Here is a 112,960-nt window from a genome sequence, read left to right on the forward strand (position 1 = left end):
CGTCACCCGCGTGACCGAGGCCAACTGCGACGGATTTGCGCAGGACATCAGCGCATCGGGCGGCAAGCATCATCTGATTGCGGACGAACCCATGGCCTATGGCGGCACCGACCGCGGTCCGTCGCCCTATCAACTGATGGCAGCCAGCCTCGGGGCCTGCACGTCGATGACGCTGCGAATGTATGCGCGGCGCAAGAAATGGCAGCTGGAAGGCATCTCGGTCGATGTCACGCACGACCGGATGCACGCGCAGGACGCGCCTTCGCCGGGGACCGAACGCATCGACCGGTTTCGACGGGACATCTGGCTGGACGGTCCTCTGGACGCCGCCCAGCGTGCGCGCCTGCTGGAGATTGCAGACCGTTGCCCGGTGCATCGCACATTGGAAACGGGGGCGCAGGTCGAAACCATCCTGCATGACCAGGCCGTACCCCTTGACGATGAAAATCTGCAGCGCGCCGCAATCTGATAAGCAGGCCCGACGCGACCTAGACGGCGTCGGGCAATTCATGGCGCAACTGCGCAAGCCGCTCAAGACAGACCTTGCCGGCAATGCGCATGCTATCCGGGTCACCGTCGCGTCCGATCTGGTTCAGATGGCGCGCAGCCTCCTGAAGCGGAAGGGCCCCGATGGCGCTGGAAAGCGACAACAGGATATGCGTCTGGCTGCGAATGGCGGGCACGTCGCCCGCAACCAGCGCGTCCTTCAGATATCGTTCCACCATGGCCAGATCTTCGCGCAGACGGTCCAGCAAATGGTCCTGGAAGTCCGGGCCGGCCGCGCTCATCAATTCCGACAGCGTCACGGCGGACAGTGGAGGTGCCATTTCCGGTGCCCAGCCGGACGGATCGGGCGCAATTTTCAGATAGTGGTGGATCGTCTTGCTGAAATCCTCGATCGACCCCAGCGGCTTGGCCAGAATTCCGTCGGCCCCGGCTTCATAGATGACATCGCGGTTGTCGCGCAGCACATAGGCCGTCATCGCCAGCATCGAAGTGGGCGGCGCGATGCCCCGTGCCTGCCGCAGCCGTTCGGACCGCAGCACATCGAGACCGCCCAGCACCGGCATCTCGATGTCCACCAATACCAGGTCGAACCGTTCGCGGGCCATCCAGTTCAATGCCTCGATTCCGTCCCGCGCCAATTCGCATTCCGCGCCCAGCCGGGTCAGCATTCCGCGTACCAGCGTCCGGTTCGTCGCACTGTCGTCGGCGACCAGAACGCGGTACCCCCGCAGGTCGGACAAAGCATCGTCGGGGACGTCGGCCCTGCACCAGACCGACTTCGGCAGCGTCAGCGTCACACGCGCGCCTCCGGTCGCGACATTGGCCGCCGACAGAATGCCGCCGATCGCCTTGGCGTGAGCGGCGGCGATGTGCAGGCCCATCCCGGTACCCGGAGCGCCCCCCTCGCCGCGCGCGGCAGGTTCGAACAGAACCGGCAACAGGTCGGGCGGAAACCCCTTGCCATTGTCGCTGACGCTGATGCTCAGGGTCTCGCCGTGGCTATACAGCTCCGCGCCCAGCGTGACGCGACCGCCTTCGGCATGGCGCAGTGCATTGCCCATCAGGTTCGACACGATCCGGCGCAGATGCAGAAGGTTTATCTGCACAATGGCGGGAAGGTTCGCGGCACGGTCCATTGTGACTTTGGTGCCGGTACCATGCGCGGCCCCGTGCCAGCGCCGCACCTCATCGTCCAGAAAGCGGTTCAGATTCAGGTTGCCGACCAGTCCGACGGTGTCGCGCGGCGTGCCGCCCAGCAATTCCTCGACCAGACGGGCCAGCAATTCCGAGGCCGCCTGCACCCGGTCCAGTTGCTGCAGCGCGTCATCGGGCAGGGTATCGCGGTCCATCAGGCGCACACCGCCGATCACATCGGACACCGCCGAACGGATGTCATGTGCCAGCAGTTGCATACCATCGGGCGCACCGGGTCCGGAGACTCCGACACCGGGGGCTTGCGCATCGCTACCGCTGTCGCCCGCACTGTCGGTCATGCCACGGGATAGCCCAGTCGCCCCAGAGCCGTTCCGATCTCGTCCAATATGGCGGGGTCGTCGATGGTCGCGGGGACCTTGTCCAATGTGCCATCCGCTACCTTGGCCATCGTGGCACGCAGGGTTTTGCCCGATCGTGTCTTGGGCAGTCGATCCACCACGCAGGCCAGTTTGAATGCCGCGACAGGACCGATGCGATCGCGGACCAGTTTGACGCATTCTGCTACGATCTCGGCCTCCGGCCGGTCGATGCCTTTGGTCAGGCACAGCAAGCCCAGCGGCAACTGCCCCTTCAGCGCGTCACCGACACCGATCACGGCACATTCGGCGACGTCGGGATGCGTGGCGAGGATCTCCTCCATCGCGCCGGTCGACAGACGATGACCGGCGACATTGATCACGTCGTCCGTGCGCGCCATGATCCAGAGGTATCCATCGGCGTCGATCATGCCCGCATCGCCGGTTTCATAGTAACCGGGAAATGTCTCCAGGTAAGCTTTGCGGAACCGCGCCTCGGCGTTCCAAAGCGTCGGCAGGGTGCCAGGTGGCAGGGGCAGCCTGATCGCGATGGCACCCAGCGTGTCGACCGGCAACGGCTCTCCGGCCTCGTCCAGCACGCGCACATCGTAACCCGGCATCGGCACCGAGGGCGAACCGGTCTTGACCGGCAACGCCTCCAGCCCGATCGGATTGCCGGCGATGGTCCAGCCGGTTTCGGTCTGCCACCAATGGTCGATCACCGGCTTGCCGGTCACCTTCGCGATCCAGTCGACGGTGTCGGGGTCGGCGCGTTCTCCGGCCAGGAAAATCGTCCGCAGACCCGACAGATCATGCCCGGCCATCATCGACGCCTGTGGGTCTTCGCGGCGGATCGCACGAAATGCAGTCGGTGCGGTAAAGAACGCCGCGACCTTGTGGTCAGCCATCACCCGCCAGAATGTGCTGGCGTCGGGGGTGCCGACGGGCTTGCCCTCGAACAGGACGGTAGTGCAGCCGTGGATCAGCGGCGCATAGCAGATGTAGCTGTGCCCCACGACCCAGCCGACGTCGGATGCGGCCCAGAAAACCTCGCCCGGTGCGACGCCATAGATGTTGGCCATGGACCAATCCAGCGCCACCAGATGTCCGCCGGTCGCACGCACCACGCCCTTGGGCGCGCCGGTCGTGCCGGAGGTATACAGGATATAGGCCGGATGATTGCCCGCGACGGGCACGCACTCCACCGGATCGGCCTCGATGAAATCCTCCCAGTCGGTGTCGCGCGGTGTCATGTCGGCAAGGCCCTGTTCGCGCTGCAGGATCACGCAGAACTCGGGCTTATGCGTGGCCTGAGCGATGGCTGCGTCCAGTAGAGGCTTATAGGGAACGATGCGTCCCGGTTCGATCCCGCAGGACCCCGCCAAGATCGCCTTCGGCTGCGCGTCGTCGATGCGAACGGCCAGTTCGGCGGCGGCGAAGCCCCCGAATACGACGGAATGGATCGCGCCGATCCGGGCGCAGGCCAGCATCGCATCCAGCGCCTCGGGGATCATCGGCATATAGATGATGACCCGATCTCCCTGCTCCACACCCCGCGCCGTCAACGCTCCGGCCAGACGGGCGACGCGATCCTGCAACGCGGCATAGGTGATACGCTTGACGGTGCCCGTTACGGGACTGTCATAGATAACCGCCAGCCGGTCGCCATGCCCTGCCACGACGTGACGGTCGACCGCGTTCCAGCAGGTGTTGACCAGACCGTCCGCATACCATTCCGGCACCGGCCCGCCCAGATCGTGCAATGCCCTGGACGGCGCGCGGTCCCATTCGATAGTACGCGCCTGATCCATCCAGAAGCCCTCGGGGTCGTCGATCGACCGCTGCCATTCGGATTTCCAGCCCATCGCATCCCCCTTGCGTGTCCATGTCCGTGTTCTAGTTTGCCCCGACGGCCACGCGCAAGGCTGCGCCTTCGGATCCGGAACATCGCCGCCGCGATTGCAACCGCTCCAGGTCAATTGCGGGGAACGTGATGGGCGACATCCTCCGGGACAGAGCGGCCATGGTCTGCGCCTGCATCGACACGCACCTGATGTCAGACGCAATCCTGTTCAACCTCGGACGAAGCCTGGTCGGTTGGACCACGACCCGGCTTCAGTCGCACTTATCCGAAGCCGACCGGAAGTGATCGTCTTTACCTTGGCGATGGCGATGGCCATGATCGCCCTGCCACCTTGCGCCGACGCGCCCTGACCGGAAGGACGATCTGATGGACCTGCGACCGCTTGACGAGACCACTTCCGTCGCCCCGATGCTGGAGCCGTCGGACATGGCGGCAATGGCCCGCGAAGGCATCACAACGGTCATCTGCAACCGTCCGGACGCCGAGGTTCCGCCCAGCCACCGGGCCGCCGCGATGCAGTCCGCTGCCGAAGCCGCCGGGCTGGCTTTCGTGTTCAACCCGGTTGCAGGCGCAGCCCTGACCCTCCAGGCGGTCGAGGAACAGGCAGATGCCATCGACGGCGCGGAAGGATCGGTCGTCGCCTATTGCGCCTCGGGCACGCGATCCGCGATCCTCTGGGCGCTGGCGATGGCGGGGCGGATGCCGGTCGATGAGATTCTGGCGGCGACGGCGGGGGCCGGATATCAACTTGACGGTCTGCGGGCGCAGATCACGGCATTGGAGGCCCAGCAATGACCGTCGCGAGCAAACCGGCAGGCAAGCGTTGGCATGACATGGGGGGCGACCTCGATCATCCCCTCGCGGGAACGATCCCCAAAGCGGACCACGATTTCGCAATCTGGGAGAAACGGGTCGATGCGCTCGTGGTGTTGGCTGGCAAGAAGGGTGTCTTCACCGTCGACGGTTTGCGCCGGGTGCTTGAGGACATGGGGGAAGACGCGTTCGAGACCATGACCTATTACGAACGCTGGGTCGCCGCGCTTAATCAGAACATGCTGGAACAGGGCATCTATTCGGTGGCTGAGCTGGGCGCGCGCATGGAACAGGTGCAGGCGCGGGGCACCACCTACGGAGAAGCGAACGATGCCCACGCCTGACCCCCTCGCCCCCGGTGCGCGCGTGCGCGTCCGCACCATGATGCCCCCCGGCCACGTCCGGACGCCCGCCTATCTGCGCGGCCACGTCGGACGGGTCGAGCGCGTCCTCGGCCCCTTCGGCAACCCTGAACAGAAGGCCTATGGCCATACCGGCGACAGGCTGCCCCTCTATCGCATACGCTTCGCAATGGCAGACATATGGCCCACGTCCGAGGCCCCGTCCGACACGCTGGACGCCGAAATCTATGCCCATTGGCTGGAGCCGCTCTGATGCCACACGATCACCACGACCACGACCACGACCACGACCACGACCACGATCATTCCGGCATGTCGCCCTCGGGGCACCCCTACCGTGAAGATCAGGACAGGACACTCAGCTATTGGCAGACAATGGAAATCGCGGCCCGCGAATTGATGATCGAAAAGGGTGTCATCACGGCGGATGAGGTTGCCGCCCAGATCGACGCGATGGACGCCCGCAGCCCGGCACGCGGGGCTGCCATCGTCGCCCGGGCCTGGCTGGACCCCGAATTTCGAAAGCTGTTGCTGGTCGATGCACCCGCAGCCTCGACCGAACTGGGGATCGACATCGGGCCTTTGAACCTGATCGCGGTCGAGAACACCGACAAGGTGCACAACGTCGTCGTCTGTACGCTCTGCTCCTGCTATCCGCGCGACCTGCTGGGCCTGCCGCCCGACTGGTACAAATCCCGCGCCTATCGGACCCGCGCAGTGCGCGAACCACGCAGGGTATTGGCCGAATTCGGTGTCGAGGTGCCGCAGGACGTGACGGTCCGCGTCCACGACAGCACCGCCGACATGCGCTACATCGTCATTCCCGCGCGGCCTGGGGGTACCGACGGGATGGACGAAGCCGCGCTGGCGACCCTCGTTACGCGCGACAGCATGATCGGCGTGGGACAGGCGCGGCAGCCGGGCTAGGCCAGTCCCGTTGCGGTCTCAGCGGCCCCGAATTCTCGGATCCAGCGCGTCGCGCAGCCCGTCGCCGACATAGTTGATCGACAGCACGACAAGCGAGATCGCCGCACCGGGCCAGAAAGCGCGACCGGGATACAGCTCCAGATAAGGGACACCATCGTTCAACAGACGACCCCATGTCGGGAAATCCGGTGGAAAACCGAGGCCGAGGAAGGACAGGGCGCTTTCCGTGATGATCGCGGTCGCGATGCCCAGCGTGGCAGACACCATGATCGGCGAGAGAACGTTCGGCAGGACATGCCGCGTCACGATCCGCCGCGAGGGCGTGCCGATGGACCGCGCGGCCAGCACGAATTCCCGCTCCTTCAAGGCCAGCACATCGCCGCGCACAATGCGAGCGGTCTGCATCCAAGACGTGACGCCGATGGCCGCGACGATCAGGATGAAGATCCCCGTCTCCACCCCGAAAGCGGCAGTCAGGGGTTCGCGAAACAGCAACACCATGACCAGCAGCAGCGGCAGCAGCGGCAGCGCCAGAAACAGGTCGGTGAACCGCATAAGCGGCCCGTCCAGCCGCTTGAAGTAACCGGCCAGCACACCGATCAGCGTGCCCAGCACTAACGACAGGGCCATCGCCGTCAGGCCCACGGCCAGCGAAACACGACCGCCCGCGATCATCCGGGCGAACATGTCGCGCCCCAACCGGTCGGTGCCGAGCGGATGCGCGAGACTGGCCCCCAGATTACGTGACCGCATGTTGGATTTGATGCCCGACTCCAGATCGACGAATAACGGTCCGAACACCACCAGACCCACAATCGCCAGAAAGATGGCCGCCCCCGCCATCGCGCCCTTGTGGCTGCGGAACTGGTCCCAGACGTCCCACCACTGGCTGCGGGCGCGGGTCAGCAGGATCGGCTCCGCCCCGGCAACGGCGGCCGAGGCGACGACAGTGGCCATGTCGCCCCCGACGGGCGTGTCCGGGTCTCGGGCATCAGTCATAGCGGATCCTCGGATCAAGAATGCCATACAGGACATCCGCGATCAGGTTGAACAGCACGATCAGCACCGCGAAGATGAAAGTCAGCGTCTGCACCATCGGCAGGTCGTTGGCCTGAATGGCGGTGATCAGAAGCTGGCCGATGCCGTTCACCTTGAACACCTGCTCGGTGATGATCGCGCCGCCGAAAATGGCCGGGACACCCAGCGCGATGACCGTCACGACCGGGATCATCGAATTGCGCAGCACGTGGACCAGAACCACCGTCTTCTCGCGCAGGCCCTTGGCGCGCGCCGTGCGGACGTAATCCTGGTTCAGGTTGTCCAGCATCGACGCCCGCATGAAGCGCGACAACTGCGACGTGATCTGCAATGCCAGCACCATCACCGGCAGGAACATCTGCCGCACCTGCATCCCGAAACTCTCCCATGAATCCACGACCAGCCGGGTGTCATAGATCGACGGGAACCACCGTAGCTGCACCGCGAAGATGATGATGACCAGAACGCCGGAAAAGAATGGCGGAACCGAAAAGCCGATCATCGTGACGAAGGTGCCGACCTGATCGAAGGCCGAATACTGGCGGTAGGCCGAATAGATTCCGACCGGGATCGCGATGGCGATCGCGACCAGATAGGCCGTGCCCACGACCCAGAGGGTCTGCGGAATGCGCTCGGCGATGGTGATGAAGACCGGTGCGCGGTTCTGCCAGCTGATGATCCGCAGACGTCCGTCGGCGAAATTGGTGTCGAAGAGGTAATCGAAAACGTTCAGCGGTTCGACCCAGAAGAACTGAACGATCCATTTCCAGAACCGGATATGCACCGGCTCGCCCAGTCCCAGGGCCTTCCGCATCTGTTCCTTGATCTCGGGCGGGACGGTCAGCGGCACGTTGGCCATCGGATCCCCCGGAGCCAGTTCGAGCAGCAGGAAAATCACCAATGCGATGAACAGAAGCGTCGGGATCGCGAACAGCAATCGTCGGATGGTGAAGGTCAGCATACCTTACGCCTCGGTTCAGGTCATCGGGGGATGGGGGGGCGCGGACGCCGCCCCCGATAGGTCAGGAAACGATCATTCGCCGATGCGATACCAGTCGGCGACGTTCCACAACTCGCTGTCCCAGACGTTCAGCTTGACGCCGCCCAGGCTGTTGGCGTGCGCTGACAGACGGCCACGGTGCACCAGTGGGATCTGACCGCCGTTCGACACGTACATGTCGTTCAGCTCCTTCGCGATGCGCTGACGCTCTTCGGGGGCGGCCGTGCGGCTCAGTTCCGACCAGAGTTCGTCGTACTCCTCCATGCAGAACCGGGGGATGTTCTCGCCCTGCCACTGGTTCTCGGGGCTTGGGATCTTGTTGCAGAGCGGGCCACCCAGATAGGTCTGCGGATCGGTGCCGGGGAAAGTGTTCGCGTACATTTCAACGTCGGCATAGAACTTCTGGAAGGTGTCGGGCGATCCCGCGTCCCCGCCGAAGAAGACCGAACCGGAGATGTTGCGAAGCTCGACCGCGAAACCGATTTCCTCCCACCATTCCTTGATCAGCTGCTGGAAGTCCTGACGCACTGCGTTGGTGGACGTCTGGTACAGCATCCGAAGCTCGACGCCGTCCTTTTCACGGACACCGTCGCCATCGCTGTCGACGTAGCCCGCGTCATCCAGCAGCTTCTTGGCGCCTTCGATGTCCTGTTCCGAACATTCAAGCGCGGACGAATTGAACGCCTCGGGCGCGGGCACCAGGTTGCAGGTGACCTTGCCGGCCTGACCATAGCCGATTTCGACCAGCAACGGCCGGTCGATGGCCAAGGACAGGGCCTTATAGACGGCGGGATCCTGCAGGAACGGGTGCGGACGGATCACCGACCGTTCGTCCGGGCCAAGTGCCGGATCGGGGTTGGTGTGGTTCAGCTCGATGCGCTCGACCAGCGGGCCGAAGCCGACGACGGTCGTGCCCATACCGCCGGTTTCCATCTGGGCAATGACCTCGGGGGCCAGTTGCAGGTTCCAGGCATAGTCGAATTCGCCGGTCTGCATGACCGCGCGACCCGCCGCTTCGGCGTCGCCGCCGCCCTTGAAGTTGACCTTGGCGAAGGCAGGCTTGCCCTCGAACCGGAAGTTCGGATTGGCCGACAACGTGATCACGTCGTTGGTCTTGAATTCGTCCACGACGAACGGTCCGGTGCCGATCGGATTGAAGTTCTCTTCCGTGCAGGTCGAAGCTGCGGCCCCTTTGCAATTTTCGAACTGGGCCTTCTGCAGGATCGGGCTCTCGCCGCCGGCGAAGGCGGTATAGGGATAGGGCGTCGGCTCCTTGAAGTTGACGACGACCGTCAACTCGTCGGGGGTCTCGACACTTTCCACCGGCTCGAATTTCGCCCCCTGGGCGCAGCCGCCTTCGGGGTCGGTGCAATATTCATAGGTGAACTGCACATCCGCACTGGTGAAGGGCGTGCCGTCGGACCACACAAGGCCCGGCGTGATCTTCCAGGTGATCGACATCAGGTCTTCGGAGACGCCGCCATTCTCGACGGTGGGAATCTCGTCGACCAGCCAGGGCTGGATCGTGCCGGTTTCGTCAAAGCGGGCCAGCGGCTCGACCACCAGGCTTGCCGCCTCGACGTCCTTGGTGCCGCCCGACAGGAACGGGTTCATGGTCGACGGGGCTTGCCAGTACAGGATGCTGACTTCGCCGTCGCGCCCGCGCTCGCCTTCATGGCCCTCGGCAAAGACCGGGGCCGCGACGGCGAGCAGCGCCGCGCTGGCAAGCAGGACTGTTTTCGTATTCATGGATTACTCTCCTTGTTGGGCTCGACCATCGTTGTGGCCTCTGTATGTCTGCGGGTTGTGCCGCTTGGTCTTATGCTGTCGTGCAGGTGGCACGCGGCCCAATGGCCGGGCTGCACCTCACGGAATTCGGGATCGATGCGGCTGCACACCTCCATCACACGCGGACAGCGGGTAGAGAAGTTGCAACCGTCAGGCGGATTCGCGGGACTGGGCACGTCGCCCTGCAACACGATGCGATCCCGCTTTTGTCCTGCCTTGGCCGGATCGGGTTCCGGGACGGCGGACAAAAGCGCCTCGGTATAGGGATGCAGCGGCGTGTCGTACAACGCATCGCGGGGGGCCAGTTCGACCAGCTTTCCCAGATACATGACTGCCACCCGGTCCGCGATATGGCGCACCATCGAAAGGTCGTGGCTGATAAACAGGTAGGTCAGGCCAAGACGGTCCTGCAATTCCTCCAGCAGGTTCACCACCTGCGCCTGGATCGACACGTCCAATGCGGCAATCGGCTCGTCGCAGACAATGAACTTGGGGTTGAGCGCCAGTGCGCGGGCGATCCCGATGCGCTGCCGCTGACCGCCGGAAAATTCGTGCGGATAGCGGTTTACGAAGGTCCGGTTCAGCCCGACCTGATCCATCAACTCCCCGACCCGCGCGATGCGCTCGGCCCGCGACACGCGGGTATGTTCCGACAGCGGCTCGCCGATAATGGCCCCGACGGTCATGCGCGGGTTAAGCGACGCCTGCGGATCCTGGAAGACCATCTGCATCGTGGGACGCATGGTCCGCAAACTCATCTGCGACTCCTGCCCGATGGCCCGACCGTCCACGATGATCTCTCCGTCGGTAATATCATACAGCCGCAGCACCGCGCGCCCGCAGGTGGACTTGCCGCAACCGCTTTCGCCGACCAGACCAAGCGTCTCGCCTTCGACGATATCGAAACTGACGCCATCGACGGCCTTCACCGCGCCAACCTGACGGCGCAGGATGCCGGCATGGACCGGGAAATGCATCTTGAGGTTGCGCACTTCGACAAGTGGTCTGGTCATGCCGCTCCCTCTTTTGCCGTATGGGCAAGCGGGTGGAAACAGGCGACGTCGTGGCCCGGACCGACGGTTTCGCGTTGCGGGTTTTCGGCGTGGCACCGCTCGAATGCCAGCGGACAGCGGTCACGGAACGCACAGGCCGTGGGGGCGGCACCCAGCATCGGCGGCTGCCCCTCGATCACCTGCAGCTTGGCCGCGCGCTTGCCCGATACCGTCGGGATCGTCTTGAGCAGGGCGCGCGTGTAGGGATGGCGCGGATCGTTGAACAGCGGAAACACTTCGGCGTGTTCGACGATCTGCCCGCCGTACATCACCGCAACCCGGTCGGCTATGCCCGCGATCACGCCCAGATCGTGGGTAATCCAGACAATGGCCATGCCAAGCTTGCTGCGCAGGTCCTCGATGATTTCCAGGATCTGCGCCTGGATCGTGACGTCCAGCGCCGTCGTCGGCTCGTCTGCGATCAGAACCTTGGGGTCGCAGGCCAGCGCGATGGCGATCATCACGCGCTGCCGCATGCCACCTGAAAACTGGTGCGGGTAATCCGACAAGCGACCGGCGGCACCGGGAATGCCGACCAGTTCCAGCAACTCGATAGCCCGCGCCCGTGCCTGTTTCTTGTTCAGACCCATATGGCGGCGCACCGGCTCCATGATCTGGAAGCCCACTGTGAACACAGGATTGAGCGAGGTCATCGGGTCCTGGAAAATGAACCCAACGTCCGAGCCTCGTATATCGCGCAGCCGGGCCGGCGTGACCTGCAACAGGTCTTCGCCATCCAGCAAAACCTTCCCCTCGCGCACTTCTGCAGGGGGTGACGGCAGAAGACCGACCAGCGACATCATCGTGACCGACTTGCCGGACCCCGATTCGCCGACGACGCCCAGCAGTTCGCCGGGTTTCACCTCGAAGCTGACCGAGTTTACGGCGTGAACCTCGCCCCTGCGCGTTTCAAAGACCGTGCGGAGGCCCCGGACCTCCAGCACGTTTCGGGTGTCGCCGTCCGGCATCCACCGCTCCCCATGTCCGGCATCCTTCAAGGTGGATGCAGTTTGTTCTCTGAGGGTCTTGCGCCCGTCATCTGAAGGCGACGCTATCAGATGATCCCGGTCCCGCAAGCGGTTTGCCCGTTTCCTGTGCAGCCCGCCCGGATCGCCCGAAGATTGTGCCGTTGGCTTGACTGTTGCCCGCGCGGGCAGCACCCATTGGACTGCACCTCCTGCAAAGGTCACCCCGATGTCGCAAACCCGTTCCCGCCCAATGATTCTGACCGCCCGCGAGATCATGGAAAAACTTGTGGCATTTCCGACGGTCAGCCGTGATCCGAACCTCGATCTGGTCGATTGGGTCGAAGATTACCTCGCGTCGCACGGCGTCCCGGCCCGCCGGGTTTACGACGCGACCGGAAAAAAAGCGGCGCTCTACGCCAATGTCGGTCCCGAGGTGGCGGGGGGAATCGTTTTGTCGGGTCATACCGATGTCGTGCCTGTCGATGGGCAGGACTGGACGATGGATCCTTTTGCCGTGACCGAGAAAGACGGGCGGTATTACGGGCGCGGCACCTGCGACATGAAGGGCTTCGACGCACTTGCCCTGGCAATGGTGCCCTATGCCCTGTCACGCGGTATCATGCGCCCCCTGCAAATCGCGCTGTCGTATGACGAGGAAGTCGGCTGTATCGGCGCACCGCCGATGATCGACGACATGCTGACACACCTGCCCCGCGCCGCCGCCGCCATCATAGGGGAACCGTCGATGCTGCGACCGGTGACGGGGCATAACGCTTCATCGATCACCGATGTCCACATTCACGGATACGAGGTCCATTCCTCGAAGCTGCCGCAAGGCGTCAGCGCCATCCACGAGGCGGGGCGCGTTCTGGGCTGGGTCAACGACTTGAACGACAAGCTGATGGCGGAAACGCCCGACCCGGTGTCCGCAATGTTCGATCCTCCGCATACGACCGCCCATGTCGGTTTGATTGCGGGCGGCACGGCGCACAACATCACCGCAAGGGACTGCACCTTCAAGCTGGGCTTTCGGGTGCCTGCGGGCGACGACCTGGAGCGTCACGAAGCGGCATTGTCGGCTTTTCTGACCAAGCTGAATGCAACACTACGCACCAGGCACCCCAACGCGGGCGTCACATGGGACCGCAACCCTGGCGTGCCCGCGCTGAAACCGGAAACCGACGGCGTGGCCGAGGCGCTGATCCGCAGCCTGACGGGCGACAACGGCACCCACGTCGTGACCTATGGCACCGAAGCGGGTCAGTTTCAGGAACGCGGCTATTCCGCCGTGGTCTGCGGGCCCGGCGACATCGCGCAGGCGCACCAACCCGATGAATGGATCGATAAGGCTCAGTTCCACGCGGGCGAGGATCTGTTGAAGCGCGTGATCGATACGCTGATCTGATCGACTACCGGGCGGGAACCGATCGATGCAGATCCTCAGGTTATTCTCGACAAGATCGATCTTTGGTTCGAAGGCCTGTTCAGGCTGATCCCGAACATTGTCGCATCCACCGTCGTTCTGGCGATTTTCGTCGGGCTCGGCCTTGGTGCCGCGTGGACGGCCCGCCGCTCCGCCCGCGCGGACGATATGATCCGGGTGCCGTCACGGGCCCGCGCCAAACAGCGCGAAGGCTGGCCCGCCGGTCAAGGCGACGTGCGCCGCACCCGCGAAGACCGTCGTCAGGAGGCACGCGACTCCGATCCATCCTGATCGACTTGCAGGTTTCCGTTCTCAGGCGCACCTTGCCCGAAAAGGAGACCTGCAATGCCCGTCAAGAACCGCTTCGCCGAACTGCTGCCCGAGATCACAGCCTGGCGCCACGACCTCCACCAAAACCCCGAAATCCTCTTCGAGACACACCGCACGTCCAGGATCGTCGCCGATAAACTGCGCGACTTCGACTGTGACGAAGTGGTCGAAGGCATCGGTCGCACCGGTGTTGTCGGCGTCATCAAGGGCAAGACCGACTCGGGCAAGGTGATCGGTCTGCGCGCGGACATGGACGCCCTGCCGATCCACGAACAGACCGGTCTGGATTATTCTTCCAGGACGCCGAACGCGATGCACGCCTGTGGCCATGACGGTCACACGTCGATGTTGCTCGGTGCCGCCAAATACCTGTCCGAGACTCGCAATTTCGACGGCACCGTCGTCCTTATCTTCCAGCCCGCCGAAGAAGGCGGCGGCGGCGGCAAGGAGATGTGCGACGATGGCATGATGGACCGCTGGAACATCCAGGAAGTCTACGGCATGCACAATTGGCCCGGTCGCCCCGTCGGCAGCTTTTCCATCCGGTCCGGCACGTTCTTTGCGGCCACAGACCAGTTCGACATCACGCTGGAAGGCCGTGGAGGCCACGCCGCCAAACCGCACGAAGTCGTCGATACCTGCGTGATGACCGCCCAGTTCGTAACCGCGTTGCAGACCATCGTATCGCGCAATGCCGACCCGGTGGAGCAGATCGTCGTGTCGGTCACATCGCTGGAATCGTCGTCCAAGGCCTTCAACGTAATTCCCCAGCGAGTGCAGGTAAAAGGCACCGTCCGCACCATGACCGGTGCGATGCGCGATCTTGCGGAACAAAGGATCAGGGACATCAGCGCCGGTATCTGCGCGACATTTGGCGGCTCGGCGGACGTCACGTATCACCGGAGCTATCCCACAATGGTCAACCACGATGAACAGACCGCCTTCGCGGCAGAGGTCGCAACCGCGGTGTCGGGTGGCTGTGACGAGGCCCCCCTTGTCATGGGCGGCGAGGATTTCGCCTTCATGCTGGAGGAACGGCCCGGTGCCTATATCCTGGTCGGCAACGGCGACACCTCACCCGTTCACCATCCCGAATATGACTTCACCGACGAGGCAATTCCCGCCGGTTGCAGCTGGTGGGCCGAAATCGTTGAACGCCGGATGCCTGCCGCCTGATCCAGAAGGGTCGCTCCAGAGGGCGACCCGTCTTGGTCCGGACGACGCGCTGACCGGCTACATCGCCGCAGGCGTCAGGAAAGGTTCGATATACGACAGCACCTCGGCCCGCCCGTTCAAACCCAGCTTGCGGCACGCCCGTCCCTTGTAGGTCTCGACCGATTTGTCGCTGATGCCCAAACGCTGCGCGATTTCCTTGAGCGTGAACCCCCGCCCATAAAGGTGCAGCGCCTGGCGTTCCCGCGCGCTCAGCTTGGGAATGCAGGCTTTGTCGACCTTGTCGGCATCTGCGACCACGGACCGCAGCGCAATGGCCAGAACGTCAAGACCCATGTCACGGTCCACGACCCGGCGGATGGCATGTCGGTTGATGATCAGACCTGATCCCTTGCCGAAAAGCACGACACGGTTCGACGGACGATCCAACAGGTCGGATGCACCGCTGACCGGGTCATCCAATGCATCAGGGTCAAGAACGACAATGGACTTCCCGATGACGCTGATCTCGTCACAATCATGAATATCGATCCTTCGGACCTCGCCCAGTCCGGCCCGTTCGGCCGCACACTTAACGTCGGTCAGAAATGCGTCGCACACCGACATGACAACCACCGGAACAGGGCGGGCTGTGCGTGTCATGACTTCGGAGGGAGCATTGGTGGTCAGGGTGGATAAATGCTTCATAGGAAAACCTTTGAAAATACAAATTACGTCTCAGTCGTTGGCGGAAATTCGCCCGAAAGCCCAAATAGTCGGCATTCCCCGGCCTGCTAATGCGCAGGTCACGAAAATGCCTTGGTCTTAACTCATCTTTAACACATCCCCCGATAATTATCGACTCAAGGATTGCAATGTCATGATTATTCATGACCTAACCGGGAACAAACCGTTTCCACTGCGATCCTGGCACCGCAAACCTTCCCGTATGGTAAGGATTTCAGGCGGATAATCTCCACAAGTGGCTCCCGAACCGCGCTTGTAAGGTTTTGCCTGACTGTATTCGTCCCGTTTCAGATGCAAATCATTCCCTGTTCCGACTGGCCTGGGGGTCTTTGGACGACTGACACGACCGCGGGCTGATTCGTCCGGGTCCGATTTCGCGACGGTATTTCATCCTCGACGCGAATCCTGTCGCCTTCATCTCGTCCCCTCTCGTCCGTCGACATTGCCGACTACGGTTCCACGCCGTCGGCCACTTCAGGAAGGTTGATCGTCGCCGTGTTGGCGGCGGCATCAGAGAAGGACGGAGACTCCAATGAAAAAGTTCCTCACAACAACCGCGATCGCATCTGCGCTCGCATTGCCGGCGACGGCGGCGCACGAAAGCACCGACGTCACCCAAACCGTTGGTGCGCTTCAGGCCGCCCTCAATTCCATTGTCATCAACTTTGACGGCACTACCGTATCTCAGGCGGCCACCAACGCAGCCAACCTGATCAACTATACGGCCGATGATCTGCATGACGTCTTCCAGTCGACCGATCCCAGCAGCGGTGGCGGTGGTCTTGGCCAGTTCGCTGTCAACAGCCTGGTTTCGACCGGCGGCAACTCGGGCGGCGTATTCACGGGCGCCTTTGTCGACGTCACGCAAGCCGCGACCAACGTCGCCAACAGCATCGAAGCCGTAAACCTCGAAGATCTGGATCAGAGACTCGAGGCCACGCAGGTTGCGATCAACTCGATCTCGGGCCCGACCGGCATCTCGGACTTCAACCAGACGGCCGTCAACGCCGGCAACCTGGCGACTCTCAACTCTGCCAGCAACGATATCGACCAGGATGTCGATGACACCGTCCAGACCGCCAGCAACTCGGCAGTGTCCAGTCAGGGCATCATCGTCATGGGGGCCGGAAACATCCAGTCCGCAACAAACGTTGTGAACAGCGCGACTATCGCCGCCAGCGTCGATGATGATATTTTGCAGGACGTCGATGACTCCCTGCAGGAAGCGTCGAACCTGTTGTCCAACGGCGGCGGCAGCAGCATCTTCACCTTCGATCAAAGCGCGGTCAACGCGGCCAACCTGGCCACTGCCGCCAGCGTCGGTGACGATGTGAACCAGGACGTCGATGATCTGGATCAGATCGCTTCGAACGCAGCGCTCAGCACGGGCAGCATCTTCAATGGTGTTCAGACCGCGACCAACGTCGCAAACAGCCTGACCGTGACCGGGGCCGTCGATGACGACATCACCCAGAGCGTCAGCGAATTCTTCAACATTCAGCCCGTGTCGCAGTCCGCGTCCAACGTGGCCGATGCCGACGTCGATGTCGGTGAAATGGTGCAGAATGCGGTGAACGCCGCGAACCTGGCCACAGCCGCAAGCGTGGGCGACAACGTTGACCAATACGCCTACGATCTGGATCAGGACGCTGACAACCTGGCCTTTGCCTTCTTCGGCAATATCAACCTCGTCGATCAGGCTGCGACCAACGTCGTGAACAGCCTTGATATCGACGGTACGGTCGGTGGCGATGTGGACCAGACCCTCGGCTTCTCGTCGCAGACGGCCGGAAACACTCTGGACGGTGTCTTCAGCATCTCGAACTCGACTCAGGTCGCCGTCAATGCCGCGAACCTCGCGACGCTGATGACTGTAGAAGGCGACATCGACCAGAGCTTCTTCGCCGCAGGTCAGACTGCGATGAACGACGCACTTCTGGTGATCGGTTCGGTTTCCGCCTCCGATCAGGAAGCGACCAACGTCGCCAACAGCGTGTCTGCTGCCGGTGCCGGGCTCGAGATCGAAACGCTCGATCAAAGCGTGTCTTTTGCAACCCAGGTTGCCGCCAACAACATCGGTGCATCGCCAATCGGGGGCTTTGAAGTCACCGGTGTCGCGAACGTCAACCAGACCGCCGTCAACGCCGCGAACCTCGCGACGCTGCAGGATGTCAATGTCTCGCTGGACCAGTCCGTCTCGGACCTTGGACAGCTGGCCATCAACACTGTTGTTGATGTCGATGCATCGACAGGTGGCATCTCGGACCTGACGCAGGCTGCGACCAACGTTGCCAACTCGGCCACGCTGGATGACGTCGAAGCCTCGGCGACCCTGACCCAGACGGCCGACATGAGCGGCTTCCTGAATGGTCAGGCTGCACTGAACTATGTCGAGTTCGGCATGAACGGTGTCACGAATGCAACCCAGACCGCCACCAACGCGGTGAACCTGGCCACGCTGGACGATTTGCGCGGAACCCTGTCGCAGGAAGTCATCAACGGCGCCCAGATCGCGGGTAACCTCGTGAACTACTCCGGCTTCATCGGTGACGGTGGACCGAACCTCGACTCGGCCGGTACCGTCAGCGGTCTGACCCAGACCGCGGTCAACGCCGCGAACCTGGTGACCGTGGCGACGCTGCCCGACATCGGCGGTTCGCTGGAAGTCTCGCAGGCCTACTCCGGTTTCCAGCTTTCCGGCAACGGTCTGTATGACGCCGATACGATCAACAATGTGACGCAGGCCGCGACCAACGTCGCGAACTCCATCAGTCACTGATCCGGCGTCAAGCCTGACACCAATCGGAATGGCGGCACACCGCCGCCATTCCTTCCCCGCCCCTCAAAATCGGTATCTTCCCATGCAGCGCACGCTCACAGCTCTCGCCCTTCTCGGCCTGACGACGACGGCCGCCGTAGCGGAAGGCCCCGAAGGCATCATCCTCAATCAGATCGCCACTGGCGACCAGATCGGCACCAACATCGCAGTCGTTCAGGGCAGTTCCGCCATCCTGAACGGTGACGCAGCACCGGACATCGAGGGCTATTCCGAGTTGTTCGACGAATTCGTGACTGCCGGCGAAGGCTCCGGCGTCGGCCTGCCCCCTGTCATTTCTGCCGACCAGGTCGACCAGTCGGTGCTGAACGCGGTCAACATTCTGCTGTCAAGCGGCACCGTGGTATCCCAGGCCAACCAGACCTTTCTGGGCGAACAACGCGCCATCAACATCATGGAAGCCAGCGAAGAAGGCGGGTCCCTCGCCGTGTCACAGACCGGCGAGAACCTTGCGAACATCATCATCGTCGAACAGGTGGACAACGTCCGCCAGGCTTTCGGCCCCGGCGCCATCCAGCAGGTCATCAATGAAATCAGCGGCGGCACCGGCAGTCTGCGTGGCATAAGCCAGATCGGTCGCAACACCGCGAACATCGTGATCGCTGACGTGTCCATCGGATCGGGGGAACAGCTTTTCCCCGAAGAGACCTCGCAGGAAATCGAGAACACGGTCAATCTGGACCAGGCCGGGTCGCTGCCAGGCCGCATCGTGCAATCCGGTACCAATATCGGCAACGTGCTGGTCGCGGACGAGGTCTATAACGTCGCGCGGGTTTTCTCGGGCGATCAGATTGTAAGGAACACTGTCAATGCAGCTGACGGGCGGACGCCCTACGGCGTCAGCCAGTCGGGTCTGAACATCGCCAACTTCGTGTCGGCGAATGTCGCCAACGGCCTGACGCAGGTGTCCGATGGCCGCCAAATCGTCGAAAACAACCTCGAAGGCGTGACCCTGGCCGATCTGGAAAACGGCGTCCCCGGCTATACCCATTCCAGCACGAACATCGTGAACCTTCTGGATATTCGCAACGACCGCTCCTCCCGCTCCGGCGATCCTATCGTGGCGACCCAGCGCGCCGATCAGGAACAGCGGGTTCAGGCCAGCGATGGCACCCATACACAGGTCGGCAATGCGGCCACGATCGAGCGATGACGCCAGTCACTTGATCGACGTCAAACGACGCCCCGTATCAGAACCCGATTTCCGAGCATGACTGCGATGCGCACCAGGGCCCGGCGCTAATCCGCGGTGCCTCGGGCCATTCCTCCGGTTTGTTGACGGAATAATCCACCGCACGCCTGCCATAGATCTGGGCGCTGTCGGCCAATCGCTCGCCGCAGATCGACGCGCCCTGCGACCGGACCAACCGCTTGACCAGGCGGCTCAGCCGCGCGTCCGTGCCCTGCGGCTCGGGCAGGCCAAGCGTCTGGAAGAAACGGCCGATTTCGGCTGAATCGTTGACCGGCGACCCCGGAAGGGTCTGCTCGCAGGTGAAGGCAAGCGTCCGGTAGTTCACCATCGATTCAAGAAAAAGCGTTGGATCGTAAGGCGGGGTTTCGGGCGCAGGGCGCTCCTCCACCGGCGGCAGAGTCGTCTGCGCCGCGACCGGCCCCCAGACCAGCCCGACGGCAAATGCCATCACGATCGTAGCCCGCATCAGGTCGGCTCCACCGCGACGGCGGTTACGCTTGCATCGGTAACCTGCTGCTGCGCCTGAAACTTCGGCAGGAAGCGATCGCAACTTCCGTTGTGGTTCAGCGTTTGCGACACGATGTCATACGCGGCTTCGGCCAGCATCCAACGGATGCCCGCGTGCAGACCTTCCTGCGACCGCGATCCGATCTGCACGTCGAACAGTTCGTCGCCGAAGAACCGGAAGATAGACCCGAAAACCTCGACCCCGACGGCCTGCTTGGAATAGGCCTCGGCCATCAGCAACTCGGTCGTGCGCGTATCGGTCACCCGCAGATCCGCCGCTACCGTCAGCGCGAAATTCCGGCGTCCGCCGGAAAGTCCGAACAGTCCGGCTTCGGCACCGCGAGAATAGGTGTTGAAATCAAGCTGCGTGATCGCGCCGTCGATGACGATGTCCGAGCCACGCAGCGACCCCCGCTCCAGCGGGCGATAGTTCAGCGGTTCGCCTTCAACGATGGTCACGCGGCCATCACCCAGGATCTGCTCGCGGGCGCGGGCGATCTCGAATTCGGTGACGGTCGTGTTCACGCGGTTCACCTGCCGGACTCCGGCCCGCGCAAGCGCGGTCACCAACATTCCGGCCGTATCGCGCGGGATATACCCGCCCGTTTCGTCCACTTCGATCTTCTGCGTCAGGTCCGAAATGATGTGGACGGAAAAGACGCGGTTCGAGTTTCGAACGGCGGACGAATTGGACAGGCATTCAAGCGCGGCATCAGCCGGCGTGGCCGTGACAACCGGGATCGTGCCGTTGAATTGCGGGGTCGGGGCGCTGAACGGGATCGGCAATGCGGACTGGCAACCTGCCAGAACCAGAGTGGCGACAACGCTCGCGCGGAAACGAAGCGATTTCATTCGCCGGCCGCCGAGACCGGAATGGCGTTCATGACGGCGACTGCCTCATCTATGGAGCTTGGACTCAATGCCGTCGCCGCCGGGGCGGGCTCGCCCCCGATGGTATTGGTCGATCCACCTTCGGATTCCTGGATCGTCTGATCGCCGGTGTTGTCCTGAACGACGTCGATCGTATTGTCTCCGTTGCCACTGATCGTGATCGAAAGCGAATTGCCGGTCTGCCCGCCCGAAGCTGCGGCGGCGGCGGCGTCGCGGCTGTCCTCGTAAACCTTGTAGTTGAGGCGTGTCTGCTCGCCCTGCAGCAGAATCTGCCTTTCGGCCGGGCTGCGGAACTGGAACGAGACGGATTCGCCGAATCCGTTCGCCGATGCGGCACCGGCTGTGAATATCGCGGAAATCGCGATTAGATTTGAAAGTCGGGACATGAAAATATCCTCATAAATCAGACTACAATACTGCGGCACACCACGCGTCGCGCGATCCGGCCTCTAAAACCTTGCCATAACTCCTTTGCGACAGGGGTAATTCCGCAAGGTTCTGTCCGGGTTTATTATCAACTGCGGCCAATCTGTCGCAACTGAAACGTTACACATTTCCGACTCCATCATCGGCGCTCCATGCCTTGCTGGCAAGGGCATCGGCCCGCAAAAATCACATAAACCGTTATTCTCGAACGTCACTTTCGTTTTCCGATTCCCGCAGCGCTCGCCGCAGTATCTTGCCCGTGGCCGTCATCGGAAGACTGTCCACAAACTGCACGGACCTCGGTGTCATATGTGGCGAAATCTGGGCAGAAACCCTCGAAATCAGCTCGTTTTCCAAATCCGGGCCGCGATCCGGTGCCACGACGAACGCCGTCACAGCTTCACCGCGCCTCGGATCGGGCAGGCCGACGACCGCACACATGACAACGTCGGGGTGCCCGGTCAGACAGGTTTCGATCTCGCTCGGACCGATGCGGTATCCCGATGATGTTATCACGTCGTCGTCCCGACTGATGTATGTGATGACTCCACCGGCCTCTCTCCGCCCGAGGTCTCCCGTCCTCAGCCATCCGTTCCGCCACTTGCCGACGGTTTCCTCCGGCTTGTTCCAGTATCGCAGGAACGCCGCAGGCGATCCGCGTGTGCAGATTTCCCCGGTCTCGCCCACCCTGACGTCCTGTCCATCCGCTGCCTGAACCGCGACCTCGACCCCCGGCACCCCGCGCCCCAGGGTGCCCGGTCGCAGATCCTGCGTGCCGGCACAGCTTGCCATCACCAGGTTGCATTCCGTCTGGCCGTATATCTCGTTGATCGGAACGCCCAGGGCATCCCGCCCCCAGTCCAGCAGATCCGCGCCCAGCGCCTCTCCACCCGACAGGACCGCGCGCAAGGCCAGACCGCGCGGCACTTTCGTCCGCCGCAACAGCTTCAGCGCGGTTGGTGGCAGAAAACTGGCGGTCACGCCCTCGGCCACCATAAGCGCCCAGGCCGCGTCCGCGTCGAACTTGGTGAACCGCTTGGCCACCAGCGGCACACCGAACCACAGGCAGGGCATCGCCAGATCCATCAACCCGCCGATCCATGCCCAGTCCGCCGGGGTCCAGCCGACGTCGCCCTCCACCGGAAACCCCTCCAGCGCCGTCTCGACACAGGGCAGATGTCCGATCAGGAACCGATGCGCGTGCAACACGCCCTTGGGCGTGCCCGTCGTGCCGGAGGTATAGATCATCATCGCCGGATCGTCGGCCCCGGTGTCCGCCACCTCCGCTATCGGCGGTCCCGACAGGTCCCAGTCGTCCGCATCGATCCGCAGCGTCAGATCGGCCAGGTCCAGCGGTGCGATCCGCGCCAGTCCCTCCGCGTCCCCGACAATGGCCCGTGCGCCCGAATCCGCCAGCCGGTAGGCCAGCGCATCCGGCCCGAACAGCGTGAACAGGGGCAGGGACACGGCACCCAGCTTCATTGCCGCCAGATGCGCCACCATGACCTCGGCACGCTGCGGCAACAGGATCGCGACACGGTCCCCGCGTCCGATGCCGCCGCGCGCCAGCACCCCCGCCAGACGGTCCGACGCGTCTTTCAGGTCGCGATATGTCCAGACCCGTCGTCCGTTGGACAGGTCGACAATGGCCGCGCGATCCGGATCCTCCTCGGCCCAGCTGTCGCAGCAGCCGACCGCAATGTTGAACCGTGCGGGCACATCCCAGACGAAGGTCCCCCGCATCTCGGACCAAGGGGCCAGACGCGAAATCGTCCGCCGTTTCATCCGGTCCGTGCCAGCGTTACGGAGTGCAATCCGCCCAACGGCAGGCCCAGTGCCTGCAAGGCCGACAGCGAAATCTGCGGCCCGCCCGCGCCACCCAGCGGACGCAGCGTTACGGCAATCGCTTCCCCGTTCCCGGTGCGGACCGTTCCGGGCGTATCCGACGCCACCAGCTCCGACTTGACCCATAGTCCGCCGTCCGTCGGATCACCCAACGCGACTGTGACCGTCCCCAACGCGCCGCCGCCGGGCGCTGCGGCCGCAGCCTGACGGGCGGTGGCCTTGTCCGCCTCCGATACTGTGTCCAGCGAGGCGACGGACGTCGCCGGTCCGGTCAACACGGGCGGCGCGGTCGGGGCGGTCGCCGTCGCAGGGGCCGACGCGTCTCCGGGCGGGGTCCGGTCAAGAGATGCAAACTGGCCGCAACCGGCAAGAACGGCGGGCAGGATCAAAAGGTATCGGGTCATCGGAACGGGCCTCGCATGTTTGCACAGTTTCTTATCCTAGTGCGCCGCACCTCTCTGTCAGCCCCACTTGTCGCGGCGGGCGCGGACGCGTAGCGTTTCGCGCATGACCTCTGCAAATTCTTCCACACTGCCCCCCAAACTGGTCGACCCCTTTGCGCGGACCATCGACTATCTGCGGGTCTCGGTCACCGACCGCTGCGACTTCCGCTGCACCTATTGCATGGCGGAGCACATGACCTTCCTGCCCAAAAAGGATCTGCTGACGCTGGAAGAGCTGGACCGCATGTGCTCGGCCTTCGTTCGTCTGGGCGTCAGAAAGCTTCGCATCACCGGGGGCGAACCGCTCGTCCGCAAGGGCATCATGACCTTCTTCGACGGTATGTCCCGCCATCTGGGCAACGGCCTGGACGAATTGACACTGACCACCAACGGCAGCCAGCTCGACCGCTTCGCGCAGCCCCTCTGGGACGCGGGCGTGCGCCGCATCAATGTCTCGCTCGACACGCTGGACCCGGTCAAATTCAAGGACATCACCCGCTGGGGCACGCTCGACAAGGTGCTGCGCGGCATCGACGCGGCCAAGGCGGTCGGGATGCGCGTCAAGATCAACACCGTTGCCATCAAGGGCTTCAACGATGTCGAATTGTTCGACCTGCTGGACTGGGCTGACCGGAGCGATCTGGACCTGACCTTCATCGAGGTCATGCCGATGGGCGACATGGGCGAAGTGCAGCGGCTGGATCAGTACTGGCCGCTGAAAGACCTGCGCGCCCAGCTTGCCACCCGCTTCACCCTGACCGAACTGGACTACAAGACCGGCGGCCCGGCACGATACTTCGAAATCGGCGAAACCGGCCAGCGGATCGGCTTCATCACGCCGCTGACGCATAACTTCTGCGAGTCGTGCAATCGCGTCCGCGTCACCTGCACAGGCGAACTTTACATGTGTCTCGGGCAGGAAGACATGGCCGACCTGCGCGCCCCCCTGCGCGCCTCCGAATCCGATACCCCGCTGGAAGACGCGATCCACGCCGCCATCGCCCGTAAACCCAAGGGGCATGATTTCGATTATTCGCGACAGCAGGTGGCGGGCCAGACGATCCGCCACATGAGCCATACCGGCGGATGACAGACTACGCCGCGCTCCAGACTGGCGCGGCGGAGCGCGGGTTGACCCTCCTGGGCGGCTTTACCGATGACAACCGAACCACCGTCCTCCTCGGCCCCGATCCGCAGGGCTTCTGGCCGATCCTGCAAACCGCCCCCGAGGCGCGGCACCCCGATCCCGTCGACCGCTGGTCCACGCGCATCATCGGTGACTGGGCCGCCGATCTGGGCGCGCAGGCACGCTTTCCCTTCGGCACGCCCCTTCATCCCTTCATCACCTGGGCCAGGCGGACGGGCCGGTGCCATATCTCGCCTGTCGGCCTGCTGGTGCATGATGCGCAGGGCCTGATGGTCAGCTTTCGAGGCGCACTGACATTCGACCACGACATCGCCCTGCCTGCCGCGCCGCCGTCCCCCTGCACAGGCTGCGCCGCGCCCTGCCTGACCGCCTGTCCCGTCGGTGCCATGACCGGCGATGGGTATGACCTTCGGGCCTGTCACGGCTGGCTCGACGATCCGCGCAATGCCTGCATGGCCAGGGGCTGCGCCGTGCGGCGCGCCTGCCCCGCCTCACCCCCACGCCCTGACGCCCAATCGGCTCATCACATGGCCTATTTTCACAGGCCCACGCTTCAAACGGAGGAACGATGAAACTCATTCTGCTGCGCCACACAAAATCCGACTGGTCCGACCCGGATCAGGACGACCACGACCGTCCGCTGAACGACCGGGGCCGCGCCGCCGCGCGCGCGATGGGCGAATGGCTGACCTCCCGCCGCCACCTGCCCGACCTTATCCTCTGCTCCGACGCGACTCGCACGCGCCAGACCCTCGCCGCCCTCGGCCTGCCCGAGACGACGACCGAAACGCGCCCCGACCTCTATCTGTCGGATGCCGAGATGATCGTGGCCCTGGCCCGCAAGCAAACCGCCGATTGCGTCCTGATCGTCTCGCACAATCCGGGCATAGCCGAAGCCGCAAAACAGCTTGCCGCAACCCCGCCCGTCCACCCCGAATTTGCCCGTTATCCGACCGGAGCCTGTCTGGTGGTCGAGATCGTGGACGACCAACCGGGCCGCGTTCTGGATTTCGCTGTGCCGCGCGACTTCGAGTGATCTCGCCTTCGCCTGCGGCTTCGCGCCAAGCGTAAGACCGGGTTCACTCCGCCACTTCGCGCAAAGGACCACAGGCAAAGGGCCGTGGAAATTCCGGTTTTCGGAAAGACGAACGTCCGGTTTGCTCCTCTTTCCACAATGCAGTTAAGGCCCGGTCTTCTCCGCTTTGACTATCCTTTGTTGACTGTGATGAGGCGCAGTCCACTCAGCGATCCGGAGGGGTCCAGTCTTTCTCCATCCCCGCATTGCGCCGACGAAGCCGCAGGGCAAGACCAATGGAGACGCCGACGCCGATTGCGACAGTCAGGTCCGCGAACACCGTCAGAACGGGCGTCAGCACAAGCAAGACCTGATCAGACACACGCGCCTGCATGTAGCCTCGCCCCCAATCGTGTCCGCCCCATATCCGACGTGGATCACCCCCGGATCACCCACAAACCGGAAACCGCCCCGCACCCCGAAACAGGGAAGATTTTCCCGCCCGGTCCGTTATGTTCAGACCGGCAGCGCCACCGTCGATTTGATCTCCTCCATCGACAGAAGTGCCGTGACGTTGAACACCCGCACCTCCGAGATCAGCGCCTGATAGAACACGTCATAGGCCCGTGCGTTCGCCACGCGCACCTTCAGGATATAATCGATTTCCCCCGCCAGCCGATGTGCCTCCTGCACCTCAGGGCGGGCGCGCAGGGCGGCCAGGAACTTCTGCTGCCAGTCGGTTTCATGCTCCGACGTGCGGATCAGGACGAAGAAACAGGCTTCCAGACCAAGGGCTTCCGGGTCGACCACCACCGTAGACGGTCCCATTACACCGGCGTCGCGCATCTTGCGGATGCGATTCCAGACTGGCGTCTTCGAAGACCCCACCTGACGGGCGATTTCATCCAGTGATTGCCCTGCATCGGCTTGCAAGGCCCGAAGGATATTCCGGTCCAGGTCATCCAATCGGACGGGCTTCCGCGTTTCCGTGGTCATGTGGAATATCCTACCGGTTTGAGACGCAAAATACGCGATACGTCCCTGTTATCGCCCTCCCCCTCCCAAATATCCAGAACAATGTTCTATATACAAGGGAACGAACGCCGGAGCGCCCAGATGAACCACTTCCCCATCTTCCTCGCCCTAGAAGGCCGCCGCGTCCTCGTTGCGGGCGGTGGCGATGCGGCGGTGGCCAAGCTGCGGCTGCTGCTCAAGACGACGGCGCGGATCACGGTGGTCGCGGAACACGCCGCGCCCGAGATTGTGGCATGGGCCGATGCGGGCAAGCTGAACCTGATCCCGCGTGCGCAGGAACCCGGCGACGCGCTGTGCTGCGTGATCGCCTATGGCGCGCACGAAGATGCCGCGCTGGACGGTCGCACCCTGCAACTGGCCGCCGCAGACGGTGCCATCGTCAACATTGTCGACGATCTGGCGCGCAGCCAGTTCATCACGCCCGCCATCGTCGACCGCGACCCCGTCGTCGTCGCCATCGGTACCGAAGGCGCGGCCCCGGTTCTGGCGCGCAAGATCAAGGCAGACCTGGAAGCGAGCCTGCCCGCCGGGCTGGGCCTGCTGGCGCGTGTGGGCAAGACCTTTCGCAAGGCAGCCGATGTGCTTCCCATGGGCGCCGTCCGCCGCAGATTCTGGGCAGGTTACTATAACGAAGCCGGTCCCCGCGCCGCCGATCAGGGCGAGGCGGCGATTCGCGACGCGCTCGACACCCTGCTGGAGAGCCATCTGAACGCCGAAACACGCCCCGGTCATGTTGATCTGGTCGGCGCCGGCCCTGGCGATCCGGAACTGTTGACCCTCAGGGCGCGCAAGGCGCTGGATGCCGCCGACGTTGTGATTCACGACCGTCTGGTCGCGCCGGAAATTCTCGAACTGGCACGCCGCGAGGCGATCATCATCGACGCCGGAAAGGAAGGCTTCGGCCCCTCGACATCGCAGGACGTCATCAACGCGCTGATCGTCGAACATGGGTTGCGGGGTCACCACGTCGTGCGCCTCAAGGCGGGCGATCCGACCGTGTTCGGCCGTCTGGACGAAGAAATCGAGGCACTGGACGCTGCCGGTCTGGGCTGGGCCATTGTTCCGGGTATCACCGCCGCCAGCGCCGCCGTCGCCACCATCGGGCAAAGCCTGACCAAACGGGGCCGCAACGGGTCGGTTCGTTTCCTGACGGGTCACGACATGAAGGGTTTCGCCGATCAGGACTGGGCCGCATTGGCCAAACCCGATGAGGTCGCCGCCATCTATATGGGCAAGCGCGCCGCGCGCTGGATGCAGGGACGTTTGCTTATGCACGGGGCCGCGCCCGCCACGCCCGTGTCTGTGGTCGAGAACGCCTCGCGCAGCGATCAGACCATTCACGCTACCACTCTGGCCACCCTGCCCGACGCGCTGTCCGATGTCTCGGGTCCTGCCGTCCTTCTTTTCGGTCTGGCCCCCCGCGCCGCCGCCCAAGCCCTTACCCATCAGGAAATCGCGTTATGAGCCGCAATCGCTCCTTCTCTCCCAAAGTCGTCACCGCCAACCTGCTGCGCGAAGGCGACGTCGTTTACCTGACCGAGGACGACCGCTGGGTCGCCTCGTTGACCGAGGCCGAAGTGCTGACCGACGAGGCCCATGCCCAGATGCGGCTGGTCGATGCCGACAAACCCTCGGTCGTCGTCGGCACCTATCTGGCGGATGTGCGCGTGACCGAAAGCGGCCCCGTTCCGACACACTTCCGCGAGGATTTCCGCGCCACCGGCCCGACAAATTACGCCCACGGCAAAGCTGCCGAGAAGGAGGCCTGAGATGTATCACTACACCGATTTCGATCGTGATTTCCTCGCAGAACGTAATGCCCAGTTCCGTGCCCAGGTCGAGCGCCGTCTGGACGGCTCCCTGACCGAGGATGAGTTCAAGCCGCTGCGCCTGATGAACGGCGTCTATCTGCAACTGCATGCGTATATGCTGCGCGTCGCGATTCCCTATGGCACGCTGGCGTCAGGCCAGATGCGCACACTCGCCGTGCTGGCCGAGAAGTGGGACAAGGGCTACGGCCACTTCACCACGCGCCAGAATATTCAGTACAACTGGCCGCGACTGGTCGACATTCCCGATATGCTCGACACGCTGGGCGAAGTGGGGATGCACGCGATCCAGACGTCCGGCAACACGATCCGCAATGTGACCGCCGACCATTTCGCCGGGGCTGCCAAGGACGAGATCGCCGACCCACGTCCGGTCGCCGAATTGCTGCGCCAATGGTCCACCGATCACCCGGAATTCCAGTTTCTGCCCCGCAAGTTCAAGATCGCCGTCACCGGGTCGCCCAACGACCGCGCCGTCACCCGCTCGCATGACATCGGTCTGGTGATGAAAAAACAGGACGGCGAGATCGGCTTCGAAGTCATGATCGGTGGCGGTCTGGGCCGCACCCCGATGATCGGCAAAACGGTGCGCGACTTCGTGCCCAAGGCCGATCTGCTGCCCTATTGCGAGGCAATCGTGTCGGTCTACAACCGGCTGGGTCGGCGCGACAACAAATACAAAGCGCGTCTCAAGATCACTGTCCACGAGAACGGTATCGAGGAAATGCGCCAGCGGATCGAAGACCGTTTCGCGCAGCTCAAGCCGCTGTTTTCCGGCGTGGACCAAGTGATGCTGGCCGGGATCGAAGCGCAGTTCGCCCTGCCCGCGTTCACTGACAACGTTCCCGCGCCGATTCTCGACCCGGTGCTGCAAAGCTTCGTCGACACCAATGTCACCGCGCACAAACGCGACGACCATGCCATCGTCACGATCTCGCTGAAAAAGCACGGCGAGACGCCAGGTGACGCGACCGCCGACCAGATGCGCCTGATGGCCGATCTGGCCGATGCCCACGCTTACGGCGAATTGCGCATCAGCCACGAGCAGAACGTCATCCTGCCCCATGTCCGGCGCGACGCCCTGCCCGTGCTGTTCGCGGCCCTCAGGTCCGCCGGTTTGGGCACTGCCAATATCGGGCTGGCGTCCGACATCATCGCCTGCCCCGGCATGGATTATTGCGCACTGGCGACAGCCCGTTCGATCCCGGTCGCGCAGGAGATCGCAAAGCGGATCGACGCGCTCAAGATCGAACATGAGGTCGGGGCCCTGAAGATCAAGATTTCGGGCTGCATCAATGCCTGTGGTCATCACCATGTCGGGCATATCGGCATTCTGGGGCTGGATCGCGCCGGGGTCGAAAACTACCAGATCACGCTGGGCGGCGACGCAACGGAAACCGCTGCCATCGGCGAACGCGCGGGCCCCGGTTTCGCCTACGATCAGGTTGTTCCGGCCATCGAACGTCTGATCCTCGCCTATCTCGATCTGCGGGCGGACGAGGAAGAAACCTTTATCGACGCCTTCCGCCGCCTTGGGCCTGCACCCTTCAAAGCCGCCCTCTACCCTCAGGAGAATCAGGATGCCGCTTGACGCACATGCCCTTCTCGCCACCCGCGCCGCGCAGCTGAACACCGATCTGGCAGCGGCGACTCCGCAATCTGTCCTTGAGACCGTGTTCCGCGATGCCCGGCTGGGCGAAATCGCCATGGTTTCGTCCTTCGGGGCGGAATCGGTCGTGCTGCTGCACCTGATGGCGCAGGTCGATGCCTCGCGTCCGGTGCTGTTTCTGGAAACCGCGATGCTGTTCCCGGAAACGCTGACCTATCAGATCGAAGTCGCGGAAACGCTGGGTCTGAGCGACGTGCGGATCGTCCGCCCCGATGCCACCGACCTGTTTCTGCACGACCCCGAGGGCGAGTTGCACAAGTCCGATACCGATACCTGCTGCGCTCTGCGGAAGGTCAAGCCGCTGGAGTTGGCTTTGCAGGACTTCGACGGATGGATCACCGGACGCAAGCGGCACCACGGTGGCGACCGCGCCGATATCGCCGTGTTCGAGGCCGACAGCGGCAAGCTGAAGATCAATCCGCTGGCCGATTGGTCGCGCGACGACATCGCCGCGTATCTGGACGTCCACGACCTGCCGCGTCATCCGCTGGTGGCAAAGGGGTTCCAGTCGATCGGCTGCGCGCCATGCACCGACAGCACCATGCCGGGCGAAGACGTTCGGGCCGGGCGCTGGCGCAGCAAGGAAAAGACCGAATGCGGCATCCATCTGAACGGCGCACGGCTCTGGCCCGCCATCCAATCGACAAAGGTCTGATTTCATGCCCATCGTGACTGACGCGGGCTTTGCACCCGACGACCTGAATGCCCGCTTTTCGCCATCCGACGACTTGCCTGCAAACGGCCCGTTGTCTATCGACGTGGCGCCCGACGCCGATCTGACGCCTGTTCTGGCGCGTTTGGAGGAGGCGACCGCCATCCGCGTGGCGTTTCCGAGTTCCGCCGATGGGCGTGGGTTCACGATTGCCCGACAGCTTCGTCGTGCGGGTTACACCGGGCGGCTGCGCGCCGAGGGCCATGTGATCGCCGACCAATATGCGATGGCACGCCGGTCCGGGTTCGACGAGGTGGAAATCTCCGACGACCTTGCCGCGCGCCAACCCGAGGATCAGTGGCTGGCCCGCGCCGATTGGCAGGCTCACGATTATCAGTCCCGCCTTGGCCGGAGGCGCGACACCAAAAGCGCCGCCGCATCCGCCTAGAACTTTCCGTCCCTATTCCCTAGAGGTGCGGCACCCGCCGCAATCGAAGCCATGAACGATATGACCGCCCACCAGACGTCCACCGCCCCGGCTGCCCCGGTCCTGCCCGACGCGCAGACCGTTACCTCGGTCACGCATTGGACCGACTTCCTGTTCTCGTTTCGCGTGACACGGCCCGCCTCGCTGCGGTTCCGGTCGGGCGAGTTCGTGATGATCGGCCTGATGGGCGACCCGCACCCCGCAACCGGCAAGCAAAAGCCGCTGCTGCGCGCCTATTCCATCGCCTCGCCCAGTTGGGATGATGAGTTGGAGTTCTATTCCATCAAGGTGCAGGACGGCCCACTGACGTCGAGGTTGCAGCACATCCAGCCGGGCGATCAGATCATCCTGCGGCCCAAGCCCGTCGGCACGCTGGTGCATGACGCCCTGCTGCCCGGCAAACGCCTGTGGCTGTTTGCGACCGGCACCGGCTTTGCGCCCTTCGCGTCGCTGCTGCGCGACCCTGAAACATTCGAGGCCTACGACCAGATCATCGTCACCCACACCACGCGCGAAGTGGCGGAGCTGGAATACAGCCGCAAGCTGATCGAGGAAATCCGCACCGACGAGATTCTGGGCGAGTTGCTGGGCGAGGACAATCTGGCGAAACTGACGTATTACCCGACCACCACACGCGAAACCTCTCCGACCGTGGGGCGTATCACCGACCGTCTACGCGACGGCAGTCTCTTTGCGGATCTTGGTGTGGACAGTATCAGCCCGGCAACGGACCGTGCCATGGTCTGCGGATCAATCGGGCTGAACACCGACCTGAAGGAAATCCTCGAAGGCTATGGGCTGGAGGAAGGTGCGAATTCCGAGCCCAAACATTACGTCGTCGAGAAGGCTTTCGTCGGCTAGGACCAGTGCGACAAACGAAAAAGGGCCGCGGCGGGTATTCCCCGCCGCGGCCCTTTTGTGTTTGGGGACGCTTATTCTACGCCAAGACGGGCTCTCAGCTGCTCCAGCAAGGCTGGGATTAGCGTCGGATTGTCCCGTGCCTGTTCAATCCCGGCCTTGAGCGTGGTCTTGGCGACCGCGTTCATATCCGATTCGTCCACATAAACGATCAGGGCGTCGGCATCGAATCCGTCCGGCGTCAGCACGGTAGCCAGATCGGCTTGAGCGGTCGCGGGGGTTTCGGTCCCCTCGGTCGCAGCCTCGGCGGTCGCATCGACGGCATCCGTCCCGGTCGTGGCTTCGGCTTCCGCAGCAGCCTCGGCTTCAGCAGCAGCCTCGGCTTCAGCGGCGGCTTCTTCCTCGGCCACACGCGCTTCTTCGGCCAGACGGGCCTCCTCGGCGGCCTGCTCCTCGGCCAGGCGCGCGGCTTCTTCGGCCTCTTGGGCGGCCTGCACGGTTTCGGCTTCGATGCGGGCGACTTCGGCCCGGTTCTCGGCAATGCGGTCGATCACGATCCAGCCCAGTATCGCGACAACGAGGACAGCCAGACCGACAATCAAATTACGAGACATGTGAATTCTCCAGATATGCGATTCCCATTGAGCTGTGATTGACGCATGGGCACGCCAAGGACAATGGCAAGCACCCCGAAAGGGCGTCAAATCGGTCATAGATCGCTGTTCCGACCTTGAAGGCCCTCCCTGACGCGGCTAAGTTACGGCCCTGTATCAATGTCCCTGAAAGGACCGCCACCATCGCCCGCAGACCCCATAACGCGCCTCCGCAGCGCGACACCGGCCCCCGCGTCAACGACAAGATCCGCAGTACCGAAATCCGCCTGATCGGGGCGGAAGGTGAAAACGTAGGTGTTGTCAGCCCTGCCCGCGCACGCCAGATGGCGGAAGATGCCGGGCTCGATCTGGTCGAGATCAGCCCGAATGCGGTCCCGCCGGTCTGCAAGATCATGGACTTCGGCAAGTTCAAATACGAGACGCAGAAGAAAGAAAACGAAGCCCGGAAAAAGCAGAAGACCATCGACATCAAAGAGGTCAAGTTCCGCCCGAACACCGACACCAATGATTACGACGTCAAGATGCGCAACGTGTTTCGCTTTCTGGAAACCGGTGACAAGGTCAAGGTCACCCTGCGGTTCCGTGGTCGTGAAATGGCCCACCAGAACCTGGGCTACGAATTGCTCAAGCGCGTGCAGGAAGACACCAAGGACATCGGCAAGGTCGAGAGCTTTCCCAAGATGGAAGGCCGCCAGATGGTCATGATGATCGGCCCGACCCAGCGTTAAGTCGTTCTGTTCGAGATATGAAAGGGGCGCTTTATCGGCGCCTTTTTTGCTGTCCTGAGATCGTTTGTGACGGCTGGAGATATCACTCCGATGGCCGATCCACAGAAAAACAGAAACCCCGGCATCGCGCCGGGGTTTCCTTGCATCAGGGACATATCATGGGGAACAGTCGGTTTCCCGTCCCTGTGCGGCCTATTTCTTCTGGGTTTGGGAGCCGCCTTTTTCCGAAGGTTTCGGGTTGGATTTCGGAGTAGGTTTCTTATCCATTGCAGGATTTCCAAGCGACCGTTGCGATGATCGGACGGGTCGCATCGTACCGATACCTCATCAACACCGGAGCAAAGGGAGCGTTCCAGCAGATTCGCCCGGACGACAGAATGATGCGCTGATGATGGCTCAGCGCTGCGCCAAAAATAGCCGATGTGCGCGTCAGGATGCGCGGGGCGGGAATCAACTCTGGATTTTCCGGGCTTGAAACCTCGACGCCTCGCCATCACCGCGCGCATGCTGGATTACCCAGCACACAGGTTCCGGGCATCACGTCCCGCGTCACCACGGACCCGGCCCCGATGATTGCACCCGCCCCGACAGTCACGCCCGGCAGCCGTGGCGCGACCGGGCCGCGCCGGTCCGGCGCAAGTGTCGCATGGGAATGACAGGCGGCGCGCGCCGTGACGCGCATCGCCTCCAGTTCAGGCGCGAGACAGCTATACCACTGTCCCTCCGCCATAAGGTCGCGAGGGGTCAGACCGCTGCCTTGACCGCACGCGCCGTCATCACATTGACCAGATGCGCGCGGTACGCCCCGTCACCATGCAGGTCCGAGATCATGCCGCCCGCGTCCGGTGCCGTCAGGCCTCTGACGGCGTCCTCCGAGAAATCCGACGACAGCGCCTCCTCGGCTTCGGACCAGCGGAACACGCCGTCCGACGCAGCCCCCGTTACCGCAACGCGCACTCCGTCCGAGAACTTGGCCACGAAGACCGCGACCAGCGGAAAGCGCGAGGCGGGCTGGATGAACTTTTCATAGGCTGCCTTTTCGGGCACCGGAAACTTCACCTCGGTGATGATTTCGCCTTCGTCCAGCGCGGTCTCGAACATGCCCTGGAAGAAGTCGTCGGCGTCTATCTCGCGCACGTTGGTCACGATGGTCGCATTCGACGCCAGTGCCCCCGCCGGATAACAGGCCGAGGGATCGTTGTTGGCCAGCGATCCGCCAATCGTGCCCCGGTTCCGCACTGCAGGGTCGCCGATCCGCGCCGCCAGCGACGCCAGCGCCGGATAGCCCGTCGCGCCTTCGGCCACGGCCGTGTGCGTTGTGGCCCCTCCGATGCAGATACGCCCGTCGTCATCGGTGCAGATGCCCTTGATTTCGTCGATGCCGGATAGCGCAACCAGTTGTTCGGTCATCGCCAGCCGCGCCTTCATGGTGGGCAACAATGTCTGCCCGCCACCCAGCGCCTGCGCATCCTCGGACTTCAGGGCCGCAACGGCGTCCTGCAGGGTCGAAGGCTTTACCAGTTCGAAATTATACATCTTTGTCTCCTCAGATCTTGGCCGCAGGGCCATCGACCGACCGGCCATGGGCCGTGCCGCTTCCGGTTCCGCCAGCGTTGTTCATCGCTGCCCACACCTTCACGGGGGTCAGCGGCATGTTGATATGCCCGACGTCGTGACCGGCGCTGGCCAGCGCGTCCAGCACAGCGTTCACGACCGACGGTGGCGATCCGATCGCGCCCGCTTCGCCGCAGCCCTTGACGCCCAACGGGTTGTGGGTACAGGGCGTGGCGCAGGAATGGTCAACCTGAAACATCGGGAAATCGTGGGCACGCGGCATGGCATAATCCATGTAACTGGCCGACAATAATTGCCCGTCCTCGTCATAGGCGCAATTTTCCAGAAGCGCCTGACCGATGCCCTGCGCGATGCCGCCATGGACCTGACCTTCGACGATCATCGGGTTGATCACGTTGCCGAAATCGTCTGCGGCGGCAAACGACAGCACGTCGACCTTGCCGGTCTCGGGGTCGACCTCGACTTCGCAGGCATAGGCGCCCGACGGATAGGTGAAGTTGTTCGGGTCGTAGAATGCCGTCTCCTCCAGCCCCGGTTCGATATCTTCCAGCGGATAGTTGTGCGGCACATACGCCGCCAGCGTCACGTCCCCCCAGGCCAATTCCTTGTCGGTACCCGCGACGGTGAACTTGCCGTCCTTCAATTCGATATCGCCCTCGGCGGCTTCCATGATGTGCGCCGCGATCTTCTTGGCCTTGGCGATGATTTTCTCGGTGGCGCGGAAAATCGCACTGCCGCCGACGGCAAGGCTGCGTGACCCGTAAGTGCCCATGCCCATCGGCGTATTGGCGGTGTCGCCATGCACGATCTCGATCTGGTCTTCGGGGATGCCGATCATGTCGGCAACGACCTGCGGAAACGATGTCTCGTGCCCCTGCCCGTGACTGTGGCTGCCGGTCATGACGACCAGACCACCGGTCGCATTCACCCGCACGGTGGCAGATTCGTATAGACCCGCCCGCGCGCCCAACTGACCCACAAGTTTCGACGGCGCGATGCCGCAGGCCTCGATATAACAATTGATGCCCAGGCCCCGCAGCTTGCCCCGGCTCTCGCTGTCCTTGCGGCGCGCCTCGAACCCGTCGCGGTCGATCATCGTAAGCAGTTTGTCCATCGTCGCGTCGTAATCGCCGGTGTCGTATTCCACGGCCACAGGCGTCTGATACGGAAATTCTCGGATGAAGTTCCTGCGCCGCAACTCGACCGGGTCGACACCCAGTTCTCGCGCCGCCTTGTCGATCACCCGTTCCAGTTGGAATGTCGCTTCGGGGCGACCCGCGCCGCGATAGGCATCGACCGGCACCGTCGTGGTGAACACCGCCTTGACGTTCACATAAACCAGGGGCGTCTTGTAATTTCCTGCCATAAGCGTGCCATGCAGCCACGTCGGGACCGAGGGCGCGAAGGTCGACAGATAGGCCCCCATGTTGGCATAGGTTTCGGTGCGGACGGCGGTGAAGTTGTGGTCCGCATCCAGCGCCAGTTCGATCTTGGTGACGTGGTCACGGCCATGCGCGTCGGACATGAACGCCTCCGACCGGGTGGAGGTCCATTTGACCGGACGCTCCAGTGCCTTGGCCGCGAAGGTGCAGAAGGCTTCCTCGGCATAGTGGAAAATCTTGGTGCCGAAGCCGCCACCCACGTCCGGGGCCACCACGCGCAGCTTGTGCTCGGGGATGTTCAGGACAAACGCGCCCATCAACAAACGGATGACATGCGGGTTCTGCGACGTTGTATAAAGCGTCGACTGACCGTCATGCGATGTGTAATCGCCCACTGCCACGCGCGGTTCCATCGGATTCGCGATCAGACGGTTGTTGACCAATTCCAGCGTCGTGACATGCGCCGCGTCTTTCATCGCCTGCTCGACGGCATCGCGGTTTTCCTCGACGAAGCCCCAATCATAGCACAGGTTGCTGTCCAGTTCGTCATGCACCTTGGTCGCGCCTTCGGCCACGGCCTTCTTCATGTCTATGACAGCGGGCAACTCGTCGATCTCGACGACGATGGCCTCCATCGCGTCGCGCGCCTGACTTTCGGTCTCGGCAACGACGGCGGCAATCGGGTCGCCGACATGCCGAACCTTGCCTTCGGCCAGAACCGGGTGTTTCGGCTCCTGCATGACGTTGCCGTCACGGCTGGTGATCTGCCAACCACATGGGATGCCGCCCACACCGTCGAAATCCTTGGAGGTGAAAATTCGCACCACGCCATCCATCGCCTCGGCGGCGGCAGTGTCGATCGATTTTATCGTACCATGCGCCACGTCCGAGCGCAGGAAAACAACATGCGTCTGCCCGGCGACGTTGATGTCATCGGTATAACGCCCCTTCCCGGTCAGAAAGCGAACGTCTTCGCGCCGTTTGGGGCTGGCGCCAATTCCGGTGTCCTTGGGCATAATCAGATCCTCCCGTTGCGCAGGGGGCGGTCCGTGGGTGAACGCCTCGCCCTGCCGATATTTGAGACTGGGGCGCGGCTCCTCCCTTCCGCGCCCCCGAGGATCGGCCCGCGGTCGGACCAGTCCCCGTCATTCGCGTTCGTCGCGCCTATTCGGCTGCGACGGGCGCGACCTCCTGACCGCTGGCTGCCATCACCGCCTTGACGATATTGTGATAGCCCGTGCAGCGGCAGATGTTCCCTTCGAGGTAATGCCGGACATCCGCTTCCGACGGTTTCGGATTGTCCTTCAGCAAGGCTGCCGCCGACATCACCATGCCCGGCGTGCAGAACCCGCACTGCAATCCATGGTAATCCTGAAACGCCTGCTGGACGGCGCCAAGCGATCCGTCGGCGTTGGCCATGCCTTCGATAGTGGTAACATCGGCGCCGTCCAGTTCCTGCGCCAGCGCGGTGCAGGCCTTGATGGGCGCGCCGTTGACATGAACCACGCAGGCGCCGCACTGGCTGGTGTCGCATCCGACGTGCGTGCCAGTCAGGCGCAACCCCTCGCGCAGCCAGTCCACCAGCAAGGTGCGGCCTTCGGCATCCGCGGTGCGGGACTTGCCGTTCACCGTCATCGTGACTTTCGTCATTGGGTATCCTCCTCAACTGACGACAGGTAAGCACAGCCGCGCCTGACTGAGAACCACTGATTTTGTCTTGGCTAGCGTCCCGATGGCGACGAAGGCGCGTGACAGGCAACCGCCAGCTTGTTGCCGTCCGGATCGCGGAAATATGCACCGAAATAATCGGCGTGATATTGCGGGCGCGGACCCGGCGCGCCTGCGTCCGTGCCACCATGGGTCAGCGCGACGGCGTGACAGCGCGTCACCGCCGCCCGGTCCATCGCCTCGAACGCGATCATCGTGCCGTTGCCCGCGCTGGCGCTGCCATCCAGCGGCGGGGTCACGATGAACAGCGGCCGCTCCGCGTCGGTTGCCTGCCACCCGGCCCAGTGCTCCTCCCGAAAGCGAAGCGACAGGCCCAGCGTTGCCAGAACCGGGTCATAGAACGCCATCGCACGCGGCAGATCGTCGGTGCCCAGCGTGATATGCGACAACATCAGCGGTTTGCCCTGTCGCGGGGTTGCGGGCGCGTCGGAATTTCGTTCAACAGGCCACCGACCCCCATGCCTGCGATATCGCCGGACGTGACGGGCACCCCGCAGATCACCCGCTCCAGCACCCAGTCCGCACCATTGAGCGCGGGCGACCGCGCGCATCCCGGCAGGCCGATCACCCGGGCATCCTTCAGGTCGCCCAGAAACAGCAGGTTCCCCGGATCGACAGGCATACCGAACCGTGTCAGCCGGCCCCCAGCCGCCACCAGCGCGGCAGGCCCCACGTCGCGCACATCGGATGTGGCCGAGGCCGTCAGGATCAGCCGCAGGGGCGCATCGCCCGCTGCCAAAACCTGCGACAACGCCCCGATCTCGTGTGCCACTTCGGTCACCGAATGCGCCACGCCAAGCCGGTCGAGGCGCGACAGCACTGCCATCACCCCGGTCGGTGCGCCGGTCAGCTTCGTCACGATCAGCTCCGCCCGGTCAATCGCAGGCGGATGCAGGCGCAGCGCGCCACGGGCCGCATCCAGATGTGGACCGAAGACCGCAAAATCGGCGGCGTAGGGGATGATCTTCACGGTCGCCACCATCATGCCTGCCGCCACCCGCTGCCATTCCGGCAGGGTCGCCACGGTGATATCCGGGTCGCAGAGGTTCAGTGCGTCGATCCGTTGGCGCGATACCTCGAACACGCCGGCCTGCGTTGCATGCAGGTTTGCGCGCCCGGTGAAGGCGGGGCGCAGTTCCAGTCCGTCCGCCAGCAAAGCCGAGCCGATCCGCGTGGCGGCCTCGTTTTCGTCCATATCGGTGCTGGTCAAGCGTGCGACCGTCACATGGTCAATTCCGGCGTCCCGCAGGCGCGCAACCTCCGCATCGCCCAGCACGACACCTTTTCGCAAGCGGCCCTCCGGCAATCGCACCGAATGCGCCAAAATCGCGCCCGCCGCGCGGTCCAGCGGCACATCCCCGAAGATCACGCCGAACCTCGCCGCAGCGCCCGGGTCATCGCCGCAAGCACCGCGACGGCGATTTCGCCCGGTGTTTTCGCGCCGATATCCAGTCCGATCGGCGCATCGATCCGTGTGATGTCGGCGTCGGACAAACCTGCGGCCTGCAATCGCGCGATCCGTTTGGCGTGCGTCCGGGTCGACCCCAGCGCGCCGACGTAGAAAGCATCGCTCGCCAAGGCGACGCCAAGCGCCGGATCGTCCAGTTTGGGGTCGTGCGACAGAAGAACAACCGCGGTCCGGGCATCGGGCGCCAAGGCCTTCATCGCCTCGTCGGGCCAGTCGTGGACCAGGACCGTGTCAGGAAACCGTTCGGGTGCCGCGAAGGCTTCGCGCGGGTCGATCAAGCTAACGGCATAGCCCGCCAGCCGCGCCATCGGTATCAGCGCCTGCGCGATATGAGCCCCACCGACCACTGCCAGTCGCAGGGGAGTAGCGTGCAGGGTCACGAAGGTCTCGCCATCCGCCTCGAACCCGCTGCGGTCGTGGCGCAGGCGGTCCTGAATGGCGTCAGACGCGATCAGGTTCGTCGCACCGGTTCTGATGTTGACGGCCTGCCCCACCGCTTCGGACCTCGATCGCCGCGACACCAGCTCGGTCAGCACATCCTCGGGCAACGTCCCGCCCACCGGCTCCAGCAGGATGCGGATTGTGCCGCCGCAGGCCAGCCCAACGGCAAACGCCTCGTCGTCCGACACACCATATTCCAGAATCCGATGTGCACCGTCGCCCATCGCGTCCAGCGCCTCGGCCACCACTGCCCCTTCGACGCAGCCGCCGGAGACCGAGCCGACGATCTGCGCGTCCTCCGAGATTGCCAGTTGCGATCCACGCGGACGCGGCGCGCTGCCCCAGGTCTCGATCACCGTGGCTAGGGCAGCACCCTTGCCCGCGCGGTGCCAGGCCAGTGCAGCGGCCGGGGCGTCGTCGATGGAGTCCATGTCCGTCTCTCCGGTGCCAGGGATATAGGCAGGCATCATACGCAAAACGGCCCGCCCCCGGAAAGGGGCGGGCCGATGTCGTGCCGTGTGAACCGCGATCAGTTCGCGGCGGCAGTCTGCAACAGGTCGGTGATTTGACGCACGGTGGCGCGGCGGTTGGCCCGCTCGTCGGTTTGCGTCTGCACCTTCAGGAACTGCTCACCATAGCCTTGGATGACCATGTTTTCGACCGGAACGTTGAAGTATTCGTTCAACGCCAGCGCAAGGCTTTCAGCTCTGCGGTCCGACAGTGCCAGATTATAGGCAGCGTCGCCCACTGCGTCGGTGTGACCTTCGATCAGGAAAACCTCCCGCGGGTTGGCCTCAATGGCGGCGACGACTTCACGTGCCAGACCGGACAGGTTCGCGGCCTGTTCAGGCGCGATGGCGGCAGAGCCGGACGCGAAGGTCACGGTGTTGACTTCGAACGCCGGGGCCAGCGCGCGAACCTGCGGGATGTTGCGGACCTGCGCCAGGCTGAAGCGGCGGTCCAAACCCCGTTCGCGGGCCAGTGCATCGCGCAGCGGATCAGTCCCGTTCGTCGTGACCGAGCGGGTCGATACGATCGGATCGGGCAAATGCTCGACATCCACCGGCTCCACCTTGGCAGTGTCGTCGATCAGCAAATAACGCGAGCCATCGGCCTGCACCAACTCCCGGCGCAGAACCCGCAGAGACGCATCGCGGATCGTCACCACACTGCTGCCGTCTTCACGCAGCACGGTCTGGCGGGTCGATCCGTCGTCGAACCGCTCGGTCCGCACATTCGATCCGGCCTGACGCAGCAGAACGTCATCATCCTTGAGAATCTGCAGGTTACCGTCTTCCCGCTGCACAACCACCCTGTCGCCCGAGTTCGAAACGACACGCGAACGGTTATTGTTGTTCACCAGAATCGCACCGACCGCCAAGGCACCAAGGGCACCCAGCAGGATCTTGTCGTTACGGTCGAAACGGTCTTCATCTTCCGCCGTCGCAGTGGATTCGGCAGACACGGTGGCCTGGGTTTCGAACTCCTCGGACGAGGTCCGGACATCCGATGCCTGGATGGTCTCCTCGGCGACCTCCACGTTATCCGCCTCGCCTTCCTGAGCGGCGGCTGCAGCGACCGGCGTCGCATCGGCATTGTTGTCCGACAGTGCGCCGAGTGCCATTTCGGCCTGCTCCCGGGCTTCTTCCTGCTCGGCATTCAGCACCGGCTCGGGACGGGCGGCGACTTCGGCGGCGATTGCGCTCTCGGCGGGTGCAGATTCGATCAACGGGGTCTCATCCATAACCGGAGCCGCGTTTGCATCGGCGCTTGCGGCTTCCTGCGATTGCAGGGCCTCTGCACCGTTCTCGCCTTCGGCGGCCTGAGTCTCGACGACTGCGCCGTTCCCGTTTTCCGGGGCCGTGGCAGCAGCTTCAGCTTTGGCTTCCGCATCGGCTTTCGCGGTAGCATCTGCTTCGGCCTGGGCAGCAGCCCTGTCAGCCTCTTCGGCGGCGGCGGCGGCATCCGCTTCGGCCTTAAGATTTGCCTCCAACTCCGCTTCGGCCTGCGCCTGCTCGGCGGCATCTGCATCGGCCTGCGCCTGCTCGGCGGCTTCGGCTTCGGCAGCTTCGGCTTCGGCCGCAGCACGGTCAGCTTCCTCTGCTGCGGCTTCCTCTGCTGCGGCGGCATCTGCCTCCGCCTGGGCTTCGGCTTCAGCTTCAGCGTCTGCTTCAGCTTGAGCCTGTGCGGCGGCCTCGGCATCGGCTTGAGCCTGAGCTGCCTCATCGGCCTCGGCCTGAGCCTTGTCGGCGGCTTCCTGAGCGGCGGCGGCGTCGGCGTCGGCTTGTGCCTGAACTTCCGCATCGGCCTCGGCCTCGACAGAGGCATCCGCTTCAGCCTGTGCCTCGGCAGCTACGGCAGCGGCAGCGTCGGCTTCGGCCTGTGCGGCGGCGGCATCCGCATCTGACTGCGTCTGCTCGAGGGCTTGCGCCGTACGATCGGTCACGCAATTCGCCAATCCTTCGGCGTCGGTTGAGAATTCGGCGGTACAATCCGCAGTGATGTCTCCGGCATCTTGCGCGGCGACAGGCAGGGCAAATCCGGGTACCAGCAATGATACGCTGGCGGCGAGGGCAGTGGCAGTGCGGAAAGATTGTCCGCGACGAATCTGACGGGGCATTGTGGCCTCCTTTAGGAACACGATATTGCCGGTATCAACGCCGCCTTCTCCCTGTAGTTCCACTGCAACCGCTTGTTATCGGATAGCATCCCGATTTCATCGTCGCGCAGTGCCCGCGTCTGAAAACAATTGTTCCGCGCCGACCGCACATCGACATAGGCGATAGCCGGAATCTCCAGCCTGAGCGCGACTTAGCGGGCCGGATCGGCGGCCGGAACGATAGCACAGGTGCCATACAGTATGCGGTCGTCGGCCGTGTATCCCTTGACCAGATAGTCCGGTGACGTGGTGAGAATCGGGGGAACCCCGTCGTCAGACCATGCCGTGCAGAGATCGGCGCACAGGAAGACCGGACCGGTTTCGGCATAGGGTCCGCCCCTGCGAATCCGGGTGCCGAAATCGGCATAGAGAGGGGTGAAATGCATGGTATGCCCGGACGTATGACTCGGGTATTACGTGGGTCATACGTTCGCGCGCAGATCCGTCGCGACCCGGAACCTGCGCTATCGCCGCAAACGAGTCAGGTCGCCCACATCATCTGGGCGCGACAGGGCCTCGGCCAACCCCTCAAGCGCTGCGATTGAATGCCCGGCCCGCAGGCTGTCGACATGTGGCAGAAGTGCGCGGATGCCGGCGGCTTTCGGCGCGAAGCCGTCGAAGCGCAGCAACGGATTCAGCCAGATCACCCGACGTGCCGACAGGTGAAGGCGGCGCGCCTCGAACGCCAGGCGGTCGGCATCGCCCCGGTCCAGTCCGTCGGTCACCAGCAACACGACGGCCCCCTGCCCCAGCACCCGCCGCGACCAGTCGCGATTGAAGACGTGCAGCGTGTCACCGATGCGGGTGCCGCCCTCCCAATCCTGCGTCTCGGCCCCGGCGGCGGCCAACGCAGCATCGACGTCGCGGGTCCGCAAGTGACGTGTGATATTCGTCAGGCGGGTGCCGAATGTGAAGCCATGCACCTCGGCCCAGCCCTGCCCCTCGCGGTTGGCGACCGCGTGCAGGAAATGCAGCAGCGCGCGGGAATAAGACGACATCGAACCGGAGATGTCGCAAAGCGCCACCAGATTGGGCCAGCGGGTCGTCGGTTTTGTCCGTTTCAGCGTGGTCAGGTCACCCCGGCGCAAAGCCGCGCGCAGGGTCGCGCGTCGGTCGATGCGGCCCTGCGGCGCGGTCTGGCTGCGGCGGCTGGTCAGCGGTTTCACCGGCAGGCGCAGGGTGGCAAGCATGCGCTTTGCCATGGCCATCTCGGCAGTCGACATCTGTTCGAAATCCAGCGTGCGCAGTCGTTCGCGCGTGCTGGCCGTCGCGGCCGCGTCGAGGTCGAGAACCTCCGGCGGATCGGTCTGCGGATCGGGCAGATGCGCGGGCTGGTTCAACAGCGCTTCGGCGGCGCGTTTCTCGGCGGGTTTCGGGGCGCGGTCCTGCTGCACGCCGCGCACCGTCGGCGTCAGCATCGCCATCATGTGTTCGAGGTATCGAGGGTCGCGCCAATACAGTCGGAACAATTGCGCGAAGGTGGCGCGGTGTTCGGGACGCCGAACGAAAACGGCATGCAGTGTGTGATAGAAATCGGTCCGATCGGTGAACCCCGCCGCCTGCACCGCACGGGTGGCAAGGATCAGGCGGTCGGGACCGGCAGGGACACCGGCACGGCGCAGGGCGGCGGCAAAATGCGCGATATTGCCCGCGAGACGGGGGGCTTCGGGGAGGTCGAGGGGGGCGTGTTCCACGACCCTTCTCTAGCATGTGACCAGAAACCGGGACAGAGGAGCTTTACTCTGCCGCCGCGCGCCACAACATCCGTGACGTATTCACCGGAGATCCCGATGCGTTTTCTGCTTGCCGCCTTTGCCTTTACATTCGCCACCCCCGCCTTTGCGCAGGACGCCCTGATAACGCAGGCTGCCCGACAGGTCTTGTCGGGCCTGCAAGCCCAGAGCTTCCGCGACGACCGCGAATACTGCGGCACCATCGGGGTGGATCGGGCCGGCCGCGTTCTTGCCACCCGGCCGCGACGCGGGGGACAAAACGGCTGTTCCCCGCGTCGCGGCCGGTCGATGGTCGATGTGCTGGCATCATATCATACCCACGGCGCGTTTTCGCCCAATGCCGATTCGGAGATTCCCTCTCCGGGCGACGTTCGCGCCGATCGTCGGCAGGGGGTTGATGGTTACATCGCCACGCCCGGCGGGCGATTGTGGTTCGTGGACGGGGCCGGGGCACGGGTGCAGTTGATCTGCGGACCGGGATGTCTGCCGTCCGATCCGTGGTTCGTGCGGGGTGGTTTCGGAGTGGTCGCCCCGGCCTACACCCTGACTGAACTGGGGGCACGTGCGCGGGTATCGCGCCGGTAGATCACCCGACCTCTGCCCGCACTTCGTCCAGAATCCGCCTGGCCTCGGACCCGTGCAGCTTCTGGATATCGTCCTGATATTTCAGCAGCGCGCCCAGCGTGTCGGCAATGACTTCGGGCGACAGGTCGATCATGTCCAGCGCCAGCAGGCACTTGGCCCAGTCGATGGTTTCCGCCACGCCTGGTTTTTTGAACAGGTCCTCGGTGCGGAGTTTCTGGACGAAAGCCACGACTTCGCGGGACAGGGCGGCGCTGGCCTCGGGCGCGCGGGCGGCGAGGATTTCCATTTCTCGGTCATGCGTCGGGTAATCGACCCAGTGATACAGGCAGCGTCGTTTCAGGGCGTCATGGACCTCGCGGGTGCGATTGGACGTCAGGATGACGATGGGCGGCTCGGGCGCCCTGACGGTGCCGGTTTCCGGGATCGTGACCTGGAAATCGGACAGGGCTTCCAGCAGGAAGGCCTCGAACGGAGCATCGGTGCGGTCGACCTCGTCGATCAGCAGGACGGGGGGGCCGCCGGGCTGGGGTTTCATCGCCTCCAGCAACGGGCGCGCGATCAGGAAGTCGTCCGAGAACAGGTCGGGCGGCGTCTCGCCCGTCGCCTCGGCCCGGCGGATGGCAACCATCTGCGCGGCGAAATTCCATTCGTAGACGGCGCTGGAGGCGTCGAGGCCTTCGTAGCATTGCAGGCGGATCAGACGGCGGCCCAGTGTCGCGGCGATGGCCTTGGCCACCTCGGTCTTGCCGGTCCCGGCCTCGCCTTCCAGAAAAAGCGGGCGGTTCAGGGTCAGCGCCAGATAGATCACGGTCGCCAGCGCACGTCCGCAAACATAGTCCTGCCCGGCCAGGCGGAGTTGCACGTCGTCGATTGAGGTCATTGGTGATTTCATCCGCGCATGGGGCATTTTCATCCCCCCCTGGTCAAGACGCGCGGTCAGGCCGCGTTGCTGCCGGGGCGCGCGAGGCGTATTCAGGACGAAACGGTCAGGAGGATGCGATGAAAGACTTGTCTGCCGAGGGGTTCGGCCCCGATCTGGCACAGTTCGACTGGGCCGATGCGTTCCGTCTGGAAGATCAGCTGAGCGAAGAGGAGCGGATGCTGCGCGATGCGGCGCGCGCCTTTGCCGCGGCTGAACTGGCCCCGATCGTTCGGGACGCCTACGCCGGGGAGACCGAAAACCCCGGACTTTTCAAAAAGATGGGTGATGCGGGGCTTCTGGGCATCACCATCCCCGAGGAATTCGGCGGGCTGGGGTCGAGTTATGTCACCTATGGCCTGGTCGCGCGCGAGATCGAGCGGGTGGATTCGGGATATCGCAGCATGATGTCGGTGCAATCCTCGCTCGTGATGTACCCGATTCATGCCTACGGGTCGGAAGATCAGCGTAAGAAATACCTGCCCGGATTGTCGGCGGGCACGTTGATCGGCTGTTTCGGCCTGACCGAACCGGATGCCGGGTCGGACCCGGCGGGCATGAAGACGCGGGCGGTGAAGACCGACGGCGGATACCGGATTTCGGGATCGAAAATGTGGATTTCGAACGCGCCGTTTGCCGATGTCTTCGTTGTCTGGGCCAAGTCCGACGCGCATGAAGGCAAGATCCGTGGCTTCGTTCTGGACAAGGGAATGCCCGGCCTGTCCGCGCCGAAAATCGTCGGCAAGCAGTCCTTGCGCGCCTCGACCACCGGCGAGATCGTGATGGACGGTGTCGAGGTCGGCGAAGATGCGTTGCTGCCGAACGTGCAGGGCCTGAAGGGGCCATTCGGGTGTCTGAACCGGGCGCGCTATGGCATTGGCTGGGGCGTGATGGGCGCGGCGGAGGCGTGCTGGCATGCAGCGCGCAGTTACGGGTTGGACCGCAAGCAGTTCGGCAAACCGCTGGCGCAGACGCAGTTGTTCCAGAAGAAACTGGCCGATATGCAGACCGAGATTTCATTCGGATTGCAGGGCTGCCTGCGTGTGGGGCGCCTGATGGACGAAGGGCGAGCGGCCCCCGAGATGATCAGCCTGATCAAACGCAACAACTGCGGCAAGGCGCTGGAGATCGCACGAATGGCGCGGGACATGCACGGCGGCAACGGGATTTCCGAGGAATATCACGTCATTCGCCACATGATGAACCTGGAGACGGTGAACACCTACGAAGGCACGCATGATGTTCACGCCCTGATCCTGGGCCGGGCGCAAACCGGGTTGCAGGCGTTTTTCTGATGACCGCCCGCGATGCCTCGTCGGCAGGCATCGGTCCTTTGCATCAGTCGTCTCGCTTGCCCGCCTCGATCGAGATCTGCACATCGACTTCGTCCGAGATGAACGGTGCGAAGGCGCCCGCATCGAACTCCGACCGCAGCAGGTTGGTCGTCGCGGTGAAGCCGACCCATGGCTTGCCTTCCTGCGGGTGATCCGCCTGCTGATTCAGCCTGGCATCCAGAACGATGGATCTGGTCACACCGCCCAGTGTCAGGTCGCCTGTGATCTTGGCGGTGTCATCGCCGGTCACGTCGATGGCCGTCGACACGAAACTGACGGTATCGTTGGTCGCCATGTCGAAAAAGTCGGGAGAGGACAGGTTTTCGTCCCGCTGTTCCCAACCGGTGAACAGGGCCGACGCGGGAATCGACACCTCGACCGATGAATTGGCGGGGTCTTCGGCGTCGAAGTCGAGGGTGCCTTCCCAGCCCGAAAACATGCCCCAGGTCGTCGAATAGCCAAAATTGCTGTAGCTGAACAGCGTCTGGCTCTGGCTTGGGTCGAGAACGTATGTCTCGGGCTCGGCGAAAGCCGGGGAGTTCGCCAGAAGGGCGGTGATAAGGGGCGCGCGGATCATTGCGATCTCCGAAAAGGGCGTCAGGTCCGTTGGTCATACCACCGCCTTGTCCGACGAAAAGCGAAGATAAAGAGATCAACAGGTTGTGTGCAGGTGTGCATGTCCGACCACGGACCAAGATCCGTTTGTGCGTGTGGGCCGAAGTTTCGCATCAAGCCAGGGAACATCCGATTCGTTCGAGGTCTTTCATGATGTCTTCCAGGCTGACGATGTCTGCCATGCCGATAGTGCCGGTTCTGCCGTCGGGAGGCATCGTCATAAGGCGTTCTGCTGTTCTTGCCGCGGCGATCCCGGTGACACGGGACTGGTTTTCGCCGGTAATCCGAAGTGTTTCGCGCCTGCTGCCTGAGCGCGCACGCACAACGAGCACCATTTCGTTTTCGCGCATTCCGGTCAATTTGGTGAGGGCTTTAAAGCCCGGTTCCAGTCTGGCGAGCAATCCCGTTCGGTTGACGAGATAGGGTGCCAGTCGCTGCACCCATGTTGTCGTCCATCTGGGCAATATCACCAGGAACGAAGCGACGGTCGCGACCCCAAGGTCTTTCCGCATTTTATCCCGATCGACGAAATCCACCGGAATGACGCGACGACCGACATCCGGAAAGGGCGGATCGAGGATGACCGCGCGTTCGACCTCGTTTGCCCGCGCAATCGTCCAGTTCATCGCTTCCGGGCCGTGTTCTCCGATCAGCCCGAGTTGAACGACCAGGTCCAGATGTCGCGTATCCGGGAGACGGGTGACTACCTCCCGCGCCAGTATGTTCAACAGGCCCGGCGCAAGGCCGACCTCGGTGACAAGCGCGACGTTCGCGGCCTTCGCCATATCGTCCAGATTTCCAATAGCCTGCATGACAGGAACGCTCGCCGCGACCGATATCATGGATATGCCATGATCGATGCAGGCGCGCGCGGCATTCTCGGAACCGGTTTCGGTGTTCAGAATGACAAGCGATACGGTCGGGAAGACAGTTGCGATCGAGTCTTGAGACGTCAGATCGACCTGCGCCGCCGATACCCTGCTGTCGAATTCGCGCGCCGCAGCCTCCGCCTTGTCGTGCGAACGACCGGCGATGACGATCCCGGAGTGCGGCAGGAGGGTGTGAAGATGCTGGACGATATATCGTCCAACGGCACCATACCCGCCCACAACAAGGATTGACTTAGTCTTCTGCATGAAATCTCCGCCCACTGGGGATTTTCTGCCGCGATACACCTTCCAGCGCCTGGAAGGTCAACGGGTAAATACCGATCCTCAGCAGATGTATCTGACAATTGACTGAAGCGGTATAACGCTGGAGGCAGGCATTCTTTTCACGGCGCAGACGCGGCGCGTACCTGGCCCTCTGACCCTTACAGCGTGCCCCCTTGCGCCCTGCCCCGACATCGCTATACCCCGCCCATCCCGCCACGCTTTTCAACCGCGTGGTCTCTCGTGTCCGGGGGGCGGGTCTGGTCCGGACTATGAAACACGCGTTACAAGAACAGGAGCTGACATGCCGCTCTATGAGCATGTGATGATTTCGCGGCAGGACTTGTCCACCGCGCAGGCCGAGGGCCTTGTGGAACACTTCAGCACCGTCCTCGCGGACAACGGCGGCAGCGTCGTCGAGAGCGAGTACTGGGGCGTGAAGACCATGGCCTACAAGATAAACAAGAACCGCAAGGGCCACTATGCCTTCCTGCGCACCGACGCCCCGTCGGATGCGATTCAGGAAATGGAGCGTCTTGCGCGCCTGCATGACGACGTCATGCGCGTGCTGACCATCAAGGTCGATGCCCACGAGGAAGGCCCCTCGGTCCAGATGCAGAAGCGTGACGAGCGCCCCGAACGCGGCGAACGCCGCGAGCGGCGATAAGGAGCGGAACACATGGCTACGAAACCTTTCTTCCGCCGTCGCAAGTCCGATCCGTTCGAAGGCCCCAACGCCCCGAAGATCGACTATAAGGACACCCGTCTGCTGCAACGCTACATCAGCGAACGCGGCAAGATCGTCCCGTCCCGTATTACGGCCGTGTCGGCCAAGAACCAGCGTCGCCTTGCCAAGGCAATCAAGCGCGCCCGGTTCCTGGCCCTGCTGCCCTATGCCGTGAAATAAGGAGACTTCGACATGAAAGTGATCCTTCTGGAACGTGTGGCCAAGCTTGGCCAGATGGGCGAGGTCGTGGACGTCAAGCCCGGTCACGCCCGCAATTTCCTGCTGCCGCAAGGCAAGGCGCTCTCGGCATCCGATGCCAACATCAAGGCGTTCGAAGGCCGCAAGGCACAGCTGGAAGCCACCAACCTGGAGACCCGCAAGGAAGCCGAGGCGATGGGCGACAAGCTGGCTGGCCAGCAGTTCATCATCATCCGCTCCGCGTCGGATTCGGGCGCGCTCTACGGCTCTGTCACCACGCGTGACGCCGCCGACGTGGCGACCGAAAACGGGTTCACCGTGGCGCGCGGGCAGGTCATCCTGCAAGCGCCGATCAAAGACCTCGGCATCCATGGTGTGACGGTTCGCCTGCACCCCGAAGTCGAGGTCGAGATCGAGCTGAATGTCGCACGGTCGAACGAAGAAGCCGAGCTTCAGGCCGCCGGCAAGTCGATCCAGGAACTGGCCGCGGAAGAAGAAGCCGCTGCAGAGTTCGAGATTTCAGAGTTGTTCGACGATCTGGGTGCGGCTGCCGATGACTTCGGAAGCGACGATGAAGGTACCTCGGCCGAAGCGCCAAAGAGCGATGATAGTGAAGAACAGCCTGCCTGATCGGGCAGACCGTACATCAAGCTGATAAGGGCCGCGCCAGATCTGGCGCGGCCCTTTTTTGTCGATATCTCCCGGACTGGTTGGAAATCATCATGACAAGGGATGCCGTTGCCCTATCTTTGTCAGAAAGACCTCAGAGATCCGGAGACGTTCCAATGCACCCTTTGCCTAGCCTGTCTGCCGTTGCCCTGACCTTCACGATCCTGCCTCTGATGGCTGCGGCGCAAAGTTTTTCCTATGGTCCCCGCAACACCGATTTCCCCCCCGCCTTCCCCGAACAGACGCGCGCGCCCCTGATCGACAGCGGAGTGGCCCTGAAGGTCGAGACGCTGGCAAGCGGGCTGGAACGCCCTTGGGGAATCGCCACCCTTCCCGATGGCGAAGGCTGGCTTGTGACCGAACGGGTGGGCCGATTGCGCTATATTTCGCCCAACGGCATCCTGTCGGACCCGATCGCCGGCGTGCCGGACGTGCTGGCTCAGGGACAGGGCGGACTGCTGGACGTGGTGCTGGCCCCCGATTTCAACGAAACGGATATCATCGTGATTACCTATGCCAAGCCGGTCGAAGGCGGCAGCGTCACGGCGGCGGCCAAGATGACACTCTCGGATGATATGTCCGCCGTGTCCGATGTCACCGATATTTTCGTGCAAAGCCCGGCCTCGCCCACGACAAAACAGTATGGCAGCCGCGTCGTTGTTCTGCCCGACGGCAATCTGGCAATCACAGTAGGAGAGCGGTCGTCTGACAAGGAACGTGTCTATGCGCAGGACCTGGACAAGACATATGGCAAGGTGGTCCGCGTGACGATGGACGGCGATGCGGTCGATGGAAACCCCTTCATCGGCCAGGCGGGGGCCATCGACACGATCTGGTCCTATGGCCACCGCAACATTCAGGGCGCGGCGCTGGATGCTGACGGGACGCTCTGGACGGTCGAACACGGACCCAAGGGCGGCGATGAACTGAACCGCCCCGAAGCAGGACTGAACTATGGCTGGCCGGTGATTTCCTATGGAGAGCGATATTCCGGTGGCCCCATCGGGTCCGGAGCGGCTGTGGCGGACGGAATGGAGCAGCCGGTTTATTTCTGGGACCCGGTGATCGCGCCGGGCGGTATGGCGTTCCATTCCGGCGAGGCATTCGGTGACTGGAACGGTGACATCCTGATCACGTCCCTTAATCCGGGCGGGGTGGTCCGCCTGTCGCTGGAAAACGGTCTGGTCGTCGAAGAAGAGCGCCTGTTGCGCGATCTGGGCCGGGTGCGCGATGTCGACGTGCAGTCTGACGGGTCATTCATCGTGCTGATCGACAGCGACGCCGGCGAAGTCCTGCGCATAACGCCCGATGAATGACGGCGGCGGTTGCCGTTGGATAATGATCTGCATGCCATGACAACACCGCTCCGGTCCGTTCGGGGGCAAGGTAAGGCTGTCAGTCCCGGAGACCAATCGGCGTCACGCGCAGCACCGGGACGTTTCGGTCAGGCACAGGTTCAACTGGTTTATTGGCGCGGATCCGAGATTCAGAGGCCAGGGTCCTGGACTGCGATCCGCTTATTCAGAAGTGTCGCAAAAAAGGGCGACCTGAAAGCCGCCCTTGATTGTTCCGATGTCGTCCAGTCTTACAGTTCTTCCAGCTTTTCGACCTCGGCCTGCAATTCTTCCTTGGTAACCGCCTTTTCGGTGACCTTGGCGCGTTCGAGGATCAGGTCGATAACCTTGTCTTCGAACAGCGGCGCGCGCAGCTGCTGTTGAGCCTGCTGGTTCTTCTGGATGAATTCGAAGAACTCGCGCTCCTGACCCGGATACTGACGGGCCTGCGTCATGATCGCCTGCGTCATTTCGGCGTCGGTGACCTCGACCTTTTCCTTCTGGCCCAGTTCGGCCAGCAGAAGGCCCAGACGAACGCGACGAGCGGCGAGCGACTTATGCTCCTCCGTCGGGGTGATCTCCGGGTGATCGTGACCTTGCACGTCGGGATTTTCTTCGTGCCACAACTGGTGTGCGACCTGGTTCGCCTCGGCTTCGACCAGGCTGGGCGGCAGATCGAACGTGACCAGACCGTCGAGTTGGTCGAGAAGCTGGCGCTTGACGATCTGGCGGGCGGCCCCGGCGTATTCGGTACCCAGACGCTCCTTGATCTGACCTGTCAGCGCCTCAAGGTTTTCGGCCCCGAACTGCTTGGCCATGTCATCGTCGATCTTGGCATCGGCGGGTTTCTTCACTTCCTTGACGGTGCAGTCGAAGACGGCGGCCTTCCCGGCCAGATGTTCGGCCTGGTAATCTTCGGGGAAAGACACCTCGACGGCCTTCTCCTCGCCGGCCTTCACACCGATCAGCTGGTCCTCAAATCCCGGAATGAAGGAGTTGGACCCCAGCACGAGGGGATAATCCTCGGCGGCGCCGCCTTCGAACGGTTCGCCGTCGACCTTGCCCAGAAAATCGAAGACGACCTGATCGCCCTTGGCAGCCTTGCCCTTTTTGGTCTCGAAGGTCTGGGCGTTCTTGGCCAGCCCTTCGAGAGCTTCCTGCACATCGGCCTCGGCCGGCTCGACCGTCAGCTTTTCAATCTTCACGTCCGAGAAGTCGACCTCAGGGACGTCCGGCAACGCTTCGTAGGACAGCGAGACGACGACGTCGTCGCCGTCTTTCCAGTCTTCGTTGGCCATCTCGACCTTGGGCTGCATAGCCGGGCGTTCGCCCGATTTCTCGAAATGCTCACCCATGGCGCCGTCGATGGCTTCCTGCATCGACTCGCCCATCAACCGCTGGCCGAACTGTTTCTTGAGCAGCGCCATCGGGACCTTACCCTTACGGAAACCCTTCATTTCAATGTCGGGCTGCGCTTCGACCAGCTTTTGACTGACCTTGGCTTCCAGATCAGAGGCGGGGACCGTGATGGTGTAGCCGCGCTTGAGGCCTTCGTTCAGGGTCTCGGTCACCTGCATGGGATCATCCTTTGTAGCTTGCTTTGTCTCGTGGGCTGCGGGACCGTCTTGGGGCCGCGCGCATATGCGAATTGCCCCGCCGGAGGGCGGGGTTAAATCGAGCATGTCTCTATGTGCGGGGGAAAGGGGGCGCAAGCCGATTCCCCAGCCTCACGCAGGTCATACCAGAGATGGGCGGAGGATGGGATTAGTGGAAGCCAGTAGGACTGCGAAACCATGCGGTCGGGTTGAAGCGGTCTGGTCAGTGTAATCGGGCCGGGGCGTCAGATATCCTGCCCGTCCCGGAGCGACACGTCAGTAGATGTAGCGAATCTGGTCGGCCCAGTAACGCTCGACCCGGCGCAGCGTGCCGACGATTTCCACCAGGCCCGCATCCGACAGAACGCCTGTGTGGCGGATACCGTCAGCGTGGCGCAGGAACAGCGCCTCGACAATATCGCGGACATCGCGCCCCTTGGGTGTCAGTCGAACGCGGACGGCACGACGGTCAATTTCGCACCTTTGATGGTGCATATAGCCCATCTCGACCAGCTTCTTGAGATTATAGCTGACATTCGAACCCTGATAGTAGCCGCGCGATTTCAACTCGCCCGCTGTGACCTCGTTGTCGGAGATGTTGAACAGAAGCAGCCCCTGAACAGCATTGATTTCCAGTATTCCGACACGTTCGAACTCGTCCTTGATGACGTCCAGCAGAAGTCGGTGCAACCGTTCTACCAGCGTCAGCGCATCAAGGTAGCCGGACATGAAATCCGGCTGCGTGCGGGGCTTGAAGTTTTCCAGTCGGCTCATGCGGCAGGCATCCTGATCTCGATCATCGTCGACACAGGTTTGAACCGAAAAGTCCTGATAATTCGTTAAAACACGGAATTTATCGGCCCAATCCCGCCGCGCGGCGTCCCAATGCGGCCATCAGCGGCGCGAACCGATCCGGCGCGCTGGTCTGTCCGGTGACCCAGGAATACAGATCGTGGTCATTTTCGCCCAGAACCGCTTCGAATAATGCCAGTTGATCGTCGTCCATCCCGGCCAGTTCGGCATCCGCATAACCGCCCAGGATCAGGTCCATTTCCTTGATGCCCCGCCGCCATGCGCGGATCTTCAGCCGCTTGCGCCGGGTTTCCGTGTCGGTGACCGGGTTTTCCCCCGGTATCATGCGTCGCCCTCGAACCGGGCGCGCAGGCGGTGCTCCAGAAGGCCAAGCCGGTCGGCCAGGCGCGCCGTCTCGCGGCGCAGAAGCTCTACCTCTTTCAGCAGATCGCCATCGGCGCCGGATGCATCGCCGTTCGGCCCTTCGCCCGCGCCCGTCATCAGCCAGACCAGCGACACGTTCGTCAGCCCGGCCAGCATCGACACGCGGTTGGCGCGCGGTTCGGCGCGGTCCTCCTCCCATGCGCGGATGGTCTTGCCCTTGACGCCCAGACGATGCGCCAATTCGTCAACATTCAGACCCGCCGCTTCGCGGGCGCCGGTCAGGCGGTCGCCGAACGTCGTGGTGCCGGGATCGTACCAATCGCTGTCTTCTGGCATGAAAGTCCTCTTGGGTTATTGCACAGGGTGCCTCTGGCTTGCCCAAAGGTCAGGCGCACCCTAGGAAGTCGAGGCATCGAAGCCAACCCGGAGACCTCCATGGCGTTCCTGTCCGACAGCCTGTCCCGCGTGAAACCATCGCCAACCATAGCGGTCACGACCAAGGCCAGCGAACTGAAGGCCGCAGGGCGCGACGTCATCGGTCTGGGCGCGGGTGAGCCGGATTTCGACACGCCGCAGAATATCAAGGACGCCGGCATACAGGCCATCGCGGATGGCAAGACCAAGTATACAGCCGTCGACGGAATTCCCGAATTGAAGGCCGCGATCTGCGACAAGTTCAAGCGCGACAACGGGCTGGAGTACACGCCTGCGCAGGTGACGGTCGGCTCGGGCGGCAAGCACGTGATCTATAACGCCCTGTCGGCCACACTGAACCCCGGCGACGAGGTGGTGATCCCCGCCCCCTATTGGGTCAGCTATCCCGACATGGTGCTGTTGGCGGGCGGCGAGCCGGTGATTGCCGAAGCGACCATCGAGACCGGTTTCAAACTGACGCCCGGAGCGCTGGAGGCGGCGATCACGCCGAAGACCAAGTGGCTGATCTTCAACTCGCCATCGAACCCCACCGGCGCGGCCTATTCGGCGTCTGAATTGAAAGGGCTGACGGATGTGTTGATGCGACACCCGCATGTCTGGGTGCTGACCGACGACATCTATGAGCACCTGGTGTTCGACAACTTTGTCTTTGCCACGCCCGCGCAGGTGGAGCCGGAACTCTACGACCGGACCCTGACGATGAACGGTGTCAGCAAAGCCTATTCCATGACCGGCTGGCGGATCGGATACGCCGCCGGACCGGAGCATCTGATCGCGGCGATGCGCAAGGTGCAGTCGCAGTCGACCTCCAACCCTTGTTCGATTTCTCAGTGGGCGGCGATCGAGGCGCTTGAGGGGACGCAGAGCTTTATCCGGCCCAATCAGGCGCTGTTCAAAAACCGTCGCGATCTGGTGGTAAAGGGGCTGAACGCCTGTCCGGGCATCGAATGTCCGGTGCCGGAGGGTGCGTTCTACGTTTATCCCAGCATCGCCGGGTGCATCGGCAAGACGTCAGCGGGCGGCGCGCAAATCACGGACGACGAGACCTTCGCGACCGCCCTCCTGGAGGAGGAAGGCGTGGCCGTCGTCTTCGGCGCGGCCTTCGGACTATCGCCGCATTTCCGGGTGAGTTATGCGACCTCGGACGAGGCGCTGACCGAAGCCTGCGGGCGGATCAAGCGGTTCTGCGAGGGGTTGGGCTAGTCCATGACCAACGGCGGCCTCCCCCCCTATTACTTCCGCGTCAAGGACAACGGCGCGCTCGTCTTCCGCGTGGATGCCGAAAACCGGCAGCGGCGGCTGGAACTGAACCAGATCGCCACGATCAATATCAACAACGGGTTAGTGAAGCCGCAGGGCGACACCGAGCTGACTGAAGCCGATGAAGACGCTATCGCGGACTGGATGGTCGCACGGACGGCGGAGTTGGCGGCACGGGACATCGATGACATCCTGCGGGCTGTCGATCACCTGAACCTGACGGCGCATTGGGTACAGTCGCGGGCCACGGACGCGCAGTTGGATGCGGTGACCGACCGTCTGTTGTTGGCGATGCATGATCTGCGGACCGTGCTGGTCAAGAAGCGGGCGGATCGGGTGCTGAAGGACTGACGGGTGACATCGCCCGAACGCTCGCCTAAGCGTTTGCGAAACCCGGAGGGTCGCCCATGAAGATCGCCACATTCAACGTCAACGGCATCAAGGCCCGCTATGAGACCGTGGCCAACTGGCTGCGGGACGACGCGCCCGATGTCGCCGTGTTGCAGGAGATCAAGTCCATCGACGAAGCCTTTCCGCGAGAGTTGGTCGAGGATGCGGGTTACGAATTGCACACCCATGGGCAAAAGGGATTCAACGGCGTGGCTCTTCTGTCGAAAACGCCGGTAGAGGATATCTCGCGGGGTCTGCCGGCCTTGGACGGGGCGCATGACAACGACGACGATCAGGCCCGCTATATCGAAGGCACGGTAATCGGAGAGACCGGTGCAGTGCGGATTTGCGGGCTGTATCTGCCGAACGGCAATCCGGCGCCGGGGCCTAAATACGATTACAAACTGGCGTGGATGACGCGGCTGGAGGCGCGGGCGAAGGCCTTGCTGGCCGAAGAAACGCCGTTCCTGATGACCGGGGATTTCAACGTCATCCCCGACGCCCGCGACGCCGCCCGACCCGCGGCGTGGGAGAAGGACGCGCTGGGATTGCCGCAGACGCGATCCGCATGGCGGCGCATCCTGAACCTTGGTCTGACCGAGGCGTTCCGGGCAAGAACGCAGGCTGCGGGGCACTATAGTTTCTGGGATTATCAGGCCGGTGCCTGGAACAAGAACGATGGCATCCGCATTGATCATTTCCTGCTGTCGCCTGCCGTGGCGGACCATATGCGCGATTGCACGATCCAGGCGGATATGCGGGGCCGCGAAAAGCCATCGGATCATGTGCCGGTCTGGCTGGATCTGGATTTATAGAACGGGACCTCCGGCGGGAATATTTCAGGGGTAAAGACGGGAAGGTCCGGGACGACATCCCCGGACTGGACCTTATCGGGACGGGCGCGCATCTAGGGGCAGATTTGCCTGACAGGATGACCCCATGCGCCATATACCCCTCGGACGTCACGACACGATTTCGGAAATCATGCTGGGGACGATGACCTTCGGCACCCAGACGCCGCAAGCCGACGCCCACACCCAGATCGACATGGCTTGTGACGCGGGTGTGACGTGGCTCGACACCGCTGAGATGTATCCTGTGAACCCGGTGCGCGCGGAGACCCTTGGCCTGACCGAGGAAATCGTCGGCAACTGGGTTGCGAACGGCGGTGCCGGGCGCATCAAGCTGGCCACCAAGCACTCCGGAGACGGGTCGCATGCGCGGGGCGGCGCGCCGATCACCTCCGAGAGCATTCCACAAGCCATCGAGGGCAGCCTGAAGCGGCTCAAGTCCGAGGCCATCGACCTGTACCAGTTCCACTGGCCGAACCGGGGCAGTTTCCAGTTTCGAAAATACTGGACCTACCGTCCCGAAGGCACGCGCGATGCGATTCTGCAGAACATGGCCGATTGCGTGGGCGCGCTGGAGCGGGAGGTGTCGCGCGGCACCATCAAATCCTTCGGCCTGTCCAACGAATCGACCTGGGGCATGGATCAGTGGATGATGCTGTCGTCGGACGAGGACGGCGGGGACGGCCCCGCCCGCCCGGTGTCCATCCAGAACGAATATTCGGTTCTGTTCCGCCTGGCCGACACCGACATGGCCGAGATGATGACCTATGAGGATATCACGATGCTGGCCTTCTCGCCGCTGGCGACCGGGCTGATCACCGGTAAATACCAGAACGGCGCGGTGCCGGAGGGATCGCGCAAGTCGCTGAACGAAAATCTGGGCGGACGCTGGTCGGATCGTGTCGAGGGGACGGTTGCGGCCTATCTGGACATGGCGGCAGAGCACGGTGTCGACCCGGTGCACATGGCGCTGGCGTGGTTGCAGACGCGGCCCTTCAACTGCTCCGCCATTCTGGGGGCCACGACGGTCGCGCAACTGGAGCATGGGTTGAAGGCGCAGGACATGGTGCTGTCGGACGAACTGGTCGCGGCCATCGACAATCTGAACAAAGCGCATCCCTTGCCCTATTGAGGGCCGGTGGCCCGGTCAGCCGAGGTTCAGCGCCGCCAGCCAGCGCTCGACCCGCGCCCGGTTCACGCCGAAATCGTACTGACCGTATCGCGACCGGCTCCAGATATTCAGGCGACTGTCCATTCCGTCGGGCCTGGCCGAGACCGAGATGGCGTCGGGGAAGCCGATGATCCGGCTACGCTGGACATAGGTTATCAAGCCTTCGTCCGGCGATCCGGCCAGACGTGTCACCCCCACTTCGGCCATCGCCACGGCGTCAATACGGGACAGCAGGTCGGCGGGCGGCACATCCGAGACGATGGCAGGCCGGTCGCCCCCGTCTGCCACCAGATAATCGTTGGGCTTGCCGGACCGGATCGCCTTCGTTGGATCGACGTTCCAGACGGCCGGGTCCGTCGGGGCGATACGAACATAGGTCAGACCGAGAGCTGTCAGCCCCACAGCGGCAAGAACGAGTGAACGAATGATCATGCCGCCTCAGTTAGCGTGGACTTTTCATTTGTCATCTCAGCCGACCCTCAGGATTTGCAGGTCGGCGACATTCGTTCCGGTCCCGCCTGTCATCAGAAGGTCACCGGACGCCTGAAGCATCGGATAGCTGTCGTTGGCCTCCAGCCCAGCCGTAATATCAATACCGGCATCCGCGATCCGGGCCAGCGTGCCGTCGTCGACCAGCGCGCCCGCCGCATCCGTGGGGCCGTCGCGGCCATCGGTTCCCCCCGACAGGAACGCCCATGGCCGGGGGCACCCGCGCAGGGCTAATGCAACGCGCAACGCCAGTTCCTGATTGCGGCCGCCGCGCCCGTCGCCACGCAGGACCACGGTGGTTTCCCCGCCCCATAAGGTCATGCCGGGGCCTGCCGCGACGCGCGTGGCGACGACGGCGGCAGCATCGGATACATCTCCCTCCAGAGGGGTTTCGATCAGGGTCGCATCCGGGGCGGCAGCCAGCATGGCTTCTGCCGACAGCCGGTTCGATCCGATCAGGCGCGTGGTTCCGCCGGGAACAGCGGCGGCAGCGGGGCGCGACAGGGCCGTGCGACAAACTTCCGGCATCCGTTCCCACAGATCGTGGCGCCGCAACAGATCGCGCGCCGCTGCAGGGTTGCCAAGCGGCGGGACCGTGGGACCGGAGGCGATGGCCGCCAGATCGTCGCCCACCACATCCGACAGGATCAGCGCGTCGATCGTTGCCGGGGCTGCGGCACGGGCCAACCCGCCCCCCTTGAGGCGGCTCAGGTTCTGCCGGATCAGGTTCATCGCCTTGATGTCCAGCCCAGCGCCCAGCAACAGGCGCGACACTTCGGCCTTGTCGGCCATACTTACGCCATTCACCGGGGCCACTGCCAGCGCCGATCCGCCGCCAGAAATCAGTGCAAGGCACCGTTGCCCTGCCCCCAACCCGTCAGCGGCATTCAGCATCGCCTCTCCCGCCGCAAGGGAGCCTTCGTCCGGCACCGGATGCCCGCCGACCATGACCGTCGCGCCGGACAGGTCGGCGGCGTTTTCGGGGTTGGTCACGACCAGACAGGAGACGCCGGGAAATCGGTCAAGCGCCGCGCGCGCCATCGCGACCCCGGCCTTGCCCAGTGACAGGATCAGGTCCGGGGTCGGCGCATCCCGCAATGCCGTTCGAACGGCCCTGTCGGGTTCGGCGCGCGTCACGCCTGCCATGAATATATCGATCAGTCCGTCGCGCATGCGGCCCCCCCTGCCGTATTTGTCACCCATGGGCCATGCCGCACGACGGGCCGTCAAGGGAGAGTTCCTGCTCGAGCACAGCACTACAGCCAATCAGTTCGGAAACCTTTGGTGTAAATTGTGAGTATGCGTTGCCAAGGATGGTTTCACCCGCCTCACTGCGCTGATGCTGTGCAGTCTCGCGCATATTTTTAAGCAGGTTGCGGTATAGCCCGCCTCATCGCGCCTAACCCTTCCTATGGGCTGTGACTGAACCGGTTCAGCAGCGCCCAATATGGAAAGCCCAGAACTGCAGTTCGCCACATGGCGCACCGAAATCTGCTCTTCCTTTCTTGGCTGATCTCACACGTCAGATGCGCCACTTAACGCTGGTAGAATTACGCCAAACAAGACTGAAGGTCGCCAGTATGGGACTGGATGGACCTTATAGAAACTACCAATGCTAGCTGTGCGACCGTGATCATTCGCGCGATATGCGAAACTTCCCAATTCAGGCTTCGCTGTCTTGATCGGCATCAACTCCAACGGAAGTCCGTCGTGCATTCAATATCGTGCGTATGGACGCAAAATGGAGAACACAGAGATGTCTTACAACATTACAATGCGCGGCGTGGTCGCGGCATCTGCAGTAATCACCGCCTTGATTGCCGGGACGGCAGCTCTGGCCGACCCTGATGACGATAGTCGCGACGACGACAGGGTTCAGATCATGCCGCTTGGCATTGGAACCTGTGGCGGCATGAACATGATGGCTCGGCCTATCGATAGCAATTCGGACGGGATCGTCAGTGCCGCCGAAGCGTCCCAGCATGCCAGCATTGGGTTTGCCCTGTTCGATAGGGACGATGATGGCCAGATTTCTGAAGACGAATATCTGGACGGCGCATCGTCGGCCATGCCGATGGGGCGGCGCAACGTGGAACGGCGTTTCGAAAATCGGATTGCGCGTTTCAAGTCCATGGACACCGACACCGACACGAACGTCACATTGTCCGAGTTCATGGCGAACGTTCAGGCGAACTATGAAGCCGCTGATGCAAACGGCGATGGCAACGTCACCGTTTGGGAATTCCGCGCACAGCAGAACCCGTTCTGACGCGGGTCGCCAGGGCGGCGTAGCTGCCCCGCATTTCGACACCGGGTCAATCGGCACCGGGTCAATCGGCTCGGGCTGCGGGGTAGCAACAGTCGCGGCCCACGGGTTATGGCACAACCTTGAGTCCGAAGTGCCGAAGTAGCCTTTGCAAAGACATTTTCAGCGCGATCAGGCTCTGCTGAATGGTCTTCGGGCCAACACGTGCGGCGGCGTATCATTCGTGACTACCAATCAGGTCATGGAATTTATCGAAAACACGCGAAATGGGCCGGGAGATAGAGGCCTGTAGTGTGAACAGAAAATCCACATGAACGAGGCCAGGTATGGTGCGGGTGAAGGGACTCGAACCCCCACGCCTTGCGGCGCCAGAACCTAAATCTGGTGCGTCTACCAGTTCCGCCACACCCGCCTGGGGACGCCATAGCATCCCGGAACAGAACCCGAAAGGGCCGCGAAGAGTCCCGCTTTCTGCCCAGATCCTGCCTCAATTCGGGAGCATCAAGTTTCCATTGCCATAATAGCCCTGCCACAAATTCTCTTTCAAAGACGCTGAACCGCCACGCCATCTACAGACTGGATCACTGCCATGACCGTCCAACTTCGTCAGAATGCCGAAAAACTCGCGTTTCACGCCGCTGCCGTGGCCGCACCAGATGTCATCGCCAAGGGTGGCATTGCCCGCGGAACGATCATTCTGACCGCCAGCGGCGAAGTTGCCGTCGAAGCGTTGAAGACCGGCGATCGCATCATCACCCGTGAACGCGGCATGGCCGTCCTGACTTCGGTTATCACGCATACTGCACCGGCCTGCACGATCCGCACCGACAGCCTGGGCCTCGGTCGCCCCGAGCGGGATACGACCGTTGCGTCCGATCAGCATGTCGCCGTCCGCGACTGGCGCGCCGAAGCCCTGTTCGGTGCCGATGCCGCATTGGTGCCCGCCCGTCGTCTGGCCGACGGCAAGCATATCGCCGCATTCGGAGAAGCCGAATTCTTTCGTCTCGATTTCGGCACAGCCCTGACGATCTATGCCAATGGACTGGAAACCCCTATCGGTCGCACTGAAACGGGTGTTATCGAGATCGATCCGGCCGACTGACCGACCGCATTCAGGGCTGGCAGGCCTTCTGATCATTGACCCGGCGCACTGCGTCCGGGCCTTTTTTATTTCTGTTAACTATTTTGTAACACTTTTGCCGAAGGCTCGGGATGTGGCGCATAAATTTGATGCGTGATGGATTGGCGGGGCCTAGGGTCATGTCAAGAAAAGCGAACAATCGCGCGAGCAGTAAAATGACAGTGATGAGTCCAGGACCATCTTCGGTTGGCATTCCGGTGATGGGCAAGCTCAGCCTTCGCCATGCGCTTCCTTCCGGCAGCAGGGTGCTGAGCGCACGAGGCGAAGTTCTGATCGAAACGCTGACCCCCGATGACCGCGTCATCACCCGCGACCGCGGCATGATGCCGGTGCGCGACGTTCTGCGACTGACGATGCCGCGCGGCGCGCCGATGGTGCTTATCCCTGCTGGCGCGATGGGACGGGGACGTCCGGAACGCGATGTGACCCTGCCCCCGGACCAACCTGTCGTGCTTCGTGACTGGCGCGCCCGCACGATTTTCAACGCGCGCGAGGCAAGGGTTGCCGCCGCCCGCCTGACCGACGGTTCGGTCATCCGCCCGGTGACATCGAGCGGCGGCACGGTCTGGTGCATCCTCCTCGACCGTCCTTCGGCTGTCTATGTCGATGGGCTGGAACTGGTGTCCGGCGCGCTGGATGCGATGAGCCCCTGACGTCAGTCGTTCTGCAACAGTGCTTGCAGAACCTGCGGTAACGTCTCGGGCAAATCTTCGGCAATCAGACCGGGACCGAACGTCCGCGCCGCCTCGACATGCAGCCATGCAGCGGAGGAGGTGGCATTTATCGGGCAACTTCCGCGCGCCAACATTCCGGTGATGATCCCGGCCAATACATCGCCTGACCCCGCCGTCGCCAGCCACGGCACGGCCCTGTCATAAACTGCGGTATTGATGCTGGCCCCGCCCGAGGCATCCGCGATCACCGTATCGGGCCCCTTGAACAGCACCGTGCAACCAGCGCGCGCCGCCGCATCGCTGGTCGCGTCGACCTTGGAATAGGCGGGTCCCTTGGTTGCGGGCGCGTTCAGCCGGTCGGAAATGTCGGGAAACAGCCGCGCGAACTCGCCGCCATGGGGGGTCAGTACGCAGTCGTCGTGCAATACGGCAAACGGGTCGTCGCGCCCGGCCAGCACGGACAGCGCATCCGCATCCAGCACCACCCTGCGCTTGGACGCCAGCGCCACATCCATCAGGTCTGACGTCCGATCCGACACCCCCATCCCCGGCCCGAGACAGAGCGCATTTATACGCTCGTCCTCCAGCAACCCGGCCAGCGCCTCTCCGTCATCGCAGCGGCGCAACATGATCGAGGTCAGCTGCGTCGCGCATTCCATCATCGCAGAGCCAGGGGCCGCACAGGTCACCAGTCCTGCCCCGACACGCAACGCCGCACGGGCCGACAGACGTGCGGCCCCGGTCCGGCCCATTCCGCCGGTCAGGATCAGGGCGTGGCCGTGATCATATTTGTGCCCTTTGCTTCGCTTGGACAGACCGACTGGCAAATCGACCAGCCGGATATGATCGCGCCACGCCCCCGTTTGCGTCAGACCAATGCCGATGATGCAAAGGGTTCCACAGTGTCGTGGGCCGTCAGCCAAATAATGTCCGGCCTTCGGTCGGTGGAAGGTGGTCACAAGGTCGGCGGCGACGCAGGATGCGCGCGATCCTTTGGCGGCATCGGCACCGGCGGCACGAAGGATCTTCCCGCTGTCGGCGCAAATGCCTGACGGGATATCCAGCGCTACGACGAAAGGAAAGAAAGGCGTGCGATCCTCGCGTGGTAGCCCACGTCCACCATTCGCCGCATCGCAGACATCGCGCAGTGTCTTGCCCAAGGCATCCAGTGGCCGCGTCAGGCCCGTTCCGAAGAGGGCATCGATGATCAGCGATGTCCCATCCTTGAACGGCAGGCCATCGGTCGGAAGCGTCCGCACCTGACCTATCTTGCACCACCGTTCATAATTCGTCCGTGCGTCAGGTGGCAATTTCCCGACATCCCCATAAAGGAACGCATCTACATCCCACCCCTTTCCGGCCAGCACCCGTGCCACTACGAACCCGTCGCCGCCGTTGTTGCCCGGCCCGCACAGAACCAGCGCACGACCGGGTGCCCGCTCCAGTTCTGGCCACATGGCCTCAATCGCGGCGACCGCGCCCTGGCCCGCCCGCTCCATCAATTGCAGCCCGGTGATCTCGCCCGCATCGATGGCGGCCTGTTCGATCGCGCGCATCTGAGAAGCCGTCAGCAGGAGTTCGGACATATGTTTTCCAATCGTCTATAAATTAGGCGTGGCGTTTAATTTTTAATCACGTCGGGACGATTCACATGCGACCGGGACCCGTCTCGCAGCCTATGCGATTGTCCGTCCCGGTCCAGACTGCGAAGCCAAGCCCGACTCCGGGAGGACTGAATGAAGAAGATCGAAGCCATCATCAAACCGTTCAAGCTGGACGAGGTGAAGGAAGCCCTTCAGGACATCGGTATTCAGGGGCTCTCCGTTACCGAGGTCAAAGGATTCGGGCGCCAGAAGGGTCACACCGAATTATACCGTGGTGCCGAATATGTCGTCGACTTTCTGCCGAAGGTGAAAATCGAAGTCGTGCTCACAGAGGATCTGGTCGACCCTGCGGTCTCCGCGATCATCGCCGCCGCGCGCACCGACAAGATCGGGGATGGCAAGATCTTTGTATCGTCCGTCGAACAGGCCATTCGCATCCGCACCGGAGAGACCGGCGAAGACGCGATCTGAATTCCACTAACAACTGATACTACACGGAAAGGGACGCCACATGTCCAATGCCCTGCTGAAGATGATCAAAGACGAGGAAGCGGAATACGTCGACGTCCGTTTTACTGACCCGCGCGGCAAGTTGCAGCACGTCACCGTCGTATCCGACCTGGTGGACGAGGACTTCATCGAGGAAGGCTTCATGTTCGACGGCTCCTCGATTGCGGGCTGGAAGTCGATCGAAGCTTCCGACATGAAGCTGATGCTGGACGTCGAGAGCGCTTATGTCGATCCGTTCTATGCGGAGAAGACGATCTGCGTTCACTGCTCCGTGGTGGAGCCGGACACCGGCGAAGCCTATGACCGTGACCCGCGCGGCACCGCCGAGAAGGCCGAAGCCTATCTGATTTCGTCGGGTATCGGCGACGTGGCCTATATGGGCCCCGAAGCCGAATTCTTCCTGTTCGACGACGTGCGGTATTCCAACTCGATGAATTCCGTCGGGTTCGAGGTCGATGCCGCCGACGCCTCGTGGAACACGAACACCGAGTACGAAATGGGCAACATGGGCCATCGTCCGGGCGTCAAGGGTGGCTACTTCCCGGTCAACCCGACCGACTCGGCTCAGGACCTGCGCTCCGAGATGCTCTCGACGATGAAGCGCATCGGCATGAAGGTCGACAAGCACCACCACGAAGTCGCCTCATGCCAGCACGAGTTGGGCCTGATTTTCGGCTCGCTGACCAAGCAGGCCGACGAGATCCAGAAGTACAAGTACGTGATCCACAACGTCGCCCACGCCTATGGCAAGACCGCCACGTTCATGCCCAAGCCAATCGCGGGCGACAACGGCACCGGCATGCACGTGAACATGTCGATCTGGAAAGACGGCAAGCCGTTGTTTGCGGGCGACCAATATGCCGATCTTTCGATGGAAGCCCTGTATTTCATCGGTGGCATCCTGAAGCATGCCAAGGCCCTGAACGCCTTCACCAACCCGGCTACCAACAGCTACAAGCGCCTGATCCCTAACTTTGAGGCGCCTGTCCTGCGTGCCTATTCCGCGCGCAACCGGTCCGGTTGCGTCCGCATCCCGTGGACCGAGTCGCCCAAGGCCAAACGCGTCGAGGCCCGCTTCCCTGATCCGGCGGCGAACCCCTACCTGTGTTTCTCTGCCCTGCTGATGGCCGGTCTTGATGGCATCAAGAACAAAATCCACCCCGGCGAGCCGTCGGACAAGGATCTCTACGACCTGCCTCCGGAAGAGTTGGCCACCATCCCGACCGTCTGCGGCAGCTTGCGCGAGGCGCTGGACGAACTGGAGAAGGACCACGACTTCCTGATCGCCGGCGATGTGTTCACCCGTGACCAGATCGAGGGCTACATGGCGCTCAAGTGGGACGAGGTTCACGCCTACGAGCACACGCCCCACCCGATAGAATACCAGATGTACTACTCCTGCTGACAACTTGGCAGGCTGCGTGCCTGCCGGTTTCAACAACAACGGGGCGGCCTTCGGGTCGCCCTTTTTGTCTGGCTTGATAAGGCCAACCGCGACCATGCGATAGGTCCATAGCCTGCATCCGGCTGTTTCGCTTTACCTGCATCGGATGCGTGGCGCACACTCATCCGCGGCGACGAGCGATCGGCCCGGCTGTCTGTATGCCCCATCGAGGCGGATCGGCCCCATGCCCAGTCGACATCAATCTCGGATCGCAGCTCTTTGATCCGGATCTATATTTCTCCTTTCGCGCCGGAGGACCCAATGCCCGCATTCCTGAAGAAAGCCACCCGCACTGCCGAAACCGGCGCGGCGGATGTCACCCGCACGGTTGCAGATATGCTGGCGCAAATCGAAGCCGGGGGCGACGCGACGGCGATGGAATGGGCCGGCAAGTTGGACGATGCGCCGGGCAACCCCGTGCTGAGCCGCGCAGATATCGACGCTGCGACGGCCCAATTGTCCGACCAGGTGCGGCAGGATATCGCCTTTGCCCATGACAACGTCCGCCGCTTCGCCAAGGCGCAGCGCAAAACCCTGACCGAGACTCAGATCGAGCTTTTGCCCGGCCTGAGCACAGGCCAGAAAGTCATCCCTGTCACGGCAGCAGGAGCCTACGTTCCAGGCGGGCGATACGCCCATGTCGCCAGTGCGATCATGACGGTGACCACCGCCAAGGTCGCGGGCGTCAGTCATGTCACCGTCGCATCGCCACCGCGCAAGGGTGGTGGTATCGACCCCGCGATCGCCTATGCGGCCGACCTGTGCGGCGCGGACACGATCCTTGCCATGGGCGGCGTGCAGGGTATCGCGGCGCTGGCGTTTGGCCTGTTCGGCGCACCCAAAGCATCCATATTGGTGGGGCCGGGCAATCAGTTCGTGGCCGAAGCCAAGCGGCTTTTATTCGGGCGCGTCGGTATCGATATGGTCGCCGGACCGACCGACAGCCTGATTATTGCGGATGCGACAGCCGATCCTGATATCGTGGCCGTCGATCTGGTCAGTCAGGCCGAACACGGTTGGAACTCTCCGGTCTGGCTGGTCACCGATTCCGAAACTCTGGCGCATGACGTGATGAACCGGATGGGCGCGCTGATTGCGGACCTGCCGTCACCCAACCGCGAAAGTGCCGAGGCCGCCTGGCGCGATTTCGGCGAAGTGATTCTCTGCGCCGACCGCGAGGAAATGGCGAAGGTTTCCGACAACTACGCGCCCGAACACCTGTCGGTTCAGGCCGCCGACCCGGAGTGGTGGATGGATCGGCTGACCTGCTACGGCTCGCTGTTCCTGGGCGAGGAAGTGACCGTGACCTATGGCGACAAAGCATCGGGCACGAACCACGTCCTGCCGACCAGCGGCGCGGCGCGCTATACCGGCGGGCTATCGGTTCACAAGTTTCTGAAAATCGTGACCTGGCAGCGCGCAACCCGCGATGGCGCGCGGCCCGTCGCCGAAGCCAGCGCCCGGATCAGCCGGGTCGAAGGAATGGAGGGCCACGCCCGTGCCGCAGATGTGCGCCTGAAAAAATACGGCCAGATGTGAGAGTTCACGAAACACGGCATGTCAACGATCCCGCCTCATGGCTTGCGTCGACTGTGCCGCCCCTCTTTGCTGCTGAAATATTCCGGGGGTGCAGGGCTGCCCCCCGGCTTTCGCATCACATCTTCAGACGTTCGCCGGTCGGGTCATACATCGGTCTGAACGACACGTCCGCCGAGTGCCGACGGCCTGCCACTTCAATTTCATAGGGCGAAGACAGGCAATCCTCGACCGACTGCCCTTCGCAGGGCACATATCCAAGTCCGATGGCGCCGCCCAAGGTGTGCCCATAAGCCCCGGATGCAATGTGGCCCACGATCCTGCCATCCCGTACAATCGGCTCGTTGTGATAGAGCATCACGTCCGGGTCATTCATCCGGAACTGTAACATCCGACGCTTCAGCCCCTCCTCCCGTTTTCGCAATACCGCATTGCGTCCATTGAAGTCGGCTTTCTTGTTTACCTTGACCGCAAACCCCAGGCCCGCTTCGACCACGTGATCCTCGGGGGTGATATCGTGCCCCATGTGTCGGAAGGCGCGTTCGATGCGGCAGTTATCCATCGTGTGCAGACCGACGGGACGCGCGCCGGTTTCCGCCTCGATCAATGTCTCCATGACATGCGCCGCCATATCGGACGGGATATAGATCTCCCAACCCAATTCACCGACGTAGGACACCCGGTGCGCGCGGGCGAGGCCGAGCCCGATGTCGATGTCGCGGGCGGTGCCGAAGGGAAATGCCTCATTCGAGAAATCGGCGGGGCTGATCGACTGCAATACCTCGCGCGATTTCGGCCCCATGACGGCCAGCACCGCTTCGCCCGCAGTGATATCGGTGATGAATACAGCATCGTCAGGGTCTTCGAAACGGCGCAGCCACGCGATGTCTTTGACCAGCGTCGCGGCCGGCGTGACCATCAGATAGCTGAACTCCGACAGGCGGGTGACGGTGACGTCCGCTTCGATCCCGGCGCGGGAATTGAGCATCTGAGTATAGACGATCTTGCCGTTCGGGACAGACATGTCACCGCCGCAGACCCGGTTCAGGAAGGCTTCGGCGTGCAGGCCGTCGATCTTGATCTTGCCGAAGGATGACATGTCGTAGAAGCCGCAACCATTGCGGATCAACCCATGTTCATGCGCGGCGTTGCCGAACCAGTTCTGTTTGCCCCAACTGTATTCATATTGCCGCGGCTCGCCCGGAAAGGCGAACCAGTTGGCGCGTTCCCAGCCTGCAAACTCGCCGAAAACCGCGCCCAGATCCGCAAGTTGCGCGTGGAACGGAGAGCGTCGAATGCCGCGTGCCGTTGCCTTCTGTCGATACGGCCAATGGTCGGCATAAAGCAGCCCCAGCGTTTCGGACGCGCGTTCTTTCAGATATCGACGGTTGCGCTGGAACGTCTGGTTGCGGGCGACGTCCACATCGACCAGATCGAAGGGCATTTCACCATCCTGCATCCATTGTGCCAGCGCCATGCCTGCGCCGCCCGCCGATTGGATGCCGATCGAATTGAAGCCAGCCGCAACCCAGAGGTTCGGCACTTCGGGCGAGGGGCCGAGGTGGTAGGCATCGTCAGGGGTGAAGGATTCCGGACCATTGAAGAACGTGTGGATACCCGCGTTGGCCAGCATCGGCAGCCGTTCGATCGCTTTCTCCAGAATCGGTTCAAAATGATCGAAATCTTCGGGCAGCTGGTCGAACTCGAAGCTTTCGGGAATGCCGTTCATGCCCCAGGGCTTGGACACCGGCTCGAACGCACCCAGCAGGATCTTACCCGCATCTTCCTTGTAGTAGGCACATTCATCAGGCACGCGCAGCACCGGCAGGCGGGTCAAATCGGGAATGGCTTCGGTCACGATGTAGAAGTGCTCGCAGGCGTGCAGCGGGACATTGACGCCCGCCATCTGCCCGACCTCATGCGCCCACATGCCACCGCAGTTGACGACGTGATCGCAGGTAATCTTGCCTTGGCCGTCGCTGCCGCTCCAGTGAACCGCACTAGCGGTGCGATGGTCGGTGTCGATACCGATGACGCGTGTATTTTCCAGGATTTTCGCGCCTTTTTGCCGCGCACCCTTGGCCAGTGCCAGCGCGATGTTGGCCGGGTCGCCCTGTCCGTCACCAGGCAGCCAGACACCGCCCGTGACACCCTCCAGGTTTATGTGCGGATATTTTTCGCCGACCTGATCCGGCGTCAATTCCGATACCTCGACTCCGAAGGCGCGGGCCATGGAGGCGGTGCGAAGGAGTTCCTCGCGCCGCGCTTCATTCAACGCGACGGAGACCGAGCCGTTCTGGCGGACGCCGGTGGCGATGCCCGTCTCCTCCTCGAGTTTTGCATAGAGGTCGGCGGAGTATTTCGCCAATCGCGTCGCCGGATTTGACGCCCGTAGCTGCGCAATCAGACCCGCCGCGTGCCATGTCGTGCCGGATGTCAGGCGTTTGCGCTCCAACAGAACGACGTCGGTCCAGCCGAGTTTTGTCAGGTGATAGGCCACGGAACAGCCAATGACCCCGCCGCCGATGATGACGACGCGGGCGTGTGAAGGAACTGGATCTGTCATGCGCGGATACGCTCGTTTTCTGGGTCCCACAGGGGGGCGTCTGCATGAACGGCTGCCAAGACGCGACGACCGAAAATTTCAACCTCTACCTGTGTGTCTGGAGGCGCATCGGTGCAGTCCAGCATGGCCAGCGCAATGGCTTTCTGAACGCGGTGACCATATGCGGCGGATGTGATTTCGCCCACGATCTTGTCACCGATCCAGACAGGCGACATCGGCAGTGGATCATATGGGTGGTCATTCAGCGTCAGGACGGCCAGCTTGCGGGCGGGGTCATCGCCTCGATCTTCCTTGCGGATAAATCGGTCTGCACCGACTTCGCGCAGCGTATATCCGGGCGACAGATCGCTGCCCCAGGCACGATAGGCTTTTTCGATGCGCATCGAGTCGAGGGCGAACATCCCGAAGGGTGTCACGCCGTCCAGTGCTTCATGTATTACCTTGATGTCGCTTTGCAACGCATGGATTTCCCAGCCAAGTTCGCCTGCAAAACTAACCCGGTTCATGCGCGCGGTGCGTCCGGCAACGGTGGCATCCTGCACCGACAGCCACGGCAACGACAGATCGGCGTCGGTCACTTTGGACAGGACGTCGCGTGACGCTGGACCCGTCACCAAAAGACAGGCGATGTCTTCGGTCTGATCGATAAGGGTCAGTGTATCGGGCAGCGCGTGGGTCAGCAGATCACGGTCATGGTCACGGGCAATGGCCGCCGTGATCAGGGTGAATTGATCGTCGCCCGAGCGACTGACGGACATTTCGGTGGCGAATTTTCCGGTGGGACCAGTGAAATAGCACAGGGTCATGCGCCCTGTCTGCGGCAGATGACCCGCGATTTGTTCCGCCAGCCAATCGGCTGCACCGGGGCCGGACAGTTCGAACCGCGAGAAACCGGACAGGTCCAGTACGCCACACCCGTTTTGGACGGCCGCGACCTCTTCGGCCACACGAGCGTGCCACGGTCCATCGCGGCGCCACGTCTGGGCAGCTCCCCACGAGGTGTCGTCGCCGGGTCTGGCGAACCAGGTCGCCCGCTCCCATCCGCCGTAGGGGGCCATCTGCGCGCCCTGTGCCTTCAGCGTTTCATGAAGCGGAGAGATCAGGCGATCCGCCCCGGCGGGCCATCGGGCATGGGGAAAGTGCATGACGTATTCGTGGCCGTAGACCTCTTCGGCCTTGGCGCGGCAATAGGTCGGATCGGAGGCATAGGCCCCGAAGCGGCGGGGGTCGACGTCGAAGCAATCCCAGTCGGGCGCGCCCTTGACGACCCAGTCGGCGAGCACCTTGCCCGCACCCCCGGCCTGCGCGATGCCGAAGGTGAAAACATTGGCATCAAATGCGTTTTTAACACCGGGCATTGGTCCGATCAGGGGCAACCCGTCCGGGGTATAGGGAATCGGGCCGTTGATGACACTGCTGACGCCCGCGCTTGCAAGGGGCGGTACGCGCTCCATGGCGTCGGCGATATAATCCTCCAACCGGTCAAGATCGTCCTGCCAAAGCTGAAAGCTGAAATCCTCGGGCATGTCGCCATTGGTCCATTCGGATCGGCACGCCCGCTCATACGGGCCAAGGTTCAGGCCAGTCTTTTCCTGTCGCAGGTAATAGCTGACATCCGGGTCGCGGATCATCGGCATCTTGTGCCCATGCTGCTTGGTCCATGCCACGATCTCCGGGATCGGCTCGGTCAGCAGATACTGGTGCGACATGACGGTCATCGGCAATGGCGGGCGGCCATGCGGCTCGAACCATTCTGCGACGCGGGCGGCGTAGTATCCGGCGGCATTCACCACCTTGTCGCAGGCAATATCACCTGCATCCGTATGCACGATCCAGCCGTCGCCGTCGCGGGTCACGCCCGTGGCCGGGCAGTGGCGGACAATTTTGGCACCCAGGTCGCGCGCACCCTTGGCCAGTGCCTGCGTCAACTGGGCCGGGTCGATGTCGCCATCCTCCGGGTCCCATAGCCCCCCGGTCAGATCATGCGTTTCACACATCGGATGGCGATTGCCGATCTCGGGCAGGTCCATCATCGACAGCTTCAGGCCCTGAAGGGTGCCCATTGCGCGCACATGCTCGAATTCCTGCATTCGCTCTGCGGTATGTGCCAGCCGTATTGCACCCGTGACGTGGTAATTCATCGGGTAATCGACCGCTTCGGCCAGCCCACGATAGAGCGCCATGGAATAGCGCTGGATATTCATCACGGCCCAGCTTCCAGCAAAGTTCGGGCAGTTGCCGGCTGCATGCCAGGTCGACCCGGCGGTCAGTTCGTTGCGCTCCAGCAGGATGCAATCGGTCCAGCCCAGCTTGGCCAGATGATAGAGGGATGAGACGCCGACGGCCCCCCCGCCGATGATGACCACACGGGCGCGGGCGGGCAATCTGGCGGCGGTGGCGGTGGCAGGCGTCGGTGCAGGATCGGGGGTGTTCATGGCGGACCTTGTGTCACGGACCCGGACCGGGCCGTTTGCAGACAGGTCCTGTGCGGGACCCGTGGCTAATAGACGACGGAGAGATCTGGCGGCGCATCCATCGCATCCATCAGCGTGACCGCGACGGACTTGGCCGTGCGATCGCCCCCGATCAGGGTCGTCGCTGTGCGGCGCAAGGCAGTTTGATGGGCCAATCCGGTGTCCTCCGGACGTGACGGTCGTTCAGGTCGACCTGTCGATCAAGTCCCCGCGACCCTCTGGACCTATGAGTTGCTCGTATCATAGGGCCAGAACGCAGGACGGTTGGATTGACGCGCGGGCTGCGCTACTCCGATTGAAACGCCCGACCGCGAGGGACACGCCATGGCCGATATCCTGATCCTCAACGGACCGAATCTGAACCTTCTGGGGCAGCGGGAACCGCATCTCTATGGCTCTGATACGCTGGTCGATGTCGAAGCGACCTGCCGGGCGATGGATCTTGCCACGCTTGAGTTCCGGCAGTCGAACCACGAGGGACAACTGGTTGATTGGATACAGGAGGCGCGGGGCGCGCGCGACGGCATCGTCATCAACCCCGGCGCCTATTCGCATACGTCCATCGCCATTCTGGATGCGCTGCATGCCTATCAGGGGCCGGTCGTGGAGGTTCATATTTCCAACATCCACAAACGCGAAGCGTTCCGACACCACTCCTATGTTTCGGGGCGAGCCGACGCAGTGATCGCCGGTCTGGGGATCGAGGGATACCGTGCGGCGCTGCGCTGGCTGGCGACACGTCTTGCCTGACGCCGTCGATCTGGAGACATTGGCCAATAAGCTGGTGGCGTTGCCACCGGGCCGACGGCTGATCGCCGTGGCGGGGCCACCCGCCGCCGGTAAGTCCACGGTAACGGAACCGCTGGCCGAAGCCATCGTGCGGCGCGGGCGTTCGGCGCAGGTCGTGCCGATGGACGGCTTTCATCTTGACAATGCAACGCTGGACGATCTGGGGCTGCGTGCCCGCAAAGGTGCGCCCGAAACCTTCGATGTGCCGGGCCTTCTGGCATTGGTGCGGGCGGCACGCGCGAACGGCTCCCCGATTTTCCCGACTTTCGACCGGGCGGCAGATGCAACAGTTCCGGACAGCGGGCGCCTGACAGCGGAGATCGCGATTTTCGAAGGTAATTACCTGTTGCTTGACGAAGATCCGTGGCGTGAGCTTCACCCCTTGTGGGATGCGACCGTTGCCCTGCAGGTGCCTGAGGCCGTGTTGCGAACACGTCTTGTGGAGCGTTGGGGGGCGCACGGATTGTCGCCCGAAGATTCGCTGGCGCGGGCCGAGGGCAACGATTTGCCGAACGCTCGCCGGGTGCTGACCGGATCCATCACGGCGGATCACGCTGTGGCGACAGGTTGACCTTGCCTGCGGGGCACGTCACGACGCGCTGAACCCCGCGAGGTCCGATGCAACGCCACACCCTGACCGCCCTGCCCGGCCTTGGCACGCTCGACGTAGACGATATCATCGACGTGCGTGCACCATCCGAGTTCGCCGAGGATCACATCCCCGGCGCGATCAATCTGCCCGCGCTGACGGACGAAGAGCGGGCGCGCGTCGGCACGATATATGTGCAGCAGGACCGCTTTCTGGCCCGCAAGATCGGGGCCGCGTTGGTGTCGCGCAACGTGGCCGCGCATCTGGAAGGGCCGCTGGCGGACCGCGACGGCGGCTGGCGACCGATGATCTATTGCTGGCGCGGTGGACAGCGATCCGGGTCGGTGGGCATCATCTTCGACCAGATCGGCTGGCGGGTGACTGTGCTGGAAGGCGGATACAAGGCATATCGACGACTGGTGGTGGAGATGCTCTACGATCGGTCGCTGGGCCTGCGGGTCGTGCTGATCGACGGCGGAACGGGCACGGGCAAGACGCAACTGCTGCACCATCTGGCCAAGGGCGGCGCGCAGGTCGTCGACCTGGAGGGTCTGGCGAACCACCGCGGATCGAATTTCGGTGGCTGGTCTGATGGGCAACCCGCACAGAAGATGTTCGAGTCGCGTCTGGCGGCGGCGCTGATCGGGCTGGACCCAGGCCGTCCGTTGTTCATGGAGGCCGAAAGCAACGCCATCGGGCGCGTTCTGCTGCCGCCAGCGATCTGGTCGGCGATGGCACGGGCCGAAGTCGTGCGCCTGCGGGCCAGCATACCCACACGCGCGGCATTCCTGACGACGACCTATCCTGATCTGACAGCGGATGCGGAGTTGCTGCGGCAGCGGATCGAGACGCTGCGCCCCTACCAACCGCGCGAACGGATCGAGACGTGGCATGCGTTGGCCACAGCGGGCGATTACACCGGGCTGGCCGAGGAGCTGATCGAGCATCACTACGACCCGCGCTATCGCCGCCCCGAGGCGTCGGACCGGACGGAGATCGGGGTGATCGACCTGCCCGACATGACAGAAGCGGCGCTGGCCCGTGTGGCGCAGCAGGTCATCGACCTGACGGGCTAGGCGCAGACGATGCGAGGCGCGTCGTCGGTGAATCGACCGATGCGGGCAGCAACGTGACCTGCGGCGCAAAGTCGTTCGATCAGAAAATCGGCCTGGTTGGCGGGAACGGCGGCCAGCAGACCACCGGCTGTCTGCGGATCGTGCAGCAAGGCAAACTTCGGGTCTTGCGGGTCATGATATGTTACCGGCGCACCGCGCAGATTGTCGGCATGGAGCGAGGAAAAATGCCCCGCCGCAGACAGATCCAGCGCGCCGTCATAGACCGGCACGGCGTCCAGCACGATCTGCGCGCCCACACCGCTTGCCTTGCAGATCGCCAACAGATGCCCAGCCAGCCCGAAACCGGTCACGTCGGTCATCGCTTGCGCGCCGGACAGGATCGCCGCGGCATCGCCCTGTGGCGTCCCCATCCGCCGCAGCATGGCCTGGACATTTGTGCCGCGTGTCTGTCCGGCCATTTCAGCGGCCAGAATGACGCCGGTGCCGATGGGGCGCGTCAGGATGAGGGCGTCGCCGGGCTGCGCACCGTAGTGGCCGATGGGATCTCCATCGCACAGGCCGGTCAGCGAAAAGCCGATCACCGTCTCGGAGCCCATGGTGGAATGACCACCGACAAGATCCGCGCCCGCCGCATGCATCACTTCGGAGGCGGTGCGCAGGACTTCCGCAAGGGTCCGAGCCTGCAACGTCCTGGACATCCTTGGCAGGGTGACACTGGACAAGGCGGCCTGCGGGGACGCGCCCATGGCCCAGATGTCACCCAGGGCATGAACGGCGGCAATGCGGGTCAGGGTCACGGGATCGGCAGTAAAGGCACGCAGATGATCGGTGGTCATCACCTGTTTGCGCGCGCCATGTGCCAGAATGGCCGCATCGTCGCCGGGGCGCGACAACACGTCGGCGCGGGCGCGCGGCGGCAATACAGTCAGGGCTTGCGCCAGTGAATCGCCCGCGATCTTGGACCCGCATCCCGCGCAGAGGGGTTTCGCGGTATTGCCGCCCAGCGCGCGCACTGCAGGAAGCCGGGGCGCGGGCATGGCGGGCAAATCGGTCAGCTTGTCCATGAAACTGCGGTCGATATGATCTTTCCAGCGCCAGAGCAGCGGCCCCGAAACCGTCAGCCCGCCCCGTTCCGCCAGGGCGGATTTTCCACCTAGTGAAATCAGCTTGAGATAGTGCTTCTGCGGATGAAAGGCGCGCATCTTGCCACCCGTCAAAACGGCGCGCAGATTGTCATGCAGGATCGGTGCCTCACGCACCGCGAATACCCCCGCCTTGGGTCGGGGCGCATGGGTCAGATGGGCGCAGTCGCCCACCGCGAAAAGTGTGTCGTATCCTTCGACCGACAGGGTTTCGGTCACACGGACAAAGCCGTTTTCCAAAGGCAACCCCGTATCCGCAATCCATGCATGGGGGCGGGCCCCGGCGCTGGCGACGGTAAAGGCCGCGGCGATGCGGCTGCCGTCCAACAGGGCGACGTGATCCGCCGCGATCCGCTCGACCTGCGCGCCGGTCCGCAGGGTGACGCCGAGCGCATCCATCGCTTGCATCAGCCTGGCGCGCGCCTTCGGGCCGGTGCCGGTGGTCTGATCCGCCGCTTCCAGCACTGTGATTACAGGTCTCTTGCTCACGTTGCGCAAAGCATGGGCCATGGCCAGCGACAGCTCGACCCCGGCAACGCCGCCGCCGATCACCGCCACCTCGGGGGCAGTGTCCCCGACCTCGACCGCGCGCAGGAAGGCGCGCCAGCGATTGGCATACTGTCCCAGGGGTTTGGCCCCGGTGCCATGATCGGCGAACCCTTCGATTTCCGGCATTTCCGCCGTAATTCCGACATCGAGCGAGGCCACGTCGTATTTCAGATCGCCCCAGCCTTCGATGTGCATGACGCGTGCATCGGCATCCAGCGCATCGACCGCCCCGTCGATCAGCCGCGCCCCGCAGAACCGGGCCAGCCGCACCAGATCAATGTCCAGATCATCGCGGCTGTAGTGCCCCGCGACATGGCCGGGCAACATGCCGGTATAGGGTGCGGTTGGCCCCGGATTGATCACGGTCAGCCGCGCGCCCGGAAGCGGCTTCATACCCCATCGGCGCATCACCAGAGCATGGGCGTGGCCGCCACCGATCAGCACGAGGTCGCGGGTCAGGGGTATGTCGATCTGCATGTCTGCGGCCTCGAGCATTGGGGTCGCACTGCTTTCCCGGATTGCAGGCCGCGCGTCAAATCCGCAGCGCAGGGGATGCCGATGTCTGACGCAGACGTGACGGCCAAGTCAGAGCCGACCGCGCGGGGCGCAGGTCGGCCTGTGCCATCCTGATCGTCTGACGTTTGCCGGGGCCTAGAGCGAGGCGGTGATCCCGCCGTCGACATAGACGACCGTGCCGTTGACGAAGCTGGACGCCTCGGAGGACAGGAAAATACAGGCCCCGACCAATTCCTCGACCTTGCCCCAGCGACCTGCCGGAGTGCGGTTCGAAAGCCATTCGGTGAACTTCGGATCCTCGACCAGCGCCTTGTTCAACGGCGTGTCGAAATAGCCGGGGGCCAGCCCGTTGCATTGCAGACCGTGCTTCGCCCAGTCGGTCGCCATGCCCTTGGTCAGGTTCGCGACGGCCCCCTTGGTGGCCGTATACGGCGCGATGCCGGGACGGGCGAGCGCGGACTGGACCGAGCAAATGTTTACGATCTTGCCAGCGCCACGCGCAATCATGTGGCGCGCGACTGCCTGACCGACGTGGAAAACGCTGGCGATATTGGTTTGCAACAGACGTTCAAAAGCGTCGGCGGGGAAATCTTCCAACGCGGTGCGATGCTGCATCCCGGCATTGTTGACAAGGATATCGATGGGTCCGGTGTCGGCCTCGAACCCGTCGATGGCGGTGCGGACGGCATCGTGATCGGTCGCATCGAAGGCCAGCGTTTCGACCTTCGCGCCTTCGCCGCGCAGGGTTTCGGCGGCCTGCATCAGCTTGTCCGCAGTCCTCCCGTTCAGGACGATGGACGCCCCTGCCGCCGCAAGCCCCCTGGCCAGTGCAAACCCGATGCCTTGTGACGATCCGGTGATCAACGCGCGCTTTCCGGTCAGATCGAAGAGGGTCGTGGACATGGGCGGGCTCCGCTGCAAGGTTTGGGGTGCCCTTCCCCTTAGCGAGCCATCTCCATGAAATCCATCGTCATCCACGCCGCCCGCGACCTTCGCATCGAGGAGCAGGAGGCGTCGTCCCCCGGCCCCGGCGAAGTTCAGATCAAGATGGCGGCGGGCGGCATATGTGGGTCGGACCTGCATTATTACCAACATGGCGGGTTCGGCACGATTCGCCTGCGCGAGCCGATGGTCCTGGGGCACGAAGTGGCGGGCCATGTCACGTCCCTGGGCGAGGGTGTCACAGATCTGGCGGTCGGGCAGCTGGTCGCCGTCTCACCATCGCGGCCCTGCGGGCATTGCCGCTATTGTCTGGAGGGGGTGCCGAACCATTGCATGAACATGCGGTTCTATGGGTCCGCCATGCCGTTTCCGCATATTCAGGGTGCATTCCGTCAGGTGCTGAACGCCGACGCAAGCCAATGCGCCGTGGCCGATGGCCTGACCGCCGGGGAGGCCGCGATGGCGGAACCGCTGGCCGTCACCCTGCACGCGACGCGGCTGGCCGGAGGAATGGTCGGCAAGTCGGTGCTGGTGACCGGCTGTGGCCCTATCGGTATCCTGTCCATCCTGTCGGCCCGCCGCGCCGGGGCGGATCGCATCGTGGCGACCGACCTGTCGGATTTCACCTTGGCGATGGCCAAGCGGATCGGTGCGGACGACGTGGTCAACATGGCTGACACGCCCGACGGGCTGGCCCGGTTCACAGGCGACAAGGGCACCTTCGACGTCATGTTCGAGTGTTCCGGCGCGGCGCAGGCGCTGGCAGCGGGCATCCCGGCGATGCGGCCTCGCGGCATCGTGATGCAGTTGGGGCTGGGCGGGGACATGAGCATCCCGATGCAGGCGCTGACCGCGAAGGAGCTGTCGCTTAAAGGCTCGTTCCGCTTTCACGAGGAATTTCAAACTGGTGTCAGCCTGATGCGCAAAGGCCTGATCGACGTCTCGCCGCTGATTACGCATACGCTGGGCATCGACGCGGCGGTTCAGGCGTTCGAAATCGCAAGCGACCGCAGTCAGGCGATAAAGGCGCAGATCGACTTCGGCTGAAGCGCACATTGCCATCGACGCCTGACTGCGGCAGCTTTGTTTCCGACCGGCATTTGCCGGACCACCCGAAAGGATCAGACGATGAAATCTGCAAAGGACTATCTCGAGGCGGCCAACGCCGAAGTGCCCCGTATCAAGGCAGCCGAGGCCATCGCCCACCACAAGGACGCAGACGCGACATTCGTCGACGTGCGCGACAGTGCCGACATCGCCAAGACCGGCACCATCGCCGGGGCCGTCCGTGTGCCGCGCGGGTTCATCGAATTCGCCGCAGACGATGCCAGCCCATATCACAATGCCGCGCTCAAGAAGGATGCGAAACTGTATCTCGTCTGCGGTGCGGGGGGTCAGGCGGCACTGGCGGGCAAGACGCTGACCGAAATGGGATTCTCCTCGGTCACGAATGTCGGTGGCATCGGTGACTGGAAAGAGGCCGGCGGCGCGATGGAAGACGCCTGAGTGTCTGGCGTGTCGGCGGGCTCAACCCGCCGTCACATCGTGATTGTAAAGCCAGTCGTAGCGGCCCAGCATCGCGGTCGGCCGGATGACGTTGAGCGTACGCAGCGCCCCATGGCCGAGAATGCGTTTCGCCCCTGTCAGATGATAATTTCGGGCGTTTGACCGGGCTATGGCCAATGCGCGCGCAACGCGGGGACGGCGCGCCGCCTCCCACCCTGCCGGATCGTCCAGCATGGCTGCCAATGTCCATGCGTCCTCCAGCGCGAGGTTCGCGCCCTGCGCCAGAAACGGCAGCGTCGGGTGCGCCGCGTCCCCGATCAACGTGCAGGCCCCGCGCGTCCACCGCGGCGTTGCTCCATGATCCATCAGGCCCCACAGATGCACGGTTTCGACCCGGTCCAGCAACATACGGATCGGGGTGGCGAACCCGGCGAAGGCGGCGCGCAGGTGCGCGGGGTCGTCGGTATGCGACCAGCCCGCGTCGGTCCATGCAGTCCGTTCCTCGACCGCCACGATGTTCAGCGCCCGGCCATCGCGCAGGGGGTAGCAGACCAGATGACGGCCGCTTCCGGTGTGGATCTGCGCTTCCGCTGGCCATTGATCGACCGGGACGATCGCACGCCATGCGACCTGTCCGGTAAAAGCGCCGCGATGGTCCGGCGCGACAAATGCCCTTGCCCTGCCCCGTGCACCGTCAGCCCCGATCAGTCGGGCCGTGGGCATTGCGGTATCTTCGCTCAGGTGCAGGGCTCGCCCGCCGTCCGCGATGTCGGTGACCCTGGTATCGAGCCGAAGCGTTACACCCACATCGGCGGCACGGTCGGCCAGTGCGGAGATCAGGTCGGCCCGGTGGATCAGCCGGAAACCGGGACCGAGCGGCATTCGGATCACGGATTTTCCCGAGACCCCGTCGATCACGTGGACAGCGCGGCTTGCAATCGCGCGGGGCGTGACACCCAAGGCCGCCAGCACGCGCCCGCCGTTCGGCGCGATTTGCAACCCTGCACCGATATCCGTCAGTGCCGCTGCCTGTTCGATCACTGTCACAGAGCGGCCCCGTTGCGCGCAGGCAACGGCCATGGCCAGCCCGGCAATTCCCGCGCCCAGAACGGTGACGTCGGACGCCAAGACCGCAGAGGCGATCATCGGATCAGTCGTCGCGGTGGACCTTCTCGCGGCGCTCGTGCGTTTCCTGCGCCTCGACCGTCATGGTGGCGATGGGGCGGGCATCCAGACGCTTGAGCGAAATCGGCTCACCGGTCTTTTCGCAATACCCGTATTCGCCATCCTCGATCCGGCGCAGGGCCGCATCGATCTTGGAAATCAGCTTGCGCTGCCGGTCACGTGTCCGCAGTTCGATCGACCGATCGGTTTCCTCGGACGCACGGTCAGCGATGTCCGGAATGCTTCGGGCGGCACCCTGCAGACCTTCCAGCGTGCGCTCGGTCTCTTCCAGAAGGTCGGCTTTCCAGGCGTTCAGCTTACGGCGGAAATACTCCGTCTGACGCTCGTTCATGAACGGCTCGCCCTCAGCGGGCGTGTAGTCGGATGGGAGAAAGGTCTCGGCTTTCATAGTCGTCGCTCCTTCGCACCGGTCCGTTGCAGGTTCTGTCTTAGGCGATGAACCGAACCGGGCCCTCTATCGCCGCGCTTACAACAGGTTCGGGGGCTTGTCACGCCCCGCGAAGCTCTGCTTGCGCCAAGGGGGGCGACTGTTAGGTTGCGCGCCAAACGGGACCTGCGAATGGGATGCGGAATGCAGTTTGAAGGCACCAAGGATTATGTAGCAACCGACGACCTTTCAGTGGCCGTCAACGCGGCAATCACGTTGGAACGTCCGCTTCTGGTCAAGGGGGAGCCGGGAACGGGAAAAACCGAACTGGCCCGTCAGGTCGCCGCCGCGCTTGGCGTTCCAATTCTGGAATGGGCGGTGAAATCGACCACGCGCGCGCAACAGGGCCTGTATGAATACGATGCCGTGTCCCGCCTGCGCGACAGCCAGTTGGGGGATGAGCGGGTCCACGACATTTCCAACTACATCCGCAAGGGCAAGCTTTGGCAGGCCTTTGATGCGGACGAACGCGTCGTCCTGTTGATCGACGAGGTGGACAAGGCGGATATCGAGTTTCCGAACGATCTGTTGCAGGAACTCGACCGGATGGAGTTCCACGTTTACGAAACGGGCGAGACGATCCGCGCCAGGCATCGCCCCATCGTCATCATCACCTCGAACAACGAAAAGGAGCTGCCGGACGCCTTTCTGCGCCGTTGCTTTTTTCATTACATCCGTTTCCCGGACATCGAAACGCTGCGCCGCATCGTCGAAGTGCATCATCCGGGCATCAAGCAGTCGCTTCTCACGACGGCGCTGACGCAGTTCTTCGCGGTGCGCGATCAACAGGGATTGAAGAAGAAACCGTCAACGTCGGAAATGCTGGACTGGCTGAAGCTGTTGCTTGCCGAGGATCTGACAGCCGATGATCTGAAGGCCGATGCCAACTCCGCCCTGCCGCGCCTGCACGGCGCACTTCTGAAGAACGAACAGGACGTGCATCTGTTCGAACGGCTGGCTTTCATGGCGCGCGGCGGCCGATAGTGATATGAACGGCGGCGCGCTGCCGGTCGTGTTGCCATCGGGGCGGGCGAGTGAAAGATCAGCCATCTACGCAATGCTGGCGGGTTGAAGCAACGTGACACTGGATGCGAGCAAACTGGCGGTCGGTACGATCATCCTTGGGATCGTCGTGCTTGCCCTGAAATGGATCGCCTTCAGAATGACGGGCAGCGTCGCCCTTTATTCAGACGCACTCGAAAGTGTCGTCAACATCGTGGCAGCAGTCATGGCCCTGGTCGCGATCAGGATCAGCGCCAGGCCGCCCGATGCCAATCACCCCTACGGGCACAGCAAGGCGGAATACCTTTCGGCGGTGATGGAAGGGGCGATGATCGTCCTGGCGGCGATCCTTATCATGCAGGAGGCGTTCGCAGCCCTGCGTTTTCCCCGCGCGCTTGACGCGCCCGCGGCCGGACTGGCCGTCAATGGACTTGCAACGCTGCTCAATGTCGTCTGGGCACTTGTTCTGATCCGTTGGGGGGCCCGCATCCGGTCGCCAGCGCTTGCAGCGGACGGGCGACATCTGATGACCGATGTCATCACATCGGTGGGCGTTATCTTTGGCCTCATTCTGGCCCAGTTGAGCGGTTGGAACTGGATCGACCCGGTGATCGCCCTTGTGGTGGCAGTCAACGTGCTCTGGTCCGGCTGGGTTCTGATGCGGTCGTCGATCGGTGGGTTGATGGACGAGGCACCTGATTCCGATATCTGCAGCAGGGTCGAGACCATCATCGCCGCGAACGGGGAAGGGGCGCTTCAGGCCCACGATCTCCGGATGAGACAGACGGGACAGACCACCTTCGTCGAATTCCATCTGATCGTTCCGGGCAAGATGACAGTATCGGAATCCCATGCGATCTGCGATCGGATCGAGGCTGCCCTGACAGTCGCACTGGAAGGCGCGGCGATTTCGATACATGTCGAGCCGGATCACAAGAGGAAAAGCGGGAACGTTGTCGATCTAACACCCTGAGGTTGGGAGATTCGGACCGGATTGCAGCGCGCGAAAATCCGCGAAAACATGTTCCGGGGCGCGAGCCGACATCAGGGATCATACGCCACCCCGATCCTCCCGTTTCGGCGAGCCTTCGCCCAACGTCGCCTTGTCCATGCCCCAATCCGGCCACATTGACCGCATAGCCTTGACACAAAGCACAAAGATGCGAGCAGTTACGACATGGAAATGGAAACAATCGGGATTCGCCCGGTCATGGCAGACGACCGCACGTTGGTGACCATGGCCCATGCCAGCGGCCCCATCGCGCCGCACGTCCTTTTGTCCAGTCAGGCTTGTAGGCATACCCGCATCCATCCGCATTCGCGGTGCGCGCCTGTCCGAAGAACGGTGTGCTCATGCTGAAATCGCTCGCCAGCCTCGCCGTCATGGCGCTGGCATCTTGCGCAACACCGGGTCTTGCTCCGCAGGCCACGCGCGCCACGATCGCCAATATCACCGATGCACTGCCGGCCCCGCGCCGGTTCAGCGGTGCGCCGGCGATGCGCCTTCCGGTGCAACCCAATGCGCAACTGGCCCGCGACTTCATGGCGCTGACATTTCAGCTGGAAACCGGGCGTCAGTTGAACACCTTCACCCGTTACGAAGGCCCGATCACCGTTGCCGTCGAAAACGCGACCGGCACATCTCTGCCGCCGACGCTGCAGCCCGATCTGGACGACCTGCTGGTGCGCTTGCGCGGCGAGGCAAAGATCGACATCCGCCGTGCCGAAGCGGGCGAAATGGGGTCGATCACGATTTCCGCCCTGCCCCGCAAGACGCTGCAACGTTTCGTTCCCGGTGCCGCCTGTTTCGTGGTGCCGCGCGTTGCGGGATGGAGCGACTATCTGGCAAAACGCTTCAGTCCCGAGATCGACTGGACGACGCTGACCACGCGCACCCGCGCCAGTATTTTCCTGCCATATGACGTCAGTCCTCAGGAAATCCGCGATTGCCTCCACGAAGAGCTGGCGCAGGCTGTGGGCCCCCTCAACGATTTGTATCGCCTGCCATATTCGACCTTCAACGACGACAACGTGAATGTAGTGCTGACGTCCTATGATATGATGTTATTGCGAGCGACATATGACTCCAGTCTGCAATCCGGCATGTCGCAGGCACAGGTCGCGGCACGGCTCCCGGCAATTCTGGCTCGGGTGAATCCCAGTGGGCGTGTGGCTGACCGCGGGGCCACGCCCGAAGCGACGGAGCGCTGGAGCAAGGCCATTCAGGGCGCTTTGTCGCCGGACGTGTCCAGCACGGCGCGTCTGACCCATGCCAAGAACGCCGTGGCGCTGGCGCAGGCCGCCGGATGGCAAGATGAACGGCTGGCGTTTTCGCATCTGGCCTTGGGGCGGGCGGCCTTGCCCATGGACGGCGACATCGCCATTGCGGCGTTCCTCGAGTCCGCCGCCATGTACAAACAACTGACTGGCAACAGCATCCATTCCGCGCAGGTCGCGGTACAACTGGCAGCCTTTGCCCTGTCGTCCGGGCAGGCGGACTCCGCGCTGAGCATTCTGGACGAAGCGATTCCCGCGGCCGACGACGCACAGAACGCCTCGCTTCTGGCAACACTGCTGCTGCTGCGGTCAGAAGCCACGGCATTGCAGGGTGCATCATCCGAAGCCGCGCGCATCCGCCGCGAAGGGCTGGCCTGGGGCCGATATGCCTGGGGCGACGAAGTTCTGGCGATCCGGGCAGTCGAGGTTGCGGGCCTGCGCCCCGGCGCGTAAAGCACACTTATGCTACCACTCATCACAGCCGCCATCGGCGCTCTTCTTGGCGGGTTTACCGCTTATCGTCGCAACGGAAACGGGTTCGACATCGCCCAATGGGCTGCTGTCTGGGCTCTGATGGGGGCCATCGTCGGTGTGCTGGGCATCATTGTTTTGACGCGGCTTTAGACGGCCATATCGTGTTCCTGAGGTTCTTCGGCACGTTGCGCACCCTGGGCGTTCCGGTGTCGATGCGCGAACACTTGGCCTTCCTGGAAGGGCTGGCAGCAGGTCTCGCCACCTACGATGTCGAAGCGTTCTATTATCTGGCCCGCACCGTTCTGGTGAAAGACGAGCGCCATATCGACCGCTTCGACCGCGCCTTTGCCGCAACCTTCGAAGGGCTGGAAAACATCTCGACGCAGGAGGTGTTGAATGCCGTCGACCTGCCCCAGGACTGGCTGGAAAAGCAGGCCGAAAAGTTGCTGACCCCCGAAGAACGCGCCGAGATCGAGGCCCTTGGAGGGTTCGACAAGCTGATGGAAACACTGAAAGAGCGGCTGAAAGAACAGCAAGGCCGTCATCAGGGTGGGTCGAAATGGATCGGCACCGCCGGGTCTTCGCCATTCGGAGCCTATGGCTATAATCCCGAAGGTGTACGGATCGGGCAGGACGAGAGCCGTCATCAGCGTGCCGTCAAGGTCTGGGACAAGCGCGAATTCCGCAATATGGACGATCAGGTCGAACTGGGCACGCGCAACATAAAGGTCGCGCTCAAACGCCTGCGGGCCTGGGCCCGTGACGGGGCTGCGGACGAGCTGGATCTGGACGATACGATCCGCTCTACCGCGAAGGCGGGCTATCTGGACGTCAAGACCCGGCCCGAGCGGCGCAACGCGGTCAAGGTGCTTCTGTTCCTCGACGTCGGCGGCAGCATGGACCCGCATATCAAGGTCGTCGAAGAATTGTTCAGTGCCGCCCGCGCCGAGTTCCGGACGCTGGAGCATTTCTACTTCCACAATTGCCTTTACGAGGGGGTCTGGAAAGATAACCGCCGCCGCTGGGACGCCGTAACACCGACCCGCGACATCCTGAACAAGTATGGTTCCGATTATCGCGCCATCTTCGTCGGTGATGCCTCCATGTCGCCCTATGAAATCGCCTATGCGGGCGGTGCGAACGAACATTGGAACGAGGAGCCGGGACAGGTCTGGCTGACCCGCGCCCGCGATCAATGGGTATCGAACCTGTGGATCAACCCCCTGCCCCGCAGCCATTGGGACCATACCCATTCCGTCCGTATGATCCGCGAACTTTTCGACGATCGGATGGTGCCGATGACGCTGCAAGGTCTGAGCCGGGGCATGAAACTGCTGACCCGCTAGGCACCGATCATCGGATCACGTCGTTCAACAAGGCATCATCCAGATGGTCACCGTGCAATACGCTGACATCTCCCGTCGTTTCCAGAACCACGGCGCGCACCTCGTCAAATGACAGCACGTTCGCCTCGCGCAATTTGGCCCGCAAGTCGGACATGGTGACGCGTGTCGCGGTCAGGTTCGCCATGATGACCTTGCCATCTCGCATAAGGACGACGGGACTGTTGTCGGCAACATATTCGACTGCGTCCGATCGCGATCGCGCCAGGCCGATCAGCCATTGCACCGTAAAAAGCGCAGCCATCCCTGCGATGCCTTGCCAGAGCGTCACGCCGGGATTCACCACCGTCGCCGCCAGCACCGAACCGAAGGCCACCGTGACGGCGAAGTCGTAAGACGACATCTTGGAAAACGTCCGCAACCCGGCAAGACGCACGAAAAACACCATAACAGGCACGAGAATGGCGGCATCCACCGCATAGGTCATCCAGTCCGGCATCGGTCGCCTCCTGCCCGGTCAACACCGGTGTGCGAACACGGTTCCAATTCACGGGTTGCGGCCCCATATCTTTGAAGATGCTGAAACTGCCCGCCCTCCTGATTGCAATCGGCTACGGTCTTGTCCTGTGGCTGTTTTCGGCGTGGCGACTGAAGAAGCAGATGGACGAGACGTCGACCCCGCTCAATCATCCGGTTCTGGAACGGGAATTCGTGCGGATGGCCGAAGTTCTCGACCTCGACCGCATTGTTGTGAACGTGCACGAAGTCGAGCCGGTGAATGGTCTTGCCGCCCCCGACGGGCGCATCTTCCTGACGCGCGGCTTTGTCCGGAAATTCGACGCGGGCGAAGTTACGGCGGCCGAGATGGCCTCGGTCGTCGCGCATGAGATGGGGCACGTCGCACTGGGCCATGCCCGGCGACGGCTGATCGACTTCTCGGGACAGAACGCGATTCGCGTCGTGCTGGCGGGCGTATTGGGCCGTTTCCTTCCTGGTATCGGACCATGGGTTGCGAACACTCTGGCCAGTATGGTCGCCGCGCGCCTGTCGCGACAGGACGAATACGAAGCCGACGCCTACGCCAGCGCCCTGCTGGTCAAGGCGGGTATCGGGACCGGGCCGCAAAAGACGCTTCTCGAAAAGCTGGGTAAACTGACCGGCATGGGCGGACACGGTGCTCCGGCCTGGTTGATGAGCCACCCCAAAACCCCCGAGCGCCTCGCCGCCATCGAAGCGAACGAGGCCCGGTGGGGCATCGCGTCCGGCCCCGGAATGCTGCCGCCGGTCTGACGGCTCCGTCCGGACCGTACCGGATGCATGAATCCCTCGACTTTACCCGGACCCGTCCATGGGGCAGACCGGCGCGCATGACACCGGATATTCTCTGCATCGGCTCGGTCCTGTGGGACGTCATCGGACGGTCCAATGCGCATATGCACAAAGGGTCCGATGTACCGGGCCGTATCGTGCGCCTGCCCGGTGGCGTGGCCCTGAATATCGCGATGGCCGCCAAGGCCTATGGCATGACGCCTGCCTTGCTGTCGGTCGTAGGCCGCGATGTGGAAGGGGATGAGCTGGTCGCGGCTCTGGAACGGCTGGGTCTGGTGACGGAGATGCTCTATCGCTCCGAGGACCTGCCCACGGATGTCTACATGGCGGTCGAGGGTGGCAACGGGCTGATCGCCGCCATCGCCGATGCCCATTCGCTTGAGGCGGCGGGAGACAAGGTTCTGCGCCCGCTGGAGGGACTGAATTTCACCGGCCCGATCGCCGTTGACGGCAACCTGACGCAGGATCTGCTGGGTCAAATCGCCGCCGACGCAAGGTTCGCGCACGCCGACCTGCGGATTGCGCCCGCTTCGCCCGGCAAGGCCGAACGCCTGCTGCCTTTCCTGACGCATGGCTCGGCTACACTCTACGTGAACCTCGAAGAAGCTGGTTTGTTGTTGCACGCGCCGCAGCCCGATGCGCCCACCGCCGCTGAAACCCTCAGAAAACGCGGGTTGCACCGCGTTTTGGTTACCGACGGTTCACGGACGACGGCCTGCGCGCATCCCGGCGGCGTGATTGCACGCATGCCCCGGTCAGTCATGGTCACGCGGGTCACCGGCGCGGGCGACACTTTCATGGCGGCCCATATCGCCGCCGAGGCGCAGGGCGCCGATCCTGCCGCCGCATTGGACCGCGCGTTGGAGGCGGCGGCGACATACGTGTCCGGCGATACCTATTAGCGGGTCCATACCGTCCTGTCCGCCCCCGGCACGAACCGTCTGCTGATTCTTGTGGCTGTCTGACCCCGCGACCGTCGGCACGGCAAACGCCCGGAGGCGGACATCTGGCTTCGCCCCGCCCCCCTTTTCAACTCTGATGGACCAACCGGGACGGGCATAGTGGCCCCGACGGTTGGCGCGTTGTGCTACAGATTGCTCGTCTGGACGGTCTGACGGGCGGACCTCCGCTTGTCCCCGCCCGGCGCGCGGCCTATGTCGAGCTAAACCCAACGGGATCTGCACTCTATGCCCATCGGCGACGACCTGCCCCTGCGCCCGACGCGCCCCGGCCTGATTACCCGTCTCAGGAATTATTTCCTGACCGGACTGATCGTGATCGCGCCCATCGGTCTGACGTTCTGGCTGATCTGGTCGATCATCGGCTGGATCGACAGCTGGGTCCTGCCGTTCGTCCCGGCCCGCTATCGCCCCGATATCTGGCTGTTGCAGCGCTTCGACATCGACCTCGACATCCGGGGCATCGGGGTCGCGTTCTTCTTCCTCTTCACTTTGATCATCGGCTGGGGCGCCAAGGGCCTGATCGGTCGGTCAGTGCTGCGATGGGCAGAAAACCTGGTGCAGACGATGCCGGTCGTCCGTTCGGTCTATGGCGGACTCAAGCAAATCGCCGAGACCATTCTGGCGCAGGATCAATCCAGTTTCGAAAATGCCTGTCTGATCGAATACCCACGTCAGGGAATTTGGGCACTCGGGTTCATCTCGACCTCAGCCAAGGGCGAAATCGCGGCGCGGGCTGGCGTCCCGATGATGTCGATCTTCCTGCCGACGACGCCGAACCCGACGTCCGGCTTCCTGCTGTTCGTTCCGGCCGAAGACGTGGTGATTCTGGATATGTCGGTGGAGGATGCGGCCAAGCTCGTGATTTCCGCGGGCCTCGTATACCCTGGCAGCAAGACGCCAAGTGAAACGATTCCAGACCTCGCGCCGCCCGAAACCTGAATTCAATCGGACAGCAGGATGGCTTCCTCGACGTAGCATCCGTTTGGGACTTGGCCCGGTTCATCCGATGAAATGACCGGATGGCGCTTGGATCCGGTGTGTTTGCGGTCGGGGCTGACGTCTCAGCAGGGCATGACGCCGCAGGTCCCGGCAATGGCGCAGATCAACCCAGCGTACGCCACAGACGATACGGGGCGCGCAGACCTGTTCCGGTTTCTGAGTTTCCGGCGTTGCGGGCACCTGAACCGCAGCGCGGCAGTGCAAACGGTCATGTCTCGGATATGTTGCGATACTCGCCATCGTGAATGTGATCGAGACGGTCCTGCAAATCCTGCGGCAGCTTCGTCGGGTCGACAACGACCTTGCCGTCATGCGCCGAGGTGATGTGATCCGGCCCCAGTTCCACATCGCCATACCCTTCGAAATAGACTGTCAGCGTCTTCGGCGTAACCTCCCGAACGGCGCCGATGCCAACGGCACCTTCGGCGACGAAAACCTCATCCTCGATCCTGATCGTCGATAGGGGCATGGCAGTTCCTCCTGTCTTTCGGGCACGCTGCCCGTTTGTCGAGCACATCATCGCCACGCGGATGCCCGGCGTCCAGCCCCTCCGTCTGTCGCCTTGCTGGGCAGGACCGATGTTTCATCGCCTGTGCGGCTGTCTGCTAAACCGTCCGGACAGTCGGTACGGTATACTAAGGACAAGTCATCGCGACGGGCAGAACGCCGCGGTCCTGCCCGTCGCACGTCTGGGTCAGGTCAGCGCCGCAACCTGGGTGGCGAAATCCTCGCCGCGCCGTTCGAAGCTGTCGTATTGGTCGAAACTCGCCGCCGCAGGAGCCAGCAGAACCGTATCGCCCGGTTGCGCATCGGTATCGGCACGGGCGACGGCGGTGGCCATATCGGTGCAGATCTCGGTCTCGACGCCCGGTCCCAGTGCAAGTGCGAAAGCCTCGGCCTCGCGCCCTATGACATAAGCGCGAGCGACGTTGCCCAGATGCGGGTGCAGACCCTCCAACCCGCCATCCTTCTGCAACCCGCCACAGATCCAGCGGATGGATTTGAAAGCCTGCAATGCCTGCGCCGCGGCATCCACATTGGTGGCCTTGCTGTCGTTGACATAGGTCACGCCATCGCGGGTCGCGATCAGTTGCGAGCGGTGCGGCAGGCCGGGATAGGTTCGCAACCCGGCTTCGATATCGCGCGGGCCCAAGCCCAGGGCCCGCGCCGCACCCCATGCGGCGCAGGCGTTCTGATGATTGTGCCGCCCCGGCAGGCCCGGAATGTCCCGCAGATCTACGCTGGCGACCTGACGGCCCTTGCGATGTTCGGACAGCCAGCCCTTCTTGACGGTGACCAGCCAGCCCGGCCCGGTCAGCTTGCCGGTCGAGACGCGGATCACCCGGTCATCGACCGGCGCTTCCTGCAACTGGTTTGCTAGAAAGCGGCCCTCGTCCTCGTCCACGCCGATCACGGCTCGATCCGGCCCGCCTTCGGCGAACAGGCGGCGCTTGGCGGCAAAGTATCCGCCCAATCCGGCATGACGGTCCAGATGATCGGGCGACAGGTTGGTGAAGACGCAGATATCCGGCGTCAGGCTGCGCGCCAGTTCGGTCTGATAACTGCTGAGTTCCAGAATCACGATGTCATCTTCGCCCGGCATATCGAGGTCCAGGACACCGCGCCCGATGTTCCCCGCCAGATATGCGGTCTTTCCGGTGCTGGTCAGGATGTGATGCAACAGGGCGGAGGTCGTCGATTTACCATTCGATCCGGTTACGCAGACGGTGCGCGGTGCCGCGTGGTCCAGCGATCGAAAGAACAACCCGATGTCGTTGTCGACCGCCACACCCGCGTCCCAGGCGGCCCGGATTACCGGATGCGGCGCAGGATAAAGGTGCGGTATGCCGGGCGATGTAACCAGCGTCACGACCCCGTCAAATGCGCCGGGCCTGGTCAGATCGCGCACCTCGAACCCCTCGGCCTGCGCGGTGTCGCGCCCTGATGTGCCGTCGTCCCACGTCAGCACCGTCGCCCCCCCTGCGCGCAAGGCCCGGGCGGCGGTCAGGCCGGACCGGCCGAGACCCAGCACGGCAACCGTTGCCCCCTCGAAGCCGCGCACCGGGATCATGCGTCCGCCCCCATGTCGCGGCCCATCTGGCGCAGCGCCTCCCACGGCTGATCGGGATTCAGCGGCGGGGCATCGACCGCGTCGCGTGTGCCCTGCCAGACCGGCACGGCCATGATCGCCAGGGCGATGGCGAAGGCCAATGCTCCATACCGCGCCGCCCGCACGCTGAGCGAGACGGGTGGCCCCGCGCGGCGCGTGCGCCATTCAAGATAACGCCTAAACATCCGGAACCTCGGCGGCGGCGCGCATATGCAGAACCGAAAGTGCACGATCAGCATCGTTTGCGGGCACGAAAGCGTGATCGTGGTGATGTCCGGCGACCATGTTGCAAGCGATATTTTCGCAGGCCAGCGCGGTAGCAACTGCAGCAGTCAGCCCGACGCCGTCAAGGGCCGATGCGACATTCAGCGTCAGACATGCCATTGGCTGTGAAACGTCCAGACCGGCCCTCTGCGCGACGTCCAACGGAAGTATGAGCGACAGCCCTTCTGGCTCCCGGATCGTGGCCACGGCCTGCCGCACAAGCGCGTCATCGTCTGACGTGGCGAACGCAAAGAGACCCTCCAGTCGCTCCGGGGCCATCTTCGCGAACATGTCTTCGGTTCTTCGGATCACCATCAGCGTATCTTCAAAGTTGCCAGCCCGATCAGCGCCAGAATCAGCGCGATGATCCAGAAGCGAATGACAACCTGCGGTTCTGCCCAGCCCTTTTTCTCGAAGTGATGGTGGATCGGAGCCATCAGGAACACACGTTTGCCCGTCGACTTGAAATAGACGACCTGGATGATGACCGAAAGCGCCTCGACCACGAACAGCCCGCCGATGATGGCCCAGACCAATTCATGCTTGGTCACAACGGCGATCGTGCCCAATCCGCCCCCCAGAGCCAGCGATCCTGTGTCGCCCATGAACACCGCGGCGGGCGGGGCGTTATACCACAGGAAACCAAGACCCCCGCCAATCAGCCCGGCGCAGAAGATCAGCAGTTCCCCCGTGCCGGGGACGTAGTGGACGTCAAGATATTCGGTAAAATCGATGCGTCCGACGGCATAGGAGATCACGCCCAAAGTTCCCGCTGCAATCATCACCGGCATGATCGCAAGACCATCCAGACCGTCGGTAAGATTGACCGCATTCGCGGACCCCACAATGACGATCATGATGAACGGAATATAGAAATATCCCATGTTCAAAAGCACGTTCTTGAAGAAGGGAACCGCCAGCTGACCCTGCAACGTGTCCGGATGCGCCCACATGGCTACGACGCCCGCAACGGTCGCGATCACGAATCCCAGCAGCAATCGCACGCGACCGGACACACCCTTGGCGTTGCCTGCACTGACCTTGGCGTAATCGTCGACGAAGCCGATGGCCCCGAAGCTGATCGTGACGCCCAGCACCAGCCAGACATAGATATTATCGAGCCGCCCGAACAACAGCGTCGACACCATAACTGCCCCCAGGATCAGCACACCGCCCATGGTGGGAGTCCCGGCCTTGGCGAAATGCGTCTCTGGTCCGTCGGGGCGGATCGGCTGGCCCTTGCCCTGCTGACGACGCAACAGGTTGATAAGGGGAGGTCCGAACACGAAACCGAAAATCAGCGCGGTGAAGAACGCACCGCCAGCCCGCACGGTAATATAGTTGAAAAGGTTGAATAGGTCGCCGCCGTCCGAAAGCTTTGTCAGCCAATACAGCATCTTGATTTTATCCTTTTGGCTTCGCGTCATCCAACGCGCGCAAACCTTCGACCAGCGTGGCCATCTTCATAGAAAGCGATCCTTTGACCAGGACCGCATCGCCCGGCCGCACCATGTCGCGCAGGTGCACGGCCAACCGGAGTGTGTCGTCCTCGTGATATCCGCGCTGATCGGGGCGCACGGCATCGTGCAGCCGCCGCATCAGCGGCCCGACGGTGTGGACCATATCGATCGTGTCCATCGCCGGATGCTCTGCCAGCCCGGCATGCAGGTCGGGTCCGGTCTGACCCAGTTCCTTCATATCGCCCAGAATAGCGATCCGACGGGCACGGCGCGGCACATGCGTCGCCGCCAGCAGATCCAGTGCCGCGCCGACCGAAGCCGGATTGGCGTTGTAGGCATCGTCGATCAGGTCGACCGGCGCTTGATCGGGGTGCAGCAGGACGGCGTGGCGCTGGCCCCGTCCCTCGGGCGGGGTCCAGTCCATCAGGCGAAGTGCCGCGCGCGCCACATCGGCTCCGACAGCATGAACGGCAGCCAAAGACGCCAACGCATTCATCGCGAAATGCGCGCCGGGGGCACCGATACGGAACATGATCGGGCCCAGCGGCGTCGAGGCGGCGCAACTGGTGTTGTCGGACCCGGCATTGACGTCGAGCAGACGCCAATCGGCCGTCTCGACCCGACCGAACGACACCGTACCCTGACGCGCAAGAATCGTGGAAACCTCCAAATCCGCGTTCCAGATCGCAGTGCCCCCTGCGACAAGGCCATCGAAGATCGACGCCTTCTCGCGGGCGATACCCGGCACGCCGTCGGCAAAAGCCTCCATGTGCACGGCTGATACGTTGATGACCATGGCCACGTCGGGCGCGACCATGGCGGTCAAGGGCGCGATTTCTCCGGGGTGATTCATACCGATCTCGACGACGGCGAAATCGGCCTCGACCGGGATCGCGGCCAATGTCAGCGGCACGCCCCAATGGTTGTTGTAGGACTTGATCGCTGCATGGGTGAGTCCCTGCGACGACAGACAGTGCCGCAGCATTTCCTTGGTCGAGGTCTTGCCGACGCTTCCTGTCACCGCAATCACCTTGGCACCCGTACGGGCGCGACCGGCCCGGCCCAGAGCCTCCAGCGCGGTCTGCACGTTGCCCACCACCAGCAAAGGCGCATCTTCGCAGCCGTCGGGAATACGATCCACCAGCGCGGCGGTGGCGCCGGCGTCCAGCGCGGCGCGCACGAAATCATGGCCATCGCGCGCCGCCTTCAGCGCCACGAACATCTGGCCAGGCCGTATCGTGCGGCTGTCGATGCCGAAGCCATCAACGTCCCAGTCACCCTGCGTCGTGCCGCCGGTCGCCGCTGCGGCATCTGTCGCGGACCAGAGCGTCATGCCTCCCGTCCTTCGAGTGCGGCGACCGACAGCGACGCCTGTTCCACATCGTCGAAGGGCAGAACCATATCGCCGACGGTCTGACCGCTTTCGTGGCCCTTACCCATGATCAGCAGTGCATCGCCCGGTTCCAACATACTCGTCCCGCGCAGGATCGCCTCGGCCCGGTCGCCGATTTCGATGGCACCCGGTGCACCCTGCATTACGGCGATACGGATTGTGGCCGGGTCTTCCGACCTTGGGTTGTCGTCTGTGACGATCACCACGTCGGCATGTTCGGCTGCGGCGGCTCCCATCAGGGGTCGCTTGCCGGTGTCGCGATCGCCGCCCGCGCCGACGATGGCAACGATCCGGCCCATGACATGCGGGCGCAGCGCTTGCAACGCGGTCGCAACGGCATCGGGCGTGTGGGCATAATCGACGAAGACCGCCGCACCGCCATGGCGGGACGCGGCCAGTTGCATACGCCCGCGCACACCGGTCAAACTCGGCAAGGCGGCAAAAGTCGCCTCGGGGTCTTCGCCGCCGCCGATCACCAGCCCTGCTGCCAAAAGGGCGTTGGCAGCCTGGAACCCGCCGATCAGATCCAGCCGGACCGAATGCGCGCGCCCCTGCCAGCGGAACAGGACCTGCTGCCCGGTGGCATCGAACCGCTGGCCTGTCAGCTGGATCCGCGCGGCGGCGTTGCGACCGACACCGATGATCTCCTGCCCGCGACTTTCGCAGGCTGCGGCGATGTCCGGCCCATGCGGATCATCCAGATTCACGACCGCGACCCCGTCACCGGGAAGAAGACGGTCGAACAGCCCTGCCTTGGCGGCCAGATAGGCCTCCATAGTGCCGTGATAATCAAGGTGGTCCTGAGTCAGATTGGTGAAGCCGGCAGCTGCCAGGCGCACCGCTTCCAGACGGCGCTGGTCCAGACCGTGGGACGAAGCCTCCATCGCCGCATGGGTGATACCTGCATCGGCCATGTCTGCCAGCAGGCGGTGCAGCGTGATCGGTTCCGGCGTCGTATGGACGGAGGAGGCATGGAATGCGCCTTCGACGCCCGTCGTGCCGATATTCGCCGCGGAGAACCCCATTGTCTCCCATAACTGACGGGTGAAACTGGCAACGCTGGTCTTGCCGTTGGTGCCGGTGACCGCGACCATCACGTCAGGCTGCGACCCGGCCATCAGGGCGGCGGCGAAGGCCAATGCGGCACGCGGGTCTTCGACCACTATGGCGGGTGTCCCTTCGGGCAGGATAGCAGCCCCGGCGGGGTCTGTCAGAATCGCGACGGCCCCGCGGTTCAGCGCATCGGCGGCAAATCGCGCGCCATGGGTCACGGCGCCGGGCAGGGCCGCGAACAGATCACCGGGGCGCGTCTTGCGGTTATCGACCGACAATCCGCCGATCCGAAGGTCGGCCGCCCCCGTCAATCCCAGTTCAGAAAGCGTCTTCTGCATCTTCTTCCCCCGACACGGGAATGCCCTAACGTGCACTGCCCGCGCCGTCCATGGACCACGGTTTATCGCTGCGCGGCGGTCTGGGTCAGATATTCACCGAAAGTATCCACGCCCGGATCGAAATCGGGCCGCAGCCCCAGTAATGGCGCGACCCGCCGAACCAGTTCCGACGCGATCGGCACTGCCGTCCAGCCGGCGGTTCTCCGCAACTGTCCCGCGGCCTCGATGCTGGGCTCGTCCAGCGTGACGACGATCACATACTTCGGATCCTGTGCGGGAAAGACACCCGCAAAAGTCGAGATCGTCTTGTCATCGTAGTATCCACCGGCCGGGCTGGGCTTGTCCGCAGTGCCGGTCTTGCCGCCGATCTGATAACCTTCGACTTCGGCCAGCGAGGCGGTGCCGCGTGTCACCACCTGCCGCAACATGTTGCGTGCCTCGGCGGAAACGCGAGAGCTGACGATGCGCGGCCCTGGCTCGACAGGCCCCTCGCGGGCCAGAAGCGTCGGCTGCACGCGCGTTCCACCATTCAGGACCGAGGCATAGGCCGTCGCCAGATGCAGCGGCGAGACCGATATCCCGTGACCATAGCTGATGGTCATGGTGGAGATGTCCGGCCAGCGGGCAGGCACGAGGGGATGTGCCCCCGGCGCCTCGGCCAGCTCGACCGGTGTGGATTCGAAAAGGCCCAGCGATTTCAAAAAGCTCTGCTGCCGCTCCGCACCGATTTCCAATGCTATCCTTGCCGTGCCGATGTTCGACGATTTCACAATCACGTCCGTCACCGAAAGCCGGTCGCCATAGTCGTCGAAGTCACGGATACTGAAGCGACCCTGCCGCAACGGGCCGCTCGTGTCGATTATCGTACCCGAATTTGTCAGGCCCAATTCGAGCGATTGTGCAATGGTCAGTATCTTGAACACGGATCCGAGCTCATAGACGCCCTGCACTGCGCGGTTGAACAGCGGACTATCCCCCGGAGTGCCCTCGGTCGGGGGAGCCGGGCGACTGTTGGGATCGAAGTCCGGAAGTGACGCCATCGAGACGATCTCTCCGGTATTCACGTCCATCAGAACGCCCGCTGCGCCCTTGGCCGACATCAGCCGCATGCCCGACGCCAACACGCGCTCCATTGCTGTCTGCACCGATACATCGATCGACAGGCGCAGCGGAGCACCCTCGCGCGCAGGGTCGCTGAGATAGTCGTCGAACTCCGCCTCGACACCGGCGACGCCCTTGATTTCCGCCGCCCGCACGTCCTGTTGGCCATATCGCGCGCCACCCAGAATATGACCGGCCAGCTGGCCGTTGGGATAGACGCGCATTTCACGTTGACCGAACAGCAGTCCCGGTTCGCCCAGATCGTGCACCGCCTGCTGCTGCTCGGGCGAGATATTGCCTTTGAGCCAGTAGAACTTGGACCCGGACGTAAAGCGCTTCTGCCACACCTCGACTTCCATGTCGGGGAAAATCTGGGCCAGTCCTTCTGCGGCTGTCAGCGGGTTGATCATCAGGCGCGGCTGCGCATAGAGCGCGGTTGCCGTGACGTTCGTGGCCAAAACGCGGCCTTCGCGATCAGTGATATCGGCGCGGGCCGAAACGATGTCGGCCCCGGCCAGCCCGCCGGTCGCTGGCTCGCGGGCGTCGGTGGCGGCAATCGTGCCCATCTTCAGACCGATGACCGCAAAGCCGAGCACGAAACAGACGGTGGTGAATTTCAACCGCCGTTCGGCGCGCGAGCGGACCTTTTCGGGATTTTCGCGCGGTACTACGACCGTTGCCTGGGGACGCGGCACGGTCGGGTTCACAGGCACGAAAGGATCGGTGGCGAGGACTCGGGCGCGGCGGCGGCGGATCATGGAAGCTGCTCCCCGTCATCGGCCAGAGTTGGCGGCGATATCACCCGCGGCTTGGCATCGGCACCGAAACGATATGTCATGACGATGACATCGCCTATCTTCTGCTCCAGCGCTTCCCCTTCGGCCCAGACCTGCGGCGATGCGGGCGGCGTTGGCAGTGCGGGCGGCGCGGGCGGTGGATAGCCGACCTGATCGGCGAGCGCAAAATGATCGGGAGCCAGCGGGATCAGGCCCAGTGTCTCGAAATTCATCTCAGCCAGCTCTTGCAGACGGTCGGGGCGATTCAGATAGGCCCATTCTGCACGCAACATCGACAACTCCTGATGGCGCGCGCCAATCGTACGCTCCAGCCGGGCGACATCGCGCTCTGTGGCGCGGGTCTCATAACCCTCGCCATAGGCCCAAAAAGCCAGGATCACGACAACCGAAACGGAGAGCGCATAAAGCAGAATTCGCATCAGATCGCTCCCAGACGAACTGGTTCAGGCAGGCCAAGCGCCCGCCGATCGACCCGGCCTGCGGGCGCATCGGTGCGTCTTGCCAGGCGCAACCGGGCTGATCGCGCGCGCGGATTTCCGGCGATTTCCCCGTCTGTCGGCCCGATGGCCTTATGCGTAATTTCGAATGCCGCGCGGCGGGCGGCGCGTTCGGGCGCATACCGGCTGCCACCACCACCCGCATCGGCGCGGTCGGCAAGGAAGCGCTTGACCGCCCGGTCTTCAACCGAATGGAACGAGACGACGGCCAGCCATCCGCCGGGTTTAAGCGTTCTTTCAGCAGCTTGCAGGCCTTCCGCCAGTTCGCCGAACTCATCGTTCACGGCGATGCGGATGGCCTGAAAACTGCGGGTCGCGGGATGACTCTGACCCGGCTTCTGACGCGGCAGGTTGGCAGCTACGGTTTCTGCCAGATCCAGCGTTGTGGCGAACGGCATTTCGGCCCGACGACGCACGATTGACCTGGCGATGCGACGCGCGGCACGCTCCTCGCCGTAGCGGTGCAGGATGTCGGCCAGCCTACCCTCGTCCATCTCATTGACCAGATCAGCGGCGGTCGGACCGTCATCGCCCATCCGCATGTCCAGTGGCCCGTCACGCATGAAACTGAAGCCACGATCAGCAAGGTCCAGTTGCATTGAGCTGACGCCCAGATCCAGAACGACGCCGTCCACAGCCTCACCCACCTCATCCATCTTCGAGAATACGCTCTTCACAAGTGTTACCCGCCCATCTGCCCAGTCGCGCGCCATCTGGTGGGCCAGCGGATCGCGGTCCAGACCGATCACCCGGTCCGCGCCCGCCTCCAACAGCCCCCGGGTGTATCCCCCGGCGCCCATGGTGCCATCCAACCACAGCCCCTGAACCGGGGCCACGTTTTCCAGAATCGCGGCCAGAAGAACCGGAACATGTGGCGCGGCGGACTCACTCATGCGGGGTGGGCCTGCAACAGCTCCATCAGTCGACGGAACGCCGCTTCTTTGGCAGCAACGACGTGATCGGCACCCCTTCTGGCAGATCGGCCAGAACCTGACCCAAACGGCTGGTCGCGGCTTCGGGGGCAGCGGGCGAATGAATGCGGAAAGTCTTGCCCTTGCCGGCAAAGACGGCCTGATCTGTGATGCCGATGCGACTGCGCAATGCGGCGTTCAGGATCAGCCGACCGCTGTCGTCGATGCTGATGGTTTCGGCCTGCGAATAAAAATAGTCCTCCAACGCCTCGCGGTGCGGGTCGCCCTCGTCCATGTCCTCGATCATCTCGCCCATCTCGGCGACGCCCTGCGCGGTGTAGGCAGTGTAATATGGAAACCGACCATCGCCGAAACACAGGATCATGTGCGGGTTCGTCCCTGCCTCGCGGTCGGGATCGCAGGCATCGAGCACACGGCGGAAGTCGGCGGGAATGGAAACCCTGCCCTTCACATCCACCTTGTGGGTGCTGGTGCCCCGGAAACGCTGCTCCAACCGATCCGTCCTGTCGTGGCGGCCTTACGACCCGCCGTTGCAATGCCCCTGAAAATGAAATCGGGCGAACCAGGTCTCTGCCAAAACCCGGTCCGCCCTGTTCTCCCGGCATGTGAACCCTGCTCGGAGTCCGTGTCGGGCGTCCATGGCGCGCTGCCACCTGGGGGGATGTATTGAGTACTGCGCGCGTCCGGATCTTCTGTCGTTCAGAGATATGTGGGGGGTGCCTGTCTAACCTGCCTCAAGTTTTTGCTTTTGTAGGGGTTGGAGGTCTGCGCCTCGATCCTCCCCGTTTCTCTGTAGGGAGTTGATGCCACGCCTGAGGCGGTCGGGGAACCCTTTTTATGCCACTTCATCCCACATTTTTTATCCACAGGATGTGGGTAAACTTGTGGATAGGCAGGGGTGGCACAACATGTTGTGCGTAAAGCAACAATTATTGGCAGGTATGGTTAAAAACTTGAGTGGAGATAAATCCCGCGATCCCGCGTCAGAGTTGCGGAATCCGCACATGAAAGCCAAATTTGAGCCGAAACACACGTGCGCGCCGCTTCTTACGGCCCTGAAGAAGCATTCCTCTCATCCAGAAAGATGCTCTCAGTAAGGCAACTCTGACGCATTAGGCCCGATTTGCGAATCACGGATAGGTGCGGATTCGATTTCGGCAAAACCCTGCCGACCCTGAGACCACGAAGGTCGGACCATGAAGTGGCACAAGATTCCAGCGGACAGTCCGATCAGGCGTGGCCGTTCGCGATCAGGCGGCGCGCGATTCCGGCAAAGGCGTCAGCCATCACGCCATCGCCCAGCGCGACCGGCGTTCCGGCATCCCCGGCCAGCCGTGTGTCCAGATCGATCGGCAATGCGCCCAGAAACGGCAATCCAAGACGCGCCGCTTCCGTCGCAACACCGCCATGACCGAAGATATGCGCCTCGTGCCCGCATTCGGGACAATGGAAGAGCGACATGTTCTCAATCAGGCCCAACACAGGTGTCTTCAGCGATGCGAACATATCCAGCGCCTTGCGCGCATCCAGAAGCGCGACATCCTGCGGCGTCGACACGACAATAGCCCCCTCGACCACTGCCTTGGTGCAGAGTGTCAGTTGCACGTCGCCCGTTCCCGGCGGCAGATCGACGATCAGAATATCCAGCTCTCCGTCGTAGTGGTCCCACTGCACCTGCCCCATCATCTGTTGCAGTGCGCCCATCAGCATCGGGCCGCGCCAGATGACGGCCTTGTCCTCGGCCAGCATCAGGCCGATCGACATCAGCGTAACCCCGTGAGCCTGCAACGGAATGATCGACTTGCCGTCCGGCGAGGCGGGACGCTGCGTGGCTCCCATCATGCGCGGTTGGCTGGGTCCGTGAATATCGCCGTCAAGCAGGCCGACCTTGCGCCCCTGCCGGGCCAGCGCAACGGCCAGGTTGGAACTGACGGTGGATTTGCCGACTCCACCCTTGCCCGAGGCAATGGCCAGCACGCGTTTTACCCCCGGCACGCGCATTGGCCCCTCCTGCGGCTTGGGATGGCCGCCGATCTTCAGCGACGGCGGGGCCTTTTCAGCGGTCGGTGCGGTCAGCACGGCCTGTACCCGGCCCGCACCCGGCAGTGCCGCGACGGCGCGTTCGGCGGCGGCGCGCAGCGGCTCGGACACTTTGGCGATCTCGGCGGACGGCACCTCGATCACGAACCTTACGGCGTCGCCGTCGACAATCAGCGCACGGATCATGTCGCCCGAGACGATATTGCCACCGTCCGGCGTCTCGATGGTGGACAGGGCACGGGTTACATCGTCGCGGGAAAGGGACATCGCTGAGACCTCCAAAGGGGCGGTTACGGCCTAGGTGGCCCGCCCCGCGCCTGATGGCAAGGCCAGCGCCAGCGCCACAACGCCGCCAAGGCCTCCGGTCCAGATCAGGATGGACTGCAAGCCGAACCCGGCAGCCAGCCAGCCCAGCGCACCCGAGCCGACGGCCACCGCTCCGATGCCCACCACCACCCAGAGCGACATGACGCGACCGCGCAGGTTGTCGGGCAGATCCTCCTGCACCGCGGCCTGAAGGCTGACGCCGCAGAAGGTCGAGGCAAAGCCCGCCACAGCCGTCCAGCCCAGCGCCGCCCACCAGCTTTGCGACAGGCCAAGCGCCGCCAGCGACAGAACACCGACCACCAGCAATGCGCGGGTAATCGGGGAAATGCCGCCCTGCCCTACACCCGCCGTCTTGGCCAGCGCCGCGATTACCGCGCCGACACCCGCGGCAGCGGTCAGCAGCCCCAGACCCTCGGCCCCGCGCGCGTGTACACCTTCGGCCATGACCGGCAACAACTCCAGATATCCCCGCACCAATACGGCGATCGCCGCCGTTAGGATCAAAGCTTGCCGCGCGACGCGGTTTCCCGCCAGATACCGCAATCCCTCCCCGATGCCGCGCAAGACCGAAATGTGGGGCATCAGCGGCAACGGCCGCGGGTCCATCCACCGGACGGCCACCAGCATCGGCAGGTATAGCGCCGCCGACATCCAGAGTGTCGCCACCGGCCCGACCGATGCGATGGCAAGGCCTGTCAGCACCGGCCCGATCATCCGGCCCAGATTAAAGTTCAGCGCCGAAAGCGCCACCACGGCAGGCACGTCCGCCATAGGCACAAGACGCGGACCCAGCGACATACGGACGGGGTGATGTGCCGCCGTAACCAGCCCGATGGCCAACGCCAGGATGGCAAGCCCGATCTTTCCCAACCCCGGCCCGCCCGCAATCAACGCGGCCAGAACCAGCAGGGCACACATGCCACCCGAGGTCGCCATCAGCGCCCGGCGAATATCGGCGCGATCCACCACAACGCCGAAGACAGGCCCCGCAATGATCATTGGGGCCAGCCCGAGCGCCGCGATGAAGCCGACAAACGCGGGGGAACCCGAAACCTGCCACGCCAGCCAGCCCAGCGTGACGCGCTGTGCCCAAAGGGCCTGGACCAAGGGCACTGCTGCGAAGAAATACGCACGGAAGCCCGGATGGCTTAGCGCACTCATCCCAGGCATAGGTATAAAGGTTTCGCGATACCGGCAGATATCTGCGGTAATGACGCTCTTTCGCTATGCAAATGCTGCATAGCGGCATTGAATGTTCTGAGTATTGTGCATGCGCAGCAACCGCCCCATCTTCCCATCAACGAAACAACAAGCCGACCGGCAATGGGGCCGGGACGCACCAGAGGCAGAAGCCTCTTATAAGAGGAAGATATCATGGCTTATACCACATATGGCAATACCGGTGCCATCGCCAGCACGCTGCGTGACCGTCTGATCACCCGCATCGAAACTGCACGTGCAGATTATGACAAATGGCGCACCTATCGCAACACCGTGTCCGAGCTTGCCGCCCTGTCGAACCGCGACCTGGCAGATCTGGGCCTGAGCCGCTCGATGATCCGCGGCGTCGCTCTGGAAGCGGCCTACGGAAAGTAAAGAATACCCGGTTCGCCCTCTCCTCCCTTGGGCGATACGGGATACGCGGCGGCGATCTCTTCCTCCCTTGATCCGACCGTCGCACCTATTCCCGGCCTTCCTCCTCCCTTAGGCCGGGGACCCGCCCGAACCTCTCCTCCTCCCTTGGGGAACGGGCGACGTGAAGGACCGGTGGCGCTCATTTCCTCCCGATTGGAGCGTCGCCGGAGCCTTCGCAGAAATTACGGAACCGTTCCCGCCCAGCGCGTGTTCGGTGACAGACATTCGATCCAGGCGCGTTTCCTCCCGATGGCGCTGCGATCGAACCGGCGACGCCCCGTCCTCCCACGAGGCGGTTGCCAAAACAGAAACCGCGATGCCCTTCCTCCCTTGGGCATCGCGGTTTTTTTGGTTCTGGATACTTCCGTGGGCCCCATTTTACGATCAGACCCGAATACCCATCCCGATCTGATGCAAGTGTCCTCCTGTCAAAACGGCACATCTCCGGCCTGATCAGCTCCCATCAGGAACCGACCGACAATCTTCTTCGTCCCGGCCTTGTCGAACGTGACCTCCAGCTTGTCGCCTTCGATGGCAATCACAGCGCCATAGCCGAACTTGGTGTGGAACACGCGATCATCGACGGCGAAGGCCGAAACGGCGTTGGCATCGATGGTCAGGTTCCTGGCCTCCGATGGCTGCATCGTCGGGCGCGCCGTGTTCGATTGCAGGCGTCGCCAGCCCGGCGAGTTATAGACGTCGGCCTTGGCGGCCTTGGCGGGCATGTCAGATTCGACGCCGCCGGACATTGCATCGTGCTGTGCCTCGGCCATCGTGTTCGTGCCGAAACCGCCACCGTAGAGACCGGGGGGTGTCAGCACCTCGACATGCTCGGCGGGTAGTTCGTCGATGAAACGCGATGGTAATGCCGATTGCCACTGGCCATAGACGCGGCGGTTGGCGGCGAAGCTGATCGTGCAGATTTCTTCGGCGCGGGTGATGCCGACGTAGGCCAGCCGCCGCTCCTCCTCCAGTCCCTTGACGCCCGACTCGTCCATCGAGCGTTGCGATGGGAACAACCCGTCTTCCCATCCGGGCAGATAAACGACCGGGAATTCCAATCCTTTGGCACCGTGCAGGGTCATCAGGGTGATCATCGGCTCAGACTGGGATTGTTCGTTGTCCATGATCAGCGAGACGTGTTCGAGGAAACCTTGCAGGTTCTCGAACCCCTCCAGCGCCTTGACCAGTTCCTTGAGGTTTTCGAGGCGACCGGGGGCTTCGGGCGTCTTTTCGTTCTGCCAGAAGGTGGTATAGCCGGATTCGTCGAGAATCTCCTCGGCCAGATGGATATGGTCGCGTCCGTCGAGCAGTTCCGACCGCCAGCGATCAAAGCCTTTGACCAATTCGTCCAGCGCCTTGCCGCCTTTCCCGCTGATGGTCTTGGACAGGACGCAAAGCCGCGCGCCTTCCAGCAAGGACACGCCGTTCGTCCGGGCCATGACCTGAATCGTCTGTTGGGCCTTGTCGCCCAAGCCGCGTTTGGGCGTATTGACGACGCGTTCGAACGCCAGATCGTCGTCCGGTGACACGACGACGCGGAAATAGGCCATCGCATCACGGATTTCGAGACGCTCGTAGAAGCGTGGTCCGCCGATGACGCGGTAGGGCAGACCGATGGTCAGGAAGCGGTCTTCAAAGGCGCGCATCTGGTGCGAGGCGCGCAGCAGAATCGCCATGTCATCGAGCGAAAACGGGTCGAGACCGCGTGTCCCGCGCGCGAGGCTTTCGGCGTCTTCACCGATCCAACGCGCTTCCTCGTCCCCGTCCCAGTGCCCGATCAGGCGGACCTTTTCGCCCTCCTCTGCTTCGGTCCAGAGGGTCTTGCCCAAACGTCCCTGGTTGCCCGCGATCACCGCGGAGGCGGCGGCGAGGATGTGGGGGGTGGAGCGGTAGTTCTGTTCGAGGCGGATGATTTCCGCACCCTCGAAGTCCTTCTCGAAGCGCAGGATATTGCCGACCTCGGCCCCGCGCCAGCCATAGATGGATTGGTCGTCGTCGCCGACGCAGCAGATGTTGCGGTGCCCCCCGGCGAGCAGCCGCAGCCACATGTACTGGGCGACGTTCGTATCCTGATATTCGTCGACGAGGATGTATTTGAACCATGCGCGGTATTTGGCCAGAATGTCGTCATGGGCCTGAAAGATGCCGATGACATGCAGCAACAGGTCGCCGAAATCGACGGCGTTCAGGGTCAGCAGGCGATCCTGATATTCGCGGTAGAGCACCACCCCCTTGCCGTTGAAGGCCTCCGCCTCATGCGCGGGGACCTTGTCGGGGGTCCAGGCGCGGTTTTTCCAATGGTCAATGATGCCCGCCAGCATCCGGGGTGGCCATTTCTTCTCGTCGATCCCGGTGGCGATGATGAGCTGTTTGAGCAGGCGTAGCTGATCGTCGGTGTCGAGGATTGTGAAGTTGGATTTCAGGTGCAGGTCGCGCACCTCGCCGTTCACCGGGATCTTGCGCCCGACCAGTTCGGCGTGACGGCGCAGCAGCTTGACGCAGACCGAATGGAAGGTGCCAAGCCACGGCATGCCTTCGGCCACCTGTCCCATCATGCCACCGACCCGTTCGCGCATTTCGCGCGCGGCCTTGTTGGTAAAGGTCACGGCGAGGATTTCGTTCGGACGCGCCCGCCCCGATGCCATAAGATGCGCAATTCGCGCGGTCAGGGCGCGGGTCTTGCCCGTGCCCGCCCCCGCCAGCATCAGGACCGGACCGTCGAGCGTGTTGACGGCCAGCAATTGCGCCGGGTTCAGCCCGTCCATGTAGGGCGCGGGCCGGGCCGCCATCGCGCGCGACGACAGGCTGGCGGATTCAAAGGCGTCGGAATCGTCAAAATCATTCATGCGGGATGAATAGAACGTGCATGCCCGCGAGGGAACCCCGTGTTCGTGTTGCGTTCTGCCTGCGCCGATATCGGCATATCGAACTATCTCGCCGTCGCGTGGGATCTTAATGGAACATCTTGCGGAACGGTCGGCGCCTGTCCGACACACGCAGTTGCCGCGCCGCAGCGATGCCGTTACCACTTCGTCATCCACAGACCCAGGGGACATGCAGATGGCCGACTTCAAGAAAATCCTGATCGCGAACCGGGGTGAAATCGCCATCCGCGTCATGCGCGCGGCCAACGAGATGGGCAAAAAGACCGTCGCTGTTTACGCCGAAGAGGACAAACTGAGCCTGCACCGGTTCAAAGCGGACGAAGCTTACCGTATCGGCGAAGGGCTGGGCCCGGTCGCGGCCTATCTGTCGATCCCTGAAATCATTCGCGTGGCCAAGGCGTCGGGGGCGGATGCGATCCACCCCGGATATGGGTTGTTGTCGGAAAACCCCGTGTTTGTGGATGCCTGTGCCGAGAATGACATTACCTTCATCGGTCCCAGAGCCGAAACCATGCGGGCACTCGGCGACAAGGCCAGTGCCCGGCAGGTGGCAATCGCGGCAGGCGTGCCGGTGATCCCGGCGACGGATGTGCTGGGTGACGACATGAAGCTGGTGAAGAAACAAGCTGCGGAGGTCGGCTATCCCCTGATGCTGAAGGCCAGCTGGGGCGGCGGCGGGCGCGGAATGCGTCCAATTCTGTCCGAGGACGAGCTGGAGGAGAAAGTGCTGGAGGGGCGTCGTGAAGCGGAGGCCGCGTTCGGTAACGGCGAGGGATATCTGGAGAAGATGATCACCCGCGCTCGCCACGTCGAAGTGCAGATCCTGGGCGACAGTCACGGCAACATCTATCACCTGTACGAGCGTGATTGTTCGGTTCAACGGCGCAACCAGAAGGTCGTGGAGCGCGCACCTGCCCCGTATCTGTCGGAGACGCAGCGCGATCACATCTGTTCGCTGGGCAAGAAAATCTGCGAGCATGTGAATTACGAATGCGCGGGCACGGTCGAGTTCCTGATGGATATGGACTCGGGCGAGTTCTATTTCATCGAAGTGAACCCCCGCGTTCAGGTCGAACATACTGTGACCGAGGAAGTCACAGGCATCGACATCGTGCGCGCGCAGATCCTGATCGCCGAAGGCAAATCCCTGACCGAGGCGACGGGCGTCGCATCGCAGTATGATGTCACGCTGGACGGCCACGCAGTACAATGCCGGGTTACAACCGAAGACCCGCAGAACAACTTCATCCCTGACTATGGCCGTATCACGACCTATCGCAGTGCCACAGGCATGGGCATCCGTCTGGACGGCGGCACGGCCTATTCCGGGGCGGTTATCACGCGATACTACGATAGCCTGCTGACCAAGGTAACGGCCTGGGCCCGCACGCCCGAGGCGGCGATCAAACGGATGGACCGGGCGCTGCGCGAGTTCCGCATCCGGGGTGTCAGCACGAACATTCCCTTCGTCGTGAACCTGCTGCAGCACCCGAAATTCCTGTCCTACGATTATTCCACGACCTTTATCGACACGACGCCCGAGTTGTTCGATTTCAAGGTGCAGCGTGACCGCGCCACCAAAATCCTGACCTATATCGCCGATATTTCCGTCAATGGTCACCCCGAGACCGAAGGTCGGCCGCGGCCCCACGCCGACATCCGCGCCCCCAAGGTGCCACCGCAACTTGCCGATACGCCGCCTGCTGGCACAAAGCAGATCCTGGACCGTGATGGGGCCAAGGGACTGGCCGACTGGATGTTGTCGCGCGACCGCCTGCTGCTGACGGACACGACAATGCGGGACGGGCATCAGTCTCTGCTGGCAACGCGGATGCGATCGATCGACATGGTGCGCGCGGCCCCGGTCTATGCAAGCAACCTGCCGCAGCTTCTGTCGGTGGAGTGCTGGGGCGGCGCGACCTTCGACGTAGCCTATCGGTTCCTGCAGGAATGTCCGTGGCAACGTCTGCGCGACCTGCGGGCAGCGATGCCGAACATATGCACCCAGATGCTTCTGCGGGCGTCGAACGGCGTGGGATACACCAACTATCCCGATAACGTGGTACAATCCTTCGTGGCGCAGGCCGCTGAGACGGGTGTGGATATCTTCCGCGTGTTCGACAGCCTCAACTGGGTCGAGAACATGCGCGTCGCGATGGATGCGGTAATTGACACGGGCCGCGTCTGCGAAGGGACGGTCTGCTATACCGGCGACCTGCTGGACCCGGACCGTGCGAAATACGACCTCAAATACTATGTCGACATGGCCAGACAACTGGAGGCGGCAGGGGCGCATGTGCTGGGTCTGAAAGACATGGCCGGACTTTTGAAGCCTGCCGGCGCGCGCGTGTTGATCAAGGCATTGAAAGAAGAAGTTGGCATTCCAGTCCACTTTCACACGCATGACACGGCGGGCATCGCCTGCGCCACGATCCTGGCCGCGACCGAAATGGGCGTGGACGCAGCGGATGTGGCGATGGACTCGTTTTCGGGCAACACCAGTCAGGCAACCTTCGGCACCATTCTGGCCGCGTTGCAGGGCGACTCCCGCGATCCGGGGCTGGACAAGGACGCCGTGCGGCGGATGTCGGATTACTGGGAAGCCGTTCGGGCGCAGTATCTGGCGTTCGAGAGCGGCATGCAGGCGCCGTCGTCAGAGGTTTACCTGCACGAAATGCCGGGTGGGCAGTTCACCAACCTCAAGGCGCAGGCCCGGTCCATGGGACTGGAAGAGCGCTGGCACGAGGTCGCACAGATGTATTCGGACGTGAACCGGATGTTCGGTGACATCGTGAAGGTCACACCATCGTCCAAGGTGGTGGGTGACATGGCGTTGATGATGGTGGCGCAGGGCCTGACCGTCGATCAGGTGGTGGACCCGAGCTTCGAAGTAAGCTTTCCGGAATCGGTCATCGACATGATGCGCGGCAATCTGGGGCAGCCCCCTGGCGGCTGGCCCAGGGATTTGCAGAAGAAAGTGCTGAAAGGCGAAAAACCACTGACCGAGCGGCCGGGCAAGCATCTGCCGCCAGCCCCGCTTGAAGAGATGCGCAAGGAGCTGTCGACCAGGCTGGATCAGGAGATCGATAACGAGGATTTGAACGGCTATCTGATGTATCCGAAGGTCTTTACCGATTACGCCGAACGCCATGCGACCTATGGCCCGGTGCGCGCCCTGCCGACGCCGGTGTTCTTTTATGGAATGGAGCCGGGCGACGAGACACATGCCGAAATCGACCCCGGCAAGACGCTGGAAATCCGTTGCGTTGCACGGGGCGAGACCAACCCCGATGGCGAGGTCCGCGTCTTTTTCGAACTGAACGGCCAGCCGCGAACGATCCGTGTGCCGGATCGCGGCGTTGCAGGCACTGCGGCCAAGCGGCCCAAGGCGGCAGCTGGGAATGTCGATCACATCGGCGCGCCGATGCCCGGTGTCGTGGCGTCGGTCGCCGTCACGGTTGGGGCAAAGGTGAAAAAGGGCGATCTGCTGTTGACGATCGAGGCGATGAAGATGGAAACCGGCCTTCATGCGGACCGTGACGCCACCGTTGCCGCGCTGCATGTCGGCCCCGGAGCGCAGATCGACGCGAAAGACTTGTTGGTAGAGCTGGACTGAGACGTCGTCAGGCGGCGGGGGGAAACGATCACGACAGTTTACCATGAATTGTTCGCCAACTCGATCTCAACCGCCCCAATTCGGCCGTGAAAAGTTCGTCTGCATGCCAGAAGTTGGGGCTATCAAAGATGACAGCCTAATATGAATCGAGTACTGCCATGCGTACGAATGTTGCCCATTTCCGTAAATTCCTCCGCAATTCGCGTGGGGCCGTCACAGTAGATTATGTGGTACTTGCGGCTGCCGTCACTGCCGTCGGCCTGTATTCCACCGACATCATCGGGGTCGGGATGCGATCGCTCGCAGGAACCGTCGACGAGGAACTGAGCGGGACATCGACCGATACGGTCGTAGGCCTGCAATACGCGTCCGGGTTCGACAACGGGTCAGAAGGCTGGTCCGGTGCCACAGCCCAGGAAATGAACGGTATCGGCAATGTGCTTGGACCAATCGAGAACACGAGCGGTCTGCCCGGCGTGTCCCGCGACTTCGCAATCGATCCGGATGCAACCGAAGCTTCGTTTGCTTTCGACCTGTATGCCATGGACGACTTCGATGGCGATACCGGCACCGTCTTCATCGACGGTCAGGCCGTTGGCAGCGTGACCGTCGATCAAGGCGTTCCCACCTTTACCGCAGCCAGCGATCTTGCCGAACGCGGTATCATCATCCGCTATACTGAAATCGATAAGGCCGTGAACCTGGGTGGAAATCCGGACAGAGTGGATGCCATGTCCAATATCTCCATCACGGTGAAGAACCTGCAGGAAAATCCGCGCGAGAACATCAACTTCGGTTTCGGGTCGGATGCCTCGGCTGGTGCGAATAACGAATATTTCGCAATCGACAACTTCACGGCAACGGGTCTGGCTGACAACTGATCCCGACGTATCGGGGACGGACGAAACATCCGTACCGACATCGGCGCGAAGCACATATCTTTTCGCCGAAGCGTTGGTTTTTCCGCTTGCACCGACGGTCCGGTTTTCCTATCTGACCCACATTGAAGAGGGCGGGCGTAGCTCAGGGGTAGAGCATAACCTTGCCAAGGTTAGGGTCGGGCGTTCGAATCGCCTCGCCCGCTCCAAAATAACCGAATACCCACGGTTAATCAGACAAGGCCGCCTCCGGGCGGCCTTTCTGTTTTGAGGGGTGACATACGAAGACTGATTAGGGTTCAGTCGAACCGCTCGACTGTATGTTACCGAAAGCTTGAATACGGAACTGGGTTTCTCGGGCACGGTCTGTTGTTTCAGGCATTGGCAATTGGCCCGGCCGATCATCAGATCCAATCGCAACAGTCGCATATTACTGCCAGCATGATGCACGATCATCGGCCCACCAAGGTCCTCAGGGGGCCGGAATCGTTACTCTCCCAAGCCGATCCGCTTGATGAAGTCGCGATGGCTTTGGACGATGGCAGCCGTTTCAGGCGTCTTTTCAGCCCACTCGGACCAGGCATCCTGCGCCGCAGCACGGAACGTGGCGCGATCCTCCGCCGACCAATCATAGACGACGACCCCCTGATCGGGCAGCGTCGCCAATGCCTCGCCGTTCTCGACCAGCGTGTTCATCATCAGGTCCATCGCCATGGCCCGATGCGCCGTCTCGATGATTGCCTTGTGCGCGTCCGGGATCGCGTCCCA

Annotated in this window: 109 protein-coding genes, 2 tRNA genes and 2 pseudogenes (2 of these 113 cut by a window edge); 52 read left to right on the plus strand and 61 right to left on the minus strand. The window is 63.0% G+C overall.

Going from position 1 to position 112,960, the window contains the following annotated elements:
* Positions 1-469: the final stretch of a bifunctional alpha/beta hydrolase/OsmC family protein gene (locus AC13C2_RS05455; protein ID WP_482886166.1), read on the plus strand. Its footprint begins 794 nt before the window's first position; 469 of the gene's 1,263 nt are visible here — the last part of the coding sequence; its start codon lies off the left edge, out of view; its stop codon occupies positions 467-469.
* A 19-nt stretch (positions 470-488) separates the two neighbouring features.
* On the opposite strand, the gene AC13C2_RS05460 is transcribed toward AC13C2_RS05455, so the two are convergent.
* Positions 489-2,000 (minus strand): ATP-binding protein, encoded by a 1,512-nt coding sequence (locus tag AC13C2_RS05460; protein ID WP_482886167.1) that lies wholly within the window; start codon positions 1,998-2,000, stop codon positions 489-491.
* Positions 1,997-3,883 carry an AMP-binding protein gene (locus AC13C2_RS05465; RefSeq protein ID WP_482886168.1) on the minus strand — a complete coding sequence of 629 codons (1,887 nt, stop codon included), beginning with the start codon at positions 3,881-3,883 and terminating at the stop codon, positions 1,997-1,999. The genes AC13C2_RS05460 and AC13C2_RS05465 overlap by 4 nt, the downstream gene beginning before the upstream one ends.
* Before the next feature lie 365 nt (positions 3,884-4,248).
* On the opposite strand from AC13C2_RS05465, the gene AC13C2_RS05470 reads away from it, so the two are divergent.
* From AC13C2_RS05470 to nthA, 4 genes are read left to right on the plus strand one after another with little or no spacing between them, the layout of a single operon-like run.
* Positions 4,249-4,677, plus strand: a complete 429-nt coding sequence (locus AC13C2_RS05470; protein ID WP_474520591.1) for a protein tyrosine phosphatase family protein — start codon at positions 4,249-4,251, stop codon at positions 4,675-4,677.
* On the plus strand, positions 4,674-5,039 hold the full coding sequence (locus AC13C2_RS05475) for a ScnB-like protein (protein WP_474520592.1): 366 nt from the start codon (positions 4,674-4,676) through the stop codon (positions 5,037-5,039). Before AC13C2_RS05470 ends, AC13C2_RS05475 begins: the two co-directional genes overlap by 4 nt.
* Positions 5,026-5,310: an SH3-like domain-containing protein gene (locus AC13C2_RS05480; RefSeq protein WP_474520593.1), complete on the plus strand. Its 285-nt coding sequence runs from the start codon at positions 5,026-5,028 to the stop codon at positions 5,308-5,310. The genes AC13C2_RS05475 and AC13C2_RS05480 overlap by 14 nt, the downstream gene beginning before the upstream one ends.
* Positions 5,310-5,984: a nitrile hydratase subunit alpha gene (gene nthA / locus AC13C2_RS05485; RefSeq protein ID WP_482886169.1), complete on the plus strand. Its 675-nt coding sequence runs from the start codon at positions 5,310-5,312 to the stop codon at positions 5,982-5,984. The genes AC13C2_RS05480 and nthA overlap by 1 nt, the downstream gene beginning before the upstream one ends.
* 18 nt (positions 5,985-6,002) lie before the next feature.
* On the opposite strand, the gene AC13C2_RS05490 is transcribed toward nthA, so the two are convergent.
* From AC13C2_RS05490 to AC13C2_RS05510, 5 genes are all read right to left on the minus strand, one after another.
* Positions 6,003-6,983: an ABC transporter permease gene (locus AC13C2_RS05490; protein ID WP_092762254.1), complete on the minus strand. Its 981-nt coding sequence runs from the start codon at positions 6,981-6,983 to the stop codon at positions 6,003-6,005.
* Positions 6,976-7,983: an ABC transporter permease gene (locus AC13C2_RS05495; protein ID WP_482886170.1), complete on the minus strand. Its 1,008-nt coding sequence runs from the start codon at positions 7,981-7,983 to the stop codon at positions 6,976-6,978. The genes AC13C2_RS05490 and AC13C2_RS05495 overlap by 8 nt, the downstream gene beginning before the upstream one ends.
* 72 nt (positions 7,984-8,055) lie before the next feature.
* Entirely contained in the window at positions 8,056-9,771 is a 1,716-nt protein-coding gene (locus AC13C2_RS05500; protein ID WP_424338339.1) for a peptide ABC transporter substrate-binding protein, read from the minus strand.
* A complete protein-coding gene (locus AC13C2_RS05505) occupies positions 9,768-10,823 on the minus strand; it encodes an ABC transporter ATP-binding protein (RefSeq protein WP_339646174.1) in 1,056 nt (351 codons plus the stop codon). Before AC13C2_RS05505 ends, AC13C2_RS05500 begins: the two co-directional genes overlap by 4 nt.
* The gene (locus AC13C2_RS05510) at positions 10,820-11,830 is read right to left on the minus strand and encodes an ABC transporter ATP-binding protein (RefSeq protein ID WP_092762246.1); all 1,011 of its coding nucleotides are present in this window, start codon (positions 11,828-11,830) and stop codon (positions 10,820-10,822) included. Before AC13C2_RS05510 ends, AC13C2_RS05505 begins: the two co-directional genes overlap by 4 nt.
* A gap of 250 nt (positions 11,831-12,080) precedes the next feature.
* Here AC13C2_RS05510 and argE point away from each other — a divergent pair, with 250 nt between their 5' ends.
* Together argE and AC13C2_RS05520 are read left to right on the plus strand one after the other, a co-directional pair.
* On the plus strand, positions 12,081-13,235 hold the full coding sequence (gene argE, locus AC13C2_RS05515) for an acetylornithine deacetylase (protein WP_482886171.1): 1,155 nt from the start codon (positions 12,081-12,083) through the stop codon (positions 13,233-13,235).
* Between the two features lie 363 nt (positions 13,236-13,598).
* Positions 13,599-14,759, plus strand: a complete 1,161-nt coding sequence (locus AC13C2_RS05520) for a M20 aminoacylase family protein (RefSeq protein WP_482886172.1) — start codon at positions 13,599-13,601, stop codon at positions 14,757-14,759.
* A gap of 57 nt (positions 14,760-14,816) precedes the next feature.
* Here AC13C2_RS05520 and AC13C2_RS05525 read toward each other — a convergent pair whose 3' ends face one another.
* The gene (locus tag AC13C2_RS05525; protein WP_482886173.1) at positions 14,817-15,443 is read right to left on the minus strand and encodes a helix-turn-helix transcriptional regulator; all 627 of its coding nucleotides are present in this window, start codon (positions 15,441-15,443) and stop codon (positions 14,817-14,819) included.
* A gap of 571 nt (positions 15,444-16,014) precedes the next feature.
* On the opposite strand from AC13C2_RS05525, the gene AC13C2_RS05530 reads away from it, so the two are divergent.
* Positions 16,015-18,261 carry a beta strand repeat-containing protein gene (locus AC13C2_RS05530; protein WP_482886174.1) on the plus strand — a complete coding sequence of 749 codons (2,247 nt, stop codon included), beginning with the start codon at positions 16,015-16,017 and terminating at the stop codon, positions 18,259-18,261.
* Between the two features lie 82 nt (positions 18,262-18,343).
* The gene (locus tag AC13C2_RS05535; protein ID WP_482886175.1) at positions 18,344-19,471 is read left to right on the plus strand and encodes a hypothetical protein; all 1,128 of its coding nucleotides are present in this window, start codon (positions 18,344-18,346) and stop codon (positions 19,469-19,471) included.
* Between the two features lie 37 nt (positions 19,472-19,508).
* Here the strand turns inward: AC13C2_RS05535 and AC13C2_RS05540 are convergent, their stop codons facing one another.
* The 5 genes from AC13C2_RS05540 to AC13C2_RS05560 all read right to left on the minus strand — a co-directional run bounded on the left by AC13C2_RS05540 (position 19,509) and on the right by AC13C2_RS05560 (position 23,583).
* A complete protein-coding gene (locus tag AC13C2_RS05540; protein WP_092762233.1) occupies positions 19,509-19,976 on the minus strand; it encodes a hypothetical protein in 468 nt (155 codons plus the stop codon).
* A complete protein-coding gene (locus tag AC13C2_RS05545; RefSeq protein WP_339642409.1) occupies positions 19,976-20,869 on the minus strand; it encodes a CsgG/HfaB family protein in 894 nt (297 codons plus the stop codon). The genes AC13C2_RS05540 and AC13C2_RS05545 overlap by 1 nt, the downstream gene beginning before the upstream one ends.
* Positions 20,866-21,294 (minus strand): hypothetical protein, encoded by a 429-nt coding sequence (locus AC13C2_RS05550; RefSeq protein WP_482886176.1) that lies wholly within the window; start codon positions 21,292-21,294, stop codon positions 20,866-20,868. Before AC13C2_RS05550 ends, AC13C2_RS05545 begins: the two co-directional genes overlap by 4 nt.
* A 238-nt stretch (positions 21,295-21,532) precedes the next feature.
* The gene (locus tag AC13C2_RS05555) at positions 21,533-23,119 is read right to left on the minus strand and encodes an AMP-binding protein (protein ID WP_482886177.1); all 1,587 of its coding nucleotides are present in this window, start codon (positions 23,117-23,119) and stop codon (positions 21,533-21,535) included.
* Entirely contained in the window at positions 23,116-23,583 is a 468-nt protein-coding gene (locus tag AC13C2_RS05560) for a hypothetical protein (RefSeq protein ID WP_482886178.1), read from the minus strand. The genes AC13C2_RS05555 and AC13C2_RS05560 overlap by 4 nt, the downstream gene beginning before the upstream one ends.
* Positions 23,584-23,686: 103 nt before the next feature.
* Here AC13C2_RS05560 and moaA point away from each other — a divergent pair, with 103 nt between their 5' ends.
* The 3 genes from moaA to AC13C2_RS05575 are packed head-to-tail and all read left to right on the plus strand — an operon-like array spanning position 23,687 to position 25,805.
* Positions 23,687-24,712: a GTP 3',8-cyclase MoaA gene (gene moaA / locus AC13C2_RS05565; protein ID WP_175495835.1), complete on the plus strand. Its 1,026-nt coding sequence runs from the start codon at positions 23,687-23,689 to the stop codon at positions 24,710-24,712.
* Positions 24,709-25,341, plus strand: a complete 633-nt coding sequence (locus tag AC13C2_RS05570) for a ferredoxin (RefSeq protein ID WP_482886179.1) — start codon at positions 24,709-24,711, stop codon at positions 25,339-25,341. Before moaA ends, AC13C2_RS05570 begins: the two co-directional genes overlap by 4 nt.
* Positions 25,338-25,805 (plus strand): SixA phosphatase family protein, encoded by a 468-nt coding sequence (locus AC13C2_RS05575; protein WP_092762224.1) that lies wholly within the window; start codon positions 25,338-25,340, stop codon positions 25,803-25,805. Before AC13C2_RS05570 ends, AC13C2_RS05575 begins: the two co-directional genes overlap by 4 nt.
* A 205-nt stretch (positions 25,806-26,010) precedes the next feature.
* Here the strand turns inward: AC13C2_RS05575 and AC13C2_RS05580 are convergent, their stop codons facing one another.
* Positions 26,011-26,166, minus strand: coding sequence for a hypothetical protein (locus AC13C2_RS05580; RefSeq protein ID WP_482886180.1), 156 nt, complete (start codon positions 26,164-26,166; stop codon positions 26,011-26,013).
* Between the two features lie 134 nt (positions 26,167-26,300).
* Positions 26,301-26,780 (minus strand): Lrp/AsnC family transcriptional regulator, encoded by a 480-nt coding sequence (locus AC13C2_RS05585; protein ID WP_092762222.1) that lies wholly within the window; start codon positions 26,778-26,780, stop codon positions 26,301-26,303.
* 120 nt (positions 26,781-26,900) lie between these two features.
* On the opposite strand from AC13C2_RS05585, the gene cysG reads away from it, so the two are divergent.
* Genes cysG through AC13C2_RS05615 form a run of 6 tightly spaced genes read left to right on the plus strand, consistent with a single transcriptional unit; the run spans position 26,901 to position 32,317 of the window.
* The gene (gene cysG, locus AC13C2_RS05590; protein ID WP_482886181.1) at positions 26,901-28,283 is read left to right on the plus strand and encodes a siroheme synthase CysG; all 1,383 of its coding nucleotides are present in this window, start codon (positions 26,901-26,903) and stop codon (positions 28,281-28,283) included.
* The gene (locus AC13C2_RS05595) at positions 28,280-28,588 is read left to right on the plus strand and encodes a DUF2849 domain-containing protein (protein WP_339642384.1); all 309 of its coding nucleotides are present in this window, start codon (positions 28,280-28,282) and stop codon (positions 28,586-28,588) included. The genes cysG and AC13C2_RS05595 overlap by 4 nt, the downstream gene beginning before the upstream one ends.
* A 1-nt stretch (position 28,589) precedes the next feature.
* Positions 28,590-30,239: a nitrite/sulfite reductase gene (locus AC13C2_RS05600; protein WP_482886182.1), complete on the plus strand. Its 1,650-nt coding sequence runs from the start codon at positions 28,590-28,592 to the stop codon at positions 30,237-30,239.
* Positions 30,229-30,972, plus strand: coding sequence for a phosphoadenylyl-sulfate reductase (locus AC13C2_RS05605; RefSeq protein ID WP_424337952.1), 744 nt, complete (start codon positions 30,229-30,231; stop codon positions 30,970-30,972). Before AC13C2_RS05600 ends, AC13C2_RS05605 begins: the two co-directional genes overlap by 11 nt.
* A 4-nt stretch (positions 30,973-30,976) precedes the next feature.
* A complete protein-coding gene (locus AC13C2_RS05610) occupies positions 30,977-31,417 on the plus strand; it encodes a DUF934 domain-containing protein (RefSeq protein WP_339642377.1) in 441 nt (146 codons plus the stop codon).
* Positions 31,418-31,468: 51 nt separating this feature from the next.
* Positions 31,469-32,317: a ferredoxin--NADP reductase gene (locus AC13C2_RS05615; RefSeq protein WP_482886183.1), complete on the plus strand. Its 849-nt coding sequence runs from the start codon at positions 31,469-31,471 to the stop codon at positions 32,315-32,317.
* A 71-nt stretch (positions 32,318-32,388) separates the two neighbouring features.
* On the opposite strand, the gene AC13C2_RS05620 is transcribed toward AC13C2_RS05615, so the two are convergent.
* The gene (locus AC13C2_RS05620; protein ID WP_482886184.1) at positions 32,389-32,928 is read right to left on the minus strand and encodes a hypothetical protein; all 540 of its coding nucleotides are present in this window, start codon (positions 32,926-32,928) and stop codon (positions 32,389-32,391) included.
* Between the two features lie 116 nt (positions 32,929-33,044).
* Between AC13C2_RS05620 and infC the strand changes: the two genes are divergently transcribed.
* Positions 33,045-33,656, plus strand: a complete 612-nt coding sequence (gene infC / locus AC13C2_RS05625) for a translation initiation factor IF-3 (protein ID WP_482886185.1) — start codon at positions 33,045-33,047, stop codon at positions 33,654-33,656.
* 493 nt (positions 33,657-34,149) lie between these two features.
* Here infC and AC13C2_RS05630 read toward each other — a convergent pair.
* From AC13C2_RS05630 to AC13C2_RS05680, 11 genes and pseudogenes are all read right to left on the minus strand, one after another.
* Positions 34,150-34,260: pseudogene (locus tag AC13C2_RS05630) on the minus strand (sugar O-acetyltransferase); the annotation flags it as partial.
* Between the two features lie 54 nt (positions 34,261-34,314).
* Positions 34,315-34,386, minus strand: a pseudogene (locus AC13C2_RS05635) (sugar O-acetyltransferase); the annotation flags it as partial.
* Positions 34,387-34,400: 14 nt separating this feature from the next.
* Positions 34,401-35,192 (minus strand): FAD binding domain-containing protein, encoded by a 792-nt coding sequence (locus AC13C2_RS05640; RefSeq protein ID WP_482886186.1) that lies wholly within the window; start codon positions 35,190-35,192, stop codon positions 34,401-34,403.
* 10 nt (positions 35,193-35,202) lie between these two features.
* Positions 35,203-37,629: a xanthine dehydrogenase family protein molybdopterin-binding subunit gene (locus tag AC13C2_RS05645; protein ID WP_482886187.1), complete on the minus strand. Its 2,427-nt coding sequence runs from the start codon at positions 37,627-37,629 to the stop codon at positions 35,203-35,205.
* Between the two features lie 148 nt (positions 37,630-37,777).
* Positions 37,778-38,263 carry a (2Fe-2S)-binding protein gene (locus AC13C2_RS05650; RefSeq protein ID WP_092762204.1) on the minus strand — a complete coding sequence of 162 codons (486 nt, stop codon included), beginning with the start codon at positions 38,261-38,263 and terminating at the stop codon, positions 37,778-37,780.
* A gap of 71 nt (positions 38,264-38,334) precedes the next feature.
* Positions 38,335-38,733 carry a VOC family protein gene (locus tag AC13C2_RS05655; RefSeq protein ID WP_092762202.1) on the minus strand — a complete coding sequence of 133 codons (399 nt, stop codon included), beginning with the start codon at positions 38,731-38,733 and terminating at the stop codon, positions 38,335-38,337.
* The gene (locus AC13C2_RS05660; RefSeq protein ID WP_092762200.1) at positions 38,733-39,710 is read right to left on the minus strand and encodes a molybdopterin-binding protein; all 978 of its coding nucleotides are present in this window, start codon (positions 39,708-39,710) and stop codon (positions 38,733-38,735) included. The genes AC13C2_RS05655 and AC13C2_RS05660 overlap by 1 nt, the downstream gene beginning before the upstream one ends.
* Positions 39,707-40,681 carry an XdhC family protein gene (locus AC13C2_RS05665; protein ID WP_092762198.1) on the minus strand — a complete coding sequence of 325 codons (975 nt, stop codon included), beginning with the start codon at positions 40,679-40,681 and terminating at the stop codon, positions 39,707-39,709. The genes AC13C2_RS05660 and AC13C2_RS05665 overlap by 4 nt, the downstream gene beginning before the upstream one ends.
* 98 nt (positions 40,682-40,779) lie before the next feature.
* The gene (locus tag AC13C2_RS05670) at positions 40,780-42,870 is read right to left on the minus strand and encodes an OmpA family protein (RefSeq protein ID WP_482886188.1); all 2,091 of its coding nucleotides are present in this window, start codon (positions 42,868-42,870) and stop codon (positions 40,780-40,782) included.
* A gap of 191 nt (positions 42,871-43,061) precedes the next feature.
* Complete coding sequence (locus AC13C2_RS05675) at positions 43,062-43,295, minus strand: DUF1203 domain-containing protein (RefSeq protein ID WP_482886189.1); 234 nt, start codon at positions 43,293-43,295, stop codon at positions 43,062-43,064.
* A 78-nt stretch (positions 43,296-43,373) separates the two neighbouring features.
* Positions 43,374-44,603, minus strand: coding sequence for a vWA domain-containing protein (locus AC13C2_RS05680; protein WP_482886190.1), 1,230 nt, complete (start codon positions 44,601-44,603; stop codon positions 43,374-43,376).
* A gap of 96 nt (positions 44,604-44,699) precedes the next feature.
* Here AC13C2_RS05680 and AC13C2_RS05685 point away from each other — a divergent pair, with 96 nt between their 5' ends.
* Positions 44,700-45,227 carry a DUF4329 domain-containing protein gene (locus tag AC13C2_RS05685; protein ID WP_482886191.1) on the plus strand — a complete coding sequence of 176 codons (528 nt, stop codon included), beginning with the start codon at positions 44,700-44,702 and terminating at the stop codon, positions 45,225-45,227.
* A gap of 1 nt (position 45,228) precedes the next feature.
* On the opposite strand, the gene AC13C2_RS05690 is transcribed toward AC13C2_RS05685, so the two are convergent.
* Positions 45,229-46,119 carry an AAA family ATPase gene (locus AC13C2_RS05690; RefSeq protein ID WP_339644162.1) on the minus strand — a complete coding sequence of 297 codons (891 nt, stop codon included), beginning with the start codon at positions 46,117-46,119 and terminating at the stop codon, positions 45,229-45,231.
* Between the two features lie 107 nt (positions 46,120-46,226).
* On the opposite strand from AC13C2_RS05690, the gene AC13C2_RS05695 reads away from it, so the two are divergent.
* The gene (locus AC13C2_RS05695; protein ID WP_482886192.1) at positions 46,227-47,441 is read left to right on the plus strand and encodes an acyl-CoA dehydrogenase; all 1,215 of its coding nucleotides are present in this window, start codon (positions 46,227-46,229) and stop codon (positions 47,439-47,441) included.
* Positions 47,442-47,484: 43 nt separating this feature from the next.
* On the opposite strand, the gene AC13C2_RS05700 is transcribed toward AC13C2_RS05695, so the two are convergent.
* Both AC13C2_RS05700 and AC13C2_RS05705 read right to left on the minus strand, forming a co-directional pair.
* Positions 47,485-48,057: a YceI family protein gene (locus AC13C2_RS05700; RefSeq protein WP_482886193.1), complete on the minus strand. Its 573-nt coding sequence runs from the start codon at positions 48,055-48,057 to the stop codon at positions 47,485-47,487.
* A 151-nt stretch (positions 48,058-48,208) separates the two neighbouring features.
* Complete coding sequence (locus tag AC13C2_RS05705; protein WP_482886194.1) at positions 48,209-49,231, minus strand: saccharopine dehydrogenase NADP-binding domain-containing protein; 1,023 nt, start codon at positions 49,229-49,231, stop codon at positions 48,209-48,211.
* Positions 49,232-49,550: 319 nt separating this feature from the next.
* Between AC13C2_RS05705 and rpsF the strand changes: the two genes are divergently transcribed.
* The 4 genes from rpsF (at position 49,551) to AC13C2_RS05725 (ending at position 52,156) form a co-directional block, all read left to right on the plus strand.
* Complete coding sequence (rpsF, locus tag AC13C2_RS05710) at positions 49,551-49,913, plus strand: 30S ribosomal protein S6 (protein ID WP_092762186.1); 363 nt, start codon at positions 49,551-49,553, stop codon at positions 49,911-49,913.
* Positions 49,914-49,925: 12 nt separating this feature from the next.
* On the plus strand, positions 49,926-50,153 hold the full coding sequence (gene rpsR, locus AC13C2_RS05715; protein WP_092762185.1) for a 30S ribosomal protein S18: 228 nt from the start codon (positions 49,926-49,928) through the stop codon (positions 50,151-50,153).
* A gap of 12 nt (positions 50,154-50,165) precedes the next feature.
* Positions 50,166-50,801: a 50S ribosomal protein L9 gene (gene rplI / locus AC13C2_RS05720; RefSeq protein ID WP_482886195.1), complete on the plus strand. Its 636-nt coding sequence runs from the start codon at positions 50,166-50,168 to the stop codon at positions 50,799-50,801.
* Between the two features lie 155 nt (positions 50,802-50,956).
* A complete protein-coding gene (locus AC13C2_RS05725) occupies positions 50,957-52,156 on the plus strand; it encodes a PQQ-dependent sugar dehydrogenase (RefSeq protein ID WP_482886196.1) in 1,200 nt (399 codons plus the stop codon).
* A 269-nt stretch (positions 52,157-52,425) separates the two neighbouring features.
* Here the strand turns inward: AC13C2_RS05725 and tig are convergent, their stop codons facing one another.
* The 4 genes from tig to AC13C2_RS05745 all read right to left on the minus strand — a co-directional run bounded on the left by tig (position 52,426) and on the right by AC13C2_RS05745 (position 55,281).
* Positions 52,426-53,751, minus strand: coding sequence for a trigger factor (gene tig / locus AC13C2_RS05730; RefSeq protein ID WP_482886197.1), 1,326 nt, complete (start codon positions 53,749-53,751; stop codon positions 52,426-52,428).
* A gap of 294 nt (positions 53,752-54,045) precedes the next feature.
* Complete coding sequence (locus AC13C2_RS05735) at positions 54,046-54,543, minus strand: MarR family winged helix-turn-helix transcriptional regulator (RefSeq protein WP_092762177.1); 498 nt, start codon at positions 54,541-54,543, stop codon at positions 54,046-54,048.
* A 79-nt stretch (positions 54,544-54,622) separates the two neighbouring features.
* The gene (locus AC13C2_RS05740) at positions 54,623-54,907 is read right to left on the minus strand and encodes a succinate dehydrogenase assembly factor 2 (protein WP_092762175.1); all 285 of its coding nucleotides are present in this window, start codon (positions 54,905-54,907) and stop codon (positions 54,623-54,625) included.
* Entirely contained in the window at positions 54,904-55,281 is a 378-nt protein-coding gene (locus AC13C2_RS05745; protein WP_482886198.1) for a helix-turn-helix domain-containing protein, read from the minus strand. Before AC13C2_RS05745 ends, AC13C2_RS05740 begins: the two co-directional genes overlap by 4 nt.
* 99 nt (positions 55,282-55,380) lie before the next feature.
* On the opposite strand from AC13C2_RS05745, the gene AC13C2_RS05750 reads away from it, so the two are divergent.
* From AC13C2_RS05750 to AC13C2_RS05765, 4 genes are all read left to right on the plus strand, one after another.
* The gene (locus AC13C2_RS05750) at positions 55,381-56,583 is read left to right on the plus strand and encodes a pyridoxal phosphate-dependent aminotransferase (protein WP_482886199.1); all 1,203 of its coding nucleotides are present in this window, start codon (positions 55,381-55,383) and stop codon (positions 56,581-56,583) included.
* A gap of 3 nt (positions 56,584-56,586) precedes the next feature.
* Positions 56,587-56,991, plus strand: a complete 405-nt coding sequence (locus tag AC13C2_RS05755) for a hypothetical protein (protein WP_092762168.1) — start codon at positions 56,587-56,589, stop codon at positions 56,989-56,991.
* Between the two features lie 56 nt (positions 56,992-57,047).
* Positions 57,048-57,845: an exodeoxyribonuclease III gene (xth, locus tag AC13C2_RS05760; protein ID WP_092762166.1), complete on the plus strand. Its 798-nt coding sequence runs from the start codon at positions 57,048-57,050 to the stop codon at positions 57,843-57,845.
* Positions 57,846-57,969: 124 nt separating this feature from the next.
* Positions 57,970-59,013, plus strand: a complete 1,044-nt coding sequence (locus AC13C2_RS05765) for an aldo/keto reductase (RefSeq protein WP_482886200.1) — start codon at positions 57,970-57,972, stop codon at positions 59,011-59,013.
* A 15-nt stretch (positions 59,014-59,028) separates the two neighbouring features.
* Here the strand turns inward: AC13C2_RS05765 and AC13C2_RS05770 are convergent, their stop codons facing one another.
* Together AC13C2_RS05770 and AC13C2_RS05775 are read right to left on the minus strand one after the other, a co-directional pair.
* The gene (locus AC13C2_RS05770) at positions 59,029-59,484 is read right to left on the minus strand and encodes a DUF1499 domain-containing protein (protein WP_482886201.1); all 456 of its coding nucleotides are present in this window, start codon (positions 59,482-59,484) and stop codon (positions 59,029-59,031) included.
* A 36-nt stretch (positions 59,485-59,520) separates the two neighbouring features.
* A complete protein-coding gene (locus AC13C2_RS05775; RefSeq protein WP_482886202.1) occupies positions 59,521-60,714 on the minus strand; it encodes a glycerate kinase type-2 family protein in 1,194 nt (397 codons plus the stop codon).
* 505 nt (positions 60,715-61,219) lie between these two features.
* Here AC13C2_RS05775 and AC13C2_RS05780 point away from each other — a divergent pair.
* Positions 61,220-61,810 carry an EF-hand domain-containing protein gene (locus AC13C2_RS05780; RefSeq protein ID WP_482886203.1) on the plus strand — a complete coding sequence of 197 codons (591 nt, stop codon included), beginning with the start codon at positions 61,220-61,222 and terminating at the stop codon, positions 61,808-61,810.
* A 324-nt stretch (positions 61,811-62,134) separates the two neighbouring features.
* On the opposite strand, the gene AC13C2_RS05785 is transcribed toward AC13C2_RS05780, so the two are convergent.
* Positions 62,135-62,219: transfer RNA gene (locus AC13C2_RS05785), tRNA-Leu, on the minus strand.
* 177 nt (positions 62,220-62,396) lie between these two features.
* On the opposite strand from AC13C2_RS05785, the gene AC13C2_RS05790 reads away from it, so the two are divergent.
* Positions 62,397-62,909, plus strand: a complete 513-nt coding sequence (locus AC13C2_RS05790) for a Hint domain-containing protein (protein ID WP_092762155.1) — start codon at positions 62,397-62,399, stop codon at positions 62,907-62,909.
* Between the two features lie 194 nt (positions 62,910-63,103).
* A complete protein-coding gene (locus AC13C2_RS05795; RefSeq protein WP_175495832.1) occupies positions 63,104-63,601 on the plus strand; it encodes a Hint domain-containing protein in 498 nt (165 codons plus the stop codon).
* A 2-nt stretch (positions 63,602-63,603) separates the two neighbouring features.
* Here the strand turns inward: AC13C2_RS05795 and AC13C2_RS05800 are convergent, their stop codons facing one another.
* On the minus strand, positions 63,604-65,208 hold the full coding sequence (locus AC13C2_RS05800) for an NAD(P)H-hydrate dehydratase (RefSeq protein ID WP_482886204.1): 1,605 nt from the start codon (positions 65,206-65,208) through the stop codon (positions 63,604-63,606).
* Positions 65,209-65,358: 150 nt separating this feature from the next.
* On the opposite strand from AC13C2_RS05800, the gene AC13C2_RS05805 reads away from it, so the two are divergent.
* The 3 genes from AC13C2_RS05805 (at position 65,359) to hisD (ending at position 68,719) form a co-directional block, all read left to right on the plus strand.
* Entirely contained in the window at positions 65,359-65,697 is a 339-nt protein-coding gene (locus AC13C2_RS05805) for a P-II family nitrogen regulator (RefSeq protein ID WP_092762149.1), read from the plus strand.
* Between the two features lie 40 nt (positions 65,698-65,737).
* Complete coding sequence (glnA, locus tag AC13C2_RS05810; RefSeq protein ID WP_092762147.1) at positions 65,738-67,141, plus strand: type I glutamate--ammonia ligase; 1,404 nt, start codon at positions 65,738-65,740, stop codon at positions 67,139-67,141.
* A 300-nt stretch (positions 67,142-67,441) separates the two neighbouring features.
* Positions 67,442-68,719 carry a histidinol dehydrogenase gene (hisD, locus tag AC13C2_RS05815; RefSeq protein ID WP_482886205.1) on the plus strand — a complete coding sequence of 426 codons (1,278 nt, stop codon included), beginning with the start codon at positions 67,442-67,444 and terminating at the stop codon, positions 68,717-68,719.
* A gap of 115 nt (positions 68,720-68,834) precedes the next feature.
* On the opposite strand, the gene AC13C2_RS05820 is transcribed toward hisD, so the two are convergent.
* From AC13C2_RS05820 to AC13C2_RS05830, 3 genes are all read right to left on the minus strand, one after another.
* The gene (locus AC13C2_RS05820) at positions 68,835-71,282 is read right to left on the minus strand and encodes a GcvT family protein (protein WP_092762143.1); all 2,448 of its coding nucleotides are present in this window, start codon (positions 71,280-71,282) and stop codon (positions 68,835-68,837) included.
* On the minus strand, positions 71,279-73,717 hold the full coding sequence (locus AC13C2_RS05825) for a GcvT family protein (RefSeq protein ID WP_482886206.1): 2,439 nt from the start codon (positions 73,715-73,717) through the stop codon (positions 71,279-71,281). Before AC13C2_RS05825 ends, AC13C2_RS05820 begins: the two co-directional genes overlap by 4 nt.
* Positions 73,718-73,782: 65 nt before the next feature.
* Positions 73,783-73,911 (minus strand): hypothetical protein, encoded by a 129-nt coding sequence (locus AC13C2_RS05830; protein WP_339641360.1) that lies wholly within the window; start codon positions 73,909-73,911, stop codon positions 73,783-73,785.
* Positions 73,912-74,080: 169 nt separating this feature from the next.
* On the opposite strand from AC13C2_RS05830, the gene aroQ reads away from it, so the two are divergent.
* The 3 genes from aroQ to mnmH are packed head-to-tail and all read left to right on the plus strand — an operon-like array spanning position 74,081 to position 76,210.
* Entirely contained in the window at positions 74,081-74,506 is a 426-nt protein-coding gene (gene aroQ / locus AC13C2_RS05835; RefSeq protein ID WP_482886207.1) for a type II 3-dehydroquinate dehydratase, read from the plus strand.
* Positions 74,499-75,116 carry a nucleoside/nucleotide kinase family protein gene (locus AC13C2_RS05840; RefSeq protein WP_482886208.1) on the plus strand — a complete coding sequence of 206 codons (618 nt, stop codon included), beginning with the start codon at positions 74,499-74,501 and terminating at the stop codon, positions 75,114-75,116. The genes aroQ and AC13C2_RS05840 overlap by 8 nt, the downstream gene beginning before the upstream one ends.
* Before the next feature lie 47 nt (positions 75,117-75,163).
* A complete protein-coding gene (gene mnmH, locus AC13C2_RS05845; RefSeq protein WP_482886209.1) occupies positions 75,164-76,210 on the plus strand; it encodes a tRNA 2-selenouridine(34) synthase MnmH in 1,047 nt (348 codons plus the stop codon).
* Here the strand turns inward: mnmH and selD are convergent.
* Both selD and AC13C2_RS05855 read right to left on the minus strand, forming a co-directional pair.
* Positions 76,207-78,396 (minus strand): selenide, water dikinase SelD, encoded by a 2,190-nt coding sequence (gene selD / locus AC13C2_RS05850; protein ID WP_482886210.1) that lies wholly within the window; start codon positions 78,394-78,396, stop codon positions 76,207-76,209. The genes mnmH and selD overlap by 4 nt on opposite strands.
* Before the next feature lie 156 nt (positions 78,397-78,552).
* Positions 78,553-79,320 carry an SDR family oxidoreductase gene (locus AC13C2_RS05855; RefSeq protein ID WP_339641369.1) on the minus strand — a complete coding sequence of 256 codons (768 nt, stop codon included), beginning with the start codon at positions 79,318-79,320 and terminating at the stop codon, positions 78,553-78,555.
* A gap of 54 nt (positions 79,321-79,374) precedes the next feature.
* On the opposite strand from AC13C2_RS05855, the gene AC13C2_RS05860 reads away from it, so the two are divergent.
* Together AC13C2_RS05860 and AC13C2_RS05865 are read left to right on the plus strand one after the other, a co-directional pair.
* Entirely contained in the window at positions 79,375-80,406 is a 1,032-nt protein-coding gene (locus tag AC13C2_RS05860; RefSeq protein ID WP_482886211.1) for an L-idonate 5-dehydrogenase, read from the plus strand.
* 81 nt (positions 80,407-80,487) lie between these two features.
* Positions 80,488-80,865: a rhodanese-like domain-containing protein gene (locus AC13C2_RS05865; protein WP_092762132.1), complete on the plus strand. Its 378-nt coding sequence runs from the start codon at positions 80,488-80,490 to the stop codon at positions 80,863-80,865.
* Between the two features lie 21 nt (positions 80,866-80,886).
* On the opposite strand, the gene AC13C2_RS05870 is transcribed toward AC13C2_RS05865, so the two are convergent.
* Complete coding sequence (locus tag AC13C2_RS05870) at positions 80,887-82,011, minus strand: FAD-dependent monooxygenase (protein ID WP_482886212.1); 1,125 nt, start codon at positions 82,009-82,011, stop codon at positions 80,887-80,889.
* Between the two features lie 4 nt (positions 82,012-82,015).
* On the minus strand, positions 82,016-82,438 hold the full coding sequence (gene dksA, locus AC13C2_RS05875) for an RNA polymerase-binding protein DksA (RefSeq protein WP_482886213.1): 423 nt from the start codon (positions 82,436-82,438) through the stop codon (positions 82,016-82,018).
* A 183-nt stretch (positions 82,439-82,621) separates the two neighbouring features.
* On the opposite strand from dksA, the gene AC13C2_RS05880 reads away from it, so the two are divergent.
* The 5 genes from AC13C2_RS05880 (at position 82,622) to AC13C2_RS05900 (ending at position 87,576) form a co-directional block, all read left to right on the plus strand.
* Entirely contained in the window at positions 82,622-83,461 is an 840-nt protein-coding gene (locus tag AC13C2_RS05880) for an AAA family ATPase (protein WP_092762663.1), read from the plus strand.
* 94 nt (positions 83,462-83,555) lie between these two features.
* On the plus strand, positions 83,556-84,452 hold the full coding sequence (locus AC13C2_RS05885; RefSeq protein WP_482886214.1) for a cation diffusion facilitator family transporter: 897 nt from the start codon (positions 83,556-83,558) through the stop codon (positions 84,450-84,452).
* Positions 84,453-84,832: 380 nt separating this feature from the next.
* Positions 84,833-86,209 carry a DUF2927 domain-containing protein gene (locus AC13C2_RS05890; protein ID WP_482886215.1) on the plus strand — a complete coding sequence of 459 codons (1,377 nt, stop codon included), beginning with the start codon at positions 84,833-84,835 and terminating at the stop codon, positions 86,207-86,209.
* Positions 86,210-86,218: 9 nt separating this feature from the next.
* Positions 86,219-86,380 (plus strand): apolipoprotein acyltransferase, encoded by a 162-nt coding sequence (locus AC13C2_RS05895; RefSeq protein ID WP_175495831.1) that lies wholly within the window; start codon positions 86,219-86,221, stop codon positions 86,378-86,380.
* 11 nt (positions 86,381-86,391) lie between these two features.
* Positions 86,392-87,576, plus strand: a complete 1,185-nt coding sequence (locus AC13C2_RS05900) for a vWA domain-containing protein (RefSeq protein ID WP_482886216.1) — start codon at positions 86,392-86,394, stop codon at positions 87,574-87,576.
* A 7-nt stretch (positions 87,577-87,583) separates the two neighbouring features.
* Here AC13C2_RS05900 and AC13C2_RS05905 read toward each other — a convergent pair whose 3' ends face one another.
* Positions 87,584-88,072, minus strand: a complete 489-nt coding sequence (locus AC13C2_RS05905; RefSeq protein ID WP_482886217.1) for a DUF421 domain-containing protein — start codon at positions 88,070-88,072, stop codon at positions 87,584-87,586.
* A 77-nt stretch (positions 88,073-88,149) separates the two neighbouring features.
* On the opposite strand from AC13C2_RS05905, the gene AC13C2_RS05910 reads away from it, so the two are divergent.
* The 3 genes from AC13C2_RS05910 to AC13C2_RS05920 all read left to right on the plus strand — a co-directional run bounded on the left by AC13C2_RS05910 (position 88,150) and on the right by AC13C2_RS05920 (position 90,803).
* Positions 88,150-88,863: a M48 family metallopeptidase gene (locus tag AC13C2_RS05910; protein ID WP_482886218.1), complete on the plus strand. Its 714-nt coding sequence runs from the start codon at positions 88,150-88,152 to the stop codon at positions 88,861-88,863.
* Between the two features lie 77 nt (positions 88,864-88,940).
* On the plus strand, positions 88,941-89,804 hold the full coding sequence (locus tag AC13C2_RS05915) for a PfkB family carbohydrate kinase (protein ID WP_482886219.1): 864 nt from the start codon (positions 88,941-88,943) through the stop codon (positions 89,802-89,804).
* 285 nt (positions 89,805-90,089) lie between these two features.
* Positions 90,090-90,803: a DUF502 domain-containing protein gene (locus AC13C2_RS05920; protein WP_092762116.1), complete on the plus strand. Its 714-nt coding sequence runs from the start codon at positions 90,090-90,092 to the stop codon at positions 90,801-90,803.
* A 268-nt stretch (positions 90,804-91,071) separates the two neighbouring features.
* On the opposite strand, the gene AC13C2_RS05925 is transcribed toward AC13C2_RS05920, so the two are convergent.
* The 13 genes from AC13C2_RS05925 to AC13C2_RS05985 form a co-directional block, all read right to left on the minus strand.
* The gene (locus AC13C2_RS05925) at positions 91,072-91,332 is read right to left on the minus strand and encodes a hypothetical protein (RefSeq protein ID WP_092762114.1); all 261 of its coding nucleotides are present in this window, start codon (positions 91,330-91,332) and stop codon (positions 91,072-91,074) included.
* A gap of 225 nt (positions 91,333-91,557) precedes the next feature.
* Complete coding sequence (murD, locus tag AC13C2_RS05930; protein WP_482886220.1) at positions 91,558-92,934, minus strand: UDP-N-acetylmuramoyl-L-alanine--D-glutamate ligase; 1,377 nt, start codon at positions 92,932-92,934, stop codon at positions 91,558-91,560.
* Positions 92,931-93,158 (minus strand): hypothetical protein, encoded by a 228-nt coding sequence (locus tag AC13C2_RS05935; RefSeq protein ID WP_092762111.1) that lies wholly within the window; start codon positions 93,156-93,158, stop codon positions 92,931-92,933. Before AC13C2_RS05935 ends, murD begins: the two co-directional genes overlap by 4 nt.
* Entirely contained in the window at positions 93,151-93,552 is a 402-nt protein-coding gene (locus tag AC13C2_RS05940) for an ACT domain-containing protein (protein WP_482886221.1), read from the minus strand. The genes AC13C2_RS05935 and AC13C2_RS05940 overlap by 8 nt, the downstream gene beginning before the upstream one ends.
* Positions 93,552-94,634, minus strand: coding sequence for a phospho-N-acetylmuramoyl-pentapeptide-transferase (gene mraY / locus AC13C2_RS05945; RefSeq protein WP_092762107.1), 1,083 nt, complete (start codon positions 94,632-94,634; stop codon positions 93,552-93,554). The genes AC13C2_RS05940 and mraY overlap by 1 nt, the downstream gene beginning before the upstream one ends.
* A 7-nt stretch (positions 94,635-94,641) precedes the next feature.
* Positions 94,642-96,030, minus strand: a complete 1,389-nt coding sequence (locus AC13C2_RS05950; RefSeq protein ID WP_482886222.1) for a UDP-N-acetylmuramoyl-tripeptide--D-alanyl-D-alanine ligase — start codon at positions 96,028-96,030, stop codon at positions 94,642-94,644.
* Positions 96,027-97,481, minus strand: coding sequence for a UDP-N-acetylmuramoyl-L-alanyl-D-glutamate--2,6-diaminopimelate ligase (locus AC13C2_RS05955; protein ID WP_482886223.1), 1,455 nt, complete (start codon positions 97,479-97,481; stop codon positions 96,027-96,029). Before AC13C2_RS05955 ends, AC13C2_RS05950 begins: the two co-directional genes overlap by 4 nt.
* Before the next feature lie 62 nt (positions 97,482-97,543).
* Positions 97,544-99,340, minus strand: a complete 1,797-nt coding sequence (locus AC13C2_RS05960; RefSeq protein WP_482886224.1) for a peptidoglycan D,D-transpeptidase FtsI family protein — start codon at positions 99,338-99,340, stop codon at positions 97,544-97,546.
* Complete coding sequence (ftsL, locus tag AC13C2_RS05965; protein ID WP_339641403.1) at positions 99,337-99,798, minus strand: cell division protein FtsL; 462 nt, start codon at positions 99,796-99,798, stop codon at positions 99,337-99,339. The genes AC13C2_RS05960 and ftsL overlap by 4 nt, the downstream gene beginning before the upstream one ends.
* Positions 99,798-100,769 (minus strand): 16S rRNA (cytosine(1402)-N(4))-methyltransferase RsmH, encoded by a 972-nt coding sequence (rsmH, locus tag AC13C2_RS05970; RefSeq protein WP_092762100.1) that lies wholly within the window; start codon positions 100,767-100,769, stop codon positions 99,798-99,800. Before rsmH ends, ftsL begins: the two co-directional genes overlap by 1 nt.
* Positions 100,770-100,794: 25 nt before the next feature.
* The gene (locus AC13C2_RS05975; RefSeq protein WP_092762098.1) at positions 100,795-101,301 is read right to left on the minus strand and encodes a division/cell wall cluster transcriptional repressor MraZ; all 507 of its coding nucleotides are present in this window, start codon (positions 101,299-101,301) and stop codon (positions 100,795-100,797) included.
* A gap of 737 nt (positions 101,302-102,038) precedes the next feature.
* Positions 102,039-103,115 (minus strand): Mrp/NBP35 family ATP-binding protein, encoded by a 1,077-nt coding sequence (locus AC13C2_RS05980; protein WP_482886225.1) that lies wholly within the window; start codon positions 103,113-103,115, stop codon positions 102,039-102,041.
* A gap of 30 nt (positions 103,116-103,145) precedes the next feature.
* A complete protein-coding gene (locus AC13C2_RS05985) occupies positions 103,146-104,336 on the minus strand; it encodes an MFS transporter (protein ID WP_482886226.1) in 1,191 nt (396 codons plus the stop codon).
* A 213-nt stretch (positions 104,337-104,549) separates the two neighbouring features.
* Here AC13C2_RS05985 and AC13C2_RS05990 point away from each other — a divergent pair, with 213 nt between their 5' ends.
* Positions 104,550-104,771, plus strand: a complete 222-nt coding sequence (locus AC13C2_RS05990; RefSeq protein WP_424337495.1) for a DUF1127 domain-containing protein — start codon at positions 104,550-104,552, stop codon at positions 104,769-104,771.
* Positions 104,772-105,238: 467 nt separating this feature from the next.
* Here the strand turns inward: AC13C2_RS05990 and AC13C2_RS05995 are convergent, their stop codons facing one another.
* Complete coding sequence (locus AC13C2_RS05995; RefSeq protein WP_482886227.1) at positions 105,239-107,659, minus strand: ATP-dependent helicase; 2,421 nt, start codon at positions 107,657-107,659, stop codon at positions 105,239-105,241.
* 214 nt (positions 107,660-107,873) lie between these two features.
* On the opposite strand from AC13C2_RS05995, the gene AC13C2_RS06000 reads away from it, so the two are divergent.
* From AC13C2_RS06000 to AC13C2_RS06010, 3 genes are all read left to right on the plus strand, one after another.
* Positions 107,874-111,314, plus strand: a complete 3,441-nt coding sequence (locus AC13C2_RS06000; RefSeq protein ID WP_482886229.1) for a pyruvate carboxylase — start codon at positions 107,874-107,876, stop codon at positions 111,312-111,314.
* A 158-nt stretch (positions 111,315-111,472) separates the two neighbouring features.
* Positions 111,473-112,195, plus strand: a complete 723-nt coding sequence (locus AC13C2_RS06005; RefSeq protein ID WP_339645931.1) for a hypothetical protein — start codon at positions 111,473-111,475, stop codon at positions 112,193-112,195.
* A gap of 131 nt (positions 112,196-112,326) precedes the next feature.
* A tRNA-Gly gene (locus AC13C2_RS06010) sits at positions 112,327-112,401 on the plus strand.
* 280 nt (positions 112,402-112,681) lie between these two features.
* Here AC13C2_RS06010 and AC13C2_RS06015 read toward each other — a convergent pair.
* Positions 112,682-112,960, minus strand: the final stretch of a protein-coding gene (locus AC13C2_RS06015) for a TRAP transporter substrate-binding protein (RefSeq protein ID WP_092762087.1). The gene runs 738 nt beyond the window's last position; 279 of the gene's 1,017 nt are visible here — the last part of the coding sequence; its start codon lies beyond the right edge, outside the window — the gene reads right to left on this strand; it ends in the stop codon at positions 112,682-112,684.

The sequence above is a fragment of the Jannaschia sp. L-14R genome, from assembly GCF_056857695.1.

Bases quoted from the DNA above. Each gene is read 5' to 3' on its own strand.
- AC13C2_RS05460 (WP_482886167.1), bottom strand. From the start codon at position 2,000: ATGACCGACAGTGCGGGCGACAGCGGTAGCGATGCGCAAGCCCCCGGT.
- AC13C2_RS05465 (WP_482886168.1), bottom strand. From the start codon at position 3,883: ATGGGCTGGAAATCCGAATGGCAGCGGTCGATCGACGACCCCGAGGGC.
- AC13C2_RS05470 (WP_474520591.1), top strand. From the start codon at position 4,249: ATGGACCTGCGACCGCTTGACGAGACCACTTCCGTCGCCCCGATGCTG.
- AC13C2_RS05475 (WP_474520592.1), top strand. From the start codon at position 4,674: ATGACCGTCGCGAGCAAACCGGCAGGCAAGCGTTGGCATGACATGGGG.
- AC13C2_RS05480 (WP_474520593.1), top strand. From the start codon at position 5,026: ATGCCCACGCCTGACCCCCTCGCCCCCGGTGCGCGCGTGCGCGTCCGC.
- nthA (WP_482886169.1), top strand. From the start codon at position 5,310: ATGCCACACGATCACCACGACCACGACCACGACCACGACCACGACCAC.
- AC13C2_RS05490 (WP_092762254.1), bottom strand. From the start codon at position 6,983: ATGACTGATGCCCGAGACCCGGACACGCCCGTCGGGGGCGACATGGCC.
- AC13C2_RS05495 (WP_482886170.1), bottom strand. From the start codon at position 7,983: ATGCTGACCTTCACCATCCGACGATTGCTGTTCGCGATCCCGACGCTT.
- AC13C2_RS05500 (WP_424338339.1), bottom strand. From the start codon at position 9,771: ATGAATACGAAAACAGTCCTGCTTGCCAGCGCGGCGCTGCTCGCCGTC.
- AC13C2_RS05505 (WP_339646174.1), bottom strand. From the start codon at position 10,823: ATGACCAGACCACTTGTCGAAGTGCGCAACCTCAAGATGCATTTCCCG.
- AC13C2_RS05510 (WP_092762246.1), bottom strand. From the start codon at position 11,830: ATGCCGGACGGCGACACCCGAAACGTGCTGGAGGTCCGGGGCCTCCGC.
- argE (WP_482886171.1), top strand. From the start codon at position 12,081: ATGATTCTGACCGCCCGCGAGATCATGGAAAAACTTGTGGCATTTCCG.
- AC13C2_RS05520 (WP_482886172.1), top strand. From the start codon at position 13,599: ATGCCCGTCAAGAACCGCTTCGCCGAACTGCTGCCCGAGATCACAGCC.
- AC13C2_RS05525 (WP_482886173.1), bottom strand. From the start codon at position 15,443: ATGAAGCATTTATCCACCCTGACCACCAATGCTCCCTCCGAAGTCATG.
- AC13C2_RS05530 (WP_482886174.1), top strand. From the start codon at position 16,015: ATGAAAAAGTTCCTCACAACAACCGCGATCGCATCTGCGCTCGCATTG.
- AC13C2_RS05535 (WP_482886175.1), top strand. From the start codon at position 18,344: ATGCAGCGCACGCTCACAGCTCTCGCCCTTCTCGGCCTGACGACGACG.
- AC13C2_RS05540 (WP_092762233.1), bottom strand. From the start codon at position 19,976: ATGCGGGCTACGATCGTGATGGCATTTGCCGTCGGGCTGGTCTGGGGG.
- AC13C2_RS05545 (WP_339642409.1), bottom strand. From the start codon at position 20,869: ATGAAATCGCTTCGTTTCCGCGCGAGCGTTGTCGCCACTCTGGTTCTG.
- AC13C2_RS05550 (WP_482886176.1), bottom strand. From the start codon at position 21,294: ATGTCCCGACTTTCAAATCTAATCGCGATTTCCGCGATATTCACAGCC.
- AC13C2_RS05555 (WP_482886177.1), bottom strand. From the start codon at position 23,119: ATGAAACGGCGGACGATTTCGCGTCTGGCCCCTTGGTCCGAGATGCGG.
- AC13C2_RS05560 (WP_482886178.1), bottom strand. From the start codon at position 23,583: ATGACCCGATACCTTTTGATCCTGCCCGCCGTTCTTGCCGGTTGCGGC.
- moaA (WP_175495835.1), top strand. From the start codon at position 23,687: ATGACCTCTGCAAATTCTTCCACACTGCCCCCCAAACTGGTCGACCCC.
- AC13C2_RS05570 (WP_482886179.1), top strand. From the start codon at position 24,709: ATGACAGACTACGCCGCGCTCCAGACTGGCGCGGCGGAGCGCGGGTTG.
- AC13C2_RS05575 (WP_092762224.1), top strand. From the start codon at position 25,338: ATGAAACTCATTCTGCTGCGCCACACAAAATCCGACTGGTCCGACCCG.
- AC13C2_RS05585 (WP_092762222.1), bottom strand. From the start codon at position 26,780: ATGACCACGGAAACGCGGAAGCCCGTCCGATTGGATGACCTGGACCGG.
- cysG (WP_482886181.1), top strand. From the start codon at position 26,901: ATGAACCACTTCCCCATCTTCCTCGCCCTAGAAGGCCGCCGCGTCCTC.
- AC13C2_RS05595 (WP_339642384.1), top strand. From the start codon at position 28,280: ATGAGCCGCAATCGCTCCTTCTCTCCCAAAGTCGTCACCGCCAACCTG.
- AC13C2_RS05600 (WP_482886182.1), top strand. From the start codon at position 28,590: ATGTATCACTACACCGATTTCGATCGTGATTTCCTCGCAGAACGTAAT.
- AC13C2_RS05605 (WP_424337952.1), top strand. From the start codon at position 30,229: ATGCCGCTTGACGCACATGCCCTTCTCGCCACCCGCGCCGCGCAGCTG.
- AC13C2_RS05610 (WP_339642377.1), top strand. From the start codon at position 30,977: ATGCCCATCGTGACTGACGCGGGCTTTGCACCCGACGACCTGAATGCC.
- AC13C2_RS05615 (WP_482886183.1), top strand. From the start codon at position 31,469: ATGAACGATATGACCGCCCACCAGACGTCCACCGCCCCGGCTGCCCCG.
- AC13C2_RS05620 (WP_482886184.1), bottom strand. From the start codon at position 32,928: ATGTCTCGTAATTTGATTGTCGGTCTGGCTGTCCTCGTTGTCGCGATA.
- AC13C2_RS05640 (WP_482886186.1), bottom strand. From the start codon at position 35,192: ATGTATAATTTCGAACTGGTAAAGCCTTCGACCCTGCAGGACGCCGTT.
- AC13C2_RS05645 (WP_482886187.1), bottom strand. From the start codon at position 37,629: ATGCCCAAGGACACCGGAATTGGCGCCAGCCCCAAACGGCGCGAAGAC.
- AC13C2_RS05650 (WP_092762204.1), bottom strand. From the start codon at position 38,263: ATGACGAAAGTCACGATGACGGTGAACGGCAAGTCCCGCACCGCGGAT.
- AC13C2_RS05655 (WP_092762202.1), bottom strand. From the start codon at position 38,733: ATGTTGTCGCATATCACGCTGGGCACCGACGATCTGCCGCGTGCGATG.
- AC13C2_RS05665 (WP_092762198.1), bottom strand. From the start codon at position 40,681: ATGGACTCCATCGACGACGCCCCGGCCGCTGCACTGGCCTGGCACCGC.
- AC13C2_RS05670 (WP_482886188.1), bottom strand. From the start codon at position 42,870: ATGCCCCGTCAGATTCGTCGCGGACAATCTTTCCGCACTGCCACTGCC.
- AC13C2_RS05675 (WP_482886189.1), bottom strand. From the start codon at position 43,295: ATGCATTTCACCCCTCTCTATGCCGATTTCGGCACCCGGATTCGCAGG.
- AC13C2_RS05685 (WP_482886191.1), top strand. From the start codon at position 44,700: ATGCGTTTTCTGCTTGCCGCCTTTGCCTTTACATTCGCCACCCCCGCC.
- AC13C2_RS05690 (WP_339644162.1), bottom strand. From the start codon at position 46,119: ATGAAATCACCAATGACCTCAATCGACGACGTGCAACTCCGCCTGGCC.
- AC13C2_RS05695 (WP_482886192.1), top strand. From the start codon at position 46,227: ATGAAAGACTTGTCTGCCGAGGGGTTCGGCCCCGATCTGGCACAGTTC.
- AC13C2_RS05700 (WP_482886193.1), bottom strand. From the start codon at position 48,057: ATGATCCGCGCGCCCCTTATCACCGCCCTTCTGGCGAACTCCCCGGCT.
- AC13C2_RS05705 (WP_482886194.1), bottom strand. From the start codon at position 49,231: ATGCAGAAGACTAAGTCAATCCTTGTTGTGGGCGGGTATGGTGCCGTT.
- rpsF (WP_092762186.1), top strand. From the start codon at position 49,551: ATGCCGCTCTATGAGCATGTGATGATTTCGCGGCAGGACTTGTCCACC.
- rpsR (WP_092762185.1), top strand. From the start codon at position 49,926: ATGGCTACGAAACCTTTCTTCCGCCGTCGCAAGTCCGATCCGTTCGAA.
- rplI (WP_482886195.1), top strand. From the start codon at position 50,166: ATGAAAGTGATCCTTCTGGAACGTGTGGCCAAGCTTGGCCAGATGGGC.
- AC13C2_RS05725 (WP_482886196.1), top strand. From the start codon at position 50,957: ATGCACCCTTTGCCTAGCCTGTCTGCCGTTGCCCTGACCTTCACGATC.
- tig (WP_482886197.1), bottom strand. From the start codon at position 53,751: ATGCAGGTGACCGAGACCCTGAACGAAGGCCTCAAGCGCGGCTACACC.
- AC13C2_RS05735 (WP_092762177.1), bottom strand. From the start codon at position 54,543: ATGAGCCGACTGGAAAACTTCAAGCCCCGCACGCAGCCGGATTTCATG.
- AC13C2_RS05740 (WP_092762175.1), bottom strand. From the start codon at position 54,907: ATGATACCGGGGGAAAACCCGGTCACCGACACGGAAACCCGGCGCAAG.
- AC13C2_RS05745 (WP_482886198.1), bottom strand. From the start codon at position 55,281: ATGCCAGAAGACAGCGATTGGTACGATCCCGGCACCACGACGTTCGGC.
- AC13C2_RS05750 (WP_482886199.1), top strand. From the start codon at position 55,381: ATGGCGTTCCTGTCCGACAGCCTGTCCCGCGTGAAACCATCGCCAACC.
- AC13C2_RS05755 (WP_092762168.1), top strand. From the start codon at position 56,587: ATGACCAACGGCGGCCTCCCCCCCTATTACTTCCGCGTCAAGGACAAC.
- xth (WP_092762166.1), top strand. From the start codon at position 57,048: ATGAAGATCGCCACATTCAACGTCAACGGCATCAAGGCCCGCTATGAG.
- AC13C2_RS05765 (WP_482886200.1), top strand. From the start codon at position 57,970: ATGCGCCATATACCCCTCGGACGTCACGACACGATTTCGGAAATCATG.
- AC13C2_RS05770 (WP_482886201.1), bottom strand. From the start codon at position 59,484: ATGATCATTCGTTCACTCGTTCTTGCCGCTGTGGGGCTGACAGCTCTC.
- AC13C2_RS05775 (WP_482886202.1), bottom strand. From the start codon at position 60,714: ATGCGCGACGGACTGATCGATATATTCATGGCAGGCGTGACGCGCGCC.
- AC13C2_RS05790 (WP_092762155.1), top strand. From the start codon at position 62,397: ATGACCGTCCAACTTCGTCAGAATGCCGAAAAACTCGCGTTTCACGCC.
- AC13C2_RS05795 (WP_175495832.1), top strand. From the start codon at position 63,104: ATGACAGTGATGAGTCCAGGACCATCTTCGGTTGGCATTCCGGTGATG.
- AC13C2_RS05800 (WP_482886204.1), bottom strand. From the start codon at position 65,208: ATGTCCGAACTCCTGCTGACGGCTTCTCAGATGCGCGCGATCGAACAG.
- AC13C2_RS05805 (WP_092762149.1), top strand. From the start codon at position 65,359: ATGAAGAAGATCGAAGCCATCATCAAACCGTTCAAGCTGGACGAGGTG.
- glnA (WP_092762147.1), top strand. From the start codon at position 65,738: ATGTCCAATGCCCTGCTGAAGATGATCAAAGACGAGGAAGCGGAATAC.
- hisD (WP_482886205.1), top strand. From the start codon at position 67,442: ATGCCCGCATTCCTGAAGAAAGCCACCCGCACTGCCGAAACCGGCGCG.
- AC13C2_RS05820 (WP_092762143.1), bottom strand. From the start codon at position 71,282: ATGACAGATCCAGTTCCTTCACACGCCCGCGTCGTCATCATCGGCGGC.
- AC13C2_RS05825 (WP_482886206.1), bottom strand. From the start codon at position 73,717: ATGAACACCCCCGATCCTGCACCGACGCCTGCCACCGCCACCGCCGCC.
- aroQ (WP_482886207.1), top strand. From the start codon at position 74,081: ATGGCCGATATCCTGATCCTCAACGGACCGAATCTGAACCTTCTGGGG.
- mnmH (WP_482886209.1), top strand. From the start codon at position 75,164: ATGCAACGCCACACCCTGACCGCCCTGCCCGGCCTTGGCACGCTCGAC.
- selD (WP_482886210.1), bottom strand. From the start codon at position 78,396: ATGCTCGAGGCCGCAGACATGCAGATCGACATACCCCTGACCCGCGAC.
- AC13C2_RS05855 (WP_339641369.1), bottom strand. From the start codon at position 79,320: ATGTCCACGACCCTCTTCGATCTGACCGGAAAGCGCGCGTTGATCACC.
- AC13C2_RS05860 (WP_482886211.1), top strand. From the start codon at position 79,375: ATGAAATCCATCGTCATCCACGCCGCCCGCGACCTTCGCATCGAGGAG.
- AC13C2_RS05865 (WP_092762132.1), top strand. From the start codon at position 80,488: ATGAAATCTGCAAAGGACTATCTCGAGGCGGCCAACGCCGAAGTGCCC.
- AC13C2_RS05870 (WP_482886212.1), bottom strand. From the start codon at position 82,011: ATGATCGCCTCTGCGGTCTTGGCGTCCGACGTCACCGTTCTGGGCGCG.
- dksA (WP_482886213.1), bottom strand. From the start codon at position 82,438: ATGAAAGCCGAGACCTTTCTCCCATCCGACTACACGCCCGCTGAGGGC.
- AC13C2_RS05880 (WP_092762663.1), top strand. From the start codon at position 82,622: ATGCAGTTTGAAGGCACCAAGGATTATGTAGCAACCGACGACCTTTCA.
- AC13C2_RS05890 (WP_482886215.1), top strand. From the start codon at position 84,833: ATGCTGAAATCGCTCGCCAGCCTCGCCGTCATGGCGCTGGCATCTTGC.
- AC13C2_RS05895 (WP_175495831.1), top strand. From the start codon at position 86,219: ATGCTACCACTCATCACAGCCGCCATCGGCGCTCTTCTTGGCGGGTTT.
- AC13C2_RS05905 (WP_482886217.1), bottom strand. From the start codon at position 88,072: ATGCCGGACTGGATGACCTATGCGGTGGATGCCGCCATTCTCGTGCCT.
- AC13C2_RS05910 (WP_482886218.1), top strand. From the start codon at position 88,150: ATGCTGAAACTGCCCGCCCTCCTGATTGCAATCGGCTACGGTCTTGTC.
- AC13C2_RS05915 (WP_482886219.1), top strand. From the start codon at position 88,941: ATGACACCGGATATTCTCTGCATCGGCTCGGTCCTGTGGGACGTCATC.
- AC13C2_RS05920 (WP_092762116.1), top strand. From the start codon at position 90,090: ATGCCCATCGGCGACGACCTGCCCCTGCGCCCGACGCGCCCCGGCCTG.
- AC13C2_RS05925 (WP_092762114.1), bottom strand. From the start codon at position 91,332: ATGCCCCTATCGACGATCAGGATCGAGGATGAGGTTTTCGTCGCCGAA.
- murD (WP_482886220.1), bottom strand. From the start codon at position 92,934: ATGATCCCGGTGCGCGGCTTCGAGGGGGCAACGGTTGCCGTGCTGGGT.
- AC13C2_RS05935 (WP_092762111.1), bottom strand. From the start codon at position 93,158: ATGTTTAGGCGTTATCTTGAATGGCGCACGCGCCGCGCGGGGCCACCC.
- AC13C2_RS05940 (WP_482886221.1), bottom strand. From the start codon at position 93,552: ATGGTGATCCGAAGAACCGAAGACATGTTCGCGAAGATGGCCCCGGAG.
- mraY (WP_092762107.1), bottom strand. From the start codon at position 94,634: ATGCTGTATTGGCTGACAAAGCTTTCGGACGGCGGCGACCTATTCAAC.
- AC13C2_RS05950 (WP_482886222.1), bottom strand. From the start codon at position 96,030: ATGACGCTCTGGTCCGCGACAGATGCCGCAGCGGCGACCGGCGGCACG.
- AC13C2_RS05955 (WP_482886223.1), bottom strand. From the start codon at position 97,481: ATGCAGAAGACGCTTTCTGAACTGGGATTGACGGGGGCGGCCGACCTT.
- AC13C2_RS05960 (WP_482886224.1), bottom strand. From the start codon at position 99,340: ATGATCCGCCGCCGCCGCGCCCGAGTCCTCGCCACCGATCCTTTCGTG.
- ftsL (WP_339641403.1), bottom strand. From the start codon at position 99,798: ATGCGAATTCTGCTTTATGCGCTCTCCGTTTCGGTTGTCGTGATCCTG.
- rsmH (WP_092762100.1), bottom strand. From the start codon at position 100,769: ATGAGTGAGTCCGCCGCGCCACATGTTCCGGTTCTTCTGGCCGCGATT.
- AC13C2_RS05980 (WP_482886225.1), bottom strand. From the start codon at position 103,115: ATGTCCCTTTCCCGCGACGATGTAACCCGTGCCCTGTCCACCATCGAG.
- AC13C2_RS05985 (WP_482886226.1), bottom strand. From the start codon at position 104,336: ATGAGTGCGCTAAGCCATCCGGGCTTCCGTGCGTATTTCTTCGCAGCA.
- AC13C2_RS05990 (WP_424337495.1), top strand. From the start codon at position 104,550: ATGGCTTATACCACATATGGCAATACCGGTGCCATCGCCAGCACGCTG.
- AC13C2_RS05995 (WP_482886227.1), bottom strand. From the start codon at position 107,659: ATGAATGATTTTGACGATTCCGACGCCTTTGAATCCGCCAGCCTGTCG.
- AC13C2_RS06000 (WP_482886229.1), top strand. From the start codon at position 107,874: ATGGCCGACTTCAAGAAAATCCTGATCGCGAACCGGGGTGAAATCGCC.
- AC13C2_RS06005 (WP_339645931.1), top strand. From the start codon at position 111,473: ATGCGTACGAATGTTGCCCATTTCCGTAAATTCCTCCGCAATTCGCGT.